Below are 115,343 nucleotides of genomic sequence, written 5' to 3'. Positions count from 1 at the left end.
ATGGTCCAAACGATAAAAATTATGGAAGTGAAACGAACCATCAAACGTTGAATAGTTACCGAAATATGCAATCGGAATTAAATTCGTTTCATCAACCGTATCATACAGAAACAACAGATTTACGAAAGCAAATTTCAGAATTGAAAGCTCAATTATCTCAGAAAGATGTTCCAAAACCAATCACAATGAACGATCAGATTGAATTGATGGAAAAATCCTATCAATTGGCGGCGAAATATCTTCCTGTAAATAGTCAACAAGAACAAAATTCAATTCCAAAAGTTTCGAAACAAGAATCAAAAGTTGAAGTTGTACTAAAACAAGAGAAAGATTACATTGTTCCAATTCGATCAACAAAGAAAAATCCTGTTTCGAGTTTATTTCGAGAAGTTGAAGATCATTCACTACCGAATGGAAATAGAGAATTTACAACTGTTGGTAGAACGTATGAAGCAACGCAATCTAAAAATACGATTAAGGCATGTGTACACGAAACACAAACTATAAGAGGTGATGCAATAGTTCGTTTACGATTATTGGAGTCTGCTCAAACTTCACAACATTATTTACCAAATGGAACACTTGTTTCAGCACAAGCTAAATTATCAAATGGACGATTGATGTTAAAAATTACTTCAATCGAGATCAATGAATCTGTTATTCCAGTCGAACTGAATGTTTTTGATTTAGATGGTCAACAAGGATTAAGCATTTCGGATTCGCAAGAAATAAATGCATTAACTGAAATGGCAGCTAATATGAGTCAAACGTCCGGAGCAAGTATAATGATGACACAATCGGCAGGACAGCAACTTGCAACCGATTTAGGAGGTGGTGTAGTCCAGGGCGTTTCGGGTTATTTTTCGAAGAAAATAAGAACACCGAAAGTCACACTCAAAGCAGGATTACAGGTCTTACTTGTTCCTAAAAAATAAAATGATTTGAAAATTTTAAACAAAAAAAATGAAAATTAATTACAAACATATCTTATTTCTGATCCTAATTCTTGGAGTCAATCAACTCCTTTTTGCACAAGATAGTGTACAGTCTGCATTGAAATTAGGTAAAATAGAACCTTATTTGATGAATGTTACCTATGATAAGACATCTCATTTAATCTTTCCATCCAACATTCGATACGTCGATTTAGGCAGTGATTTTATCATCGCTGAAAAAGCAAATGATGCTGAAAATGTATTGCGAATCAAAGCTGCTGTAAAAGATTTTGAATCCGAAACTAATTTTTCAGTCATTACAAATGATGGAAAATTTTACAATTTCAATGTGTATTATAGTCCGTATCCTGAAAATTTAAGTTACAATCTTTCTACGATGGAAAAGGAGCTGAATAAAGTGGAAGCTAATAAAATTATTTTCAATGAATTAGGTAGTCAACCTGCATCATTAACCGATTTGATCATGGAAACCATTTATCAAAACAATAAATCCATCATCAAAAATATTGGGGCTGCGAAATTTGGCATCCAATTTATTTTAAAAGGATTGTACAATCATGAAGGCAAGCATTACTTCCATTTAGAATTGAAAAATCGAAGCAATGTCCCATTTGATATAGATTTTATTCATTTCAAGATTGCAGAGAAAAAATTAGCCAAACGATCGGTTATTCAACATCAAATCTTGAAACCGCTTAGAAATTATCTATCATTGGATTCGATTAAAGGTAAATCAATTGGACGAAATGTGTTCTTATTGGATCAATTTACACTTGCTGAAGGTCATGTTTTATTCATCGAAATATTTGAGAAAAATGGAGGTAGACATCAAACCTTACAAGTTGAAAATTCCGACTTAATTCATGCGCAATTAATTGACGAAATGCAGTTGAAATTTTAAACAATTGATCATGATTAAAAAATATATTTTGAAAGTATTCTATCTTTTTATTGGATTATCAAGTGTAAATGCTCAGCGAATGATTCCGAAAAAGAAAGGAGTAGAAATTGGTTACAGTCAATTATCTAATGCTAAAATCGGGAATGATTATGCAATGAATTTAGGTTTGATAATAAACGGTAAAAATGGAAATTATCAACTTTGGAATTTTGAATATTCACATCAGTATTTCACTTATAACACTACTCTAATCCCACATGAAACCTACACCATTGAAGGTGGAAATAGTTTCTTTTTATTGGGAGATAATCGACGAATGATTAGTCTAAATCTTGCTTTAACCGCTGTTGTTGGCTATGAAACCATTAATCATGGAGAATCGAAGCTCAATGATGGCGCTATCATTCTGAATGAAAACAATTTTATTTATGGAGCAGGTTCACGGCTAACTTTTGAAACTTATTTTACGGATAAGTTTGTTTTTATTCTAAAAGGGCAGATGAAGTTGGTTTGGGGAACAGACGTTGAACAATTACGACCATCTGTAGGAATAGGAATGCGATTTAACTTTTAAAACATTTAATATGAAAAATAATACATTCACTTATACAATCCGAATCGTTATCGCTTTTTTGTGCAGTATTTACTTCGGATGTAAAAATGACAACGAATTGGATATTCAACAAAACTTTCCTTTTGAAATACACATAATGCCTGTTCCAAACGAAATAAAAGTAGGACAAAAAGTTGAGATTCGCTTTACAATTGTTCCAACAGGAAATTATAAAAATCGACACTATCAATTACATTATTTCCAGTTTGATGGAGAAGGAATTCTTCAATATGATAACGAAGAACCTTATCATCCAAATGATTTGTACGAGCTGCCCAAAGAACAATTTAGGTTATATTACACATCAAAATCATCCGTTTCACAATCTTTTGATGTATGGATTTCGGATAATTTCGGAAACGAAAAGCAAGTCAGTTTTCAGTTTAATAGCCGTGATAAAAGCTAAAATAATCAACTTTAACAAGTTGTTTTCGATTAAGAAAATAACTCGTTTAGATTGTAATAAAATTGAAAACCTAAACCAATAATTAAAGTATATTTGAACAATTAACAAAATGAATGATGACGATAAATTATGATGTTGTAAGAATTGGTAAACCTCGTAAAGACAGCAATGCAGAGCGGATTCTCCATCAAAATGTAAAATTTTTAAAGTTTGATATTGAATGTTTTTTAGAGAATTTGGAATTAAATGATTCTCATATTATTCCAATCACAATCGTGATTCCAGCTCGTGGATATAATGTACTTTTTGATGTACGAGATATTCACCATAAAGAAGTTCGATCTGCTTTGAGTAAACAATTTAAATCCCGATTATTTGACCGAAATCGAAGTATTTTAATAGATCATCTCGATAATCAAATTGTATAAGAAACAATCTTTCGGATAATGAATATCCGACGCAAAAAATCCGCAATCGCTTAGATAAAACATCGTTTTTCTAAGTGATTGTTTCTATTTTAAGGCAAAAATGTGTTTCAGAATGAAGTCAAGAATTGCATTTTTGATTCCCTATTTTTAACCATTCGGATAGCGAATATCCGACGTAAAACCCTGCAATGGCTTTGATAAAACAACCTTTATCAATGTGATTGTATCCTTTTTTAGCAAAAATACGTTTCTAAATGCAATGAGGAATTGTATTTTTGCCGCCCGATTTTTAATCAGAATAATCAAAAAAAAATTATGATTTTTAAAGCCACCGCCTAGATAGGCGGTGACAAAAATTTGATTAATTAAAATGCAGTATTTCTGCACCATGTTGTACAAAATCAGTACACAATTCGAATGCCTTTTGTGATTTTATTTGAGCTGTTCCACCCAAAACAATACTTTGTAATTTGGCTTCATCATTTTTATAATTGCGTACATTTTGAAAGTAACCCGTTACCGCATTGTAAGCCCCGTACAAAGTTCCTTTTGTCGTGTCCATTTGCTGGGTATCGCTTAACATAGCGTAACTAAACGAATCCTCAACCGTGTTTTTAAAAAGTGTTGAAACTTCATCTTCTGCACCTTTTTTAAGTAAATCCAATGTTTCTTTGTTAGGACAAAGAGCCAATTGTATTAATTTTTTCACTTCTTGGTCTGTTACTCTAACTTTTGTCCAATTGTTGAAAATATTTTCTAATTGAGTACTTAATGTATTGGCTAATCCCATAATCTTGTGGGCATTTTCAATACGTTGTTTTGCTCCCGAAGTGTGTTTAATTCTGACAACGTTTGTCATATTTCGAAGTGAAGCATTTAGGGTATTTTGGCAAACGATATGAATTGGAGTAAATGCGGCTGTAATACTTCCACTACCATCGTGTGAAGTAGTCAGAAAAATATATTTTTCTGTTACGTCATCGCCATTTCCCACACGAATATAATCGGGTAATTTAGCCGTAATAAAAATACGTTCTCCCTTTCCTAATGCTCCCGCAGTTTCATATAATATTCCTTCGTCACCGCCTACAATAGCATCAAAGAAATTAAACGCTTCTCTATTTTGTACAATGTGGTAATCTTTTCCAACCACACCCAAAACGGTGTTATTATCTGTGCGTATATTAGCAAAATAATTGGGTACTTCTAACGTGTTTTGGTTCATTTCTAAATGATTAAAATCTGTTATGATTTCTGAACCATTTGTAAAAAGTGGAGATTTTACAACTTCGTAGTCTAAACCAGCGTGTTTTATTGCTTCTTCGCTTGTTGGATATTGCTCCACGATTTGCCCTAATCCGTGCCACGCTTTTTCCTTAACGCTGAAAAATGAATAACGTCCTGTTTGTTCATTATAATTGATATTATGTGCCATAATTTTAAATTTTTGTGATTAATATTTATTTGATTTTTAAATCGTTAAAACGGGAGGTCATCCTCTTCATTTTTTGTTGTAATAGTTGAGTTTACTGATTGTTCAGTAGCTTGTACGATTTCATTTTTTCGTCCTCCTCCATGAAGTTTAATTTGAGAAGTATGAAAATTTAAACTTGCTTTTGGTTCTCCTTCTGTACTTGTCCACGCTCTTGCGCTAATTCTACCAATCAATTCAACCAAAGTACCTTTGGTTAATAAATTGGCTATTTTAGTAGAAATCCAATACGAACAATCAAAATAAATGGTTTGTTCTATTCGTTCGCCTTGCTTGTTTCTGTAACTATCGTTGATAGCAACAGAAAAATTTACGACTTGTTTGTCCTGTGACGTTGTGCGTACTTCCGCATCTCTTGTCAATCTTCCAATAATGTTCATCATTTCCTAATTTTTAAATGGTTCATTTTTTTAACATTATTCTTAATTCCTTGTACAAGCTTGTAAGGTTTTCCACCTCGCTTCGCGCATATTTTTCCAAAAGAAAAACCGGAAAAAAGAAAGCAGACAAACAAGGTGGTCAATAGAAAAAGCCAAAAGGAAACGGAATAATTGGAGGGAACCTTTAGTTAGGTAACCGTTTATGCCGTAGTCTTTTGGCTAGGATGAAGCGTGAGATGACCGCCATACATTGGCTGCCTTTTTACCGGTTGATGATGGAAAATTGTTGATTAAATTATTTTTTATAAATGGAGCTAATAAAGAAAATAGAGATTTGAAAAATGATTCAAGTAGTCGAATGGGTATAAAAATTTTTTCAATTTTCTATAAAGAAGTTGTAATTGTACTTTCAATCGAATGATTATAATAAATGAGATGGAAGCTCTATTACAATAAAAATTATTGAAATAAAAAAAGCAGGAAATTATATCCTGCTTATGAAAATTTTACTTAATTGTATTTTCTATTCCTATTTGCAAATTCTCTCGCTTCTTTTTTTAATTGTGAACTATCTTTAGATGAATTAGAAAGTAACCATTCATCTATTTTTTCTCGGTCAAAGAATAAATGTTTTCCATTAGGTTTAGAGTAAGGAATAACATTACTCTGAACCATTTTATAAATAGTAGCTTTTGAAAAACCAATGTATTTGGATAATTCGGTAGGATTTAAAATCTTTTTTTTATCTAATAATAGCTCTTCTATTATTGATAGTTTTTCTAAAATTAAGTTGTTGTTCATATTGTTGTATTTATTAATTAATTAATTAATTGTATAAATATGTATATTATTTAAAAATGCATATGTTGGATATGTTGGAAACCAATTAAAAATGGTTAAATAATTTTTTAATTTGAATACTAAGTTTTGAATTTGGCTTAGATGTACTTATAAATTGATTGTATTTATAGTTTTGATTAGTTTTAGAATTAATAAAGAATTGTAGAAAATCATTGTCAATGTTTTTTATATAAATTCCTTTTTGAATTTTTAAGAAATTAAAAAATTCGCGAAGAGAAGGAACGTCCATATTTATATAAATTGGTGTTTTTAAAAAAGCTTCTTTAAATTGCTGAAAATTCAGATCATTAGTTAATAATTCATTTAGTTTAAAAAAAGCATATATTTTATTCATCTTTATGTCATCTAGTTGATTATTCATCACTGAATTGGTGTTTGACAATGAATTAATATTTTTATGTTCTAAATTTTTATTACTTATTTTAAAAGCATATAAAATGGAAATTGAAAATAAGAAAATACAAATCCAGATTTGTAAAATCATATAATCTTGAGTAGAGTAGGCTTGATAACCAAATATTATACTTAAAATAATTGTTGTTATGGGCAATATATTAACCTTAAATAATATATCAGATTTATTGTAATTGAATTGAAAAATTCCAAATGACAATCCTATTATCATTATTGCTTTTATTATAAGAAGTGCTATGCTCATAATTCTAAATTTAAAGATGGTAATAGATTAGCAGTTTCTTTCATTTTATTATCCATAATATGTGCATATATTTGAGTTGTACGAATATCTTTATGTCCTAGAAATTTCATTACAGTATATATATCTGCTCCATATTCTAATTGTAATGTAGCAGCTGTATGTCTGGCACAATGGAATGTAATATGCTTAGTAATTCCTGCTTTCATACACCATCTCAATAATTCTGTGTTTGTTCCAGAACCATAATTTAAATTAACAAATACTCTTGGGTTAGAATAGTCTCTGTCGCCTAATAAATCTCTGGCTTGTTTACTGATGTACATATATTCTAGATCATCAGTTTTTTGTTGTTTGAAAAATATTCTATAATTATCATTTTCATCTCTAACTTCATTCCAAGAAAGTTTGTAAATATCACTCCAACGTAAACCAGTTAAACAACTAAAAAGAAAGGCTCGTTTTAATACATTATATTTACAATCAGTATTAGCTAAAGCTTGAACTTCATCAAAAGTTAAAAACTCTCGTTGTGAATCTTTTTCTTCAAAAGATTTAATTTTAAGCAATTTATGATTTGAAATATATCCCTCTTCATAAGCTTGTTTAATAGTAGCTTTAAATCTATTGAAATAGGAATATTTTGTTCCATGTTTTAAAGGAGTTCCATTTTTTGTTAATGCTTCTTTATCTAAAAAACGTTTAAAACCTTTAATTGATTCAATTGTAATTTCTGATAATGTAGTAGAAGGGTGAAAGTATTGATCGATATACCGTTTTACTGATGCCCATGTACCATAATTAGATAAATAAGATGATCGATGTTCTTTTAATAGATCAAAGTACTCATAAAAGGTAATATTTGCTTTATCTCTATCAATAATTCCATACTTACCTTGAATATACTCTGATTTTCTAATAGCGAGAATATTTTCGGCTAACTCTAAATTCTCTTTATTTTTTTTTCTTTCTTCGAAATTTTTGGGATTAATGAATAAGTGTAATTTTAAATATTCAAATTCACGTAAATGTATTTCTTTACCAGATTTATCAATCTTTGAGCCTTTATAAAATTCTAAATAAAGAGTATATTTTTCAGACTTTAATTTCTTTTGTTTTAAGCTTATTTTCATATTTGAATAATTCGAGGTGTAGTAACTACACCTTTTATTAGTATAAAAAAATAGAGGTGTAGTTTTGGTGTAAAAAACGTTAAAACATCATCTATTTATGTCATTTCAAAGATAAAACAAAAAACCTAACGTTTTAAGCGTTAGGTAGTTGAAATGTAGTAATTGTCTTGTATTTGCTTTTCTACTTCCCGATACAAAACTTTCCGAAAATAGTTCCCAATATATCTTGGTCAACATCAATTTCTCCGGTAATATGTCCCAAATAAGTGAGAGCTTCGCGAATATCCATGGCTAATAAATCGCCCGGAAGTCCCATATCCATTCCTTGTTTGATTTTTCCAATTTGTGATAGCGTATTTTGTAACGCCTCTAAATGACGGGAATTTGTCACAATCGTATCGTCTTGGTTGGTACCTTTCAGTTTAATTTGATGAATTAATTGTTCTTTCAATGCATCGATGTTAAACTGATCTTTAGCTGAAATTTCTAAATGCACAACATCTTTAAACTCCTGTTTTAACGCATCAGATATGGCTGATTCATTATTTGTTACATCAATTTTGTTTGCTACATTAAATAAAATTTTTCCACGTCGTTGCAAATCATCCAACTGATTGGCAATTTGGTTATCCGCTGTGATATTTGCGTCATATAAATAAACGATGATGGAAGCATTGTCTATTTTTTCAAAGGTTTTTTCAATACCAATACGTTCTATTGTATCTCCTGCTTCACGTATACCGGCCGTGTCAATAAAACGGAAGCCAACACCATCAATATAGATCGTTTCTTCAATGGTATCACGGGTTGTTCCTTCAATATCGGAAACAATTGCACGTTCTTCATTTAAGAGCGCATTCAATAAAGTAGATTTTCCTGCATTCGGAGCACCAACAATAGCAACCGGAACACCGTTTTTAATAACATTTCCAAAAGCGAATGAATCGGCTAAACGCTTCAGAATTGTTTGCAGTTTATTCAGTAAATCATAAAACTGGGTGCGATCTGCAAATTCAACATCTTCTTCAGAAAAATCCAATTCCAATTCCATCAAAGCTGCAAAATTGATCATTTGATCACGTAAGTCTTTGATTTGATTTGAGAAACCGCCACGCATTTGTTTAATGGCTATTTCATGCGAGGCTTTAGAATCAGAAGCAATCAAATCCGCAACTGCTTCCGCTTGGGTTAAATCCATTTTGCCATTCCAAAATGCACGAAATGTATATTCACCCGGATTGGCATTGCGAATGCCAATCTTATTCAATAATTCTAAAACTTTTTGTTGAATATATATCGATCCATGTGTCGAAATTTCAACCACATCTTCTCCTGTGTAAGAATGCGGATTTTTGAAAATGGAAAAAAGTGCTTCATCTACAATCGTGTCTCCATCCATTACATACCCTAGGTGTATGGTATGTGAAGCTGCATCAATCAAAGATTTTGTTCGATTAAATTTTGATTGATAAATCTGAGCAACTTTAGAAATTGCTTCTGGTCCGGAAATACGAATAACCGCAATAGCGCCCATTCCATTGGCTGTAGCCAATGCACAAATTGTATCATTGTTTAGCATAAGACAAATTTACAATTTTATCGATGAGTGAAGAAATTATTATTTTGATTTGTTAAAAACTGTTAAACTTATTGTGTTATCTATTTTAGATAAAAGAGGTATGGTTTTGTTATATAGCGTCTTACGGATTTTTGATTAATTACTCTTATGTAATATGGTCATTTTAACATTATTATATAAAGCTCAATAGGCCTAAATTTGCACCCTTTATAATTAGTAATAGCCAATTTACTATAGTTTAATCTTTCACTTAAATAAATGAAAACAATTTTAGTTGCACTCACATCACTATTTACTTCAACTTTCTTATTTGCACAAGTTGGAATAAATACTGAAAATCCAAGAGGAGCATTGGATGTAAACGGAGACATGATTTCTGGTCAGTTAATTTTTCCAAAAAATCTAGATCCGGTAGACGAGAGTATCAAAAAAACGTACAACTTACTTGTTCAGAATACGGTAACCAATAATATTGAGTTATTGGATGTTCGCACTACAGATAATACAGGTATTGCAGCGTTAGTAACCTTTGAGCTTGTCGCACCAAACGGAGACTGGGTCGAGAATTTTAATACACGTATTGATGCAAGCAAATATGCCTTAGTGGTTCTTAGTGGTTATTTTTCAGATAATGTTTCCGGTACAGAAACTGCTAAAAGTGCTTTGCCGGGAGTAGGAGCGAAAGTGGTAAACAACCAGTGGATTTTGAATGCAGATTATCCGGGAATTTCTTCTAGTATTACTAATGGTACGCAGAAATGGATTATTACATGTTCACTTTTTCCAAAAACCTATGTTAAAATTTTTCCTGAACAAACCATCGATATGAGAAATTCTAATACGAATGCAAATACAGGAGGTACACCAATTTTAAATTAAGAAAATGAAGAGAATTTTTATCATAAAAAGTTTGTTGTTAATAGTTGGAATTGCACATGGACAAGTAGGGATTGGTGTTTCTGGCAACGATCTAACCAAAGAAGAGTTGCAAATCAACGGAAATTTAATTATTACCAATAAAATTGGTCAAACTAATAAATTAGAAGAATTAGCTGAAAAAAAGATTGTCAATAATGTTTCGGTAGATACAGATTATCGTGTCATTGCACAGGATCCGAATACGAATGGAAATGTAAAAGGTCAAATAAAAGAAATGTTTGGACAGCAAAATGTCTTGCCAATTATCATTCAGCCTTATGAAATATTAAATGTAAATGGGGATGATTTAGATGATTTGAATCTTAATATTCCAACAAACGACTATTTTATAGCGATTACAAATTTTGAAGCTGTGGATAGGTTAAAACAAGGTTTTCCTTCTGCTACGAATAAAGGACGTTTCGAATACAATGCCTTCAAAGGTTCCGATAATATGTGGCATATAAAAATCAGAAATCCATATGCAAGCCCGGCTAATTCTGCAAATGCATTTAATTACAATTTTGATATTCTGATTTATCCGAACAGATTTTTTAAAGATTTAGGGACAAAGTCATATAATTTGGGAGGGAGTCAAAATGGAGATGCAAAAACACCATTAATAGATTAATTAAGATGAAAAATAAAGTATACATTCTACTGACAATAATTGTTTGTGTAACATCTTTTGCACAAACATATACGCCAGGGGTAGGGATTAATAAAGAAAACCCGAGCAGAACATTGGACGTAAACGGAACAACAATATCCAAAGGGAATACAGATAAATGGTTTTTCGAGAATCCGGGGATTTACAATGGGAAATCAAATGACAGTTACCTAACTGTAATTGATAAAGGGGATAATAAAATGAAAGTTTTTAACCCGTCGACAATGAGTTATGCATCAATTAATTATGCGACATTTAGATTCAATAGATTACCAAATACCGGCTTACTTTCTTATGACACGAAAATAGATGCTGCTAAATACCATGTGATGGTTGGAGGATTTATTATTTATGGAGGAGGAACGGATACAACCTCACCAACAGTTTCACTAACTTCTACAAAAATCAACGGGAATGTTTTATACACATCAAGAGCAGATGTTGGACCAAATAATACATGGATCTTAAAATTTCAGCCCAATAATGGTGTGACATTTGACCAAACAAGAATAGACTTAATTCTTAATGTAGCCATCTACAGAAAAAACCTTTTATCGGATACCAATAAAAAGATAACGTTTGATATGAAAAATACAAAAACAGGAAGTGTTCCTCGTCCTGATAAAATATAAGGGTGTTTTGTGTATAAAGGTTGAAGTTATTAGATGGGTAAATTGTAAACAACTTGTTTTTAAGTGTTTATAATTTGTAACGATTAAAAAACAGATGAGTTGTTTTTATATTTAGAAAAATGGCACAGTTTTAGATTTGCATTATAAAATTGGAAATTATAATGTCTTCAAAAAAGAATTACGCTACAAAGAGAGGCATTGGTATAGGTAATTTTAAATTAAAATTAGTAGATGTACTGATTCTGGTAACATTTTTAATATTGTTAGTTGTAGCATTCACTTAAAAATAAAAAGCTTCTTTATGACAAAAGAAGCTTTTTTTATTATTTGGATGTATAACTTGTTCTAACTGTAATTTGTGCTGTTTTCTGACGGGAAGTAGTGTTAAAAGCTCCTCCGGAAGAATATTCTTCGTTATCATTTTTACCTGTAATTTGAAAAATACCTAAATCTGCTTGTTTCAACTTTCCAAGGCTCGAGCCCGATTTTATTGCAATGTTCTCCGCTCGCTGTTTTGCATTTTCAGATGCTTGTGCAATCAATTCAAGTTTTAAATCTTCCAATTTCGAATAATAATAATTCGGATTAGATGAACTTAATTCAATTCCCTGGCTGATTAAATTTGAGATTTCTCGGGAAGCTTTCTCTATTTTATCTAATTCTTTCGATTCTATTGTAGCATCCTGTGAAAGGTTATAACCTGTGAATTGACTGGTCGAATTTCCATTTGCATCTGTACCATATTGAAAATCTTTTGAAATACTTACTGCTTCAAAAATAATTTCATTTGGTTTAATGCCTTGCGAAATCAAGAAATTTTTTACAATTTTTTGATCCTCTTTTAACTGATCGGAAGCAACTCTTAAATCATAATCTTTACGGCTGAATGTTGCACGCCACTTGACTAAATCGGCATTAAAATCTTTTAAAGCATTTCCCGTTACATTGATCGATTCGTTACTTTTAAATTTGTATTTATAAGCATTTCCCAAAATGCATGTTGCTACAATTAACCCCACGGCTAAAATGGATGCAACAATTACTGAAAATTTATTCATAGTTGTATGGTTTTCAGTAAAGATACAAAAAAAGCAAAAGGAACGTTTCACTAGTATCAGTGAAATTAGGTCAAAAGAATTGGGAAATCCTGATCGATAATAAAAATAACTAAACTCCCTTCGGAATATTCTATTGTAACAATATCATCATTTGCTTTATTCCGCGTCCCGACACGAGAAAGTAAATTCAAATCCTCCTTATTTAAAGGGTATTCCAAACCTTTAGTCACGATGTTTTTGCATTCAGGGAAAGGCAATAAAGAGATTGTTCTTCCAAAGTATCCTTCTAATTCGGTTTGTTTTTCCGCAAAAAAATAATGACTGTAATTGTCGTAAAACAATATATTAATCTTGTCTTTGAAACGGAATGCAGCATTAAGATTTCCAATAAAATGATCTTGTTGACGACCACTTGCTCCAAAAACATCAACATGCTCAAAACCTTTGTCTAAAATGATTTGTAAGGCTTTGGCAAAATCAGTATCATTTTGTTCCGGAGTAGAAATAATTTCGATTCCCGACGGAAAATCACTGATTTCCGTCGAATCAAAATCACCTGAAATCACATCAGGTTGTATATTGAGTTGTTGCAAATAGCGGAAAGCGCCATCTGTACAAAAAATAAGCTCGTAATTTGTTGTATCAGGTAGGGTTGAAGGTACTTCACCATTCAGAAATAAAAGGACTTTTTTATTCACCTGGAATCCATTTTACTTCTTCATGATTGTTGTCTGAAGCAATTTTTCGACCTAAAACAAACAAATAATCCGAAAGACGATTCAAGTATTTTTGCAATTCAGGACGAATGTCTTCAACTTCAGCTAAACCAACTGTCAAGCGTTCTGCACGACGACAAATACAACGTGCTACATGTGCATGAGATGCTGCTTGGTTTCCTCCGGGAAGAATAAAATGTGTCAATTGTTCTAATTGTCCTTCAAGATCATCAATCCAATCTTCCAATTGAATGATGTCATCTTCAGATATCGTTTTTGGAATACGAGGTTTACCATTGGCCAAATATAACTTATCAACAGGAGTAGCCAATTCAGCACCCAGGTTAAACAAATCTTTTTGAATAATGATAATTTCCTCTTCTAAGGCAGGATCTATTTCATACGAACGAATTAATCCCAAATATGAATTGAGTTCATCAACGGTTCCATATGAATCAATTTTTAAACTGTTTTTAGAGACACGTGTTCCTCCATATAATCCGGTAGTTCCCTTGTCTCCTGTTTTTGTATATACTTTCATCTTACTTTCAAATTATAATTACCGAAGATATGAAAATCTTAAATATTTTTCGGTAAAAGAGGTTTGGTAAAAAAATGATAACCGATAGCCACAATGATTAAAACGATCGTCGTAATAATCCAAAGTGTACTAAATCCGTAGTCTGTTGCAACATGTGTTCCTAAAAAAGGAGAAATAATAAATGCAATGGCGACAGACATTCCGTTTAGTCCCATATAAGCACCTCTGTTGTTTTTTTGAGAACGAAAAGCGGTTACAGTTGACATTAACGGTAGTACAAGCATTTCTCCAATAGACATTAAGCCAATTGCTAAATAAAGCATGCCCAATGTATGACTAAATGTAAAGATGAAGTAACTAATGGCTGTAATAAAAGAACCGAATACTAAAAGTTGGGTAACGGAGAATCTTTTTTCAGTATAATGAATCAATAGCATTTCGAACACAACAATCAAAAAACCGCTGAATCCCATTAACAATCCAATTTCTGTTTGCGTTAAATGGACCACATCTTTATAAAATAAAGGTAAAGTATTTAAAATTTGAAAGAATGCAACGGAGAATAATACACAAAATAAATTGAACATTAAAAATGGTGTATCTGTATAGGCGTTACGTTCTTTTTCAATGATTACTTTTTCTGAGGTAGTTTCTGTTGCGGCGTTCCTTTCCTTACGTCCTTTAAAGAATACATAGAAGACAACTCCGGCAATTAATGCTGCTCCTGCATTGCAATAAAATAACAGGTCGTATGAATAATTAGATAAAAATCCTCCCATTGACGGTCCGATAGAGAAACCTAAATTAACAGCCATTCTATTCAAAGAAAATGCACGAGTTATATTTTCTTTTTTTGCATAACGTGTGATTGCAACAGAGTTTGCAGGACGAAACATTTCGCTTATTGTACTTAAAACAAGCATAATGACTGCAAAAGATTCCACCGTTTTAAAATAAGGCAAAATCAAAAATAAAGGAGCACTTAAAAACAAACTAATTGCCTGTACTTTAAAGTTTCCTATTTTATCTGTAATCCAACCTCCTAGCCAAGATCCTATAACAGAACCAACGCCAAAACAACTCAGTACAATTCCGGAACTTTCTAAAGAAAAGCCTAATTCGGAAATCATATAAATTCCTAAAAACGGTAAAACCATCGAACCCATACGGTTCAATAACATCACGATTGCTAACATCCAAGATTCTTGAGAAAGTCCGCTGTAGGCGTCAATGTAAATTTTTAGAATTTTTTTCATCTCCTAATTTTCTTTAAACTTTTGCAAAGTTAAGTTCTTTTTTTGCAAAAAAACGCTTATTTACCAAGGTTTCTGATATTCTTTGATTACTTTTGGAATCTCTATAAAACAAAACTTAAAACTATGCTGTTTTACAACTTCATTCTTAAGGTTTTAATCGTTATAAATGGGCTGGGAGCTGCATCCGGATTGGTAGTAGACAAGCATCATGTGTATACCATTTCCGACGATGACGCACATTTGTATATTTATAACAAAAAGAAAAAAGAAGTCGAAAAAGTAAACCTTAATCCGGAAGTAAAATCCGGAGAAGGTAATAAAAAGGATAAACCGGATTTTGAGGCAATCACGAAATATGAAGATCACTTATATATTTTTGGTTCAGGATCGAAGGAAAATAGGTTCGATCTGATTTCTTACAATGTGAAAACCCAAAAAGTGGAGAATGATAGTTATCGTTTTCTTTTTGAGGAGTTTTTGAAGGTGTCAGAATTAACAAAAAAAGATTTTAATATTGAAGGAATTCTTATTGATGGACAGTGTACTTACTTTTTTAACAGAGGAAACGGACCTGCCGGAGTAAACGGAATTTTCAGAGTAGGAGGAAAAATAAATGATTTACGAAATAAACAAATTGACTTTTTCCCGATTACTTTGCCAAAACTGAACAATGAAACGACAACATTTTCGGATGCTATTCTAGTGAACGGAAAAGTTTTATTTACTGCAACAGTAGAATCTAAAAGTACAACTCAGTTTAATGGAGAAATAAAAGGCTCAATTATCGGTGAATTAGATTTGCATAAAATGGAAGTTATTCGTTGGCAAAAAATAGCAGATGATAAAAAGATAGAAGGTTTAGCTTTGCACAAAGAATCCCGAAAAAAATATACCTTGTACTTGTGTGAGGACAACGATGACGATTCAAAAAAAGCGTCAATTTATATTTATAAATACCAAAAAAAAATCTAACATATTAGAATAACGGATGACGAAATACGGACATCGAATTTCGATTTATTCTTAAAAAATTGTGAAAGTATTTTCAAGACTATTATATTTGTCCGTCAAAATTTATTTATCAATTAAACATTATGCGAGGAAGATGGCTCATTGCAGCATTTGCAATTATTTTAAGTCTCTTGTGTATCAGACAACTAAGTTATACTTGGTACACAACTAAAGTGGAGCATGAGGCGGCGCGTTTGGCGAGTAAGCCGGAAGATGAACCAAGAATTTTAGATAGCTTGGCTCAACATCCACTTGATTTGGGAATTATAAAGTACGATTATACGTATGCCAAAAACAATGAAATCAATTTAGGATTAGATTTGAAAGGTGGTATCAACGTAATCTTACAGGTTTCTGAGAGAGATTTAATCGAGAATTTATCAGCTAAAAGTCAAAACCCTATGTTGGCAGCGGCTTTGGATGCAACAGATAAAGCTCAAAAAACGAATGGTAACGTACCTTATGTTGAATTATTTTTTCAAGAATTTGATAAAATAAAAGGAGGAACAAAATATGCGGCTCCGGATTTGTTTGGAAACAAAAACAATGCGGATAAAATTGCGTACAACGCTTCTGATGATCAGGTAAAAGAAGTTATTCGTAAAGATATCGAAGCGAAAGTTGCAACAGCTTATGATGTAATCAGCTCTCGTATTAACCAATTTGGAGTTGTTGAACCGGTTATTCAACGTTTAGGTGATAAAGGGGACGGTCGAATCTTGGTCGAATTACCAGGTGTTTCGGATACGGATCGTGTAAAAAAATTATTACAATCTACAGCTAAGTTAGAGTTTTGGCAAGTTGTTCGTCAGGACCCTACAGTTTTACAATATTTTTCTAGTGTTAACACAGAAAAATACAATGTAAAGAACGACAAAGGGCAGTCAATCAAATCATTGGCAGAGGTTATGCAACCTGCAGGTTCTAATGCAAGTTTTGTTGTAGATGTTAAAGATACAGCTGTTGTCAATCGTGTGATGCAAGACAAAGGTTTTGTACCGGGATTACCAGCAAATATTAGAGGATACAAATACTCTTGGGCAAACAAGCCAATGGATTTAGGCAAACAAGCAAATGATAAGACTGCGCCTAAGTTATTAGAGTTTTATGTGTTAAAAGGAAAAAATGGTTCACAAGAACCGTTGATTACAGGAGATAAAGTTGTTTCTGCTTCTGCAGAACGTAATGCAGGTTCTATCACAAATGAACCGGTGGTTTCGATGCAGATGAATCAAGTAGGAGCACAGGAATGGGCTCGTATTACAGACGAATTGAAACCTTCTGCTGTTGACCGTAACGGACAGGGTGTTGCGATTGTATTGGATAACATGGTTTATTCTGCCCCAAACATTAAGAATCAGATTACAGGAGGAAACTCTCAGATTTCTGGAAACTTTACATTGGAAGAGGCAAAAGATTTAGCAAATATTTTACAAGCAGGTTCTTTACCGGCTTCATCTAAAATTGTTTCGGCTGAGGTTGTAGGACCGTCTTTAGGACAGGAGGCAATCAACAGTTCGTTAATCGCTTTCGGATGCGCATTTGCATTGGTATTAATCTGGATGTTGTTTTACTACAGCCGTGCAGGGATTTATGCGAATATTGCATTAATCATCAACTTATTGTTCTTATTAGGATTTTTAGTTTCATTAAAAGCAACCTTATCATTACCAGGTATCGCCGGGATTATCTTGACGTTGGTAACCGGTATGGATGCGAATATCTTGATTTATGAACGGGTAAAAGAGGAATTAAGAAAAGGAAAATCATTGCGTCAGGCGGTAGATTTTGCGTACTCTTGGAAAGGAGCTTTCTCAGCAATTATAGATGCCAATTCAACATCATTTATCACGGCATTAATTTTATTCTTCTTTGGTAAAGGTCCTGTTGTAGGTTTCGCTACTACATTTATGATTGGTATTTTCACATCAACATTTACAGCGATTTTTATTACACGTTACTTTGTTGAAGGACGTTTGGCAAAAGGAAAATCAGTTCCTTTCTATACATCATTTACAGCGCATTGGTTACAAAATATCAAGGTTGATTTATTGAAAACCAGAAAAGTATCGTATATCATTTCGATTATTTTAACTGTTGTAGCGTTAATCTCTATTTTCACAAAAGGATTTGATATGGGTATCGAATTCCAAGGTGGACGTACCTATACAGTTCGTTTTGATAAACATGTAGATCCTCAACAAATTTCTGAAAGTTTAGGTGATGTGTTTGTGTTGGAGGGAGAAAAAATGATGCCTCAGGTAAAAACATATGGAGGTCAAAACCAGGTGAAAATAACAACTGCTTACAAAGCAGATGAAGACGGGACGAATGTTGATGATGAAATTAAAGACAAACTGTATACAGGTCTAAAATCATATTTACCTGCAAGTATGTCTGAAAAAGATTTCTCAGAAGACAATGCTTCTATTGGGTTAATGTCTTCTGCAAAAGTAGGGCCTACAATTGCTGATGATACAACAAGAGCTTCTTATATAGCAGTTTCTTTAGCATTAGTTGCAATTTTCTTCTACTTAATCGTGATGTTCAAACGTTGGCAATTCTCATTATCAACCATCATTGCATTAGCACACGATGTAATCATTGTATTAGGAGTCTTCTCTTTATTAAAAGGAATTATGCCTTTTAACATGGAGATTGATCAAGCGTTTATCGCCGCGATTTTGACAGTAATTGGTTACTCGATGAATGACTCGATTATTATCCTTGACCGTATCCGTGAAAACTTAACAGTTGAGAAAAAACATAACTTGTATGATATCATCAATATTTCTACATCAGAAACATTGTCTCGTACAATTAATACGTCTTTATCGACATTCTTAATCGTGTTAATCATTTTTGCATTTGGTGGAGAATCAATCAAAGGATTCATGTTTGCGAAATTAATCGGTATCGTTATTGGTACATTCTCATCGATTTTCGTGGCCTCTCCTTTATTGTATGACTTTACGAAAAAAGGTCAAATGAATAAATAAGATTCAAATTTTAAATAAATTTTAAGAAAGCCATCAAAGAAATTTGATGGCTTTTTTTATTTTTCTCAATTTAGATTTTATACATTTGTTTCGTGAATAGTTTAGTAATATACCCAGCATTTTTAGACTTCCAGGAAGTCGTAATTATTATGGTGGTTGCTGTAGTAATTTTTGGACCAGATAAAATTCCGGAAATTGCTCGTGGTTTAGGAACTGCTGTACGTAAGTTGAAGGAAGCTTCTGAAGATATCAAACAAGAAATTATGAATCCGGTTCAGGAGGTAGACCCAACGAAAGATATTCAGAATACGATCAAGGAATTGAACCCGATGAATGAAATAAAAGATTCTTTCCAAAAGATAAGTCCAATGGACGATTTTCAAAAATCGTTTGATGAAGTTCGTAATCCGGTAGATGAAATTCACAATGCCATTCATCAGGATAATCCAGTCGATTCAGCACTTAAAGATACGGATGATGCATCGGTAATGAAACCAGTTGATCCTATTCAAGATGCAGATAGTCAACAAATACCTTCAGAACCAATTGTAGAAAAACCAGTTGAGCCTGTAGTGAAAGAACCAACAATTGAGGAGGAACCAAAATCTGTAGACGAGGCATTGGGATTAGGTGGATCAGTAAGTAGATAATGATACAAGATTTTTTTGACTGGGACGTACAACTATTTTTGTACTTCAATAATTTAGGAACGGAAAGTTGGGATTGGTTTTGGCTTTTAGTCACCAATAAAAAAACATGGATTCCGCTCTATATAATTTTTCTGATTTTGTTGTACATCAAACTGGGTTGGAAAAAAACACTATTGGCGGGAATTTGTATTGCATTGATGATTACTTGTGCGGATCAGTTTACAAATATTTTGAAAAATTATTTTCACCGTTTTCGTCCGTGTTATACAGAGTCTATTCAAGGTTTATTTCGCCCGATAGATTGTGAAGGGAGAGGGAAATACGGTTTTACATCGGCCCATGCTTCAAATCATATCGCAATAGCCATTTTTATGGGAATTCTCTTGAGACGCTATTACAAATGGTTACTCTATGTGCTGATTGTTTGGGCGTTGATGGTTGCTTACAGTAGAGTGTATGTCGGTGTACATTTTACGGGTGATATATTTTTTGGAACATTAATCGGGATTTTTTTCTCTATTGTTTTTATAAAATTGTATTATTTTTTAGAAAAAAAATATTTAAAGAAGAATTAAAATCAACTTATATTCATTAAAAAAGTCGAGAACAAGTTGTTCTCGACTTTTTTAATGAATATATCTATTACTATTTCGAAGAATAATTTGATTATTTTTCTTCTTGTGTTTTGGGATAACTTTCAACAGTACATTGAATAGTTCTGCTTCGTTTAAGAAATTCTAATCAAATCTAAATTATGGTAAAAAATACTTATTTCAGAACTCATTCTATCAATTGTGATATTATTTTCTATGGTTGGTTCTTGAACTTCAATTGATGAAAAATTATAAAATGAAATCGTCTAAAATTTCCCCTTGTTGGTGAAATGAAGGACTAAATTCAACTTGTAAAAGGTTGTACTTTACTTCAGTTGTATCAGATTACTTGCATGATGTATTTAGTATCAATAGATTAAAGATTGTAAATGAAATATATTTTATAATCAATGCACATTATGTAAAACAGAACTTGAATTATTCAATATTTTCATCTAGTTCCACCGGTTTTTTTCTCCGTTTTATGGCTTTTTTATTGGCTAAAAATGAATTCAAATCTTCATCAATTTCTGTTGAGTCTTCGTCACCTAATAAATATCCCCAAGGTTTTAATTCGTTGACATTATCAAAAACAATCTTCATTAAAGCAAGTATGGGAATAGAGAGCAACATTCCCATAATTCCCCATGTCATTTCACCGATAACTAAACCAATGATAACAATTAACGAATTGATTTTGACTTTAGATCCTACAATCTTTGGCATAACAACATTTCCGTCTATTGCATGTATAGCAATAAAAGCAATCAAGACTAAAAATAATTTTGAAGCAGACATCGTTGCAAACGTGATAATAAGGGTCACGATTAATGAAATAATGATGCCGACATAGGGAACAACATTCAAGACACCCGTTAAAATAGCAAGTACAAAACGATATTTAAGACCAAGAATAGAAAAGGCAATAAATGCTAAAATAGAAACAATAATCATTTGTAAAAATAATCCGATCAGATATTGTTTTACCATTTTTTGGATAGACGTAATGACATTATAGACTTGATCATGCGTATTTGAGTTGAAAGCATAGTATAAGAATTTTACCAAATGGCGACGATAAATTAAAAGGAAAACAATGTATAAGAATGTAAACAAAATTGTAACTGCCATAGACGAAACAATTGAAATCACTTTTTCAATTACAATTGTACTTGTTTCGATCGTTGTTTTTACATTCTTCGTCAAATATTCTATTTGCGCATGGGAATTAACGCCAAAGGTTTCATGAATCCATTTTTGTAAATCCATAAAAGCTGCAATAATCTGCTTTTGGAAAATAGGCCATTCGTTTGCTATCTCGGCCATTTGAATTGCGATAAGGTAAAGTATTCCAAGAATGAAAGCTGCAAAAAGCAAAGTCGTTATAATGCTGGAAATAGCACGAGGAATTCGTAAATATCTTTCAAAAAACGTACACAATGGGGTTAATAATATCGAAATTAAAAAACCTAAAATTAAAGGAACTAAAATTCCTTTTCCTATTATTGAAATAAATGTTAAACAGATGATTGACAATAATGTGCAAGTTAATTTTAGGTAAAATGGCCATTTTCTAATGACATCCATAATGCAGTGTATTTTGTGTTGACGAATTTATAAATAGGTTCTATAAATATAGTTTTATTTATTAAAACTATATTTAAATTTTGTCGTTTATTTCAATAAAAAAACCACGTTGTAAAAACGTGGTTTTCAAAAAATATAATGAAAGATTATTTTTTATTTTCGTCGATAATGGTCATCTCATCAATTAGACGTTGTGCATTTGCATATTTATCAACTACCCATAAAATGTAACGAGCATCTACCATAATGTTACGGCAAATTTCCGGATCATAGTTCAAATCTGACATTGTTCCTTCCCAAACACGGTCAAAGTTTAAACCAATTAATTCTCCCTTTGCATTCAAAGCAGGCGAACCGGAATTTCCTCCTGTTGTATGGTTTGTAGCGATAAAGTTGACAGGTAATTTTCCTGATTTATCTGCATATTTGCCATAATCTTTGTTATCATATAAGTGTAACATATGTTTTGGTAAATCATATTCATAATCTCCTGGGATATATTTCTCCATTATACCTTCCATATGAGTTACAGGCTCATAATAAACAGCATCACGAGGTTGATAACCATCAACTTTTCCGTATGTTACACGTAAAGTAGAGTTGGCATCCGGAAAGATTTTCTTGTCAGTAAACACTTCCATTTGACCTTTCATATACGTGCGCATCAATTTATTAACCTTGTCTTGATTTGTTAAATATGTTGGGGTAACTTTTGTTTGATTAGCGTTTAAAATTAAACGAATTTGTGCAATTAAAGCATCTTCTTTCAATGCTTTGATAAATTCAGCATCATTTTCAGCTAATGTTTTGATATTCCCTAAAACTGATTGCCCATTAATTGTTTTTGTTCCATTAATGACCGAATTTCCTAATGCCGTTTTAATATTTGCAGCAGTTGTATTTGGCAATAAGTTTTGTGGAACAACCTTGAAATAGTTCTCAGCTAAATCAGAAGAAATTGTTTTGTCTAATTCAGGATTGTAGTCCTTGTGCATAGAAGCTACAGTATTTAATGCTTTTGCTTTCGTTTCAGCATAATTTTTTTGCCCTACTGCATTCAAAATATTATTTAATGTTAAAGCCATTCTGAATGTTTCAGAATTAGAGAAAAAAGTCTCTGAATACATGGTGTAAGCCAAAGAATAATCCTGGTTTGCTTTATTGATTTGATTTAAATCTGAAATGATAGTGGAATACTGTGCTTTTAATTTCGGATTTTTAGCAATACGATTCAGAAATTCCTGTTCATATTGTTGACGCTTTTCAACCGCTTTCGAACGATTAAGCCCTAAAACTTCTCCAATCCATTTTTTGTGAGCATTCGAAATACGCGCTTGTTTAGAAGCATAAGCGATACGAGTCGCGTTGTCTTCACGCATTTTTTTATCGATGTGCGATAATGCAATTGTACGTACATGAATACGGGCAGGATTAATCACATCTTTGATTTGCTCAATAGAAGATGCTGGTAAATATTCGTCTGTTGTTCCCGGGAAACCATAAACAAATGTGAAGTCATCTTCATTGATTCCTGTAATATTGACGGGTAAAAAATGTTTTGGTTTGTAAGGAACATTTTCAGGAGAATAGTCTGCAGGCTTATTGTTTTTGTCGGCATAAATTCTAAACATAGAGAAGTCTCCTGTGTGACGTGGCCAAACCCAGTTGTCAGTATCATTTCCGTACTTTCCGATAGCTGAAGGTGGTGCGCCGACTAAGCGAACATCTTTATAAGTTTCTATTGTAAATTGGTAATATTTATTTCCTTTGTAAAAAGGCTTGATGAAAACAGATTGATAAGATTCTGTTTTACTTTTTGCATTAAAATCTTCAGTATTTTTTTTGATGATTTTATTACGCTCTTCTTCAGACATGTTATCGTTAACACCTTTCAGAATAGAAGTGGTTACATCCTTTATATCAACAATAAAAGAAGCTGTCAAACCTTTGTTAGGCAATTCGTCTTTCAATTCTTTTGCCCAAAAACCATCTGTTAAATAATCATTTTCTAAAGATGAATGAGATTGGATTTCTCCATAACCACAGTGATGATTTGTAAGCAATAGCCCGTTTGGAGAAATAACTTCGGAAGTACATCCACCACCAAAGTGGGCAACCGCATTATTGATACTTTTATCACCTGTACTGAAAATGTCTTTTGATGAGATTTTTAACCCCATTTCTTTCATTTCCTTTTCATTCAATTCTGTCGGAATCCACATTCCTCCGCCTTGTTGAGCAAACACATTGAAGCTTGCAAAAAAAGCCATTAAAATAGACCCTTTAACGAATAGTTTCTTCATTTTTTTTGATTATTTTATTCTATCGATTTCTTAGAATTCCAAAGATAAAGAATTTTACCTAAATCAAATTGGTTTATGGGAACCATTAATAAATGCGCGTTATTTTCCGTATTTCATCTAAATCCATTAATTTTAACAAAAATTAACAAACAACTCAGTTATGTATAAAAGACTATTTACTTTTTTATTGATCATCGTATCACTTACCTCTTGTACAATGACAGAAGAAGTGACTGTAAATGAAAAAGGAGAAGTAGAATATCTTCAGAAAATTGATATGCCACAATTTGCTGCAATGATGAATTCTAGTGATTTGGATGAAAAAATAGAAAAAAATCTGATTTCGAATACAGAATATACGTACTTAGATTTTATAAAGATGATAGAAGAAGTAGGAGGCCAAAAAACAAAGGATAAATTTTCAAAATTCTCAATTTATAAAGATGAATTAGCTGCAATAGATTTTTTAAAACTAAGGTTAGATTTAAGAGATAAGTTTGCAATAGAAGTAATCAATCGTTCTGCATCTGTTGATGAATTTAATGAGAAATCTGCAATTATTGAAAAAGTTTTCGGAGAGATTAAATTGAAAGAAGAACAACGGATTTTGACAGAATCATTCCAAAAGAAAAGAAAGAAAAGGAAAGCTAAATTAGAAAATGAGACGCCACTATTTTCTGATAACCCTATGGGAACAATGACGAGCGCTAGATTCTTTTATGATGGGAAAACATTTTCTAAATCTATTGACAGTGAAAAGTTTTCGAATGATTTTCATACAAATGATTTATCAACAGAAGAAGAAAAACAAATGTTTTTCGGAATGTTGAAACAAATAAAATTTAAGTACAAATATACGTTTCCGAAGAAAATAAAATCTTTAAACCTTGCTGATGCAATGTTTACAGCTGACGGAAAATCATTTGTAAAAGAATATACATTGGAAGAAATTTTAAATGCTCCACATTTAGGCGATTTTAAAGTTGAATTGGAAGATTAATTCTATCCATCTCCCATGAAGAGCTTTTAAAAAAACAGGTGAAGTTTACTTCATCTGTTTTTTTATGAATTAAAGTTATTTTGAATAAACCAGTAATAATAGTGAGGTTTTTAGTGATTATTTTGACTTATTTTTGAAAATAGTAGAAAAATAAAAATGAAAAAAATACTATTTATAGTACCTGTAATAGCAGGTTTAAACTCTTGTACAGTAAAAGAAGAATATACGATAGGAAAAAGTGGTCGTATACAGTATAATTATTCATTGAATGGAAGTGATTTGAAAGATTTTATGGCAGAAGAAGAAAGTTTTGAAAAAACTTTAAATGAGAAAAAAGACTTTGTAGAAGCATTAGGAAGGGGGATTACGATAGAAGAGTTTTATAAAAGATTAACAGACGATCATGATTTATTGAAGCATCATAATGCAGCTGCAGTAAAATATTTTAAAGAAAATAAAACGACCTACAACCAGTTGAAACACCATAAATTATATGTCAACTTTGATCAACTAACTTATAACACGGAACTGAAAACAACTTCAGAAAATATAGATCAGGAAAGTAAGTTGCTGAATAATTTCTTATTTAATTTTTTTATCGCGATTGACAATCCTTTCAATACAAATTATTTGACCAATACGAAAACTGCCACAAACAATAGTTTTGAAATAATCTTCAATAAAGCAGATTATAAACAATTAATCAATAGTTTGACAAAAGAATTTGATTCTCGTATGCAGGATAATATGATGTTTAATAAAATGTTCAATTACCAATTAATTATTCACACGCCCGATAAAATTTTAAGCAGTTCGAAGGATGGAAGTTATTATACATTAGACCAGAAAACAATAAAATTAGACTATACATTCGCGGAAATTATTTCGGAAGAGAATAAATCTGTCAAGATTACTTTTTAAGCACATAGTTTCGTAAATTTGTAATCCGAAACACCTTGTAAAATGAAACAAATTGTCGAATTCCGGGATTTAGGAATTAACAGAGATTACCAAGAAATCTGGGATTATCAAGAAAGTCTTCTAGCAGAAAATATAGCTGTAAAACAATACAACAGAGCACAAGAAAAGGAAGGGAATACAGATTTTAAAACGACTAAGAATCATTTGCTATTTGTAGAACATCCTCATGTGTATACATTAGGAAAAAGCGGGCACTTGGAGAATATGTTAGCTTCCGGTGATAAACTAAATGAGATTCAAGCTACATTTGTCAAAACAAACCGCGGAGGAGATATTACGTACCATGGACCACAACAATTGGTGGGATATCCAATTATGGATTTAGACCTTTTCAAACCGGATATTCATTTGTATATGCGCAATTTGGAAGAAGTAATCATCAAAACAATTGCTGAATATGGGTTAAAAGGGGAGCGTTCGCAAGGAGAAACCGGTGTTTGGCTGGACGTTGGACGTCCATTTGCCCGTAAAATTTGTGCAATGGGGGTTAAGGCCTCTCGCTGGGTGACCATGCATGGTTTTGCATTGAATGTCAATACAGATTTACGGTATTTTGAGTATATCGTTCCTTGTGGAATTCAAGATAAAGCTGTTGCATCATTGGAAAGAGAACTTGGACAACGAGTGGATATGGCTGAAGTAAAAGAATTTACGAAGAAACATTTTGCTGAAGTATTCGATGTAGAAATTAAATAAGAGAATTTCAAAAATATAATTTATTTTTAAAGACTGTTTTCAAACAGTCTTTTTTTATTGAATAATGAGAAGCTTATATATTCTGTTTTTACTTGTTTCTGCTCTTACCAAGTCCCAATCGTTTGCACCTATTATCACAAATTACCCTAAAAGTGAATATTTGGGTGAATCTCCTATTTGGGACATTACAGAGAACCAAAAACAAGGAAAAGTATATTTTGCAAATAATCGGAATATATTGGAGTATGACGGAAATTTTTGGGAAAAATATTCACCGGATAATTTAACCATTATACGTTCTATCGCCTCGATTAATCATGTGGTGTATTCCGGAGCCCTGAATAATTTTGGGTATTGGAAAACCATAGAAGGAAAGAAAACTTATAGCTCAATTTCAGATAAATTTAAAAGCTTTCAAGGTTTGGAACAGGAAGAAATCTGGAAAATCTTTTATTATAACCGTTCTATTTATTTTCAATCGTTTAATTATTTATTTCAGTTTGATGGTAAATCTGTTAAACGCTACAAACTGCCGGCACTTGCATCTTACATTTATCTCGTAAATGATAAGTTATTGGTGGCAACGATCTCAAAAGGAATTTTTGAGTTTAAAAATGGGCAGTTTGAAAAATATTTTGACATCAAAAAGGATAAAGCAATTGTAGTTCATGGAATAGAAAAATATGGAGACGAGTATTTAATCGGAACATTGACCGAAGGAATTTATAAATACGATAAAAAGTCAGGAGTAAAAGAATTCAATTCAGCATTCAATAAAATGTTGAAAAATTATCTGGTTTTAAAAATGATTCGATTAGGAAATGAATTGATTATAGGAACGTCAAATAATGGAATATATGTGTACAACCTAGTAAATAACACCTATAAAAATTATAATCAAAACTCCGGATTGATCAGTAACACTATTCAAAATATAAAAATTGATTCGAAAGGGAATGCTTGGTTAGGAACTGATAAAGGAATTTCTAAAATAGAATTAAAAAACCAAACACAGCTTTTATATGATTACAATGGGCATTTGGGAAATGTTTTTACGTTTGATTTTGATAAGGATCATATTTTATTGGGAACTAACCACGGATTTTATAAGTATTCGAATGCAATCAACCAAACAAATTCTGTTATTGAAAAAGGGTTGATTTGGAACGTAACCAATATTGATCAGAAAATTTATGTATCCGATAGCTGGGGCACCTACATTTATTCGGGACAATTAAATAAAATATCCTCAATTAACGGCGGTTATAAATTAGTTAAACATAAGAACAAACTATTTCAGTCTTCTTTTACCGGGATAAATGAATATATACAAAATTCAGATAAACAAACAAGTAAAATTTCTAACTTAACCATTCCTATTATTGATTTTGCTCTTGTTGGCAACAAAATTTTAGGAACGGGTAAAAATGGCGGACTGTATTTGTTTGATGCAACTAAAAATACCGGAAAAGAAATCTATTATAAACACAAAAAGCTAATTAATCCGCAGATTGTTATAGGAGATAAAAAAGTTTTTGTTTTAGTTGATGATCAGAAATTGGTCAGATACGATGTGAGTAAAAATTTATTTTCAGAAGAATATTTGGCTTCTAAGTTGAAAAATATCAATCGAATCCGTCAGCTGGCAGAAAATCGTTATTTGGTAGAAGCAGATAATATTCTTTATTATTCGAAGGTAGAACAAAGCAAATTGATTCATTATTTGATTCCAAAGAAATTATATGACGGCAAATTGGTAGATGATAATTTATCAGCCAAAATTAAAGATCAATTTCTCTATATCAACTTGGAAAATGGTTTGTTGAAGTACGATTTGAAATCTATTCGACGCGACTTACCGAATGTGAAAATCAAAGCAAAAATCAACCAAACAATCCTGGAAGATGAACCAAATATTGAATATTCGAATAATTACATCGATTTTTATGTATCTATCCTTAACGACGATTTTGCGAATTATCAATTGTATTATCAATTAAATGATTCTAAAATACATCCCCTTAGTCAGCCAGTTGTTAATTATAAACAATTAGAAAGCGGGAGTTATCAGTTGTCTATTTATGCGTTGAAAGATGGAAATTTTGTTAAACTAAATCATTTCGATTTCCGCATCAAAAAGATATGGTATTTATCAAATTTGATGATATTATTTTATACTTTCTTAATTACTGCTTTAATATTTTCGATCTACAAATACAACCGGATGAAGATGAAACAAAGTTTCAGAATCAAGCAGAAACAATTTGAATATGAGTTGAATTTAATGGAAATGAAGTACCAGCAGGAATTGAAAGAGTTGAGATACAATAAAGAAAAACAGCTTTTGGAAACTTCATTGCAGGCCAAATCGACCGAATTGGCCGGTCAGGCTTTAAGATTAGCTAATCAACGGTCATTGATTTCAGATGTTAACGGTTTATTTGCTCATTTAGAAGCCAATGAAGAGAATAAAAAGCTAAAGAAGAAATTTGAGAAAACGTTTTCGGAATATAGTTACAACAAAAGCGAATGGCAGAATTTTGAACTGAATATCCAGGAAATTCATCAGGATTTTATAAAAAGAATGTCGGAGCAATTTCCTCAGTTAACGGCTAAAGATTTGAAGCTTTGTGTTTTTCTTCGGATGAATTTATCGACAAAGGAAATAGCACCTTTAATGCATCTTAATTATCGCTCTGTGGAACTACAACGTTATAGATTACGCAAAAAAATGGATATTTCATCCGAAATGAATCTAAATAAATTCATGATTAGTTTCTAAATATCAGAAATTTTATCACATCATAACTACATCATATTAAAAAGTTAATATTTTTAATTTATTGACAGTAAGTGTAATATGTTTTGTTAATTCAGAATTAAATTTTACCATATTTTTAACATGTTAATCAAGTGTTAAAACATTCTATTTTTGAAATAACCATTATTAAAATAGAATGAAAAAATACTTTTTTCCATTATTTATTCTCGGGTCTTTCTATGTGAATGCCCAAGTTACAAACGATTCTATACAGGTAGGAGATCCTTTTGAAAGCGACTCGATTATATTAGATCAAGCTGTTGTGATTGGGTATGGATCTGTTAAGAAATCAGATTTGACATCTGCAGTTTCATCTGCGAATGCAAAAGACATCACTCAAATTGCGAGTACAACAGCTATGCAATCTTTACAAGGAAAACTAGCCGGAGTAAATATCATTAATACAGATACTCCAGGAGGTACACCAACAGTGTTAGTTCGTGGAATGGGAACTGCTTTAGGAGGTAAAGCACCATTATATGTTGTAGACGGTTTAATTGTTCCGAATATAGCAAATATCAATCCAAGTGATATTGAGAAAATAGATGTACTGAAAGATGCAGCATCTTCAGCAATCTACGGGGTACGTGGAGCAAACGGAGTAGTTGTTGTAACAACAAAACGTGGAAAGACTGGAAAATTAAAAGTTAATTATGATTCTTACATTGGAGTAAGAAATACTATGAATATGGTTGAAATGGCGGATGCCAATCAATACATTACCTATTTCAATGAACAAAGGAAAGCTTTGGGTGGATCTTTAATTTCTACAAATCAGCGCTACAATACGGATTGGTTCGATGAAATTTTAACTACAGGTCAAATTATTAGTAATAATGTTTCGCTATCAGGTGCAGGAGAGAGTGTTAACTATATGTTTAGTGTCAATAATTTTGAGGAAAAAGGAATTTTAGAGGGGAATAATTTTAAGCGAACAACTGTTCGTAGTAACAATGATTATAAATTATTTGACGGAAAACTTAAAATCAAACAAAATGTTAGTGCTACTTTTTCCAGAGAAATTCCAAAACCTTATGGTGCATTTGATGTGGCTTATCGTCAATCCCCATTGGTTCCGGTAAAATATGATAATGGAAAGTGGGGGCAACCGATTTTTAACGCAACAACAGGAGAAGCTACTTATATAACACAGCCAGGACAGGTTACAGATACTTTTAATTCTCACGGTAATCCTGTGTCAACAGTATATTATGATAACCAAAAAATTAATACAACGACAATTCAAGGAAATATAGAAGCAGAATTGAAATTAGCAAAAGGTTTGACTGTATCTTCTCGTGCCGGTGCAACAAAATATTGGTACAAATACAGAGAATTTACACCAATTAAAGATAAATGGATTGCTGGAAATCCTTCAAGAACTGCAGCTGAATTTGAAGTAGAAAAAAATAAACCGGCAAATTTAAAATCAGTAAACTGGGCGAATAATTCGTTAAACTTTAATAACATTGAAACATTTAGATGGTCATGGGAAAATTTTATAACCTTTGATCGTAAGTTTGGAAAACATGCTTTAAATGTTGTAGCAGGTATTTCTGCTGAAAAAACAGGAATAGGAGAGTATTCTGACATTACAGCTTATGATGTCCCTAATAAAGAACAATACTGGGCAATTAGTCATGCGGATTTGGGTAGATATACACCAATAACAAAACAAAATAATTATACACCGGTAGCTTATGCTTCTTATTTTGCACGTGTTCAATACAATTATGATAACAAGTATTATGTATCCGGAATTATAAGAAGAGACGGTTCTAGTCAATTCAAAAAAGATAATGAATATTGGGGAACTTTCCCTTCAGTTTCTGCAGCTTGGAATATTTCCAATGAAGAGTTTTTAAAAGATAATAATGTCATATCCTTCTTAAAACTTCGCGGAGGTTGGGGACGTTTAGGGAATGCTGAAATACCATTTAATTACACAACAATTGATACTTCACCGGGAAGTAGTACTGCGAATTATGTATTTGGACCAGGACAAGATTTAATCTTTGGAGCATACGTAGGTGCACCTGCAGTTAATGTTTCATGGGAAATTGTGGATGAATGGACGACTGGTTTAGATTTTGAATTATTCAAAGGTAGATTATCAGGTAATTTTGATTACTACAATAAAACAACTAAAAATGCAATTTTAAATATTCAGCAAGTTTTATCCTCTCCATATGAAAAAGACTTTTACGATCATGCAGCAGAAATTGTGAATAAAGGTTTTGAAATTGGATTAAACTATAAAAACGAAACGTCTGGAGGATTACGTTATTCGATAGGAGGAAACTTCAATTACAACACAAATGAAGTGACCTATGTAAAACCAGGTTATTCAGGAATGACAGGAGGATCTTTAGGAAATGGGCAAATTGCAAAACGATTAGAAGCTGGTCAGCCATTGGGATCTTTCTGGTTATATGAAGTAGAGGGGGTTTGGCAAACGCAGGAAGAAATTAATTCTAATGCTCATTTATCAAGTGCTCGTCCAGGACATTTACGTTACAAAGACACTAATGGAGATGGTGTGATTGACGATCGAGATAAAAAGTTTATGGGTTCTTATATTCCAAAATTTAACTATGGAGTTAATATCAATTTAGATTATAAGAATTTTGATCTTAACATTAGCGGATATGGAGCAGGAGGTAACAAAATTTACAATGGTATCAAAAATACACGTTTAGGAGGTGAAAATATTTCAGTTGATATGTTTAATGATCGTTGGACTGGAGCAGGTTCGACAAATTATCATCCGGGAGCCGAACGTGATCAAGTAGCATCATCCTATTATTTAGAAAAAGGCGATTATTTCCGATTAAGTAACGTAACCTTAGGTTATAATTTTAGAGATAAGGTTGATTTTGTTCGAAACTTAAGAGTCTATGTAAGTGCACAAAATTTATTTATCATCACGAAATATTCAGGTTTTACTCCAGAGTTAACACTTGATAACGTAAAAGGTAAACGCTACGATGGTAGCCCTTATGGAACTACGGGGATGGACTTTTCTGCTTATCCAAATGTAACAACTTTCTTAGTGGGCTTAAATGTCGAATTCTAATCTTTAAACTTAAACAAAATGAAAAAAAATATATTCAAAATATCAGCGGTAGGTGTTTTATTATCTTTTGGTTTAATATCTTCTTGTTCGGATGATTTTTTAGATGTGAAATCTCAGGAAAATGTTGCGATTGATGATCAGGAATCTCAATCTCCGGAAAAATATGTAAACGGAATTTATGGAATGTTTACAGATTGGGATTATGCATTTTCTTGGTTAGGAGTAACAGAAATGATTTCTGACAATGCGGATAAAGGGAGTGCTGTAACTGATAACGGAGGTGATAAACGAGATCTCGACCTGTTGTTGCATAATTCAACAACAGGATCTATTGAAGCAATGTGGAAACGATTTTATAAAACGATTGGTCGTGCTTCTTATTCTATAAAGTATACCTCAGAATCAACAATTTCTGAGGCTGAAAAAGCCCGTTTAATAGGAGAAGCCAAGTTTTTAAGAGCATTATCTTATTTTTATTTGGTTCGTATGTTTGGTGATACAGTCATTCAGGAGCTTGAGGATCCTTCTACCTATTCTGTACGCAGTTCAAAAGCTGATGTTTATGCATATATTGAAGCAGATTTATTGGATGCAATTCAAAAATTACCTCTTAAAAATGAATATGCTTCTAAAGATTTAGGTCGTGCGACCAAAGGTGCTGCTCAAGCTTTATTAGCTAAGGCATATTTGTATCAAGCAAAATATCAACAAGCATATGATATGGCAACAGCAGTAATTAATTCCGGACAATATGATTTGGAAACTGATTATGCCACAACATGGAGAGTGGAAACTGAAAACGGAAAAGAATCGTTGTTTGAAATTCAAGGACGAGGTGATGCAATAGCGCATGGAGTACATCAATATTCAGAAACCCAGGGTGTTCGAGGTACCGGTGGATGGGGATGGGGCTTCAATGTTCCTTCTCAAAACTTGTTAGATGCATTTAATGCTGAAGGGGATAACATTCGTCGTGATGCAACGATTATTTTTCGTGGAGAAACGCTATATGACGGTCGTGTAATTTCAGAATCTGTAGCAAACCCAATGTACAATGAAAAAGCCTATTCAAGTGCTAATTTAGGAGCTGCTGATGGAGATAAAAATGTTCGTGTCATTCGTTTTTCAGAAGTATTATTGATTCAGGCAGAAGCAGCAAACGAAATTGGACAAGATGCTTTAACGCCATTAAACCGTGTTAGAGTTCGTGTCAAATTAACGCCGGTTACAAGTATGTCTAAAGATCAGTTACGTTTAAAAATCTGGAATGAAAGACGTTTAGAGTTAGCTTTTGAACATGATCGTTGGTTTGATCTGGTTCGCACAGGACAAGCAAAGGAAATGATGGCCAAAGATGGCAAAACGTTTGTATCAGGTAAACATGAGTTATTTCCAATTCCAAATAAACAAATTCTTCAAACCCCATCTATGACTCAAAACCCAGGTTGGTAATGATGAAACTTAATAAAACATTAGTTACTTGCGCTCTTTTAGGTGGTGCAAGTACTTTTGCCCAAACGAAACAAGAGAATAAACTGCTTGATAAAGTTCAGAAACAGACGATTCAATATTTCTGGAAGTATGCTGAACCTCATTCAAAATTGGCTCGTGAACGTTTTCATCCAGATGGGTTTTATCCGGAAAATGATTCGAATATCATTACAACAGGAGGAACTGGTTTTGGATTAATGAGTTTAATCGTGGGTATTGACCGCAAGTTCATTCCAAGAAAAGAAGCAACTGAAAGAATTTTAACCGGATTGAAGTTCTTACAAAAAGCAGATCGATTTCATGGAGCTTGGCCGCATTGGTTAAATGGAGAAACAGGAAAAGTAAAAGCATTTAGTACATATGACAACGGAGGAGATTTAGTTGAAACTGCATTTCTTGCTCAGGGTTTAATCTGTTTGAAAGAATATTTCAAAAATTCTGAAAATGAGAAAGAAATAGAGATTTCACAATTAGCTGATCAACTTTGGAAAGAAATTGACTTCAATTTCTATACACGAGGAGAAAATGTGTTGTATTGGCATTGGTCACCAAATTACGAGTGGAAAATCAATTTTCCATTAAAAGGATTCGATGAAACATTAATTACGTATGTCATTGCTGCAGCTTCTCCAAAGTATTCGATAACCTCTGAAGTGTATTACAATGGCTGGACAAGAAATGGGACAATTAAATCGACAGATTCTGTTTATGGAATTCCTTTGGAGGTCAAACATAACGGAGTAGAAAAAAATGTTGGTCCATTGTTTTGGGCGCAATATTCTTTTATCGGTCTTAATCCAAACAATTTAGTTGATGCTATTGGAGTCGATTACGGAAAAGTGGTGAAAAATCAAGCGAAGATTCATTATAACTATAATCAGCAGAAAACAGAAAGTTTCAATAAATATGAAAAAAATATGTGGGGATTAACAGCGAGTTATACATTCAATCCAAACGGAACAGAAGGTTATACGGCGCATTCTCCGGTAAATGATCATAATGTAATTACACCTACAGCAGCTTTATCATCTTTCCCGTATACACCCACAGAATCAATGGATTTTTTAAAGTTTATTTACGAAAAACAAAACAAAAAACTGATTGGAGTTGCTGGTCCATATGATGCGGTAGATGTAAAGAATGATCGGGTAATTACAAAATATTTAGCGATCGATCAAGGGACAATTACACCAATGATAGAGAATTATCGCTCCGGATTATTATGGAAATTATTCATGCAAAATGAAGATGTACAAAGAGGTTTACAAAAACTGAAATTCAAAACTTCAGCCTCGAATTAAAATCAAAAAAATGAAAAAATTAATTTATTCAATTGCTTTCTTAGGACTAGCATTTAATGTTGATGCACAAAAAATAAAATTTGACCAATCAAAATCGAAAGCAGAGTTTATCGATTATGTGATGAATCAAATGACAATTGATGACAAAGTAGGGCAGATGGTACAATATACGTATGACGGTGGTGATGTTACCGGATCTGCAATTGATAAAAATTATATAAAATATACAAAGCAAGGTATGATGGGGTCGGTGTTTAACGCAACGACAACAGATATTACCAGAAAATTACAAAAAATAGCGGTTGAAGAAACACGTCTTGGTATTCCTTTAATTTTTGGATATGATGTGATTCATGGTTATGAAACCATTTTCCCAATTCCACTTGGAGAAGCATCATCATGGGATTTAAAAGCAATTGAAAAATCTGCCCGGATTGCTGCGGAAGAGACAGCAGCAGGAGGTGTACACTGGACATTCGCTCCTATGGTTGATATTGGCTTCGATCCTCGTTGGGGACGCGTTTCAGAAGGAGCCGGAGAAGATACTTTTTTGGGGAGTAAAATTGCGATTGCACGTGTAAATGGTTTTCAAGGAAAAAGTTTATATGATTTGAATACGGTATTAGCGTGTACAAAACATTTTGCAGGTTATGCTTTAGCACAGGCAGGGCGTGATTATGGAACAGTAGAAATCTCGGATCGTTTTTTAAGAGATTATATTTTACCTCCTTTTAAAGCAACGGTTGATGCAGGAGCAGGTTCTTTTATGACTTCGTTCAATGAAATTGGTGGCGTTCCTTCTACAGCAAGCAAATATTTGTACGATCAGATTTTACGTAAAGAATGGAATTATAAAGGATTTGTTGTAACAGATTATACTGCTATTCAAGAATTAGTTCCGCATGGAATTGCAAAAGATTTGGAAGAAGCGACTTTAAAATCGGTTGAAGCCGGCATAGAAATGGATATGATGAGTGGAGCTTTTTTAAATCATTTACCGAAATTGGTAAAAGAAGGAAAAGTAAAACAAGATGTGATTGACACTGCAGTTCGCCGAATTTTAGAAGCAAAATATGACTTAGGTCTTTTTGAAGATCCTTATCGTTATTCAAATACAAAGCGTGAAAAAGAAACGGTAATGAAACAAGAGTTCTTAAATGAAGCCCGTGATGTTGCACGTAAATCAATGGTTCTGTTAAAGAATGACAAACAAGTGCTGCCATTAAAGGAATCGCAGAAAGTAGCCGTAATTGGTCCTTTGGTTAAAGATGAGAAGAATATTATAGGAAACTGGGCTGCACGCGGTGATCGTTACGGAAAAGCGTGGTCTGTTTGGGAAGGGTTGAATGATGTTTTAGGTAAAAATGCGAAAATAACGTACGCACAAGGAACAGAAATTAATTCATCTAAAACGGATGGTTTTCAAGAAGCAATTAATATAGCGAAAAATTCGGATGTGATTGTTGCAGTAATGGGAGAGAATGAGAACCAAACCGGAGAGGCAGCTTCTCAAACGAATATCGATTTACCAGGAAATCAAAAGGAACTATTAAAAGAATTGAAAAAATTAGGTAAACCGATTGTTTTAGTTTTAATGTCTGGTCGTCCAATGACAATCTCTTGGGAGAATGATAACATGGATGCAATTTTGTATGCATGGTATCCTGGAACAATGGGAGGTCTAGCGATTACAGATGTGTTGTACGGAAAATACAATCCTTCGGCTAAAACACCAATGACATTCCCTCGTTCTGTGGGTCAAATTCCAATTCATTACAATCAAAAAAATACAGGACGCCCATATTTAGGAGAAAGTGATGCGGAACAGAAATATAAATCTCGTTATACAGATTCTCCAAACTCACCATTATATCCATTCGGCTACGGTTTAAGTTATACAACATTTAACTATAGTAACTTAAAATTAAACAAATCAACAATGAAAAATGGAAAAGATGAAATAAAAGTGACTGTGAACGTAAAGAATACAGGAAACTACGATGGCGAAGAAGTGGTACAATTATATGTTCGTGATTTGGTAGGTAGTGTAACACGTCCTGTTCGTGAACTAAAAGGTTTTGATAAAGTGATGATCAAAAAAGGAGAAATAAAAACAATTACGTTTACATTAACTCCGGAAGAGTTGAAATTCCATGATATCAATATGAACTATGTTGCTGAAGCAGGTGACTTCGACATTTTTGTTGGAGGAGATTCTAACGCTTCGCTTAAAACAAGTTTTACTTTAGTCGATTAAATTCCTCATATTATAGTTAGAGATTTAATTTATTTCTCAGCCAAGTAAGTGGTTTTACACTTACTTGGATTTTTAAAAACTCACACATGAAAAAATACATTGCTTTAAGCTTGATTTTGATAATGTCAATCGTAAGTTTTGCCCAGCAAAACATTGCAATTATGTCATACAATATTCGATTAGCTTCTGTAGACGATGGTGCAAATCATTGGAACATCCGCAAACAAAAATTAGTTAATCTAATCCAATATTACGAGGCTGATTTTATAGGGGTGCAAGAAGCACAAGTTCCACAATTAGAATTTATTAAACAAAATAATGCGCAGCTAGATTTTATAGGAGAACCCCGTTCAAATGATAAAAATGCAGAATATTCTGCTATTTTCTATAAAAAAGATCAATACAAGGTAGTAGAGCAGAAAACCATGTGGTTATCTGAAACACCTGAAAAAGAATCGAAAGGCTGGGATGCAGCATATAATAGAATTATTACGTACGGATTATTTCAGGATAAAAAAACAAAGAAAAAATTTTGGATAATCAACACGCATTTTGATCATGTCGGAAAAATAGCCCGTCAAAAATCGTTAGAATTAATTGATCAATTGATTCATGATTTGACAAGTAAAAAAGATTATCCCGCTTTTTTTATGGGAGATTTCAATATGAACCATGAGGATGCATCTGTAAAATATATTCAAAACAAATATTTAGATACTCGCCTGAACGCCGAATTGGTTTATGGACCTGATTTTACATGGGAAGACTTTAAGTTTAACGAAAAAGGAACAGAGGTTTTAGATTACATTTTCTATAAGAAGAATCCAAAGATCATATGCAAAAGCTTTAATACCATTGATGACTTCTATGATTTCAAATACCCATCAGATCATTTGCCAATTTTAGCCAAATTTTTAATTCAATAATTATGACAAACTCACATTTAAAATATCCGGTTATTACAGCTTTATTATTCAATTATTTTGCTGTAAATGCACAAGGTTTTAAACTTTCGGACAAAAAAATTGAAATTTATACCACTGCCAAAAACACCAATCAACGTATTTCGAAATCGACAGATAAAGTAACAGTTAAAAAGTTTCCGCAACCCAAAGAAACGGATATTGCAATTTTCATTGACCCAAAACGTAAATTTCAGAAGTTTGAAGGAATTGGGGGAGCTATTACAGATGCTTCTGCAGAGGTTTTAGCAAAATTACCAAAGAAAGCACAGCAGGAAATTATCAAAGCTTATTACAACGAGAAAGAAGGGATTGGTTATTCGTTGATTAGAACAACTATCAATTCTTGTGATTTTTCAAGTGATAGTTATACTTATGTAAAAGAAAATGATAAGGAGTTAAAGAGTTTTGACATTGCACATGATTTGAATTATAAGATTCCGATGATTAAAATGGCGAAAGCTGAGATGAAAGATGCCTATCGTTTATATGCGAGTCCTTGGAGTCCGCCAGCTTGGATGAAAACCAATAATAGCATGCTAAAAGGAGGTTCTTTGAAACCGGAATATTACCAAACTTGGGCAAACTATTTTGTGAAATTCATCGAGAATTATGAAAAAATTGGATTACCTGTTTGGGGTGTTTCAATTCAGAATGAACCAATGGCAACGCAAACATGGGAATCATGTATTTATACAGCAGAAGAAGAACGTGATTTTTTAAAAAATAATTTAGGTCCGACACTTCATCAAAAAGGAATGAAAGACAAGAAAATTATTGTTTGGGACCATAACCGTGATTTGATTTATCAGCGAGCTTCTACTATTTTGAATGATGCAGAAGCTGCAAAATATGTTTGGGGAGTTGGTTTTCATTGGTACGAAACATGGAATGGAAGTGTCAATTTATTTAACAATGTAGCATTAACACATGAAGCTTTTCCTAATGTAAATTTAATTTTCACGGAAGGTTGTAAAGAGCAATTTGATTACAATCAAATGGGAAACTGGAGTTTAGGAGAGAAATATGGGTATAATATGATCAATGATTTCAATTCCGGAACTGTAGCCTGGACTGATTGGAATGTTTTATTGGATGAAAGAGGTGGACCAAATCATGTCGGAAACTTTTGTTTTGCACCAATCCACGGTGATACAAGAAATGGACAAATTACCTATACCAATTCATTTTATTACATCGGGCAATTCTCAAAATTTATTCGTCCGGGAGCACAAAGAATCGCAGCGTCTTCTAATCGTTCAGATTTAATGACAACTTCTTTTGTTAATAAGGACGGAAAAGTAGTGGTGGTTGTCATGAATCAAACAGATAAACCATATTCATATAATTTATGGATAGAAGGAGAAGCTCTTGAAGTAAACTCGCAGGAACATTCAATCAGCACGATAGTTATTTCATAAAAAAACGATAGATAAAAGGGAAAAATTATTTAGAGTAGATTGCTTGACCAATTGACAATCAAAAAAGGTCAAAGTCAAGCAATTTTTTAAACCAGGACAACAATGAAATATTTAGTTGCATTATGTTTAATGATAAGTTATACCTATGCTCAGAAAACGGTGGTATATGATAAAAAAAATAATTTAGCGTTTGATATTTATTATCCGAAGGATTTTAAAGAAAACCAATCTTATCATGTATTCGCTTGGGTGCATGGAGGAGGTTTTTCAGGAGGAACAAGAGCGGATAAAGAAGAAGTTGAACGAATGAAAGATGCTCAAGAAAGAGGTTTCGTGGCTATTTCTATTTCATATAGATTATTGGCGAATTCTTCAGCGGGTTTTGGTTGTGATTTGCCAAAACAGGAAAAGCTGATGATTTTTAAAGAAGCCTCTTTTGATGTTTTAACGGCATTGAGTTTCATTCAAAATAATTCAAAAGAGTTAAAATTATCAATCAATAAACTTATTTTGGGCGGAAGCAGTGCCGGAGCAGAAGCAATTTTAAATGCTTATTACCTGAACGATTTATGGTTTGGAAAACGATTCGATCAAGTTAAAATTGACGGATTAGTTAGTTATGCAGGAGCTCTTGTTGATGATCGTTATGTCACAAAATCAAATATCTTACCCACTGTTTATGTGCACGGTTTGAGTGATGATGTCGTTCCGGCCTATAATGCTCCGCATAGAAGCTGTTCAGATAAACAACCCGGATTTTTTCCATTGAATGGTTCTCACTCTTTAGAATTTTTGAACAGGAAATATCAACAAGCATCTTTGGCAATTTTTTCAGGGTCTGGTAAACATGAATGGTCCGGACTGAGAAAAGAATACTTGAACCAGGTGTTTGATTTTATAGCTAAATCGATCCTTGGTTCAGATAAAGAAAATAAACAAATTAATATCAATTAATTATAATATTCTTTGCTTTGAAGGGGGAAAACAATTTGTATTTTAAATTTTAAAACACCTATATTTATAAGCTATTTGATGATTCAACTAGCGCAAATCATAAAAAAATAGTAAAAACACATGAGTCAATCACAAAAAACAAATTGGGGTCAATTCATACCTTTAGTTACAGTATTCTTCTTTTGGGGATTCGTGGCTGCGAGTAATGACATCTTGATTCCGGTATTTAAAAAAGCATTTGATTTAACACAAGGACAAAGCCAATTTGTCTCTTTGGCTTTTTATATTGCTTATACAGTAGGATCTGTTATCTATATGATTATTTCAATGGTAATGGGGAAAGATTTAATCAATAAAATCGGCTATAAGAATAGTTTGTCATTAGGATTATTGATCTCTGCTTTAGGTACACTTTTATTTATTCCAGCTGCTAATTTACATTCTTATCCGTTGATGCTGTCAGGGTTATTTACGGTAGCGTTAGGGTTTTCGCTGCAACAGACGGTTGCAAACCCTTTGGCGATAGCTTTGGGAAATCCGGCGACTGGTTCTCAACGTTTAACATTGGCTGGTGGAATTAATAATTTTGGAACAACAATAGGGCCTTTAATTGTTGCGTATGCCATTTTTGGACATGCTTCCAATGGAGAAACAGAATTAAGTATAGATGCTGTAAAAATTCCATATTTATGTTTAGGATTAGCCTTTTTAATTGTGGCTGTTTTTCTTAAATTCTCTTCGTTGCCGAGTCATCCGGAACAAGAAGAGGAAAATGCGGCTTCAACAACAGTTTCAAAAGACAGATCATCTGCATTAAAATACCCTCAATTGGTTTTGGGTATGATTGCGATTTTTTTATATGTAGGAGTTGAGGTTTCTACGGCAAGTAATCTACCTGATTATATGGAAAAAGAATTAGGTTTTTCCATTGCACAAGTTGCACCTTATGTTTCTTTGTATTGGGCAAGTATGATGATTGGCCGCTGGGGTGGAGCAGCAGAAGCTTTTGGCTTGGATAAATCAAAAACAATGCTTTTAAAATTTATAGCACCATATTTAGCTTTTGGAGTTTTCTTATTGGTAAATAAAATTGCTGGCCACGATTTACAGCCATTTTATTTCTATGCCGTAATTATCTTGGTTCTAATTTTAGCAGATATTTCAACAAAAGGAAATCCGGCCCGAATGTTATTAACATTTTCAAGTCTCGGAATCATTGCTTTATTAATCGGGATGAATACAAAAGGAATTGTTAGTGTTTATGCTATTACAAGTGTTGGACTTTTCTGTAGTACATTATGGCCGTGTATTTTTGCTTTAGCGATTAAAGGATTAGGGAAAAATACTTCTCAAGGAAGTAGTTTCTTAATTATGATGATCATGGGAGGAGGAGTAGTCAGTTATTTACAAGGATTATTAGCAGATGCGACTTCTATCCATTTTAGTTATATTGCAGGAATAATCTGTTTTGCATACCTAACATTTTATGCGATTAGCTCTACAATGATTCTAAAGAAACAAGGAATAGATTTAGATGATGTCAAATCAGAAGGAGGACATTAATTTATAATAAAAAAAGCTTAATCATTATGATTAAGCTTTTTTTATTATAACTCATTTCATAAAACGATTAAAATAAAAAATACTAAGAATCTCTTTTCTAATTGGGTAAACCCAAAAGAAATTCCTAGTATTCCAAAGACATAATAAATGAAAAAATCTTTTTTAATCCTTTTTAATGATTTTATTGTTATTCCCTGCAATTGTTTGGGGTAATTTTCCGTTTTTGGAAACCGCTTTACGGTAATACAAGGTATTCCCTTCTCCGGCTAATTCAGCAGATGTCAAACCATTCACGGTTATGGTATTATTTGTTCCCATAATTTCTACTTTTGAGCAGTCTCCTTTCAAATGAATCACGTGGCCAGTGCCTCCAACTTCTACTTTTTGACCTTTGCAATCAAGCGTTTGTTTTTGATTATTTCCATCAATTTCAATTTGGGCATAAGACAGATGACCTAGAAAAAGAAAAACTGTCAGGTATAGTAATTTATTTATTTTCATGAATATATATTTTAAGGTTGTGTTTTAAACAACAACAATCGTGCTGATTCACTGAATAAAATCTAACTTTACAAAAATTTAACAAGATGACTTTAGCTGAGTTAAAGCAGCATTTTATTACCGAATTAGGTTCAATGTATGCCAAAGATGAAGTGGTAAGTATTTTCCTGATTTATTTAGAAGATAAATTGAATCTGCAATTTATTTCTTCTGATAATATTGAACTTACTTCGGAGATTTTATCTGATATAAAACGTCTAAAAAAGGGTGAACCGGTGCAACATATAACCGGGAAAGCTTTTTTTTATGATTCATTCTTTTCTGTTAATGAAAATACACTAATTCCTCGGCCGGAAACAGAGGAATTAATTGAACTTATCCGAAATGATTGTTCCCAAAATGTGGAGATGTCAATTATAGATTTGGGAACAGGCAGTGGATGTATTCCCATCTCTTTAGCAAAGTTGTTCCCTAAAGCCAATGTTTCAGCTTTAGATATTTCTGATAAAGCATTGGAGATAGCAAAATTAAATGCAGAAACGTTAAACGTTAAGATTGAGTTTCATCAAGAGAATTTACTTGATGACCTTCAGCTCAATCAAAAATACGATATAATAGTTTCTAATCCTCCCTATATACGAAATCTAGAAAAAGTGGAAATGCATCAAAATGTCTTGGATTTTGAACCTCATTTAGCACTTTTTGTAGAAAATGGAAATGCACTTATTTTCTATGAACGAGTAATCGCATTTGCTGAAAATCATTTAAAACCAACTGGCGTGATTTATTGTGAAATCAATCAATATTTGGGAAGAGAAACGAAAGAACTTTTCGAAAAAGCGTACCAAGACGTTATGATTTACAAAGATCTATCTGGAAATGATCGAATGATTAAAGCAACAAACGCATACTAAACAATATTTTTTATCGTTTACTTTAGTAAGAAAAAACAATTAAAACAATTCTTTTTAACCAAATTTGGTATTAAAATTGTTAGAACTGATTCTATTATTAAAACAATTAAAAAAACGACTATGAAAAAATTATTTGTATTGGTAGCAGTAGCTTCATTATCATTTGCGACTTCTTGTAAACAAGAATCATCAAAAACAATTGAAACAACAGTAACTACAGATTCATTGGCAAACGACTCAACTGCAATTATCAAAGAAACGACAACTACAACAACGATTTCTGAAACTGATGCAAAAGCTAAATTAGATGAGGCTAAAAAAGCTTTAGATGAAGCAAAAGCGAAAGGAGATAAAGCAGCAGAAGCAGCAGCTCAAAAAGCGTATGATGATGCGAATAAAGCATGGGAAGATGCTAAAACGGCTGTAAAAGATGCGGCACAAGATGTAAAAGAAGGTGTGAATAATACGGTAAATAAAGTTGACGAAAAAGCAACTCAAGCAAAAGAAGATATCAATAATGCTGCAAAAGATGCAAAACAAGATATCAATAAAGCTGCGAAAGATGCTAAAGCCGAAGTAAAAGAAGCCGGAGAAAAAGCAAAAGAAGGATACAACAATACGTTAGATAAATTAAAAGCGAAATAATTTATCAAAATTATTATTGCTAACTTAGCCTTGAGAAATCTCAAGGCTATTTTTTATGTTAAATTTTAGAGAAGCAAGAAAAGAAGACGCAGCATTAATTGCAGAGCTGATGATGCTAGCGATGGATAAAATTGTTTATGATTTTATTGGAGAAAATAATTATAATGAAGGAGTGTCTTTCTTAAAAAAGTTAATAGAACAAGAAGGAAATCAGTACAGTTATCAGAATACTGTTGTTGTAGAATGCGACAACCAATTAGCAGGAACGACAACGTTTTATGATGGCGGAAAACTACATGAACTTCGAAAACCTGTTTTAGATGTATTGAGAACTGACTATAAGCAGGATATTCATCCGCAGGATGAAACACAGGAAGGAGAAATATATATTGATACAATTGCTGTGTCTGAAAATTTTAGAGGAAAGGGAATTGGAACGGAGATTTTAGATTATCTGATTGAAGAACTTGCGAATAAACAGAATAAAACATTGGGATTATTGGTTGATTTTACCAATCCAAATGCAAAAAAATTATACGAAAGAAAGGGGTTTAAAGTTGTAGGCGAGAAGATGTTGATGAATGAAAATCATGAACATATGCAATACAAAACACTATAATCAAGACCAATGAAATAAAAAAGAGCCTTTATAAAGGCTCTTTTTTATTTCATGACTCCCAATTGTTTTAGGATTTTTTCTTCATAAGGATCAATAGTAAACTGATCAAATTTTATAAAATCTGTCCCGTTTTTCAGATAACCCAATTGGTAATTTTGACGAACAACAGGTTGGTTATCGAAACTTTCTAAAATTGGTAATTCAGAAACAGGTTCTAAAATCTTTTCATTTGCCGTAGAAATCAAACCAAAATTCATCAAATGATGATTTTTTGATAAAAAATAAGGAAAATAAGCCAGGATATCAGGACGATGAACTTTCAAAGAAGTAGCTTTACCAAAAGAGGCAAAACGTTGATCAACAGGAGTAAGGTACTCATATTGATAATCTATAATCAACTGGTTTTCTTTGTTAATCATTCCCCATTTCCCATCTTTTTCTACTCCTGCCAAACCTGCCCTAAAATCAGTACAACCATCATAATCAAATGGAATCACTACTTGATTTAACAAGTCAATGAATCCCCATTTCCCATCTTTTTTTACAGCGCAAACATTTTCAATATAATCACTCGTTACCTCATAGTCGAAAGGAATCAAAATCTGATTAGATTTTGTGATAAACCCCCATTTATTATCTTTTTGAGCACTATAAGCATTCACAGTTGTCAATACAAGTTTTTGATAATCGAACGGAATAATAACATGCCCTTCTTTGTCTATTAAACCAAATCGATTGTTAATTGATAGTGGTGCTAAATGATTGCGATCAAATGCTGTTAACTCTTCGAAAGTAGTCGTATCTTTATGAACGAAATCATCAAATTGATCAGTATCTTTTGGGACTATTTTTGTCATAATTTATTAATTCATCGCAAAATTAAATAATCAAAAACGAATAGTTTACATATAATTTTTAAAATATCTAATTTTAAACAGCTTTTGTTATTTTAATTCTTATTTTTGTATAAGCTTAAAGTATAAACCTATGAATATTTTTACTAAATTATTTTTTACTGCAACCATAATGACAAGCGGTTTTGTTGCAGCTCAACAAGATGGTATAAACATCATAAACTTACCGGCAACGATTAATAAAGATTATTCGTTTGATGGAATTTGGAAAATTTCGAATGATGGTAATGCTTCAAATTATAAAATTTCCGGAGGGAAATTAACAAATTATTCAAATAAAACAAGTCAAAGATTATACCTTGATTTATATTTTGCTCCTTCTAAATCTTCCGTAGATTTGAATCAACTCCCTAATAAAATTGCGACAAATGCACAATTGGGTCAATTGGAAGGAAGCGGAACAAGTTTTAATAATGTTACTGTAACGTTTAAAGCGTCAGATATTCAGACTTTAGCACAAGGAGATTATACACCAATTTTATTACTTAAAGAAAACGAAACGAATAAAGTTTTGAATTATAAAGTGTTGAGTAATAAAATATCCTTGGAATCTGATCGTATATTTATTGATAAAGCAGTTAAAAATACCCAGTTACCAGAAATCGTGGAAGGGAATACATCAGAATTGAATCAAAATATAGATGCAACTTTATCTGATATTTATACACCGGTTGGAAGCACGTTAGATATAGAAAATGCAAATAAAAAAGTAAAATTAGCAGGTATCTGGAAATTGGAAATAGATTTTACAACATTAATGGTAACTGTAGATGGAATTAACAATTCTATTCAGAATTTGACTCCAAAACCTACAGATAAACTCAAATTGTTGGTTTATTTCTCTAAACAAGAGATTGCAAATGAGAATGAAATTGATGGTTTTGAATTACTTAATTTTGATATTTCTCCGATTTATGGGAATATGAAAAAAGATAAACTAAGCCTTACATCTAATATTACCAAATTAGTTCCTGCGGGTGAATACTATCCGATTTTGGTGTTGACTGAAAAAAATGATGACGGAAATTATGTCATTAAATCTACCTTAAGTTTGGGAGAAAAGTACATTTGGAAATAAACTTTCGAATGTTTAGAAATATAAAAAGCGAAATCTATTGATTTCGCTTTTTTGTTTCATACAGCAAATAAATCAATTCAATATATTGACTATAACTGATTGTACCTTCTTGATTGTTTGCTTTTAGAAATTGATTATTCAATTCAGAAAAAGCATCACTTGTCTTTCCCTCATATTTCAAATAATAATTTCGTTCGGACTTTCGGTCAAGTTTTATTTTAGGATGCATATTATCCAATTCCATTTTAACAAAATAAGGATCTGATTTATAAATTGCACCTAAAAGTGTATAGATACTTTTGTAATAAACCGAATAATTAATTTCAGGATTGGTTGATTGCGAACCTAAATAATAAGCTAAAAAATTAGCCTCACTTTCCGAAGCAAATCCCATCTGATGCCCATATTCATGAAAAAGAGTTGCGGGCTGTTTAAGATTTGTATTGTAGCGATTTAAGTTAGCTTCAGCAGTGAAAGGATTGTAATATCCCAAAATTCCTATATAATTTTGCATCTTCGAAATCCACGATAATTTGAAATGAGCATGCTCTAAAAACCGATAATTTTTTAACCAGTTTAAATTCTTTAGCTTTGGTTGAAGTTGATAAAACTCTTCATTATAATCTTTTAAATTGGAGCGAAATTTTATGGTTGTCGTAGAATCATTATGTTCAATAGAATTTCTTGCTAATACAGCTTTTTCTAATTCATTGCAGTAAATCTCTTTTAAAATAGCAGGTTTTATAACAATCTCTTTTTGATCAATAGTTAGTGTTTCCTTTTTATACATGACTCCCCAAGCAAACATATAAACGAAATAGAGACAATTTACAAAAATCAATAAAGAATAAAAAGAATGTAAAACATCACGTTTTGTTTTGAAAAAACTTCTAATCACTTTTATCGTTAAAATGAAACCCGTTAATCCAAGAATAATATAAAAAATTTCTCCGGCAGGAAAATTTACAGAATTTGTAAGTTTTGAAATGAATCCCGAAATAGGGAATGTAATAGTATGAATGATAAAATCATTGAAACTCTCGATGGAAAATAATGTGGAAAAGAGAATGATTTGAAAAATAAAGATTAGAAATACAACAATGATCTTATTCAACTTCTTTTGCATATTGATTGGCAATGTAACTAACATAAATTAACTGAAAAGTGTGGTACAGCATAATAGGGATTAAATAAATTCCGATATCGCCTGTAAAAATTACAGCAGCAATTACCGAGCCATGAACCAATGATTTTTTTGTTGCGCAAAATTGTATTGTAATGTCATCTTCTCTGTTAAAATTCATTTTTTGAGCAATCCATTTGGACAGGTTAAAAAAGATGAAAAATAATCCAATGACAATAAGAGAGACAACTAGAAGCGGAAGTAAACCTAATTTAGTAAACAACCCGTCTAAAAATGTATGACTAAAGCTGTTGTAAACGATTAATACAATGGTCAGCTTGTCTAAATTAGAAAATTGTTTTTTGTATTTGTTATAAAAGAAACCTAAATAAGGCTGTAGCAAAGCACCTACAAATACCGGTAGAATGATTTTAAGGATTAAGTCTAAAAAGGTAGCAAATAAATCGAATTCACCATTGCCTTTTGATAAAAATAAGCTCATCCAAAGAGGAGTTAGTGCAATTCCTATTAGGCCTGAAATACTAGCATTAAAAATAGCACTGGGAATATTTCCTTTTGCAATAGATACCATTACGACTGAAGATGACACTGTACTTGGTAAAGTGGCAAGATAGAAAATAGCGACATAAAGTGAAAAGTAGACAGGGTAATTCTTTATGAACGGATAAAAGATTAAAACCAGTAAAGGAAAAAAAATAAATGTAATCGATTGAATCAATAGGTGCATTTTCCAATTGGATAAATCTTTAAAAACATCTCTCCAATTCAATTTCAATCCATAAAAAAAGAAAACTAAGATTACTCCAATATCAATTAGTGTATTTAGTGTAAAATTTTTATAAGACCACAAACTAATATCTGGATAAATATATGCGATTAAAATGGCAATAAATAAAAAAAGAATAAAAGGATCTGGCAGTTTACTTAAAAATCTCAAAATCAATAAAATTTAAGCAAAAATAGTAAATAAGATTTAAAAACATTTTAAAAAGTATTTAAGACTTTGATTTTTAGCGTTTATATTGAATCCAAATAAATTACTTATTGATATTACAAATAAATATTATTTACATTATATTTGTCTTAACAAACCTTAAATCTATCTTATGAATACATGCCTACAATGTAACCAAACGCTATTTGGGCGTAAGGATAAAAAGTTCTGTAATGATTTTTGTAGAAATTCTTACAATAATAATCTTAATCGGGATAAAATTGAGATTGTACGAAATATCAATAACAGATTAAGAAAGAATAACCGAATTTTAAAAACTTTATTGGAAGAAGGAACGCGTTCTGTGAGTAAAAATGAACTTACTTTAAAAAATTTTGATTTTAGATACATTACCAACATTGATGAATCTAAAAATGGCACAATTTTTTATGTATATGATGCGGGATATCAAAAATTAGACAACGAAAATTATTTATTATTTCAGGAATAAATTTTTATTTTTTTATTGAAAAAAGCGTGTTAACTTGTTAATACGCTTTTATATTTTTGAATAGTGAATAGCTTTTTTGTTTCATCATTTCAATATGGTAATCTTCTTTTTTTATCTAGCTTTTTTCGTTCTAACTAAGATTAACTTTCTAAAATAACTTAACTTTGCGCCACGATGAAAAAAGATATCAATCAACTCGATCCAAAGGAATTTATCCTGATAAAGGGAGCAAAATTGCATAACCTTAAGAATATTGATTTAGCGATACCGAAAAACAAATTGGTGGTCATTACGGGAATGTCAGGTTCCGGGAAGTCTACTTTAGCATTTGATACGTTGTATGCAGAAGGTCAGCGACGTTATGTTGAAAGTTTATCGTCGTATGCGCGTCAGTTTTTAGGAAAATTAGATAAACCTCAGGTTGATTATATCAAAGGAATAGCACCTGCAATTGCAATTCAGCAAAAAGTAAATTCAACGAATCCTCGTTCTACAGTAGGTACAACGACAGAAATTTATGATTATTTAAAGTTGTTGTATGCACGGATCGGAAAAACATATTCACCCATTACAGGTGAATTGGTTCAAAAAGATTCGGTAACAGATGCGATTGATTATTTAAAGACATTTCCTTCGGATACTAAATTTATTCTTCAGATTAAGTTGGTTGTTCCGGAAGAACGCTCATTTTCAGAACATTTGAATATTCTTCAACAACAAGGGTTTACTCGTTTAAGTGTGGACGGAAATCAAGTGAAAATAGAAGATTTAATTTCATTTAATTTTGAGCCTCAACCTGAAAACGATGTTCACTTAGTGATTGATCGTATTGCATTGCCTGCACAAGAAGAGGAAGAAGCATTTTATCATCGTTTAGCCGATTCTATTGAGACAGCCTTTTTTGAAGGAAAAGGTGAAATTGCCGTTGTAAATGTTGAAAATAATGCCGTAAAATATTTTTCAAATAAATTCGAAGCAGATGGACTTATTTTCAATGAACCGAATATTCATTTCTTTAGTTTTAATAATCCTTATGGAGCATGTCCTGTATGCGAAGGTTATGGAAAAGTAATTGGTGTTGAAGAGAATCTTGTCATTCCGAATAAATCGTTATCGATTTATGAAGATGCTGTTGTTGCATGGAAAGGGGAGAAGATGAGTGAATGGAAAGAGCATTTTATCAAACTTTCTCAAAAAGTAAATTTCCCTATTCATAAACCTTATTTTGAATTATCAGAAGAACAAAAAGAGTATCTATGGCATGGCGATTCTGATTGGGAAGGTTTGGATGGTTTCTTTAAAATGGTGGAGGAGAATACATATAAAATCCAATACCGCGTTATGTTATCTCGTTACAGAGGAAAAACAACTTGTCCTTCTTGCAAAGGGAAGCGTTTGCGTAAAGAAACTAATTTTGTGAAAATTTCAGAAAAATCAATCAACGATTTGGTCGATTTACCTTTGAATGAATTGAATGCTTTCTTTACAAGTATTACGTTCAATGAATATGATGAACAAATTGCCGGACGAATTATTTATGAAATAAAATCACGTTTAACTTTTTTGTTGGATGTCGGATTAGAATATTTAACGCTGAATCGCGCTTCTAATACGCTGTCTGGTGGAGAATCGCAACGGATTAATTTAGCCACTTCGTTGGGAAGTAGTTTGGTTGGTTCGATGTATGTGTTAGATGAGCCATCGATTGGTTTACATTCACGTGATACAGCAAAATTTATTACAATTTTACATCGTTTGCGTGATTTAGGAAATACAGTAATTGTGGTTGAACATGACGAAGACATCATGAAAGCTGCTGATTACATCATTGATATTGGTCCGGAAGCAGGAACGAATGGAGGAGAAGTGGTGTTTGAAGGAACGTACACCGAATTATTGAAAGCAGATACATTAACTTCAAAATATTTGAACGGAAAATTAGAAATTGAAGTTCCTGGTAAAAGGCTAAAGTCTCCTAATTATTTGAAAGTAATAGGAGCAAGAGAAAATAATCTGAAAAACATTGATGTCAAATTTCCGTTGAATGAGCTCACTGTGATTACAGGAGTTTCGGGCTCGGGGAAATCTACTTTGATGAAAGATATTTTAGCACCCGCTGTTCAGCGTCATTTTGAAATTTTTGGAAATAAAATTGGCGATTTTGATGAACTTATAGGAGATTTAAAGCAATTGGAAGGAATCGAATTAATTGATCAAAATCCAATTGGTAAATCGTCTCGTTCTAATCCTGTAACCTATGTCAAAGCCTACGATGATATTCGAAATTTATTTGCTTCGCAAAAAGCAAGTAAGGTAATGGGATTTCAGCCAAAACATTTTTCATTTAATGTGGATGGGGGACGCTGTGATTCATGCAAAGGAGAAGGAACGATTACAATCGAAATGCAATTTATGGCGGATGTCGAACTGGTTTGTGAAGATTGTCATGGAGAACGTTTTAAGAAAGAAATCTTAGAAGTGAAATTCGAAGGAAAATCGATTTCAGATGTTTTAAATCTAACCATTGATGAAGCAATTACTTTTTTTGCTGAACATCAGCAAAATAAAATTGTCGAAAAACTAAAACCGTTGCAAGATGTAGGATTAGGTTATGTGAAATTAGGACAATCGTCGAATACACTTTCCGGTGGAGAGGCACAGCGCGTTAAATTGGCTTTTTTCTTAACCAAAGGAGAAACGACAAACAAAACCTTGTTTATTTTTGATGAACCTTCTACCGGTTTACATTTTCACGATATTCAGAAGTTAATCAAAGCGCTTCGTGCTTTGATTGATTTGGGACATTCAGTTTTTGTGATCGAGCACAATATGGATATTATCAAAGTAGCCGATTGGGTAATCGATTTAGGTCCGGAAGGAGGTAAAAAGGGTGGTTATTTAGTTGCAGAAGGTACGCCGGAAGATATTTTGAAAGTAAAAGAATCCTACACAGCACAATTTTTGAAAGAGAAGTTATAATTTAAACACACTAATAGAACCGGGTTTTTGAATTCGGTTTTATTGTTTTTATTACACATTTTGCGTGATGATAAACAGGAAAATTACACGAATTGGCAATAAAGCATAATTCGTTTGCTTTTCTATGAAGTGAAAGTGCCAACTCAATTTGTGTTGAATCGGAAATGACCACTTCAGGAGATAAATTTACTTTTGTAATTTTCCCACTTCCATCAGGATTGACTACTAGCGTCGCCTCTGCATGATCTGTGTAAGAAAGAACTTCGATCTGATTTTGAGCACAGCAATATAAATAGGACATCATATGACAAGAAGTCAAACTACTCAACAATAAATCTTCCGGATTATATAAATTCGGATCTCCTTTAAATACTTTCGCTGCTGAAACATCCAAATTAGGTTTTCCTTCAATTGAAATATGATGACTTCTATGATAAGATTTGATTGATCGATCAGCCCCGGTTTCCTTTTTAATCCAGCTTAATGCAACTTTGAATAAATGTTTCAAATTCTAATTTTTCTCAAAAATAAGCTATATTTATGTTGATGAGATATGGTTTATTATTTTTTATTGTAGTGTTGATTTTTTAACTCAGATTTTATAAAGAATAGAAAAATCAATCATGATAATGTGATTGGTTTTTCTATTCTTGCAAGTTTATATTTACTGCCGATTAATTTAGAGGCGATGACTTCTTGTATTGTTTATCAATTTCAGTTTGGATAATTTGCCAATCATAAAGTTGAAAAACTTTACCATTACTCATTGCCACAAAAAAACCTTTTGGGAATGTTGGACCAAAATTAAAATTAACAGCATCAGCTCCGTCACATTCTATTGTAGAAACAGGAATCTTCGCAATTAATTGATGCTCATTAGGATTCGATATACTTCCTTCTCTCTTATAAACATTGAAAAAATTAGCTTGCTGATCTGACACTAAAATATAACCATTTTTTTCTGAGGTTTTATAAATGGCGATTCCTTCATGATCTCTTTTAAAATCATTTTGACCAAAAAAAGCTAATTCATCATTTCCTTTTGCGGGATCTGCATAATATTTTCTAATTCCCGCAGTTTCATCGCTATAATAAACAAAACCCGATTCTTGATCAACGGCAATGGCTTCGATTTCTTTTTTACCGGAATATTTTCCAAATTTCCGAATCAATTTAGCTTCAATTTTTCCATTATTATTTTCTAATAAATATTGATGCAAATATCCTTCTGAAGGCCCGTCTTTCCTCCCTACAATGACATAAATTTTATGGTCTTTTTTATAAGTAGCAACTCCCATCGGATCACGTATTTCTTCGTTTTCAAAAACATCAATTCCTCCATTGTCAATCAATTTGAAATCAGGTAAAGAAACAATCCGTATTTTTTGATTTGCTCGCTCTGTTGTAATGGCAAGATCTATTTTTTGTCCGTTAAACTCAAATCCATAAGCAACATCAACATTATTAGGACGATTTAATGGAACAATTTTATTGATAATTTCACCTTTCAGATTATAGGCATACAAACCGCCGGTTTCTTCTTGCTTGTCTGTTCCGATTAGAAGAGATTCTGCGGGATTTTGATAATTAATCCAAATTGCCGGATCATCTGTGTCATTAGGAGTCGCTTGTGTAACAACCGTAGGTTTTAATGCATTTTCTGGTAGAGCTGCTAATTTAGAGTGAGAACATGAGGTGAAAATAAGTGCTGTTGTTGCTGTAATTAATATTTTTTTCATTTTTTCATTTTTTCATTGTCGTTTGATAAATAATTTTGTAACCGTTAGATTCCGCTTGAATAACATAAGTATTTAGCGAATTTCTATTTAAAGAGAATGCCATAAAACCAGGTACAGAAGCAGCAAACATTGTTCCTCTTGTTTCTCCTGTAGGTCTTAATTCACTTCCGGCTCCGGATAAAAATTGTGTAAAAGAATGGCCTGGAGTTTTAATAATTTGCAAATCGTGTTCGTGCCCGGTGAAGTAAGCATCTACGTTATATTTCTTGAAAATAGGTTCAAAAATGGTTTTAATTTCTAAGGTTTCTTTTTCATGAATACGTTTTCCTCCGGAATATAAAGGATGGTGTCCAACGACTAAACGCCACTTAATTTTTGGGTTTTTATCACTCAATTTGTCTTCTAACCATTTGATTTGATCTTGCGTGTTTAGAGTATTAATACCCAAATATTTTTCTGGATTAGCTTTATATTTTGAAACAAATGGATTGGTATCTATCACCAATAATTGAACATAATTTTCGGAATCAATTTTTATTAATTTTTCGAAATACCTTGCTGGCATTTCCCAACGTCTGGAAATTGTTGAATAATCGATTTGAGCTTGGGAATTTCCTTCATAATCATGGTTTCCTAAGGCAACATACCAAGGTTCGTGTAAAGAATGATGAGTGTAAATAGTTTCGTAAGAAGAAACCCATTGATAATCTTGTGTGCTTTGTACACCGCTTGGGTAGAAATTATCTCCAACAGATACAGTGAAGTTAGCAGCTAATTTCTCCGCTACATTTCCCATTGCTTGAGCAACCTCTTTTTGTGTGTATGCACCATGTCGACCAAAATCTCCAATAACCAAAAAAGAAATTCCGTTGTCTAAAGGTTTCAAATCAGTTTTTAAGGATTCGGTTTTGTCCGGTGAACGATCCGTTTTTTGTTGACCGAACACCGAAATTGAAACCGTTAAGCTAAATATGATAATCGTTAAAAAATTTTTCATCTTAAAAATCAAATTTTAATCCCATTGTAAATCTTGGTTGATAAAATTCTAATTGTTTCATACGGCTGGAAATACCTTGATAGTAACGCAATGGTTGGTTCGTTAAATTATTAGCTTCAGCAAAAAGTCTAAGATTCTTTGTAAATTTATAAGAAGCATTTGCATCTAAGAATAGCTGTTGATCGTAATAAGTGTCTTCCTCTGCACTACCTCCAATTTCATCAAGATAGGCTGCTGTATAATTCATAGAAACACGAACTGAGAACTTTTTATTCTCCCAAGCCAAAGAAGCATTAAACATATGAGGTGCTGTTTTTGGTAAATCTAAATCATTGCGAACGTCACCATCTTCATTTGTAATTCCTTTTGCCTTAGAATCGGTGTATGTATAATTAAGATAAATGCCTAAATTTTTGAAAAACTGACCAGGAATGAAATCTAATTGACGCTGGATGGCAACCTCAAATCCCCAAACATTTACATGATCTCCATTTCTTGCTTGCGTTAATTGCCAGGTTTCGCTGGTTGGAATTGGATTTGCTACATTTGGAAATAAAGCATCAAAATCGGAAGAAGAAAATCGTGTATTGCGATAAGTGTAAATAAAATCGTTTAATTTTTTATAGAAGAATCCTCCGGAAATTATTCCGATGTTATCGAAATAATTTTCAGCCATTACATCAAAATTTAGTGCATAGGTAGATTTTAAATCAGGATTACCGGCAAAAATCTCAGAATCTTCTCTGATTGCGTTAACAAAAGGAGCCAACGAATAATAATTTGGACGGGCTAAACTTGTTGTAAAAGCAGTTCTTAGAATAAAATCATCTGTAAATTTATGTTTCAATGTAACACTAGGCAAAACATTTAGGTAATTATTTTTATGTGAAATTTCTCCTACCAAGTCTTCTTCGTTTTCTATATAATTTCCAGTGTACTCTATATTCGTGTTTTCAAAACGAATTCCGGCAATTAAGGAAGTTTGATTTGATAAATCTTGGTCCCAACGAATATATCCTGCGGAAATTCTTTCTTTTGCTTTATAATTTAAAGATAGATATTCTGAAGGTTCTAATGTGGCTTCGAATAAATTAGGATTATTCAAATCTAATCCTCCTAAGAATCCATTTGAAGGAAAATAACCCGGAACATATTTAATACCTGGATTGTATCCGTCTCCATTGAAAAAAATATTTGGTATTTGTCCTAAATTTCCAATTCCATTAATCGCTTTATAAGAATAAAAAATATTGTTACGTTCTTTGTCTTTTATTCTCAAACGCCCTCCGAATCTCAAACGCCCTTTTTGATTGGCAATGACAGAAAAAGGAACTCTGAAATTCAATTTTGCACCAAATTCCGTCTCTTCTGTATAATTGAAATTTTGAGAAATTTGTCTGACTGAATAATTGTTTGGATAATCAGGTTCAACGGTTGATACGAAGGGATAATTGCCATCTGATAAATCTTCGTTTAATTGGACATTTTTTTGACGAAAATCGATATAACGTTCATTTGGTCGATCTTCACTCGCTTTCGAATAAGAAACACCCCAATCCATATCCAATTTAGGAGACAATAAATGTTCTCCGCGCAATGAAATATTATAGACGCGTTGATCTTCTAAACGTCTATTTTTATTTCGACTATTGTCAATTCCACCTTTGGTTTCACGACGAATTTCTCCTGTATACACATAGTTTCCGTTCGCATCAAGTTCTTGTTTTATGTCACGGTATCTTGTACGGAATCTATTTTCACGATCGTCTCGCCAATTGTAAATAGCCGTTAAATCGATGCGATGATTCTCATTAAATTTAAAATCAGAAGAGAGGGAGAGACTTCGTCTAACACGTTGAACATCATATTTTCGAATGTCCATTTCAGAAACATAGAATTCATCATTCACTCCTTTTTCCCAAACAGCTTCTATGTTATCAGAACCAAAATTTTGAACTTGGTAACTCCCAGAAGCTACGATTCCTAATTTATGATCAAAAAAGCGATTACCATAAATAAATGCGGTATTGTATAACCCTTTTTCACGAATTGGAGCATAACCACCGGATGCTGTAAAAGAAATACGTTCTTTATTAGGAACAGCTCGTGTAATAAGATTTACAGCTCCACCAATTGCATCAGCATCCATATCAGGAGTTAAAGTTTTATTAACTTCTATTGTCGAAATCATATCAGATGGAATTAAATCCATTTGTACATTGCGGTTGTCACCTTCTGCAGATGGAATACGATCTCCATTTAACATAACTGAATTGAGTTCCGGTGATAAACCGCGAATGATAATATTACGGGCTTCTCCCTGATCATTTTGCATTGTAATACCGGGAACACGCTTCAGAGCATCACCAACATTCGCATCAGGAAAACGACCAACTTGATCAGAAGAAATGATGTTGGTGATATTTCCACTATTTTTTTGCTGATTAAGCGCTTTTGCCTGTCCTTTCAGATAATCACCAATAATGACAACCTCACTCAATTCATTAAGACCGGAACTCAGAGAAAAATCAATTACTGCCGTTTGATTGTCTTTCACTTCTATCTCTTGCGTAGATGTCTCATAACCTAAATAATCAATGGAAACGCTGTAAATACCTGTCGGAAGATTTAGAAATTGGTAATTACCATTTTGATCTGATACAGTATATTTATTTGTATTTTCTATTCGAAGTGTTGCTCCAGGCAAAGAAAACTGATCATTTTGATCAACTACTTTTCCCGAAATAACACCGCTTTGGGCAAAGGTAATTGGACCTAAAAGAAATAAAGATAATTTGAGTAGATTTTTTATCATAAAAAGAATTTCGCTAAAATTAATCTTTTACTATAGCCTTACTGTTAAGAGGGGATTATGAAATCTTTAACAAATTATAAATGTTTGATATAAGATTGTTCAATCTATTTTTTACTTTTGCAGAACTAGTTCGTATATAGAAATGCAGGTTTCAACATTCTTAAAATTCAATCAAAAAATAAACATCAAAAATGAAATTTTAGCCGGATTAACCGTTGCAATGACCATGATTCCGGAGTCGCTTTCATTTGCTATTTTAGCCGGATTTTCACCTTTAATTGGGTTATATGGTGCCTTTATGATGGGAATTGTAACAGCCGTTTTTGGAGGTCGACCAGGAATGGTTTCAGGAGGAGCCGGAGCAACCGTAATTACTCTTATTGCGTTAAATGTGATGTATGGAACACAGTATATTTTTGCAGCAGTAGCTTTAGCAGGAATTTTCCAGATTGTGGTAGGAGTTTTTAAATTAGGGAGATTCGTTCGTTTAATTCCTCAACCTGTGATGTATGGTTTTTTAAATGGATTAGCTGTTGTGATTTTCATGTCGCAATTGGAACAATTTAAAACAACTACTGATGGGATTTCTCATTGGTTAACAGGTACATCAATGCTTACGATGTGTAGTTTAACACTTTTAACGATTTTAGTCGTTTATTTCTTTCCAAAACTAACAAAATTGGTTCCAGCTTCTTTAGTTGCTATTCTCGTAACATTCTTATTGGTTTTAGGATTTCATATTGAGACAAAAACAGTGGGAGACATTGCTAGTATAAAAGGTGAATTACCGAGTTTCCATATTCCTAATGTTCCATTAAATTTGGATACATTGAAAATTATTTTACCTTATTCAATTATCATGGGTTCGGTTGGCTTAATTGAGACGTTATTGACGCTGACTTTGGTGGATGAAGTGACCGAAACAAAAGGCTCTTCGAATAAAGAGTGTATAGCGCAAGGAGCAGCCAATATAACGAACGGATTTTTCGGAGGAATGGGAGGTTGTGCGATGATAGCGCAAACTTTTGTGAATCTGGATGCTGGTTCTCGTTCTCGAATAGGCCCGGCAATAGGTGCCATAACAATTTTAATCATCATTTTAATTGGAGCACCGGTAATCGAGAAGATTCCAATGGCAGCTTTGGTTGGAGTAATGATGATGGTAGCTATTTCTACATTTAAATGGGGATTTTTCAAGTTGATTACAAAAATGCCTAAGTCAGATATTTTGGTCAGTGTCTTGGTTGCAATAATTACAATCGTTTTACATAACCTGGCTTTAGCAGTTTTTGTAGGTGTTATTATTTCTGCATTGGTTTTTGCCTGGGATAATGCAAAACGAATCAGAGCAAGAAAATCCATTGATGAGAAAGGAAGAAAAGTATACGAAATCTATGGACCGCTTTTCTTTGGATCAACCACTACATTTTTAGAGAAATTTGATGTAAATAATGATTCAGATGAAATTGTTATAGATTTAAAGGAGAGTAGGGTGATGGATATGAGCGCGATAGAAGCTTTGGATGGGATTACATTAAAATATACACAACAAAATAAAAAAGTAATTTTACGACATCTTAGTAAAGATTCTATTCGATTATTAAATCAGGCTAAGGGTGTAATTGAGGTGAACATAGAAGAGGATCCGACATATAACGTCATGCCAAAAGAATAAAAAAAAACAGCTTTTTAAAAGCTGTTTTTTTATAAATATCTTTCATTAATTACATTCATATGATGGATGGAATGTCCTGCTATAACATAACCGATTTTTTCTACAGAAAATTCACGATCTCCAACTTTTCCGATTTTATGTAATATTTCATTGTTGAAAGACTCGAACTGAAAATAAGTAGCTTTCATTAAATTTGTCCATTCTTTTATCAACTCTTCCGGTTTACGATCTTTTGCATTTGAAGTAACTACATAGGCATTTTCATCAAAGAAATTCAGTATTTGTTGATCTTCTCTTGCGATGTGTTGTGCACGGTAAGAAAAAATACGTTCACAATCAATACAATGTTGTATCATTTCTTTTATTGTCCATTTTTCCTCTGCATAGGCATAATCCCATTTCTCTAATTCTGTTACAATTATCAATGTTTTTTTGATATCAGCAATTCGTGTTTGTAAGGCATCTACGACTTCAATTCCGTCATAAATAGAAATATAGTTGTCATGGTTTATAATATTCATTTTTTTGTAATTTTTTACAATTTAAGAATAATTCAAACGACTTATTTTAAGTATTTGTTAAAATTGATGGAACTTTTTTTCGGAATTAATGCTAAGATGAATAAAAAAATAGGATTCTTTTATAATCTTAAAATCTTACTTTTGATAAATTCATTTTCCAGAAAATCGTTGTTAAGTTTGAATAAGAAAGAAACTAAAAAAGAAACAGGCAAATGATTTCAAACTTATCATATTCTAGCGGAGCATCACAATACCCACTTTTGGGAGAAACAATTGGTGAAAATTTACGAAATACAGTAGCAAAATATCCACAACAAGAAGCATTGGTTTGTGTCGATCAAAATTATCGTGCAACTTATACCGAATTTTATTCTCAAACGGAGCAAATTGCGAAATCATTGATTGCAATAGGTTTGCAAAAAGGTGATCGTGTTGGAATATGGGCACCTAATCGTGCTGAATGGACACTGTTGCAATATGCCACTGCCCGTGTCGGAATGATTTTAGTAAATTTGAACCCTGCATATAGAGAAAATGAACTTGAGTTTGTTTTGAATCAAGCTGAAATTTCGGCTGTTTTTGCTTCGCTAAAATTTAAGACAAGTGATTATAAAACGATGTTGACGAATGTGAAGCATAACACACCAATGTTAGAACATATTGTGATTTTTGAAGATGATTGGGATACTTTTTTGACACAAGGAGAAGAGACTTCAACGTCAGAAATTCACCAAATTGAACAGTCTGTTCAATTTGATGACGCAGTAAATATTCAATATACTTCAGGAACAACAGGTTTTCCTAAAGGAGTCACCTTAACGCACCATAATTTACTGAACAATGGTTTTTTTATTGGTGTTCGTTTAAATTATACCCATCGTGATCGTGTATGTATACCTGTTCCTTTTTATCATTGTTTTGGAATGGTAATAGGAAATATGGCTTGTACTTCCCATGGAGCTTGTATGGTTATCCCATCTGATAGTTTTGATCCTGAAAAAGCTTTAAATGCAGTTGAACTAGAGAAATGTACTTCACTTTACGGTGTTCCAACTATGTTTATTGCGGAATTAGAACTGCCTAATTTTGATCGTTTCGATTTATCCTCATTACGAACTGGTGTCATGGCAGGATCACCATGCCCAATTGAAATAATGAAAAAAGTTCAATCCAAAATGAATATGAAAGAAATTTCTATTTGTTACGGAATGACAGAAACTTCTCCCGTATCCACACAAACAATTATCGGAACTCCTTTAGAAAAACAGGTGTCTACAGTAGGAACCGTTCAGGATCATTTAGAAATTAAAATTATAGATCCACAGACGGGTGAAATTTTACCACGTGGAATTGCCGGAGAATTTTGTACAAGAGGTTATTCCGTTATGCAGAAATATTGGAATAATCCAGAAGCAACAGCACAGGTAATTGATGAAAATAACTGGTTGCACACGGGTGATTTAGCGACAATGGATGTGGAGGGTTACATTAATATTACAGGACGTATTAAGGACATTATCATTCGTGGAGGTGAAAATATTTCTCCGAAAGAAATAGAAGACTTTTTATATGAGCATGAAGCAATTTCTGATGTTCAAATCATTGGCGTTCCAAGTATAAAATATGGAGAAGAAGTAATGGCTTGGGTAAAAGTGAAAGATGGTGTAACCCTAACTGAGGATGAGTTGAAAGAGTATTGTTTTTCTATTGCTCATTTTAAACGACCTAAATATTGGAAATTTGTCACAGCGTTTCCGATGACAATTTCGGGTAAAATCAGAAAAATTGAAATGCGAGAGATCTCGATTAAAGAATTAGGGTTAGAAAATGCCAAAAAAGTCAAAACCTCTTAAAAAACATTAAAATCATATAAAAATAGACTCAAGAAACAATAAATTCATTTATCTTTGAGTCTATTTTAATTTTAAAAAGTAAACGATCTTAACGATGTCAAATATCTTATTAATCGAAGATGAACAGGCAATCCGCAACGTTTTGAAAAGCATTTTAATGGATGAAAATCCAAAGTGGAATGTGGACGAAGCAGAAAATGGTGCGGTAGGACTTGAAAAAATAAAAGAAAAAGAGTACGACTTAATTATAAGCGATATAAAAATGCCATTGAAAGATGGTATGGAAGTCTTGTCGGAAGCAATGGAATATAATCCGGATTTGACAATGGTGATGATTACTGGTCATGGAGATGTAGACTTGGCCGTTGATGCTATAAAAAAAGGAGCTTATGATTTTATATCAAAGCCACCGGATTTAAATAAACTGTTAACTACTGTTCGTAATGCGTTAGATCGTAAATCGTTGCTTTCTTCGAATAAAGAGTTGAAGAAAGAAAACAGAGCTTTAAAGAAAAAAGTTGCAAAAAAATATGAAATGGTTGGTGATGCACCGGCAATTGCTGAAGTGAAACAGATCATTGATAAAGTAGCAGCTACAGATGCCCGTGTACTTATTCTTGGACCAAATGGGACAGGGAAAGAATTGGTTGCGCACCACTTACATGAAAAAAGTGATCGTAACGTAAAACCTTTGGTTGAGGTAAACTGTGCAGCTATTCCGGCAGAATTGATTGAAAGTGAGTTGTTTGGTCACGTTAAAGGTTCTTTTACAGGAGCTGTTAAAGATAAACAAGGTAAGTTTGAATTAGCGAATGACGGGACAATTTTCTTAGATGAAATAGGAGATATGAGCCTTTCTGCTCAAGCAAAAGTTTTACGTGCTTTACAAGAAGGAAAAGTCTCACCTGTTGGATCTGAAAAAGAGATCAATGTTAATGTAAGAGTTATTGCAGCAACAAACAAAGATTTACGTAAAGAGATTGAAGAAGGTCGTTTTCGTGAAGATTTGTACCATCGTTTAGCGGTTATTATCATTAATGTTCCGGCTCTTAATGATCGCAAAGATGATATTCCTGCTTTGGTGGAACATTTTGTAACGGATACATCTAGTCAAAAATCATTTGATCAATCAGCTTATGATGCATTGAAAGAATTAGATTGGACAGGGAATATCCGCGAATTGAGAAATGTTGTTGAACGCTTATTGATTTTGGGAGATAATCCTGTTTCAAGAAAAGATGTTGAGCAATTTGTAAAAAAATAATCGATTCTCATGAAAAGGATTGGCTTTTTGCTATTGATGTGTCATCTTCTGATATTTTCTTGTAACAAAGATAAAGTAGAAAGAGACAAAAGCTCTGATGGTTTGTCACATGAAGATGTGTTATCGTTAGAAAAAAATTCTGTTTTTACGAATGAAACACTTATTTACAAAGGCATTTTTGAAGGAGATTTTTATGGTGAAAAAGTGATACTGAAATTAGATGAAGACAAATTTTCGGTAGAATATAAAGGTCAATCATATAATGGTGATTTATACAAAAAAGATGATGGGTCTTTAATGGAAGTTGTTTCAAAAAAGAAAAAATTACCTTTTCAGTTTTTACGATGGTCGGATAATTCTGAGATTATGATTTTGAACGAAGATGGAATGGCTGATGATAAAGGTGAAAATTATTTAACAAGAATTTCAGACAAATGAGAATAAAATTTACTTGGATTTTAAGTATTTTATCAATTTCTTTTTTAGGAAGTTGTCACCCAAATTCAACAAGAGAAGACGAAGAATTGGGAAAACGTTTTTTTGAGAATTATTCATCTAGGGCTGATTACAAAAAAATGTTATCTTTTTATAACGATAGTTTAGTTTACGAAAATGTTGCACAATATTCGGGGCCTTCAACTGTTGATCCTCGTTATTTGCTCAACGATATTATACGTTGGAATGATCAAAGCATGCAATATGAAAACAATAAATTGTTACAGGTAAAAGAACTATTTACGAATGACTCCATGATTGTTGCAAACGGAGAATTTTCGCCTTATACCTACAATGGAGTAAAATTTCCTGCAATGAAATTTACAACTTATTTGTACTTGGATAAAAATTCGAAAATCAAAAAACAAGTTGATTGGTTCAATTATCCTATAGAAGATATAATAGAGTTGTATCAATTGCAGCAGAACCAACAAAAAATAAGGTTAGATAAATAACCATAATTGAATTTAAAATAAATAAAGCTCCTGAATGGGAGCTTTTATTTTATTGTTCAGAATTAAAATAAACTTTGTAATAATACATTTTCTTTTCTTCATCAAAGCCTCGCTCCAAGTATTCTTCGGCAGCATCAGGATTTGTTAAATCCAATTTAATGTTTATTTTAGTATCCAGTTTAATTTCACTTTTAATTTTTTTACTCTCTTTCATTAAGGTAGGGACAGAAACCTCAAAAGATTCTACAAATTCAACCCGATTATTTTCACTATAATCTTTTTTATACTCTTTGAATTCATCAATAATTTCGAAAGGTTTCAAAACCTGATCTTCAAAAATTTCATTTGTAACGAATTCGTTCGAATTTAGAACATTAATCGAATTGGAAATGAATTCAGCCTGTTGTTTTTTATCTGTTTTATCCAGTAAAAAGTCATTCGAAAAATCTGTAATCAATTCCATATATTTTTTCGTATGGTAATTGTTATCTTTGATTAAATCAATTTCTAAGAAATTCTTTTTCCAATATTCAGACTCAACATTTTTATCATCAATGGAATACACACGGAAACCTTCGTCACGATGAGTATCCAGAATAAGACACGCTTTATCAATTCCTTCTAATTTGTATCCTTTCCAGATGTTGTAATCCAATCCTTTGGATTCATCAAATCGCAAGAATTTCTTTTTATTTTCTAATTTATAAATACCAATTCCGCGGCAAGGAATTCCATCAAACATCATATTTTCGAAAAGAGCAATAAAGACTTCGCCACTTTTTATTTGAGGATGTAAGGATTTCTCATACAAATGACTTAATACTTCTTGCGAAAAATCTATAAAATCTGTCTCTTCATCAAACATTTGTTTGCATTGGTTATACAAGACATTAAATTCTAGCTTCTCCGTATAATGTGTAAATCGATTAATCTCAAGTGTTTTTTTGAAAGGACTAAGTAGAAAAGGAACCAATTGTTCTTCTTTACTTTCATCATATTCTAGTGTTTTTTCGGCAAAAATATTTGCTTCTTCGCGAACTTTATGTCCTACTTTCTGTAAACTAATAAAGGCGATGTAAGCATTTTTAACGTCAATCATTATTTTAATTTCTTAAAAACAAAAGTAATGATTTCAAAAATCAATACAAACCATGCATGAAATAAATAATTAACAAATATGTTAAACTAAATTGTTGATTTAGTTGTTTGAATATTAAACTGTTATAAAATATTTTGATTATTGTAACAGTTTTGATGAAGTAAATTGATCATTATGGCATGGAAATAGTAATAAGAGAAATGTCTTAGTTTATTTTTAAAATGTTAGATGATGAAAAAAATTAGATTTACACTTTTGGGAGTAGCTTTTGCAGCGATGTTAGCTGTTGGTGTTAACGCCCAAGACAGAGGCCAAAGAGGAGAGAGAGCTTCACGTGAAGCAAGAAGTCAAGGAAATGGACGCTCTGAGATGACTAGAAACGAAAATAGAACTAGTCGTATTGAAGGCAATAGAACAGAAAGAATAGATCGTGGAAATAATAAAAATGATTCGTGGAAAAATTCTAACAGTAGAACAGAACGTGGAACAAGTACACGAGTTAACAGAGAGAATACTGCGGTTGTAGGAAGTCGTCCAAGTTCTAATAACAATTGGAAAAACGAGAATAGAGGAAGAGATAACAGAGGAAATAGCAACAGCAATAGATCTGAGAGTTTAAAAAATAGAGATTTTCATAACAATCCGGTTCGCATAAGTTCTAGTTCATATAGAGGAAATCGTCCAGTTTCGAATGTTAATGTAAGAAGTTATCATAAGTATACTTACAACAATTATAACTTCTATGGCAACAATGGTATTTATTATCGTCCTTATAATAATGGCTATGTAAGGTATATGCCATATGTAGGATTTAGAATTAATGTATTGCCAATAGGTTATCTTACAATTAATATTGGTAACCGTAATCCATATTACTTTTATGAAGGGATTTATTACAGACCAAATAGAAGTTATTATGAAGTTGTTCAAGCTCCGATAGGTGCTATTGTATATGCCTTACCGGCCGGTTACGAAAGAGTAGATTATGGAGGAGAATATTTGTATGAATTCGGAGGTGTTTTGTATCAAAAAATTTATGACAGAGGAACAAGAGCTTATCAGGTAGTAGGTTATTTAGATTAGTATAGTTTTTATTAATAGTGGATAAAAAGCCCAAAAGGATTTCCTTTTGGGCTTTTTTGTAGCGAAGAGCAGAATCGAACTGCCGACCTCAGGGTTATGAATCCTGCGCTCTAACCATCTGAGCTACCTCGCCTAATTTTTTAATTTTTGCAAAGGTAATTTTTTTTAAATTTTATAACAAAACTTATTTTGATTTTCTTTGGTAGATACAATTCATTTTATATCTTGCGACTTCAATTAAATAGAATTATGCCAAAAAAGAAATATCAAGTAGAATTTTCAATAAAGTCTTCACCATCTTTGTTATATAACTATATATCAAATCCTTCTGGTTTGTCAGAATGGTTTGCAGATAACGTAAATTCTCGTGGAGAAAAATATACTTTTATTTGGGATGGACACGAAGAATCAGCATTTTTGATGAAATCGAAACAAGATAGTTATGTACGTTTTCAATGGGAATATGATGAAGACACAAAATATTTCTTCGAATTAACAATCGTAGAAGATGATTTGACAAATGATGTCTCATTGGTAATTACAGATTTTGCTGATGAAGACGAGGTGGAAGAATCAAAACAATTGTGGGAAAGTCAAATTGAAGATCTTAAAAAAATATTAGGATCTGTTTAAAATCTATTATTTTGAAAATTAACTTAGGTGGCGTTATTGTCGATCAAGCAAATGCAGAAATTGGAATTCAGAATAGAGCTTTTCGAAATGGTGACGCTGTAAAAGAAATTTTACGATTTGTAAAGGGTGAAATTATCGACTGGGAAGATCATTATTTTAATTTAATGGCTTCGATGCGTATCTATCGCATGAATATTCCCTTAGATTTTACACCGGAATTTTTTCAAGAACAAATCAATTTATTAGCTGAAGCAAATCAAACGAAATCAGGAAAAGTAGAATTTTTTGTTTTTAGAAATGCGGAAGAAGATTACCTTAAAGCATCCATCAATTATATCATTTCGATAGAAAACAGTGAACAAGACTGGGAATTTTTACAACGAGAGAATGAAATTGATGTGTACAAAGATTATGTTGTTAATACAGCATTTTATTCGCTTGTCAATACGTATCGTCCGGAAGAAAATATTGCGGAAATTTATCGTTTAGAAAATGACTATGCGGACATTATTTTGTTGAATGCCAACAAAAAAATGGCACGTTCTTTACGTGGAAATATTTTCGTTATAAATGAAGAAACGATTCGTACACCTAAAAAAGAAGAAGGGGTGATAACAAGTGTTTTGAGAAATAATTTTATTTCGAAAATTAATCAATCGGAAAAATTTAAAGTAGAGGAGACCGAAATATTTCCTTTCGAAATTCAAAAAGCAGAAGAAGTTTTTGTATTGATAGACGGAATTGGAATTTTACCAATTACTAAAAATCGCAAAAAAGAATATACTTCAGATAAAACAAAATCGATATTTAACTATTTATAATCGATTAATTCATAGAAGGATCAGCCGGGGTGTTTAACCAAATTAGGTTTTCACCTCCAAGCTGTTTCATCAGTTTCTTCCATAAATCAGCGTCCCAACGCTCAAAAATATCAAAATCTAAATTAGTTACAGCCCAAGAGTTATCACTTAATTCATTTTTAATTTGTTTTGGGGCCCAGCCGCAATATCCAATAAAAAATTTGATTTCATTTTCTTTTATCAAATTCTGGTTGATAGCCTCTCGTACATCTTCATAAACACCGGACCAATATAGATCTTCTGATATTTTTTCACTATTTCTGATTAAGTCAGGACGTTTGTGGAGATAATAAATATTTTCTTTGTCTACAGGACCACCTTCAAAAACAAGAGTACCGGATTCTATTTCAGAAACAAAAATACTAATTGGGATGTGTGAAGAGCGGTTAAGAATAAAACCAATACTTCCAGATTCCAAGTGTTCAGTTATCAAAATAACACTTCGTTGAAAAATATCGTTACTTAATGTAGGTTTGGCAACTAGAATAGCACCTTTTTTTATATTTTTGATAGACATTTCTGTTTTGGTTTTCTCGTGTGAAATCTTAACGAAATATAAGATTATCCGTTTAAAAATAAAAAATATTCATTAATGAAACAAGATTTAAGTTATAAAAGAAAAGTTTATGAAAAACAGTCCATGAATTTTGATTCGTTAAGAGAAAATCCTATCGAACAATTTCGTGATTGGTTTTTACAAGCAGAGAATTCTGATGGTGTAGATGAAGCAAATGCCATGTCTGTAGCCACTATTGGAGAAGACGGTTTTCCTAGAACGCGTGTTGTTTTATTGAAAAAATACACAGAAGAAGGTTTTATTTTTTATACGAATTATAACAGCCAAAAGGGAAAAGCTTTGCTAGAGAATCCAAAAGTTTGTTTGTCATTTTTTTGGCCTTTTTTAGAACGTCAAATTATTATAAAAGGTGTAGCAGAGAAAACATCTGCCAATAATTCGGATGGTTATTTTGAAACACGACCTCGAAGTAGTCAATTGGGGGCTTGGATTTCAGCTCAAAGTTCGGTGATTGATGAACACCAGGATTTAGCAGCGGAAGAGTTGGTGTTTGAAAAAAAATACGAAGGTAAAGAAATTCCTCGACCAGATCATTGGGGAGGATTTTTGGTACGTCCAACAGAAATTGAATTTTGGCAGGGACGTCCAAGCCGTTTACATGACAGATTCCGATATGTTTTACAAGAGGATTTCGATTGGAAAAAAGAACGATTAGCTCCTTAAAAGATAAATAAAAAAGCCACTTTTTAAGTGGCTTATATTTTAAATTAAAGAATTTCTTATGCTTCTACTTCTTTATCACGATTTTTTGGAAAACGTCTATATCCTTTTAAATTAAAACGAAAGTCCTTTTTAGTGGGACGAACGATAATACGCAATGATGAATCGTTGGTAAAATAGTTCTGTGCCCAATTAAAGAAAATAGCCAGTTTGTTACGAACAGTCAAAATAAGCATCAAATGCAAAAGCATCCAAATGAACCATGCCATTCGTCCGGAAAATGAAAATTTAGGCAAATCGACTACAGCTTTATGTTTTCCTATGGTTGCCATAGATCCTGGATCATCGTATTCGAACAATGTTAATTTATCTTCCGAAGTACCTTCTCCGATTTTGGCAAAATTTTTTGCCAAAAGAACAGCTTGATCACCGGCAACTCTTGCCAATTGAGGATGTCCATGCGGATATTTTGGTGTTTCCATTGAAGCAATATCCCCAATTGCATAAATATTCTCGGTATCGATAATTTTACTTGTACGGTCGACCTTAAAACGATTTCCTCGCTGCAATTCCTCCTGTGGTACAGCTCCTTCCGGGATATTTCCGGTAACACCGGCAGACCAGATTAAATTTCGTGTTTTGATTGTACGTCCATCAGCCAATGAAATTGTTTTTCCATCGTAATCAGTCACTCGTCCTTCTGTCCAAACATGTACGCCCATATTTGTCAAATACTCGTACGATTTTTTATGGGCTAAATCAGACATTGGTCCCAATAAATTTGGGCCACCTTCAATTAGATAAATGTTTAATTTTGAAAAATCCAAATCAGGATAATCTTTAGGTAGAACGTGTCTTTTCATATGTGCAATAGCACCTGAAAGTTCAACTCCTGTTGGTCCTCCACCAACAACAACAATGTTTAGGATTTCTTCCAATTCTTCTTCAGATTCTGCTGAATAGGCACTTTCAAAATTGGTCAATAATCTGTTCTTAAGCGTTAAAGCTTCGTTTGTAGATTTCATCGGGAACGATAATTCCTCAATTTGTTTGTTACCGAAGAAATTTGTGGTACATCCCATGGCAACAACCAAATAATCATAAGAAAAATCACCGATAGTGGTTTCAACAATATTCTCATTCTTTTTAATTGCCGTTACTTCAGCTAATCGTACGCTTATATTTTTACTGTTTTGAAAAACTTTACGTATGGGGAATGAAATATCACTTGCATTAATCCCAGCTGTAGCAACCTGGTAAAAAAGAGGTTGAAATTGATGATAGTTATAGCGGTCAATAAGTGTAACAGAAAAGTGTGGGTTATTATTTAATTTACGGGCTAATTTAAGTCCGGCAAATCCAGCACCTAAAATGACAATCTTTTTCTTTTCCAAAATTCACTTTTTTGTAAAATTACGAACAAACTCAGAAACAATGAAAGATTTATTAAAAATTATTCTGAACCTTAAATATTTACTATGATATCGGATTGATTATTAGATTTTTTTAAATCTATGTTTTTTGTCAGTTTTAAATAAATTGTTGTAATAAGTTAAGTTTTTAAATTTTTCTTGCTGTGTTTTTAGATGAATACTATTTAAAAAGATTTTGATGAAATCATTTTAAGAAATGAATCAAAATCACGAATTTTATTCACTATTAGTTGAATAAAAAATATAAGTAATGAGTAAATTATTTGAGTCAATCAAAATAAACGAATCTATTTCATTAAAAAATAGAATTATCATGTCACCAATGTGCCAATATTCTTCGGAAGATGGTTTTCCAAACAATTGGCATTTTCAGCATTATATCTCCCGTGCGGTTGGGAATGTTTCTGCAATTATTCAGGAAGCAACTGCAATTACACCGGAAGGGAGAATTTCATATGGTGATTTAGGAATTTGGAAAGATGAACAGATAGAAGCTTATTTAAAGATAACGTCTGAAATTAAAAAATATAATTGCGTGCCTGGCATTCAATTAGCACATGCAGGTCGTAAAGCAAGTACCGAAAAACCTTGGTTGGGACATCAACAATTGAAACCAAATGAAGAAAAGGGTTGGAAAACAGTTTCCAGCGCTCAACTTCCTTTTAATGATACAGATGGAATTCCTCATCAATTAACAGTGAAGGAAATACAAGAATTAGTTAAAGAGTGGGGAAAAGCAACTGAACGTGCGATAAAAGCCGGTTTCGAAATTTTAGAAATTCATGGCGCTCATGGATACTTGGTGCATCAGTTTTTTTCACCTTTAATTAATAACCGAACAGATGAATATGGAGGAAGCTTCGAAAATAGAATTCGTTTTGTCTTAGAAGTTGTGGACGAAATGAAAAAATACATGACTACACAATCTTTATGGGTGCGTTTATCTGCTTCGGACTGGGCTGAAAATGGTTGGGATATTACAGAAACAGTAAAATTGTGTAAAATTCTAAAAGAAAATGGAGTAGACGTAATTGATGTTTCATCCGGTGGAGGTGTAAGTTATCAAAAAATTGAGGTAAAGAAAAATTATCAGGTTCCGTTTGCCAATGCGGTAAAAAATCAAGCAGATATTATTACAGGAGCTGTTGGATTAATTTTTGAAGCAAAACAAGCTGAAGAAATTTTACAAAAGAATGAAGCTGATTTAATTTTTTTAGGAAGAGAATTGTTGCGTGACCCTTATTTTGTATTACACGCTGCAAAGGAATTAGGTGATGACATCAAATGGTTACCACAATATGAAAGAGCAAAAAATAATCATTACGCCTAATTTATGTTAGCATTAAAAAAAATACACCATATTGCAATTATTTGTTCCGATTATCAAAAATCGAAACAATTTTATACCGAAATTTTAGGATTTGAAATTCTGCAAGAAGTTTATCGAAAAGAACGTGATTCTTATAAATTAGATTTAGCTTTGCAAAATCATTACAGCATCGAATTATTTTCATTTCCAAATCCCCCAAAACGTGTTTCTCGCCCGGAATCTTCCGGATTGAGGCATATCGCTTTTTTAGTGGAAAATATTGAAAATGAAACAAATAAATTAAAGCAGCTGAATGTAGCGGTAGAACCCATCAGAACGGATGAATATACGCAGAAGAAGTTTACTTTTTTTGAAGATCCCGATGGGTTGCCGATAGAATTATACGAAGAATAGAAGAATAGAAGAATAGAAGAATAAATGATACAAAAGAGTTTACTTGCCTTAGCAATGGGAGGTTTAGCCATCGGAATGACGGAATTTTCGATGATGGGAGTTTTAGAAGATTTCGCAAAAGATTTGCATATATCAATTCCAAAAGCAGGAAATTTTATATCGATGTATGCAATGGGCGTAATGGTTGGTGCACCAACATTGATTATGGCTACAAGTAAATATTCTCCTAAAAAAGTTCTTATCTTTTTTATGTTATTGTTCACCATTTTTAATTCGCTTTTTGTTATAGCTCCAAGTTATACAACTCTTTTAATTGCTCGTTTCATGTCAGGTTTACCACATGGTGCTTTTTTTGGAGTTGGATCTGTCGTTGCTGCTCAATTAGCAACAAAAGGAAAAGAAGCACAAGCGATTTCAATTATGTTTGCAGGATTAACTTTTGCAAATTTAGTGGGCGTTCCCTTAGGAACGAAATTAGGACAATTGTTCTCATGGCGATTAACATTTGGAATTATCTCAAGTTTAGGATTAATTACAATGTTGGCTATTTCACTTTGGGTTCCAACGATTAAAAATACAAACAAAGGAAGTCTGGTTGAACAATTGAGTTTTTTCAAAAAATGGGAAGCTTGGGTATTAATCGTGATGATTTCTATTGGAACATCTGGCTTATTCGCCTGGATAAGTTATATTTCTCCGTTAATGACAAATGTGGCTGAACTATCAAAAACAAAAGTTCCTGTTATCATGACGTTAATCGGTTTAGGAATGTTTGTAGGAAACTTTATTGGAGGTAAATTGGCTGATTCGATGTCGCCAAATAAAGCTGCCATGATATCGTTTGCATCAATGGCGGTTTGTTTAGTTATCGTTTACTTCACCTCTCATCTCCAAACAATGGCATATGTAATGTCATTTATCACAGGTTTAATTGCATTTACAATTGGTTCCCCTATACAAATGATGTTGATTAACAATGGGAAAGGATCCGAAACTTTAGCAGCAGCAGCAGGACAGGCAAGTTTCAATATCGGAAATGCTTTAGGTGCATTTCTAGGTGGTATTCCTATTGCTATGGGGCTGGGATTCAATTCACAATTATGGGTTGGTTTTATAATGGCTTCTGTAGGAGCAATTATTGCAGCCATTTTTTTTCAATTGAAATCAAGAAAAGTTTAAATCAATAAACAATTGAAGAAAAGAGGATGTTCTACGGAGCATCCTTTTTTATTTTATATTTGTAATAAATACGCTGGAATGAACAATTACAAAGCACTTATTATTGACGATGAACACTTTGCTCAACAAGGATTAAAGAAAATTATTCAGCATGCTTTGCCTGACTTTTTTATATCGATAGATACTGCAAATTCTGTGAAAGAAGGAGTGAGGAAAATAAAAGGAAATCAGCCAGATATAGTATTTCTAGATATTCAGATGCCGGATGAATTTGGCTTCAAATTATTTGATTATTTTGATGACATTTCATTTGATGTAATTTTTACGACAGCTCATTCAGATTATATTCTACAAGCTGTTAATCAATGGGGATGTTTGGGGTATTTGATGAAACCTATTTCTATTTTGGATCTCAAAGTTTTATTGAATCGCTTTGTGGAGCGCCAAAGTCAAATGAATCAAATCCAGAAATTTACAAGTATTAAAGAGGAAGATGAACAAGAGTTAGAGACGGATAAGCTGAAAGATATTTTCAAAAATGAACATGGAATCATTTTTATACCTTCTATAACAGAAGTTTTAGTCCTAAAAATTGATGATATTATTTATTGTAAAGCAGACGATAGCTATTGCACGATTTATACAAAAGAGGATACTTATATGGTGACTAAAACGCTAAAAGAAGTTGAGAATTTGATTGATCAAACCAATTTTTTTCGTGTGAACAGATCTTATTTGGTTAATATTAATTTTGCGAAAAAATTTGATAAACGAAACAATGTGTTGATTTTGAATTGTGATCCGAAAGGAGGAGAATCAACACTTCCTGTTACATCATTAGGGTATAAAATTCTTTCGAATGTTGTTTCGTAAAAGTATTTTATTCATTGTTTTTATTTTTTGTTCAAATTGGCTTTATGGACAATTTGTTTTAACAAAACAGTATACCTATGAAAATGGTTTACCGGCAAACGAAATTTTAAGTATTTATAAAGATTCACGAAAATTTCTTTGGGTTGGAACACGCTATGGTATTTTTGTAAAAGACATGAATAATTTCAGAATGTTGAAAAGTTTCGAGAAAGAACAGTACAACAACATTTGGACAATAATAGAAGACAAAGAACACAACATTTGGTTTGGAAGTTATGGACAAGGTGTCTTAAAGTTTACAGGGCAAGATTTTGAACAGGTTAATACAACTAAAGGATTAGTTTCGGATAGAGTTCGTAATTTATTTTATTTGAATGATTTAATATATGTTGCAACTCAGGGAGGTGTTTCTATAATTGATACAAAATCAAAAAAAATAGATAACCCTGCATTTGAGAAAAATAATAACATTGTTTTTGAAGCAGTTTCATTTTTTGAACATAAAAATAAAGTTTATGTGACGACCATTGATCATGGTATTTATGAAGTTACTCCTTCAAAATTAAAATTAATCCAACCTTTTGATAAGATAAATTATAGTTTCCTGTACGAAAAGAATTTATATTTTTCTTCTTCAAAAGGTCTTAGAGAAATTCCTATCAATGATTTTTTCAATCATCAATCAAATTTTATTACCTATGATTTACCAATTTTCAGAAATCACGATTTCTCTTCAAAAAGAAATTCGTTATTAATTGTTGGTAATGATAGAGGGACCGGTAACGGAATGGTTGCTGAAATTAAGAACAACCAAATTACAGATCAAACAGAAAATTTCAAGATCTTGTCAGATTATCCTTATCGCGTTTTTAGCAGTAAGACAGACGATTTAATTTATGTAGGAAGTGCTGACAAAGGACTTTTTGAAGTGCATTTCAATCATTTTTTAGATTTTTCAACAATTGATCATAAAAGAGTTATAGAAATCCTGAAAATAGGAAATGTACAGTATTTTCTAACACCGGAAGGACTTTATTTCAAAGAGGAGAATGAATTCAGAAAAGTAATTAAGAAAGAGCTTTTTTATAATTATATGCTTCAGAAGAAAGCAAAATTCAAAGATTTTCTACATCAGGCAAACAAAGATTTTTATGAAATTGATTTTGATCTACAAGCAAAAAACCTTCGATTTTACAAAATTATAATTCATCATAATTCATTTATAATAGCGACCAATTTTGGGCTTTTTGAATTGGATTTTGAAGGAAATTTCAGAAATTATCTACCCAATAGAATAAACCAATTTACATATTTCAAAGATCAATTTATTCAAACAACTCCTTTTGGAGGGATTTTGATTTTTAATGATTTGAAAACATTAAAATACCGTTCTTATTCTGCTGCACAAGGAAATGTTCCAAAAGATGTTGTTTCGATTAGCCAAAATAAAAATGCTGTATTTTTTGGATCTTCTCTCGATGGTTTGTTTAAATACGAGAACGGAAAATTTATATCTTATTTACAGAATAATCAATTTAATGAATCGAAGTTAAAAATGATAAAATGTATAGGGAATAACCGATTAATGGTGGCAACTGAGTTTGCCAAAGTATATATTTTAGAGATTAATGGAGATGAATTAATTACAAAAAAAGTAATTGATATTCGAGCGATAGGAGCCGAAAATATAAGTTCAATAGATATTTTTGGAACAAGTATCTTGATTGGGACAAATAGAAATTTACTTGTCTTTAACCAAAACAAGATGTATATGCTGAGCAACGAACAAGGTTTTGTGAATAAGGATATTCATTCGTCTGTATTTGATGGGAAAATTGTGACTCTTGGTGTAGAAAATGGTTATTATAGACTGAATTTAGATAACTTATTGCATCAACCCAATTACTCTAAAAAAGTAATAATAACTGGTCTTAAAGTAAACGACAGTGTATTTGGAATAGAAAAATTTTCCTGGTTTGATTTGATTGATAAAAAACTGAAATTAAAGAACAATGAGAATAATATTGTGCTAAATTTTTCTGTCGTAGATGCTAATTTTTCAGAGAATTATAAATACCGATACAGAGTTAATCCTGATGAAAATTGGAGTGATTACTTCAATGAAGAAACCTTATTTTTAAGAAATTTACAATATGGTAAATATAAAATTCAGCTGGAAATAACCGACACGAATAATGGAGAAAAACAACTAGTGGATCTTCTGTCTTTAGAAATAGATGAACCTTTTTATTTAAACATTTATTTTATTTTATTGTCAATTCTTACTTGTGGATTAATTATTTATCGATATAATACAAATAAAATCAAAACCTTAAATAAGTTTAATCAATTAAAGATAAATCAATTAAACGAGAGAAATCAACAAGAAAATAAGCGATTACAATTGGAACGCCAATTAACTGAGACAAGACTTACAGCTTTGCAATCTCAAATGAATCCTCATTTTATATTCAATGTACTGAATTCAATTCAGTTCTATATTTTAGACAATGACATAGACAATGCGTTAAACTCGCTTGGAAGATTTTCTCATTTAATTCGTCAAATGCTGAATTTATCAACGAAAGACGAAATTAGTTTGAATGATGAGATCGATTTCTTGAAACTTTATGTGGAAGTTGAAAATTTTAGATGGCGAAATAAAGTTTTGTTTGAAATTGATGTAGATGCGCAGTTGGATATTTATAGAATTAAGATTCCTCCAATGTTGATTCAGCCAATTATTGAAAATGCATTTGTGCATGCATTTGATCAAAATCATCCGCATCCGAAAGTGAACCTAAGTTTCTGTCTAAAGAAAAATTGTTTAGAATTAACCATTGAAGATAATGGGAAAGGAAGCTCCAATAAACGAACAAGCAATAGATTATATGAATCGAAAGCATTAAAAATTATCAATGAAAGATTACAGCTTTTAAATCAAAATTCGGAAGATAATATATTTATTGATTTTCATGAGAGAGGAACTACTGTAAGAATGCTTTTGCAAATTCTCTGATATTTTCACCTGAATATAATCTCAGTTCACCATGCTAAAAATATAATTTACGAAGTTTAAACCCTATTTTTATGATAGGAATGCTAAACTATTTATATTTGTGTATCGATTTCAAACTAAGTATTAAACTTAGATACTTCGTTTTCTAAACCTATGAAGACACCATAAGTATCTTAAAAGTTACATTTTTCGACGTGTGAGTCAAAAAATTTTACAACAAGAAGCTACTGTAAAGTAGCTTTTTTTTTATCTTTACGTCTATGAAAAATGTACAATTAGGAGATACGGCTTTACAAATAAAACCAATTTTTTTCGGAGGAAATGTTTTTGGTTGGACATTGAATGAAGAAGAATCTTTTCGAATTTTAGATGCCTTTCTTGATCGTGGTTTCAATGCGATAGATACTGCAAATAATTACTCGTATTGGGTTCCGGGAAATGTAGGGACGGAATCAGAAAAAATAATTGGAAATTGGTTGAAATTGAGAGGGGTAAGAGATCAAATCGTCCTGGCGACTAAAGTTGGTGGACGAAATATGATTCAAGAAAAACCGAATACAACCAAGGCTCATATCTTAAAAGAAGTGGAAGAATCTCTTGTGCGCTTGCAAACAGATTATATCGATTTGTATCAAACGCATTATGATGATATGAATACACCGGTGGAAGAAACGTTATCAGCTTATCATCAATTAATAAAAGAAGGAAAGGTTCGTTTTATAGGAGCGTCTAATTTTTCTTCGGAACGATTGATAGAAGCCTTGGATAAATCAGAACTATACAATTTACCGCAATATAAAACCTTACAACCGGAATATAATTTAATTGATCGTAAACATTTTGAAGAATTTTTGCAACCTGTTGCCGAAAAATATAACCTGGCAGTTATTCCATATTATAGTTTAGCAAGTGGTTTTTTGACAGGAAAATACAGAAATGAAGAGGATTTACAAAAAAGCTTAAGAGGAGACGGAATAAAAAAATATTTGAATGAAAGAGGTTTTAAAATTCTAGATGCCTTGGAGACAATTTCTAAGCGATATAACATTTCTTATGCTGCAGTTTCGTTAGCTTGGTTGATGAATCAAAAAACAGTTGTAGCACCTATTGCCAGTGCAACGAAAGAACAACATCTTGACGCGTTTGTAGAAGCTGTTAATGTTGAATTATCTCACGATGATGTAAAACTTCTGACAGAAGCCAGCGAGTATTAAGAATGGAAAATAGAGTGAAGAAACCTAAACTTACCCCGATTGTCTTGTGGATTATGATAATTGGAAGCGGTTTGGTTGTGGCAAATAATTATTACAATCAGCCATTATTATCGTTGATTGCAAAAGATTTTAAAGTTTCTGAAAGTCAAATTTCTGCCATTGCCATGTTAACCCAAATAGGTTATGCATTTGGATTATTGTTTATCATTCCGTTAGGAGATTTATTGCGAAGAAAACGAATGATCTTGATTGACTTTGTTTTTATAACAGCCTCGCTCTTAGGAATGTATTTCGCTCCTTCAGTGACATGGCTTTTTCCTTTAAGTTTCTTAATCGGTTTTACCTCAGTTATTCCCCAAGTATTTGTGCCTATGGCTGCTGAATTGGCAGAACCGGAAAATAAAGCTCAGGCAGTTGGAATGGTGATGAGCGGTTTATTGGTAGGGATATTGCTTTCGAGGGTTTTCAGTGGTTTTATCGGAGAATATTTAGGCTGGAGAGATGTTTATTTAATTGGAGCGTTTTTAATGGTATTTCTTTGGATTGCCATTTATATATTTTTACCAGAAATTCCACCAAATTTCAAAGGAACTTATAGTGGTTTAATGAAATCGATTGTTGACTTAGTAAAATCTCAATCTCAATTGAGATTGGCTTCATTTCGTGGAGCAACTGGTTTCGCTGCATTTAGTGCCTTTTGGACAACGTTGGTTTTTCATTTAGAAGAAGCCCCCTTTTTTGCAGGAAGTGATGTTGCAGGTGCTTTTGGTCTGGTGGGAGCAGTAGGAGCATTGGCCGCTGCTTTAGTTGGAAAGGTTTCAAGATTATTATCAATATCGAGAATTATACTTTATTCTATCCTTACAATGTTGGTCGCATGGGGATTTTTCTATCAATTCGGGTTAACTTATTGGGGATTAATAGTAGGTGTTATTCTGATTGATTTAGGGTTACAGGCGATGCACGTTTCAAATCAAACGATTATATTTGGTTTAGACGCAAAAGCAGGAAACAGAGTAAATACTGTTTACATGACGAGCTATTTTATTGGAGGATCTTTAGGTACATTTATTGCTGCAAATGCTTGGGAAAAATTCCAATGGAACGGCGTTGTATCAGTTGGAATAATTTTTACGATGATTTGTTTGTTTTCACATATTTTGTTTGCTACAAAAAAGAATTAATATGAAAGACTTTTCGTCAGAAATAATCTATAAAACGGCTCGTAGCAGCGGTGCTGGAGGACAAAACGTAAATAAAGTCGAAACCATGGTTTTAGCCAAATGGAACGTTTCTGAGTCTCAGTTTTTTTCAGAAGGAGAAAAAGCTTTAATTATAGAGAAATTGAAGAATAAAATAAATTCAGAAGGATTTTTACTTATAAATTCTCAGGAGTCTCGCTCGCAATTGGAGAATAAAGAGATTGTGACTAAAAAGATAAGAGAATTGGTTGAGAAATCTTTGCTGATTCCTAAGTTTAGAAAGAAAACTAAACCCAGTAAAGCTTCTCAGCAAAAAAGATTGAATCAAAAAAAGCAACAGGCAGAGAAAAAAGATAATCGTAGGTTTAGGTTATAGTTGGACTAAATTCTATCTGCCAAGAATAATAATATACTACACTGAAGCGCTATTATGATTAATATCTTAGCAATGAACGATGTCTTTTTTGTTTTATGGTGATAAATCTGCATGGAGGCAATTGATCCTAAGGTTCCACCGATTAAAGTTACAAAACAAAGAGTGAGTTCAGAAATACGTCTTCTTCCAATGATAGAATTTCTTTTATCTATTTTAAATAAAATAAAAGACAGTACATTGATAAAGAGTAGAGTAAAAAATAAAGGTATGTCCATTCGCTAGTGAATATTTTATGCGATCAAAAATACTCAAAAGTGAGTATAAAAAAAATAATTTTTACCAGAAATCTTTGTTGTTTATCTTTGTAAAATAAACCCACAAAAAAAGACTTCCCTTTAAACTGTAAAATATTAATTATAAAATAATTATGCAAGAATTAAAAGATAAGAAAGCTTTGGTTACAGGAGGTAGCAGAGGTTTAGGAAAAGCAGTCGCTTTAGCTTTAGCGAAAGAAGGTGTGCATGTTGCTGTGACAGGCAGAAACAAAAAATTGTTAGAAGAAACTGTTAATGAGATTAAAAGTTTTGGTGTAAATGCTGATTATTCGATTTTTAATGTAGCAGAAAAAATAGAAGTTAAAATGCAGCTTCAACGTTTAATAGAAAGTTTTGGAGCTTTTGATATCTTAGTCAATAATGCAGGAATTGCAGCTTTCGGAAGTTTTTTAGAAATGCCGGAAAATGATTGGGAAGATATTGTTCGTACAAATCTATTTGGCCCTTATTATGTTTCTAAAGCTGTTATTCCGTCAATGGTAGAATTAGGAAGTGGTGATATTATCAATGTATCTTCAACTGCCGGATTGAAAGGAAATGCAGTAACTTCTGCCTATTCTGCTTCTAAAGCAGGTTTAATTGGTTTATCAGAATCTTTAATGTTCGAATTGAGAAAGAAAAATATTCGTGTGACAACATTAACACCAAGTACAATTGCGTCTGAAATGTCAAAAGATGTGTTGAAAATTACAGATGGAGATCCTGAAAAAGTTTTACAACCGGAAGATTTTGCCCAATTAATTGTCGACATTTTAAAGTTAGACAAAAGAGCCATGTTAGCTTCAGCTTCTTTGTGGTCGACAAATCCTTAAAATAGCGATATGCAGATGAAAAAATCCAACTTCTAAAGAAGTTGGATTTTTTTTAAATTTTATTTTGAGGATTCAAATTTTGTATTAACTTTGTATTTCAAAGTGCTTTTAATATGAATTCAAATAATCCTGTAGAAAGTTTAAACGAAATCAAGTCAATGATGCAGCGTTCTTCAAAATTCACGAGTATAAGTGGGTGGAGTGGAATTTGGGTTGGAGTAGTGGGAATGTTATCTGCGATTATAGCCTATTTTCTTATTTTGAAAGATGCACTTCAATTTAATTACAGAGGAGATTTAACATCCGTTGTAAGAAACAATTTGGAATTGAAATTATTGATATTAGGTGCAATTACATTAATTGTAGCTTGTGTTGGTGGATTCTTTTTTATGACAAGGAAATCTGCAAAAGATGGCGTTCGATTCATTAACCCGGTGACTAAACGTATCTTACGAAAATTCTTATTTGTTTTGATTGTCGGAGGAATAATGAGTTTAATTTTTATCAAAAATTTTAGTTTCGCTTATGTTGCCCCTGCCACATTATTATTCTATGGACTGGCATTATATACAGTAGAACGCGATACAATTGTAGAGATTAAATATTTAGCTCTTTGTGAAATAATTTTAGGTTTATTGGCTTTCTATTTTATTTACAATGGTTTATTGTTTTGGTGTATAGGATTTGGTGCACTGCATGTAATTTTTGGGATTTGGATGGTACGAAAATATGATTACAAAGCTTAAATTTGCGTCATGGATTTTAATCTAAATAAATTAAACAAAGTTTTTGATAACCGTATTCGCGTGGGAATTATGAGTGCTTTGGTGATGAATGAAGAGATTTCTTTTAAGGATTTGAAAGATTTTTTAGATTTAACGGATGGAAACTTGGCTTCCCATCTAAAAAATTTGGAAGAAAATGATTATATCACTGTACACAAAGGATTTATCGGGCGTAAAACCAATACAACTTACTCGATTACCGCACTTGGAAAACATGCCTTTCAGGAGCATTTAAATTACCTGGAAAAATTAATAAAGAATATAAAATAATTTTTTTTGTTTCTCAACTTTGAAAAACAAAGTACTTTTAAAATAATAATAAAATTTCAAACTTATGGAAAATAACAAATCAGAAAACGAATACCCAGCTGAAAATCAATCGGTTTATTCGCAAAACAAAACAATGATTAAAGGTTTTTTAGTATGCCTCTTGGTGTTGGGATTATTAATTCCCATTCCTTTTATTCTAAACCTTATAGAAGAACGACAAGGGAGTAAGGAAAATGTAATTGCAGAGATTTCGGATAAATGGAGTGGAAAGCAAACAATTTATGGCCCATTTGTAGAAATTACTTACGTGGAAAATGTAAATAATGGGCAAGGTAAGGTTGTTCAGCAACATGTAAAAAAGTACGTTTCGGCAAATGATTTGAATATGAACGGAACAATCGACACGCAGTTAAAAAGTAGAAGTATTTACGACGCAGTGGTATACAATTCAAAATTGAATGTAACTTCTAAATTTATGAATTATGCAGAAATATTAAAAGAAATTGGAGTAGCTGCAGAAAATGTCGTTTCCACTAAAATTATTTTCGGAATTTCAGATTCAAAAGGATATGAAAATAAAGTAATTGTGCGTTCAAATAATAAAAACTATCCGTTAACGGCAGACAATACGACATCTGCAATAGATATTTATCCGGAAGATAAAGTTCGAACAGGTGAGTATTCGGAAGAATCTAAAAAATCAACAAAAGTGATGCCGGTACAAATGATGTCGCAGAAAGTTGATCCTTCTACTTTTGACTTTAATCAAGTTTCGATCAATTTGGTCATGAAAGGCTCTCAAATGCTGAATTTTATTCCGTCTGCAATCAATACAAAAGTTGATTTGACAACAAATTGGAAAGATTTGAAATATGATGGCAATTTTTTGCCCAATTCTGATCCGGAAACCAAAAATGGAAAAACGCATGTAAAGTGGTCAATTTATCAGCAAAATCCTTTGCAAGGGCAAATTTGGCAAGATGCTTCTAACTTTTCTGATTATAGTTTTGGCGTTAATTTCTTGCAGATGAATGATCATTATGACAAAACCTATCGCTCGACAAAATATGCTATTCTCTTTATTGGACTAACATTTGTGGCATTTTTCTTTATCGAAAGTCGTAATCATTTCAATATTCATTTGGTACAATATGCGTTGGTTGGTTTTGCAATCTGTGTCAATTTCGTCTTATTGTTATCGTTATCAGAATATTTAGGTTTTGATTTTGCCTATTTTATTTCATCAGGAGCAACTATTTTATTGATTACTTTTTTTGTCAATTCATTTTTAAAGTCATTTGGTTTAACATTCAAAATTACATTGATGTTAATCCTATTATACGCATTTATTTACAGTATTTTACAACTCAAAGAACACGCTTTATTAGTGGGAAGTATAGGATTGTTTATCATCGTAGCAATCTTAATGTACTATTCTAAAAACATCGAATGGAGCAAAACAACATAACTGTTATACATTTCTTTTTAGGAATTTTTGTCATCGGCCTTGTGTTGATGGCAATTTCCTTTACTGATAGTGTGGTGAAAAATAATGATATAATTTTCTGTGTATCTATTTTTATGATAGAGTTTGTAATCTGTTTATTTGGATTATCATTGTACCTAAAAATAGATAAAATTTCGGAGTTATTTTTAGGTAAAATATTTATTAATCCCGGAAAAATATTTGTTTGGACCAACATGACTTGGCTTTTTATTCCAATTGCTTTTATTTTGGATGAAACAATTATTCATATCATTAATGATTTAGGTTTTTATACACCTTTTTTAACTTATCTATTATTTCTTTTAATTGTAGTTAATTTTATAGTAATGATATTCTACACTAATTTTGATGATGAAGAAACAATAGGTTTTAGTTTTCTTAATTATTTTTCAATACTATTAGCCGTTGTTTTACTCCTTCTTTTTAGTTTCTTAATAATACTTTTTGCAGTTTTTGAATACCCTACAATATCAATTTGTTTTATGATGTTAAATATTTATCTCATTAATACTATTTCAAAAATTTTAAAACTAAAAAGCATAAATGATCAAGCATTATGAATGTATATTTTGGAATTGTACTCTTAGTTTTATTTACTGTAATTATTATATTCTTGATATTAATAGGGTATTCTCTTTTTGGAATTGTAAAACAATATTTCAATCCAAAAACGGCCAAATATTCTATTATTTTATATATTTTTTGTATTATTTATATTTCTGTAAACATAATTTATGAAGATGAATTATTTTCTAAAAACGATGCGATTGAGTTGGTAGAGGATTTAAATTTTAAACTAAATGATGACTTTAAATTGATTAAGAATGAATCTTTTTCAGGAATTGGCGATTATCATCACACGTTTAGGTTAGAAATTTCAGACCAAGATAAAAATCGATTGATTAATGAAATAGAATCTTCACAAAATTTTATGCCTGATTCTGTATATTCTTCAATGAATAAAATTTATCCTGATCGTTATAATGGCAAAAAAGTAATCTGGAACTATGAAGATAAACATTCCTATACAAGAGAATATTTTCAACCAAATGGAGAAAATTATGCACCAACTAATCGTATCATTTCGGTTTTAAAAAATACAAATGAATTAATTTTTGAAGAGATAGATGATTAAATGATTCGTAATCTCGTTCAAAATAATTAAAGATAATGAATTAATATTTATTCAAATCTGTCTAATTTATAAATTGGCTGTGTGTTTATCGAATAATTCTACTAAGTTTAGAGCTTCAAAATGTAATTGTAGTAATTTGCAAACCATTTTTTTAAAATAGAGAGAAGTATTAGTGATATGAGAAATAAAAAGTTTACCAATGTGTTAACGCTTGGATTTGCGTTGTTTGCGATGTTTTTTGGAGCAGGAAATCTTCTTTTACCTCCGTTAATTGGGGTTGAAGTTGGCTCTAATTATTTTGTTGCAATGTTGGCATTTGGTTTAACTGGTATTTTATTACCTTTTACAGGGATTTTATCTGTGGTCTTTTCCGGAGATGATTTCAATGATTTAGGACATCGTATCAATAAACATTTGGCCGCAATTTTAGGAACAATTATTATGGTTTGTATCGGTCCGTTAATTGCCATTCCTCGTACAGCTGCTACAACTTTTGAAGTAGGTCTCAAACCATTTTTCCCTGAAATGGATCCACTTTGGGGATCATTGGTCTTTTTTTCTGTAACGCTTATTTTAGCTATTCGCCCATCTAAGGTTGTGGATGTTATTGGGAATTATCTTACACCTGTATTATTAGTTTTATTGTCTTTATTAATTGTGATAGGAATTGTTCATCCAACAGCTGATTTTATTCCTTCAAAACTAACGATGATGGAATCTTTTTCGAAAGGTTTTGTGGAAGGTTATCAGACATTAGATGTATTGGCATCTGTTATTTTTGCTGGAATTATTATTGCAGCTGCACGTGATAAAGGTTATACAGATACAAACAGTAAATCTCAGATTGTAATCGTATCTGGATTTTTATCCACGACTTGTCTGCTATTTGTATATGGAGGACTGATTTATTTAGGAGCGACTTCGGGTGTTACGAACCCAGCTATTTCTCGTGCAGAATTACTAATCGAAATTTCTCGAAATACACTAGGACATTATGGATTAATAGCAATCGCTTTATGTATGGGGTTTGCGTGTCTTACAACTGCCATCGCTTTAACATCAGCTGTCGGAACTTTTTTTGGACGTCTAACAAACGGAAAGTTAAGTTATACCGTTTTAGTCGTTTTGTGTACGTTAATTTCATTCGGATTATCAATAAAAGGAGTAGATGAAATTATCAATTTTGCGTATCCTCCATTGGCATTTGTTTACCCGATTACAATTACTTTAGTCATTTATATTGTCTTGTTTGGTAAAATTGTAAAAAGTAAAACACCCTATGTTTTTGCGCTGATAGCTTCGACGATTATTGCAGTTTTAGGATTGTTGAAATTATTAGGAATGTTTGATGATGCAACGGTTACGAGTTTGAATAAAATACCTTTCTTTGCTTATGATTTAGGATGGGTAGTACCTTCAATTATTGGTTTTGTAATTGGATTGTTGATGGATAAATTAAAGAAATAAATAAAAAATCCTCTGAAAAATTTTTCAGAGGATTTTTACCAATCAAAACTACTATAAAACACTAAACGAATAAGGAGAATGTCTTTCTCTTTATTCATTTACAAATTTCATAAGATTTTGATTATAAATAATTTATTTATGAAAGATTTCTTTGATGACTTAATAAAATTAATTGATATATATTTATTCATCATGCTTATAAAGAATGTTAATTTTAAGTTTTAATAAAAGTTTAAGAAAATTTGTAATTTAAGGAACCGGTAACTAATATCAATCCAATAAAATGACAGAAAATTGTTCTCGTTGTAACGAAATCATCGAATGTAAGGTAAATGAAATAGAAAATTGTAATTGTTCAAAGATCGAATTAAAACGAGAAACAATTGAATTTCTGAAGAAAACACATTACAGCTGTTTATGTAATAATTGTTTGAGCCAATTAGATTATTTTGAAACACTTAATCAACAATACAAACATCCGACCATGCCTTCGGAGTTTATACCACATATACATTACTACATTGAAAATGGGTATTGGGTTTTCACAGAGTTTTTTCATTATCAAAAAGGAAAATGTTGTGAAAACGGTTGCAGACACTGTGCTTATGGTTTTAAGAAATAAAAAATGGCTCAACTTTCATTGAACCATTAACCAACCTAAAAATACTATAAAAAAACTCTGTTTATTAAGGATATTCTTCTTCAAAAATCAAACGTCACTATCCTTAACAACTATGAATAAATTATTTATAGTACAAAGGTAAGGTAAATTCTTATTTTAATAAATGTTTAACTGTTTATTTTTTTATGCTAAAATAGATTAGATTTATTATATTGATAATAAAAAGTTAAATCTGTTTATTTATCATTATTTTATAAAATATCAATAATAGATTTGCGAATGTTGTAATTTTAAGAAAAATATTCCATTATTTTTTGAGAAACTTCTTTCGCTGTTGTCTGATCACCAGTATTTTCTAAAGTAGTAATATAGTCTTTTAAAAACAGTTTTATTTCTTGATAATTGGAATGTTCAAAATTAGATAAATAATCTTCAAAACTTATAGTACCCAATACGTGATCAAAATAAACTTTTGCTTCGTCGTATTTCTTCATTTTAACCAATAAAGGAGCAATACTATGACTGATATAAAATTTGTTTACAGCAGCTTGTTCAGCATTTTCATTTTCATTAAAATGAGCAGAATTTAAGTAATTCATATAGGCTTCAACAGCTTTTTCATTCTCTTCTAAAACTTCATAGCAACGTGCTTTGAAGAATTTGATTTCATAGAATTCATCCTCATTTAACTTATTGAAGAAAGTGATACTTTCTTTCGGATTGGTATAAAACTTTCTGTAACCGATAATAAAATCTTCTACGAAATCTACATCAGTTTGTTCGATCGCAAAATTCAATAAATTTTGGGATTGTTCTTCTGTTAATTGACCAATAAAAGCTTCCCAATAATTAACTAACGTATTGAAATCATAAGCTAAATCTTCTACAAAAATCTGAGCAGCAATTCGTGAAAACTTATCGCCCAATTTATCAATCATCTCATGGTCTTCGTCAGAAAAATCAGTAGAATTATACAGTAAATTTTCTATAACTTCAGATGCTTTATCTTCCGAATAATCAGCATTTAATTGTTTCAAAGCATGAGTAACATTGAATTCCATTTGAATATAAATTTTTAAAGTTAAAATTTTTGCAAAGATAGCCGATTTACTGAAAATATACTTTGTGATACGTTATATTTAATTCTCATTTCGAAAAGAAATTAAGTTTTTGGTCTTATATAAGATTTGAAAAAGAGTTATCTTGTGAAAGTTTTAAATCCACTCGTTTTGTTTAAAGTAAATGTCTTATGTTAAGAATTTGTACTCTTTTATTCGTCGTTTTTAGTTTATCTTTTGTGAAAGCTCAGAATTTGAATGTAGGCGACCAATTCCCGATCAATAAAATTGAGAATTTAGATCAGTCATCTCATCTGAAGATTATCATTTTTACACCAAGTCTTTACAAGACAAATGACTATGCAAGTATGCTGACAACGTCTTTGTATTATTATTTTGTTCAAGGATTAGCATTTACATCGAAAAATTCACCTAAAATAGATGTGATTTATGTTGTAAATGAAGAAGATAAATGGGGTAAAGAAGTCAAGCAATCTTTTACATTTAATGATTCTTCAAATCAAAATAAATTGAATGGGGCACAGGTCATTTATGATGATTATGGAAAAGTTTATCAGTCGTTGGGATTAAAACCATTTAAGCAAAATTCAATTTCGACTATTATACCTGTTTCTTTGTCTGCGAATAAGATTTTAGTGGAAAGCTCAATACTTTTTTTATTGGATAAAGACAATAAAATTATTTTGAGAGATAATGATTATCGTGCACAAGGAGAACATTTGAAACCGCTAGAAAAATGGGTTAAAAAAATATCGAAAACGGACGAGATAGACGTTGATTTAAAGACAAATAGAATTTTGAAAGTAGGAGATAAAGCACCGGATTTTATTTTGAATGGACCAAATTATGAAAACAATTCAAGCATAAAATTACTTGATGATACCTCAAATTTCAAAGTACTGACATTTTATCCGGCAGCATTTAGCGGTCAGATTTTACCTGATTTTACCTCAATTGATAAAAAAGCAATGATGACTTGTGCTGCCCAAATCCAATTGATTGATCATAATCCTTTGCTAGGTAAAGTGAAAAGCTACGCTATCTCAAGTTCGACAAATCCTCTATTGGAACGATGGAAATCTGCTTTAAGAACAACTAATATTACCTATCTTAACGATTATAATTATGAAATTTCATTAGCTTATAACTCTTACAATCGTTTAGGTTATAACAATAGAGCAACTTACGTTATTGATAAAGATGGAATTATAGTATATGCAAATCCGAATCTTACATTTGAAGAAGAGGCGAAATTTCCTGCTATTTTAGAAGAATTAGTGTTGAATAATAAGAATTAACAGAAAGAAATGTTCAATAGAATTGAGTGATATCTGCAAATTGAGCTCCAATTAAAGGTTTTAAATCTTCCGCATTTAATAGAATTTGTAAGCCTCGTTTTCCTGCGCTAATACATATTCGGTCTTGTAAGATAGCCAATTCTTCGATATAGGTAGGAAATTGTTTTTTCATTCCAATTGGCGAACATCCACCGCGAATATAACCTGTGACATTCAGTACATCTTTTAAAGGAAGCATTTCGCAATTTTTGTTCCCGGAAACTTTGGCAAACTTTTTCATATCAAGATGCGTATTTGCAGGGATTACAGCAACAATGTAAGGTTCTACATTTCCTTTTAAAATCAATGTTTTGTAAATTCCCTCAGGATTCACGCCCAAAGATTCTGCTACATGCATGGCATCAACATGCTCTTCGTCTACTTCATATTCACGTAATTCGTACGGAATTTGGTGCGTATCTAAAATACGGACTGCATTTGTCTTTGCAGTTTTCTGACTCATCAAATATAATTTTAAACAAAGTTAAGTTGAAAAATATTTTTATAGAAAATCTTTTTTTAAACTATTTTTATAAAAACTTACTTATGAAGAAATATTGTATTTTATTCTTATTTATTTTTTCTGTTGCATTATCTGCTCAGACAACCAATAAAAACTATGACGAAAATTTAGCGAAAGAATTAAGGGCTGACGATTATGGAATGAAATCTTATTTCTTAGTGATTTTAAAAACAGGACCAAATCAATCGACTGATAAAAATTTAATTGCTGAAAAATTCAGAGGGCATATGGAAAATATCAACCGTTTGGTAAAAGATAAAAAATTGGTTGTAGCAGGACCTATGGGAAAGAATGAAAAGAATTATCGTGGAATTTTTATTTTCCAGGATGTTGCCTCAATGGAAGAAATGCAGCATATTTTGCAGACAGATCCCGCTGTTGAAGCTAAACTTTTAGATGTTGAAATTTATAATTGGTATGGATCGGCGGCATTACCTGTATATTTAGAAACTTCGGATAAAATCTGGAAAGAAAATCCATAAACTGAAAAACTATGCTTAACTTTGCACTATAAATGAAGTTTTTGCAACACATATTACGTTTGCCATTTTTTAGCACTTATTATCGTACAGTATTTGCTCGGGTAGACTATGTGTATACTTCGTATTAATTTTGTACGTCAAAAATTTAATCATAATCTACAGCCCGGGCAATTTTGCCCGGGCTTTTTTATTTTGAAAAAACATGAAAAATCTTAAAAGTTTAAAAGAAAACGTCGCTATTTTTTTGCCGGAAAATGGTTTGGAAGAAAAATTGAAATTATCTGAAAAAGAAAATCGTCCGCTACGGATCAAACTTGGATTTGATCCTACTGCGCCAGATTTACATTTAGGACATGCAGTTGTGTTGAAAAAATTGAAAGAATTTCAAGATTTAGGTCATCAGATTGTTATTTTGGTTGGTAGTTTTACAGCTCAAATAGGGGATCCTACAGGAAAAAATAAGAGCAGACAACCTTTGAATGCGGAGCAAGTACAAAAAAATGCTGAGACATACATCAACCAATTATCCAAAATAATCGATGTAGATAAAGCTGAAATTGTTTTTAATTCTGACTGGTTAAATCAATTAGCATTCAATGAAGTGATTCAATTGTTATCAAAAGTTACAGTTGCACAATTGATGCATAGAAACGATTTTAATAAACGTTTTACGGAAAATACACCAATCGCCATGCACGAATTGGTATATCCTATTTTACAGGCATTTGATTCGGTCCAGATTCATGCGGATATTGAAATGGGAGGAACAGACCAATTGTTCAATTGTACAATGGGACGTCAGTTACAGGAAACAAATGGAGGTGCAGCTCAAATTGTGATGTGTATGCCGTTGTTACGAGGAACAGACGGAAAAGAAAAAATGAGCAAATCGCTAAATAATATTATTGGATTGACGGATGAACCAAATGAAATGTTTGGCAAAACAATGTCAATTCCTGATGATTTGTTAGAAGAATATATTGCATTGGCAACAGATTTTTCCATTGAAGAAAAAAAGCAGCTCAACGAGCAGTTGAAAACAAATAATCCGATGCTGATTAAAAAATTAGTTGCGAAGAATATTATTACGCAATATCATACAATAAAAGAAGCAGAAACAGCAGAAGAATTTTTCAATAATCAATACCAGAAAAGAAATAATGAAGATCGTATTTTTGACGTAATTGAAATTTCATCTCTAATGGTTGAAAATGAAAAGATTAATTTATTAGAGATTTGTCATCAATTAAAAAATGATTTATCAAAAACAGCAGTGAGACGCTTAATAGAGAGTGGGGCAGTCCAAATTAATGGAGAAAAAAAGATGGATCCTTTAAGTAATTTTAGTTTAGAAAATGGGGTAAAAATTAAAATTGGAAAGCGCGATTTTTTTGAATTAAAATAGGGTTAACTAAAAAAAGAGCTTCTCAAAATAGAAGCTCTTTTTTTAGTATTATAATTCTTTTTTCATTTCATATTGTTTGTCGTACAATTCTAATCCTAATGATTGTATAAAATCATTTGTTGAGATTTCTTTTTCATCAACATTAATCATTTTGATTTCTTTATTTTTAAGGTCACTGAATAGGATAGAAGCCAAATAACGGTTTCTATAATCATGATGGACACCAAATTGATAGATACGTGTATTATTCTTATTAATAATTTTATAGGCAACTAAGATTCCGTCTTCATAAATTCCGTTGATTTGACAGTCCTTGATAATATTTTTAACACTCTGAATATCATTTTTCCACGTAGGTTTTATATCCCAAAAATTTTCACTGGTAATCAAATCCAACTCTTCAAATTCTACAATTTCATGCAATGGATTGACAACTAAAATTGGAATTCCTCTGTAGCTGTTAAGTACTCTGGTTTTTTCAAAACCACATGCTTCATAAGCATTTATTGCAAAATCATTTTTTATGTTGACTTCTAAAAAAATATTTTTCACATGAAATTCTTTTAGTCTAGGAAAACTAAAGTCTAACATTTGTTGGGTGATTTTTTTTCCTCGATGTTCAGGACAAACCCCTGTTCCTCCGATATATGCTGTTTTTAGACCATCATACTCTCGTATTCCGTAAAGTAAAAATCCAACCAATTTTCCATCAATGCTTGCTCCAATAGAATAGTCAAGATGAATGTCTTCCATTTTCAACTTTCCTTGAAACTGTTCTACTGAAAGATGAATGGTTACGTAATAATTTTGATAAGAAAGGTTATATAAAGCAGTTAACTCTTCTAAATCAACATTAGTTAATGAATGTATTTCAATGTTTGTTTGCATAGTTATAATTTGCAAAGCAAAAATAGCTCCAACATTTATCTTTTTTCTAAAAAAAAACTTAAAAAATTAACTTAAATTATAGTTTATTAAATATTTCTGTTTTAGAATTTAATAAATAATTGACCTATATTATGATGTAGACTGAATATTTATACATAAATTTTATGTATAATTCAGTTTCATGTAAATATAATTAGAAAATTCCCTTTTTTTAGTGATTTAACATAAGCTTATTAATGATTATGCCGAATAAAATTCTGTATTCAATAAATTTGCATACATTTTTAAAACTAAAACTACGAGAGAAGATAAGTTTCTCCTCATTTGTGAAATCACTATTCTTCTCTCGATTTTTCTTCTTAGTTTCTAATAAAAAAAATATGTTGATAAGTGTATTTGGTACACTATTTTGAATGCGATATTCATAAAATTTCTTTCCGAAATCATTCACAAAATAGTTATTTCTTAAAAAATTCCTCAGAAAACAATTAATTTAATAAAGTTGGAATATTTTATTCATAAATGAATAACGAACATTTGTTAGTTTTTTTCTTTTGATTATTTTAGTCACTCAAAATTATCACAAAAAAATGAGTAATAAATTTACAAAAATGGCTTACCTGGCCATGTTTTGCAGCTATAGCTATGTCTATGCTCAGCAGAGCGCGATAGATAGTGTTGTTGTAGATAAACCGGAAATAGTACAAGTAAAGGAGAACAAAGACAAAGTAGAAGTACAGTTTTATGGATTTATTCGAAATGATATTTTCATGGATACACGCCAAATGATTGGAGCTGGAGAAGTATTGGTACCACTTTATCCAAAAGACCGATTATTGGATGTAAATGGTGCAGATATCAATGATGCTTCAAAATTCCATATGCTATCAATTGTTTCGAGAGCTGGGGTTAACTTAAAAGGACCGGAATTATTGGGAGCTAAAACTTCGGGTATTTTAGAAGGAGAATTTTTTGGAGCAACAGAAGGAGGGATTAACGAATTTCGACTGCGACATGCTTATGTCATGTTAGATTGGGAAAAAACGCAATTAGGGATTGGACAATATTGGCATCCGTTTGTTGTATTAGAAGCTTTACCAAATGTAGCAAATTATGGAACAGGTGCACCAGTTTATGCGTTGAATAGAAATCCGCAAGTTCGTTTAACGCATAAATTTACCGATAAATTTAAAGTGATTGCTGCATTGCACTCGCAGCGTGATTTTACTCCAAATACAGAACCTTTTCGAAATAGCGGAATGCCAGCGGCTCATCTTCAGTTTCAATATAAATCGCAACTTTTTACAGCTGGGATTGGAGCACAATATGAAAATCTAAAGCCTAAATTATCTTCCGGAAATCCACCTGTCAAGTCAACTGAACGAGTAGAGAATATTTCATTTATGGCGTACTCTAAGTTGAATACAAAACCATTACAGATAACTGTTGCGGGGTATTTGATGCAGGATGCCTCGTCGTTTGTACAGCTTGGAGGAATAGTTGGGTACCAAACAAGTCCAACCGCAGTAGAAACATATAAACCCATGAATACACATAGTATGTGGATTGATTTACAACAAAATTCTACAGGAAAATTTTCATTTGGATTATTTGCAGGATATGTTAAAAATAATGGAGTGAAAGACCCGGTTGAAGGAGCGACAGCAACTTCGTATGGTGTAACCACAAGCTGGGGAGCTATTTCTGCAACTCCCGGGACACGAACAGTAAATTATTTGTACAAAGTTGTTCCCCGTTTAGATTTTACTTTAAGCAAAGCTTTAAAGTTCAGATTAGAGTACGATCGTAGTACTGCACAATGGGCAGATGCAACAATAAAAGGAACCGGAACAGAGAATAAATACTTGGCCAATAACAATAGATTTCAACTTACAACATTATTTAACTTCTAAAATCATAAACAAATATGAGTACAAATACTTTAGATACTTCGCATACAGTTGCGAAGAAGGATAACATTTTCCAAATTATTTTGGCATCATCAGTAGGAACATTAATTGAATGGTATGATATGTTTTTGGCCATTATCTTGGCAAGCGTACTTTCGACACAATTATTCCCCAATGATGGTTCTTCACATTTCTTAGAAACTCTCGCAGTAGTTGTATCTTCATTTATGTTTCGTCCGATCGGTTCTTTAATTTTTGGAAGTATCGGAGATCGTATTGGTAGAAAATATTCATTCTTAGTTTCTTTAATTATGATGGGAGCAGCAACATTTTTAATTGGTTGTATTCCAACTTTTGATAATGTAGGTTGGTTTGCCCCTGTTTTGTTATTAATTTGCCGCATCATGCAAGGTCTTGCAATTAGTGGAGAGTATGCTGGTGCGGTCATCTATGTGGCAGAGCATGCTCCGGCTGAGAAAAGAGGTTTTTACACAGGATTTATTCAGGCAACAGTTCCAATAGGACTTTTGTTATGTTTATTGGTCGTTTTCTTAACACAATCATTTTTATCAGAAGAAAGCTTCAATAGTTTTGGATGGAGAATTCCATTTTTATTTAGTGGAGTATTGGTTATTTTAAGTTATTTCATTCGCCAGCGTTTACACGAAAGTCCAATCTTTGAACAGTTAAAGAAGGAAGGAAAAACATCTAAAACGCCAATTAAAGATGCTTTTACAACTCCAGGAAATGTAAAACTGATGCTGAAAGCTATTTTTGGGGGAAATGCAGCACAAAGTACAATTATGCAAACGACCTTGTTTGTCACTTTATTCTTTTTGCAAAGAGCAGTTAATTTGCCTTACGAAACAGTATTAATTGTTGTTTTATGTTCGACATTATTCAGTTCTTTCTTTTATCAATGGTTTGGAGCATTAAGCGACAAAATTGGTCGAAAACCTGTCATGTTGGGAGGAATGATCAGTAGTTTTATTCTTATTCCCTTATCATTTTTCTTGTACATGAAATTAGGAAACCCGGAAGGGTTGAAAGATGTCCACAGCATTTCTAACTTAGCTGTTTTCGGAATTATAGTAGTTAGTTTAATTACGTCTATTGCAGGAGCTGCTACTTATGGACCTCTTGGAGCATTTATGTTAGAGATTTTTCCAACTAAGATTCGGTATACAAGTATGGGGTTTGCTCAGAATATGGGAAATGGATTTATTGGCGGAGCAACAACATTTATAACGGAATTAATAAAAAGTACACTTATTGTTTCTGCTGCAATGTCTCCATATGTTGGGCTTGCTTATCCTTTGGTATTAATATTTATTGCAATTTTAGTCAATTATTTTACAATCCCGGAAACATATAAAACAGATTTAACAGAAGATTAAATTTTAAAAAGTAAAAAAGGACTCGAATAAACGAGTCCTTTTTTAAGTAGAATGTAAACAGAAAAATCTTCAATAAAAAAACCACTTCATTTGAAGTGGTTTTTTATATCAAGAAATTATTTTTTCTTTTTTGTATCAACTGCTCCTGATAATTCAGATCCAGCTTTGAATTTAGCTACCGTTTTAGCAGCAATTTTGATTTCTTTTTTAGTTTGAGGATTGATACCTGTTCTTGCAGCTCTCTCAGAAGTTGAGAAAGTCCCGAATCCTACTAAAGCAACTTTATCACCTTTTGCTAAAGCTTTAGTTACATTTTCTGTAAATGAGTTCAAGGCTTTTTTAGCAGCTTCTTTAGAAATTCCAGCGTCCGCTGCAATCGCATCAATAAGTTCTGATTTGTTCATAGTTGTAACTTTTTAAATTAATTTATACACAAATATACTCTTTCCCTTTATTTGTGCAAGTTTCAACGTAAAAAAAATCAAGAAATTTTACATTTTTTAAGAAATTTGTGTCGAAAATCAGTAAATAAGTACTTATTTTACGAATAAGGTGTCTTCGTTTTGATGCCCATTGATAAAGTCTTTCGCTGACATACGGCGTTTTCCTTCCGGCTGAAGTTCTAGTATTTCATAAACACCTTGAGGCAGTTTTAGATAAAGGTTATTCTTTTGTAAGACAAGTTGGAAATTTTCGGCTTCCAAAATCAAATCTGTTTTTAAACCGCCATATATTTTTAAAGATTTATAATTCTCTCCATTTCCAAAAGTTGTCCAGGCACAAGGATAAGGAGAAAGCCCTCTAATTTTATTGTGAATATTTTGAATGGTCTCGTTCCAATCGATTTTACAATCTTCTTTAAATATTTTTGGAGCGTGTCTCAATTCATTTGTTTCATCTTGCGGATGAGGTTTTAACACATCATTTTCTAAACCATCTAATGTCTTTACTACCAATTTAGCTCCAACCTGCATCAACTGATCATGAATCTTACCAACGTTATCATTTTCTCCAATTGCGACTTTATCCGCAATTAAAATATTTCCAGTGTCAATTTTTTCATCAATCAGGAAAGTTGTCACTCCGGTTTCAGTATCTCCGTTCATCACGGCCCAATTAATTGGTGCAGCTCCACGATACTGAGGAAGAAGTGAACCGTGTAAATTGAATGTTCCTTTCGATGGAATAGACCATACAACTTGTGGCAACATGCGAAAAGCAACCACAACAAATACATCTGCATTCCAGCTCTTCAATGTTTCTATAAAATTTTCGTCACGTAATTTCTCCGGCTGAGCCAATGGTAAATTGTGTTCTACAGCATATTTCTTCACATCTGAAATATTCATCTTTTGTCCTCTTCCGGATGGTTTGTCAGGAACAGTAACAACTCCAACTATTTCGTGATGACTATTTGTATTGATTTCATTCAAAGATGTCGCCGCAAATTCGGGCGTACCCATAAAGACTACTCGCATTTTTATTCTATTAGTTTATAAGAATCGAATCCAATTGGTTGAACCCGCATTTCGTCGATTAAATATTGTAATTCTTCGACGATTTTATCTTTTGGCGAATTTATGAATTTTGAAAGGATTTCGGCTTGCGTTTTTGAACCTTCTTTCAAATAATCAATTAAATCATTTGAATTGAAGTTTTTTGAATGTGTTTTTGCTTGACAAATGTCACATTTCCCACAATTTTCGTCTGATTTTTGATTAAAATAGCCAAACAACAAACGTTCTCTGCAGATGGTATTTTGTTCAGCATAATAAGCCATAGCTTGCAAACGTTTCCAATTGTTGACTTGAATGGATTCAAAATCTTTCCACAATTTATTTTTGAAAGCAGTTGAATCTCTTGGGACAAGAAATCTAAATCGTGCTAAAAATCGATCCGAATAATTAATTGTTCCATTTTTGTGATAGTCGTGCAACGAATTTCGAATATCACTTATACTCATATGTAAATCGAAAGCCATTTTACTTTCAGAAATCTCTTTATTGTAGGTATAAATTCCTGGATAATGGCGTTGTAAATAATCGAAAATTTTATTTTCGTTCAAATTAATCGTATGTGGTGAGACTAAAATTTGAAGTGTACTGTTTTGTGAATAATTCTTTTGTTGAATAATTTCTTTTGTATTCAGAAATTCTAAAAATTGAAGAACCATTTTTAAGTTTAATCCAAATTTTTCAACAAATTTTGGAATATCTAATTGATAATTCATTTCAGTCAGTTCGCCTTCGGCGAGTTGGAGTTGACTAAATAAACAATTGGATATTTTGACAAAGTCCTGTTGAGAGGGCAAGTTCGCTTTAAAAATATTTTCTGCCTGAATCCGATCATCAGGATTGTAAAGATAGATACCTGAAGCTTCCTGTTCATCGCGCCCTGCTCGGCCAACTTCCTGATAATATGCTTCGATTCCTTGCGGTAAATCGATATGAAAAACGGTACGCACATTTGGCTTATCGATTCCCATTCCAAATGCATTTGTCGAGACCATAATGCGTGTATTACTCAAGGTCCAATCTTGCTGTTTCTGCTCTTTTTCGTCTTTGGTTAGCTTGGCGTGAAAATAATCTGTATCAAAACCATTTTGACTTAGAAAGTTTGAAATTTCATAAGTTAATTTTCTATTTCGAACAAAAATAATACTCGGGCCTGGATATTTTTTTAAATAATAAATCAAATCCTTTTTCTTATCTGAAGAGAGAAAAACATTGTATGAAAGATTTTCTCTTTTTAAAGAAGAATTAAAAACTGCCGGATTTTCAAGTTCAAGTTTTTGAATTATTTCATGTTGAATTTTTTCTGTCGCTGTTGCTGTCAACGCTAAAATCGGAACTTTTGGTAGAATGGTTTTTAATCTGGAAATTCGATGATAAGCAGGACGGAAATCGTGTCCCCATTCAGAAACACAATGTGCCTCATCCACTGCAAGTAAACTAATTTTTATTTGTTTCAGGCGTTCGATAAAAAGTCTGCTTTGTAACCGTTCTGGTGAAACATACAGTAATTTTATTTTATTATTTTGACAATCATCTAAAATTTTTCCGATTGTATTCAAATCTAATTCGCTGGTAATATATGCTGTGGAGATTCCTTTGGATTGTAAATTCTGCACTTGATCTTTCATCAACGCAATTAGAGGTGAAATGACCAAAGTTAATCCTTCGAAGATGATGGAAGGAATCTGATAACAAAGAGATTTACCTCCACCGGTTGGCAAAATAGCCAAAGTATCTTTTCCATTTAAAACACTTGAGATGATTTCCTCTTGAGGTGTTTTGAATGAAGGATAATTCCAATAGCTGAAAAGAATTTCTTTAGGTGTCAAAATACAAAGCTTTGTTGTAAATTTAGTTAAAATCTCTTAGATAGTATGTATAGATTAATCCAACAAACCTTTTCGATATTTAATAAATAATGAAATTTCATTGATAAGTAAAACAAAATTGAATCCTAAAAAGAGAACAATTTCTGAACTCATGTTTAAATAACTTAATTTATCTTCTAAAATCATCAGAGGTATAACGATTGCAGCTGAAAGAAATATACTGATATAAGCCGAACGAATAAGAAAAACTATTCGTAACATATTTCGTTTTGCAACATGCTCGGGATTGATGAATAAAATAATAGAATTAAAAATAATAAAAACAAGAACGGCACTGTTGATCGAAAAAAATGTTGATTCATTAAATGAAGTCAATAGGTTTCTCAGCATATGATACATTCCATGATCGTAACAAAATTTAAGAAATAATACAAAGCTAATCGTTGTTATTCCGATTGTTATTGCTTTATTAATTTGGAATTCTTTTGGAGTCGACAGCGTTTTTTTAGTCGTAAATATTGTAGGAAGGTAGTATGTTTTCTTCTCTAAAAATTTATAAAGTAAAATAATGATTGAAAAACCGGAGAAAATAAACAAAGAAAGCAACTGAAGAGACAAATCGTTTTCGATTGTTTGGTAGTTATTTTCAGAATTATAAGTGTCTTTGGGAACAAAAATGAAAATTAAAATCATCACAACAACATAGAGCTGATAGATGATTCCCCAAAAAGGGTTTAAATAAACAGGTTGTTGATAATCTTTCACAATCTCCGAATAACTTTTACGGGTTCTGTAAGAATTTGAATCGTCATGATGAGGTGTTGAAGATCGAAATATGATGGCAATTACAGCCAAGAGGAATACTGAAGCCATAGAGCCAAAGAACACAAAAGCAGTCATTTGATCGTCTAATAATAAATCTGCAGAAACAATGACTAGAGGAGTTATCACAAATAATAACCATTTTGGGCGAATGCTCACTCGCCAAATTTCCTTAAGAATAAGAGTCTGGAATGCAGCAATTATAAATCCAAAGAATAAAAAAATGATGGTCATATAACAAGATTTGATAAATAGAATAAAGCCAACATTTGTGTTGGCTTTATTAAAAATTATTCTGTAATTCCTTCAAGCATAAACAAGAAAGCATCTTCTTTAGCATCTTCTTTTAATGATTCGAATCGTCCGGAAGCACCTCCGTGTCCGGTATCCATATTTGTATCTAAAAGTAAAATGTTGTTATCTGTTTTTAAATCTCTTAGTTTAGCAACCCATTTTGCCGGTTCCCAATACTGAACTTGAGAATCGTGTAAACCGGTTGAAATATATAGATTTGGATACGCTTTTGCTTCGACATTATCATATGGTGAATATGATTTCATGTATGCATAATATTCTTTTTCATTTGGATTTCCCCATTCGTCATATTCTCCGGTTGTCAATGGAATAGAATCATCTAACATGGTTGTGACAACATCTACAAAAGGAACTTGTGCAATCACTCCGTTAAATAACGCAGGTTCATAATTGATGACAGCTCCCATTAATAACCCTCCGGCAGATCCACCCATTGCATAAAGGTGTTTGGAAGAAGTGTAATTTTGTTGAACGAGATATTTAGCTGCATCAATGTAATCGAAGAACGTATTTTTCTTTTCCAGCATTTTTCCCTCTTCATACCATTCACGCCCAAGATATTGTCCACCTCTAATGTGTGCGATGGCATAAATAAAACCTCTGTCTAAAAGACTCAGGCGAACCGAACTAAAATAAGGTTCGATTGTGTATCCATAAGAACCGTAGGCATACAATAGAAGAGGAGTGTTTGCAGAAAGAGGAGTATCTTTTCTACGAACTAAAGAAATCGGAACCATTTTTCCGTCGCGTGCTTCAGCCCAAATTCGCTCGGATATATAATTTTCTTTATCAAAATCTCCTAAAACAACTTGCTCTTTTTTAACTTCAAATGTTTTGTCGTTCATATTGAAGTCAATTACAGAAGATGGTGTCGTCAAAGAAGTATAACCATAACGTAAAATATCCGTATCAAAATCCGGATTTGTACCTACATTTGCGGTATAGGTTTCTTCGTTAAATGGTAAATAGTAATCGGTAGATTGATCCCATGCTTTAATGTTCATTTGCAATAAACCATTTGTACGCTCTTCTACAACCAAATAATTTTTAAAAATTTCAAATCCTTCAATGAATGTTTCTTCACGGTGAGGAATAACATCAATCCAATTTTCTTGTGCTGTTTTTTCAACAGAAGTTTTCATTAATTTGAAATTAAACGCATCATCTTTATTGGTTTGTATATAAAATGAATCTCCGAAATGTTCAATAGAATATTCTAAATCTCGTTCTCTTTTTTGGAAGATTTTAAATTCTTGATCCGGTTGATCAGAAGAAATGTACCTGTATTCATCTGAAACAGTGCTTGAAGAACCGATAATGATATAGTCTCTTGACTTTGATTTATAAACATATGCATTGAAGGTGTCATCCGTTTCTTCAAATACCAAAACATCATCTTCTTGTTTTGTGCCTAATCTATGTTTCCAAATTTGATAAGCACGTAAAGTTTCATCCTTTCGGGTATAGAACAAAGTTTTATTATCAGCAGCCCAAACGGACCCACCTGTTGTATTTTCTATTTTATCAGCAAGAATTTCTCCGTTAACTAAATCTTTAATTTGAATGGTATAAATTCTTCGCGAAACATTGTCTACACCAAAGGAAACCAATTGATTGTTGGGAGCCATTGAAATGCCTCCTAATTGATAGTAAGAGTGACCTTCGGCCATCATATTTACATCAAACAGAATTTCGTCATTATTTTCTAACGTTTCTTTTCTACGTTTATGAATAGGATATTCTTTTCCTTTTTGAAACTCTGTTAAGTACCAATAACCATTCAATTTGTAAGGAACAGACGAATCATCTTCTTTAATTCGAGCTTTCATTTCCTCAAAAAGCTTGGCTTGTAAGTCTTCTGTTGGTTTTAAGATTGATTTTGTGTAGTTATTTTCTTCCTTCAGATAATCGATAACTTCTTGATTTTCGCGATCATTTAACCAATAATAATTGTCGATGCGAATGTCGCCATGTTTTTCTAGCTTGTGCTCTATTTTTTTAGCAATCGGTGCTTGCATGTTTTTTTATTTAATGTGCAAATTTAAGATAAAAACTTACTTTGAATAAGTGTTCGTTGACCAAGATTTATCACCTGTTTTGTATTCAATTACAATATTATTTCCATTTAAAAAACCAATGGTTTGGTAATTTCCATTTTCAGAAACTACAGTAACATGGTAAACATTTTGTTGAGAAGTTGGATAAAATTGTGCAATTACTTTTGAATGTTCTTGATCAATTAATACAAAATCAGTGTCAGTGGTAAAAGCTGCCACATAACTTTTTCCATTCCATTTGTAGGCAGTTGAATTTACTGAAGGTGTAGTTGATTTTGAAATTATGTCTTTAGGCATTTCTTCTTTATTAGAAGATGAAATTATTTGGTCTGATTTAGTTAAAGGTAAATCTTTTGCATTTTGATTATTAACCTGATTCATTGCATATGTTAAAGCTTCTTGATAACCTTTTGCAAAATCTTTAATCTTAGAAATTCCTTCGTAGGAATTGATCTCATGATTATTACAATCAGAAAATGTGATTTTTATTTTGTTTAGGAAACCGGTACTTGTATTTTCAATATTTGCTTTAGTTGCTAAGCAAGGATTGACTTGTAGCTCTAAAGGAATTGATTTTTCGTTTACAATTTCATAATTTTTTTTTCTTAATGCTATTTTCAGTTCCGAATTTAATTGATAATCTTCTTTAGAAAAATCAGAAAATTTTTGAGGCACAATAACATATTTGAAATCTGAAACATTCTGTGCCTGGATTGATGTAAGAGCAAATAAAAATAATCCTGTGACGATCTTTTTCATTAAAGATTTTTTTACTTCGTTGATAATTTTACTTCTTTCCAGACATTATTGTCTAAAACTTCATATGAAATGATATTTCCATTCTTATAACCGGTAGAAGAATAATTTGAGTTTCCGTTTGTTACATTTACTCTGTAAACATTTGGTTTTAAAGTTTTTTCGAATTTGGCAATAACTTGATTACCGTTTTCAGACATAATCATGAAACCACCATCTTGAAGTTCAATTTTTTGGTATGTCTGAGTTCCGTCAGTTAACAAGTTTGTAGTAGCTATTTCCGAACCTTTGGATTCAGAAAGCTCAACATTTGTTGTTTCAGTTTTTTCCAATCGAATCATTGGCAAATCCTTGGCATTTTGATTTTTTAATTGATTTGCAGCAAGTTTTAAAGCTTCTTGGTATCCCTTGTCAAATTCTTTTATTTTTGAAGTACCTTCAACCTTTGCTATTTCTTTTTGTGAACAATCTGTAAAAATGACTTCTAATTTATTATTCAAAAAACTTTTAACTTTTTTGGCATCTGCATTCAGTGCCAAACAAGGATTATCTACAACTTCCTGAGGCCACTCTGATTTTTCGGTCGATAAAATTTCATATTTTTTTTGTCTTAATAAAAACTTTAATCGATTATTCAATTGATATTGATTTTGATCAAAACCTGAAAATTTTTCCGGAACATTGATGTATTTATAATCACTTGTTTCTTGTGCATTTAAAGTAGATAAGCTACATAAAAATAAAGCTGCTAATACATTTTTCATCTAAAAGTTATTTGTCTCAAATATAGAAAATTTGTATCGTTAATTTATCAAATTAATTAATAGAACTAATTCTTAAAAAAGAAACAGATTTTGTGCAATAATGTTTAATGAGTTAAAATAATGTTAGTTTTTGAAATGAATTCATTTATCCGATTTTAAATAACTAACTTTAATCAAACTAAAAATCATATCATTATGTCAATATTAAAAGATAAGGTAGCTATTGTGACAGGAGCAAGTTCCGGAATAGGTAAAGCTGTTGCAGAATTGTATGCAAAAGAAGGTGCAAAAGTTGTTGTTTCTGATATCGATGAAGAAAGAGGAAAAGAAGTTGTAGAACAGATTAAAAAAAATGGAGGAGAAGCCATCTTTTTCAAAGCGGATACATCATCTCCCGAAGAGAATGAAGCGTTGGTAAAAAAAGCAGTTGAAGTGTATGGAAAATTGGATATTGCATGTAATAATGCCGGAATAGGAGGTCCGGCTGAATTGACAGAAGATTATCCTTTAGACGGTTGGAAAAAAGTGATTGATATCAACTTCAATGGTGTTTTTTATGGATGTAAATATCAATTGCAGGCAATGGAGAAAAATGGTGGAGGTTCTATTGTGAATATGGCCTCAATACACGGTACAGTAGCGGCTCCTATGAGTTCTGCTTATACTTCTGCGAAACATGGTGTTGTGGGACTTACAAAAAATATTGGAGCAGAGTACGGTTCAAAAAATATCCGATGCAATGCTGTGGGACCTGGTTATATCATGACACCATTGTTGTCGAATAATTTGAGCGCAGATTATCTAGAATTATTGGTAACGAAGCATCCAATAGGTCGTTTAGGACAGCCTGAGGAAGTTGCAGAATTAGTTTTATTTCTAAGTTCTGATAAAGCGTCTTTTATGACAGGAGGTTACTATCTTGTAGATGGAGGATATACAGCAGTTTAAAAATATTTTTGATGTTATCTTGAAGGATTAAATGGATTTTTAGCATTTAATCCTTAATTTTGCTCAAACGAAATACAAACGAACAATGAAATTTTTTATCGATACAGCGAACTTAGCTGATATTAAAGAAGCGCAAGATTTAGGAATTTTAGATGGAGTAACAACAAATCCATCTTTAATGGCAAAAGAAGGAATTACAGGAGAAGAAAACATTCTTAATCATTACAAAGCGATTTGTGAATTAGTGGATGGAGATGTTTCTGCAGAAGTAATTTCGACTGATTTTGAAGGAATGGTAAAAGAAGGTGAAGCTTTGGCTGCTTTAAATCCTCAAATTGTGGTTAAAATTCCGATGACAAAAGATGGTGTAAAAGCATGTAAATATTTTTCTACAAAAGGAATCAGAACAAATGTAACATTGGTTTTCTCTGTTGGGCAAGCATTATTAGCTGCAAAAGCAGGAGCAACTTATGTCTCTCCGTTCATTGGACGTTTAGACGATATTTCGACAGATGGATTAAACTTAATTGAAGAAATTCGTTTAGTGTATGATAACTATTTATACGAAACTCAAATTTTAGCGGCATCAGTGCGCAACACAATGCATATCGTAAATTGTGCTAAAATTGGAGCAGATGTTATGACAGGACCTTTGTCTTCAATTTTGGGATTATTAAAACATCCTTTAACAGATTCTGGATTAGCTCAATTCTTGGCAGACTATGCAAAAGGGAATAACTAGATAAAAATTATAACACTGGATAAACAACCGCTTTATTGCTTCGTAAGTAGCTTTATAGCGGTTTTTTTATGACTTTGAATTTATAATATATTTTATTGTAAAATATTACACTTAATTGTAATTATTATTGCAAATTTATTGCAAAATCTAATTTGATACTTTTATGATTACAGCAGAAATAATTCTTGATACTAGAGAAGAATAACAAAAAAAGGATATCCTGTTAAAATTCGTATTTATGATACTGTATTTCAAAAACACGATCATATTAGTATGAAATTATACTATGATAACGAAAAATATAAAATAGATAATTTAGTAAAGAAAAAGGAATATGAGCTTGTAAAAGAATATCAATAATAAAAGGAAAGGGATAGAGGATTTGATATATATAGAGTTATCAATAATGCCTCTGAATAAATAATAATTTTTACCCCAAACTATTAACATTAAACAAGATATAATAATGGTATAAATATTTTTTTTTATAAAAATTGATGATAAAAGAAAAATTACACATAAAATAATTTCAATTTGAATAATAGAGAAATTATTTGGATAGTTTTTTAAATCTAAATTAGAGATATTTAAATCTTGTAACATGAGAAAATATAAAGATATTGGCTCAGAACCGTTATATGAGACTTTAATAAATAAGTAAAAAAAACATATAAAAAAAACTAATAATGTAGATAAAAATCTTTTCATATTTTATTGTATTTAAGAGCCTGAAGTACCTTTCTCATTTTCTTTATCTTTAAGTATAGATTGGTTAAAATTACTCCAGTTTGCATTATTAAACCATTTGATTGGATCAACACCTTGAGATGTTCTTTTTATCAAAGGTTTTAAATATGGAGTCATGGCATTATCAATACTGCTATGAGAAGTACCTTTAATTGTTTTATTTAGAAAGCCTTGAGTATTATTTTTCTTAATTCCTCCACCTCCTGTGAACATATTTTTATCAGCATCTAATCCTTTTAATTCAGCTACTTTACCCATCTTTATTTATTTTTTTTAAAATATATAAGAACTTTTATAATAAGTAGAATAATACTAATAGGAAACAAAAAGAAAAATATTGAGAAAGAAATCCAATTATCTTCTATAATGTTTTTTTGTCCTAAAAAATAAATTAAAAATAAGTAAAACCATAATATTATAGATATTATAAGAAGACTGTTTATAATGTCTTTTTTATTAAAAAATTTAATGAAAAAGAATATTATTAGTAGAGGAATTAATAGTGTATAAATATAAAACATGGCTTATTTCAAATTTTCAGTAGTTACTTTTTTCTCTGATTCTCCACCTAAGTATTTATTGATTTTATCTACTACTTCATTCCAAGATTTCATTTATATTATTTTAATCTTGTTTATTAAGTAATAAATTTAAAAAATTTAAAGTTTTATAATCAAAAGGATATCTAATCTTGTTTTTATCACATAAAAGCATGAAAGGTAAATTAAATTGAAAGTACTTTTCTTTATTTTTGATTATTGATAAATAAACATATGAACCAATGCAAGAGTTATCATAATCGTTATTTGAATAGTTTTTACTTTTTTTTATGTTTTTAACTTTGAATAACTTAACAGTGTTTTCGTGAGATAATTCTTTCATTTCTAACACTTGTTTAGATTCTTCTCTATTCAAATAAATTACTTCTCTTTTACAAGAATCTATAACTATAATTTTATCTTTTACAGAGTATATTAGATAACTATTTTTACTACTTATTTCTACATTCGCATAAACAATAGAATCTATTTTAGTTATATTTTCCAAATCCATTTTTGATTGCCCAAAACAACAGTTGGAAATATATAGGACTAATAAAAAAAACAATGTTTTCATAACTAATACTTATTTAACGAAATTCAGGTATTTCTTTAGGGTCAATAACAGGAGTCAAAGGGCCATGCTGTGTTCCATTAATTTGACTATTTGGATTTCCCATAACTCTATGAATTAAATTTTCAGTTCTTACTGCATCAATATGTTGGGTAGATGTTCTGCCTAATCCTAACGTTCTGCCGTGCCCTAGTAATTCATGTCCTGTAGTAACTTCTCTTGATGTTGCTGTTCCTCCTGTTTGAATAATTGTATGTGTTCCTTTTTTAGTTTTAACAGTTCCACCACCTCCAATACTACCAACAACAGTAAATGAACGTATCCCTCCATAAAGTTCTTTCTCTTTGCCGATATTTATATATCCTGGCAAGTTGTCTAAAAAAGAATCCACACCTGTAGATGAAATTAAATCTTTATCACTTGAAGTATATTCGATACTATGGACATCCTCTGAATTAATTGTATTTGCAACAATTGTAGCTAAGGCTAAATCATCTCCACTTAAATTACCGAGAACTTTAGTAAGTACATCATTATCAATTTTATTGAACTTCTTGCCATCGCCTTTTTTTCCAGAACGAGTAATCAAAGTTCTAAAATCACTAAACTTTGAATCTGCAAAAATCAAATTAAAATCGTCATGTACTTTCTTCGCATCATCTTTTGTAACTCCTATAATTTCTCTGCCATCAGGGTCTATATAAATTATCGGATTGTTACCCATTCCTGTATATGGAGACATACTTACAAATTTCTCCGCCAGCGGGTCAACATTAAACCACCTTCCAATAGCTGCATCATAGTTTCTTGCGCCATTAAATTAAGTTCCTCCTGTAACTCTTTTCCATTATAACGATACTTATAATTCTCGGACCCTGAATTACTTCCTATTCCAATGCCAATTTCCACTTCACCAAAACCGCCACCTGCAATGTCTTGATTACTATTAGAAGGATAGCTATTTGATGTAGCATCCTCATCCTATCTTTTTATTATATTATAAAATTTCACAGAATTTAAATCAATTATAGTATTTGAGCATTTCTGTATATTTAAAATATCTACGCAATATAAATCTAGATCTTTATAGAGATTCTGATTATTATATAATTCTATTTTAACAATATTTATCTTAGGTAATATTTTTTTTTTCTCGAGTAAAGTTAAATTCTCTTTGGGAATTAAAACAGTGTCATTATAAATGTCATTATATTTTAATTTCAATTTTTCTTGATCTGTTCCTCTTTCATAATCTTTTATGAAATTTTTTACTTTTTTCAATGTCTTTTTTTCTAAATTTCTTTTTGGATAAAATGATATATTTAATTTATAAGTTTCTATAATGGAAAAGTCTTTTTTATTTAAAATTTTTATTTTATTCTGAATGACTTTATTTTTTGAAATGATAATTTCGATAGAATCATTATTTGATATATCATAAAATTGTGAATATATCTTTGAAGACATAGATACAAATATTATTAAAAATAGATACTTCATTATTGGTGAGTTTGAGAAGGGTCTGTATTAATTGGTTGATTATTTAATCGTCTATTGGCATTATCAAATCTAATAACTTTATTCTGTTCTTGAGCTCCTTGATATAGTACATGGCCTATTCCATGCATCACGTTATTTGCTCTTGGTACATTATACGTTTTAGTATTATGTGTATTTCCGCTAGCTAAATCTGCTATAGTAATATTATCTTTTAGGCTTGAAATTTTTAAAGTGTGAGTTCCAGCAGGATTTATATAAATGTTATTCTCTTTATTTGTAGGATTATCTCCAACGGTTGTAGTCACTTCCCCTCCAGTATCACTAGGCCTGATGCCAGTTTTACTTACATCTCCAAGAGTACCTGTAATTAGGTTACCACTACTATATTTTAATTCATCATTTGAATAAATAATATTGGTTACAACTTCAGAGCTAATTAATTGTGTAACGCCCGATAAAGACTCATTTTTATCATCGTGTAGCCCATTAACACCTCCTTTTATTATAGCTACTATACCATTTGCCGATAGGTTAACATTTCCATTATTATCTACATTAAAATAATTTGTATCCTTTCCATAAATTGTATTCATATCTTGTTTAAAAAGAATAGCATTACTTACTCTAATACTATCTCCCTGAACATCTACATATATTATAGGGTTATTAGCTGTATAACTATAAGTAGATAAACTAGCATATTTCTCCGCAAATCTATCAATCTTATTAAATCTTCCAATCGCAGGGTCATAATCACGCCATCCGTACGCATAAACATTGAGATTCAGTTCCTCTTGTAACTCTTTTCCATTATAACGATACTTATAATTCGCGGAACCAGAATTACTTCCTATTCCAATGCCAATTTCCACTTCACTAAAAAGGACGTTTTTATAACTTTGTTAGCAAAAGGTAGACCAGTATCTACCTTTTTGATTTATTGTGAATTGTAAGATTACAAAATATTTAGAGCATCACCCACGTTTACCTTTCCTTACAACCGCGCAAAACTTTTTTTACTACTTTTATTTCTCCATCTTTATCTTCTAGTATCCAATTGCTTAAGTCATTAATAGAATAGTTGTTATAATCCAAAAATTCAGTTAAGTCCACTTTATAATCTGTTTTTTTTATTTGTAATATTGAGTTACTATTAGAAAATATAAAAAAAGGATTGTTATCTATAAATGTCATGTAAACTTTTACATTATCTATTTTAAACGATTTAATATATTTTTTTATATTACTTTGACCTAAGATAATGTGTTTATCTTTTCTATAATCAAGATATAAATCTGCATTTTTATTAATACAATTATTCTCATTAATTATTGAGTTAATTGTTTCAATCAGATCTACATTTTCAATTATTACAATCTCTGCATAGAATGAATTTTCTTTATTTTGGGAATAAGTAAATAAACTAATGAAAAGTAATATGAATAAAGATATTTTTTTTAGAGTAAGCATAGGTTATTTATTTTTTCTTTGGTTTTATAATAACACCTTCCAATTCTGTTCCTCCAGAAATATTATCAAATATAGAATATTTTTGAGAAGGTTTATTAAAGACTCTAAAAATAGGACTTGTACTAGGTTGTGAATTCAATATTACACCAGCTATATTTCGATCATCCTCTGATGGACCTATATTATCTGGATGTGAATGATCCCAAGAAATTAAATTTCCATTATTATTATTTAAAGTACGAGTTAAACTTAACTCTGTAAATTCTCTAAAACTTGTGCCTATAAATGTTTTACCGTTTTCAAATTTTGCAATCGAATGTTCTGAGCTTGAATTGTTGACTAAAAATTCAAATAAACCTTGTGAATTTTCTGCTGTAGTTGCATCCATTATACGAGTTGGTATATTATTATCAGGGTCAGATATTCTATCTTCAAATTGGAAAGTTTCAGTATTATCTAAAACTCCTTTATTTACTGTAATTTTATTGTTAGAATTAATAGAGCCATCAGTATTGGAAGCATATAGAGTATCAGTAGGATCATTTTCAGTACCATCATTAGGATCTACTCTTTCTATCTTACCATTTTGTAATAGTTTATAGTCGGTCATAGGAGCCATCCCATCAGGATCGATAAAGTAAATTGGGTTATTAAACGCATAATTATAAGGAGAATGGCGTCTCATTTTCTCCGCCAGCGGATCAATGTTGAACCATCGTCCTAGAGCAGGTTCGTAATTTCTAGCTCCATAGTCATATATATTCAAGCCCAGTTCCTCCTGTAACTCTTTTCCATTATAACGATACCTATAATTAGCGGACCCTGAATTACTTCCTATACCAATGCCAATTTCCACTTCACCAAAATCACCACCTGCAATGTCTTTCGGTGGTTTATTGTAGCCTTTGTGTTGTAAACCAAACGGATAATAATGGTCTTCGTTCACGGTTTTTAACTTGCTGTTGACATCATCCCATGCATAACTTACGCGCACATTTCCCAAATGATCGGTCAGGTTGTAGACATAGTTATACGCCACTGATCCTGCTGTTATGGCATTTACATACCCTTCTGTTGTCGGAAAAAACTGCAACACCCCGTCTTTGTACTGAAACCCGTCCAAATACTCGGTTGTGGTAGTGGTTAATCCGGCATTTACACCTTGCTGCGCTTTTACAATTTTCCTTAGCTTAACGCCTGTTGCACTGTACGCATACTCTATTGTCTGCGCACCCTTTTTCACTAAGGTAGGTAAATTTAAGTGATTGTAGTCGATTTCGATGCCTTTATTTAAATCTGTTTTCAGGTTTCCGTTGACATCATACGTGTAATCATTCCCTGTTTTGTTTCCATCATTAAACCCTAAGGTATTCGACGAATCGGTTACTTTCTGTAATTTGTTACTTTTATCGGTATTTTCATAATCATAAACTAAATCATCTATCAAAACGAGGTGTGTTCGTATTTATTTTTTATATATTCTTCTGGATTAATCGTATCAAAATTATTTATGAAATCCTTTTTCCCAACATAGAATGATAAATATTTTACTTGACCACTATCTAAGAAAATATATCCCCTTCTTACATCAGTGATATTAATATTTTGATTACTTAGTTCTTCATTATTATAAAAATTTATGTGCCTTCCTTTAGAGTCTCTCCATTCTAAAGAAGTGATTTTAGACACATCAAAAGGAACAGAAATAATACCACTACTAGGGACATTATAAGTAATTTTGTTAAAACTTTGATCGAAATCTTTATAGTCTGTAGAAGTTTTGTAAAATACAATTACTTCACCTTGAAAGTTTTCAGGAATAATAAAAATTTCTTTATTTTCAATACAAGAATTTAACAATGAAAATAGAATAAGAAATAAAATTAATTTAATTACCAAAACTACTCTGAATTTTTTTATTCCATTCTTCGACTGAATAAGTTTTCTTTCCTTGTTGTACACCTGTGAAATTTCCATCATTATCAAATTTTATAGTCATATTAACGTTAAATATATTTTTATTAGCATCTCCAAATAATGTAAATACTGAGCCTTTTTCTTTATGTGCACCTAAAAATAACGATACCCCACTCTGATCAGAAATAAATGCTTCGGTAGATGGGAATCCATCTCCTTTAAAACTTCCATTAATTGTTAAAGTTCCTTTTTCCTTATTTTCATTAAAAGTTAAGAAAGATTCTAAATCTAATGCAGGAGTGAGACTTTGTGGTGTTATAGGATCCTTTGAAGTATATCCGAAAGAATAACTATCTCCATATTTTGAATTAAATAAATCAGATTTTGTCAATTCTGGAGTTGCTATTTTTACTGTATTTGTTGTTGATGTTGATGGAATATCTTGTGCTATAGAATTTACCTCACGACCATATCTAACAGATTGACTACCATAAAAAAAGTTTTGACTTATAGTTCTATTACCACCATCATACGTGAAACCATAATTTACTCTTGAAGTAGTACCATTATTTACACTTCCTTTAGCTGTAGATGGATTTCTTCCGTCACCATAATATTTATCTCCAAGAAAAGAAATTGATGTAGCAGAAATAAAGCTTCTAACAGTTACAGGCCAAGGCCACATCCCATCAGGATCAATAAAGAAAACAGGATTGTTAAATGCGTAGTTGTAAGGCGAGTGTCGTCTCATTTGTTCTGCCAGCGGATCAATGTTGAACCATCGTCCTAGAGCAGGTTCGTAATTTCTAGCTCCATAATCGTACAACCCAAGCCCTAACTCCTCCTGTAACTCTTTTCCATTATAACGATACTTATAATTAGCGGACCCTGAAGTACTTCTTATTCCAATCCCAATTTTTACATTTCCAAAATCTCCTGTAATGAATTAGCAGGGGGGTACATTACCGCTTGCCATCATATATTGATTTACTTACAATTTCTATTTTTCCATTAACTTCTTTTAAAATCCAATAGCTTGAAAGTTCTGTTGTCAAATCAAGAAATTTAAACCTATTTAAATCAACTTTTAAACCTGTTTTTTTTATAGGTATAATATGATTTCTCTTTGAAAGAATGAACAAAATATTATCATCAATTATGGTTAAGTAAACATCCGTATTGGACTGAAATAACTTTGATTTTCTAAAACTAGCTAACTTAATTTCATTAGCTTTTCTAAAATCGAGATACCAAGTTTGTCCATCTTTCAAATAATAATTTTTTAAGTCAATTGAATCAATAACTTTTTTTAGATTCTCATTTTCTAATATAACAATTTCGGCAGTAAAATTTTCTTCATGCCTTTGCCCAAACACACTTGTGCTGAACAAAAAATACATTGTTGTAATTATTAGTATCAAGTTCCTCATTGTTGTTTTTTTCTTTTTGGTATTATAATCGTAGCCCCTTGTAATTGTATTCCTGATTCATCATAGGTTTTATACTGTTTTGTAGGAACAGTAAAAATTCTAAAAATAGGGTCTGTATTTGGTTGTGCTTCTTTTATTGTGTTTGCAAAAACTGAGTCAGCACCTGATGGTTCTTCCCAAGATGGGTGTGAATGGTCATGTGAAACAATATTCCCATTTTTTGGCCACGAGATATTTAGACTACTTTCTGCATCATATTCAAAACTTGTTCCTATCAATATTTTACCGTTCTCAAAATTTGTGATTGAAAATTCTGATGTAGAATTATTAGCCATGAATTCAAATAATCCTTGAGAATTAGTGGAAGAGCTAGCATCCATTATTTGTATTGGAACATTTTTTCCATTTTCTCCCAAGGTTGGATCAAAAAAAGTTGTATTTTCAATGTTGTCCAAAGTGCCTTTATTAACTGTAATACTTTTATTTTCGTTTACAGAACCATCAGTATTAGAAGCATACAAAGTATCAGTGTTATCTTCAGTCTCTCTAATCAACTCTACTTTGCCATTCTTTAATAATTGGTAATCATCTGGCGGAGTAGCTACCATTCCATCAGGATC

At 31.8% G+C, this 115,343-nt stretch carries 108 protein-coding genes, 1 tRNA gene and 1 pseudogene (1 of these 110 running past the window's edge); 62 read left to right on the top strand and 48 right to left on the bottom strand.

Translation table 11 applies throughout. From position 1 onward, the window contains the following. The 5 genes from traM to H277_RS0112840 form a co-directional block, all read left to right on the top strand. Positions 1-935, top strand: the 3' portion of a protein-coding gene (traM, locus tag H277_RS0112860) for a conjugative transposon protein TraM (RefSeq protein WP_026357588.1). It extends 403 nt beyond the left edge of the window; 935 of the gene's 1,338 nt are visible here — the last part of the coding sequence; its start codon lies off the left edge, out of view; its stop codon occupies positions 933-935. 28 nt (positions 936-963) lie between these two features. After that, positions 964-1,857, top strand: coding sequence for a conjugative transposon protein TraN (traN, locus tag H277_RS0112855; protein ID WP_019976009.1), 894 nt, complete (start codon positions 964-966; stop codon positions 1,855-1,857). Positions 1,858-1,867: 10 nt separating this feature from the next. Further along, on the top strand, positions 1,868-2,431 hold the full coding sequence (locus tag H277_RS0112850) for a conjugal transfer protein TraO (RefSeq protein ID WP_019976008.1): 564 nt from the start codon (positions 1,868-1,870) through the stop codon (positions 2,429-2,431). 10 nt (positions 2,432-2,441) lie between these two features. Beyond that, complete coding sequence (locus H277_RS0112845; RefSeq protein ID WP_019976007.1) at positions 2,442-2,876, top strand: DUF3872 domain-containing protein; 435 nt, start codon at positions 2,442-2,444, stop codon at positions 2,874-2,876. A gap of 113 nt (positions 2,877-2,989) precedes the next feature. Further along, on the top strand, positions 2,990-3,304 hold the full coding sequence (locus tag H277_RS0112840) for a hypothetical protein (RefSeq protein WP_146810420.1): 315 nt from the start codon (positions 2,990-2,992) through the stop codon (positions 3,302-3,304). 361 nt (positions 3,305-3,665) lie between these two features. Here the strand turns inward: H277_RS0112840 and H277_RS0112830 are convergent, their stop codons facing one another. The 6 genes from H277_RS0112830 to mnmE form a co-directional block, all read right to left on the bottom strand. Continuing rightward, positions 3,666-4,739 carry a DUF932 domain-containing protein gene (locus H277_RS0112830; protein WP_019976004.1) on the bottom strand — a complete coding sequence of 358 codons (1,074 nt, stop codon included), beginning with the start codon at positions 4,737-4,739 and terminating at the stop codon, positions 3,666-3,668. Between the two features lie 44 nt (positions 4,740-4,783). Continuing rightward, positions 4,784-5,176 carry a single-stranded DNA-binding protein gene (locus H277_RS0112825; RefSeq protein ID WP_019976003.1) on the bottom strand — a complete coding sequence of 131 codons (393 nt, stop codon included), beginning with the start codon at positions 5,174-5,176 and terminating at the stop codon, positions 4,784-4,786. A 510-nt stretch (positions 5,177-5,686) separates the two neighbouring features. Next, complete coding sequence (locus H277_RS0112815; RefSeq protein ID WP_019976001.1) at positions 5,687-5,977, bottom strand: helix-turn-helix transcriptional regulator; 291 nt, start codon at positions 5,975-5,977, stop codon at positions 5,687-5,689. Between the two features lie 85 nt (positions 5,978-6,062). Next, complete coding sequence (locus H277_RS20310) at positions 6,063-6,695, bottom strand: hypothetical protein (RefSeq protein WP_019976000.1); 633 nt, start codon at positions 6,693-6,695, stop codon at positions 6,063-6,065. Beyond that, entirely contained in the window at positions 6,692-7,825 is a 1,134-nt protein-coding gene (locus H277_RS0112805; RefSeq protein WP_019975999.1) for a site-specific integrase, read from the bottom strand. The genes H277_RS20310 and H277_RS0112805 overlap by 4 nt, the downstream gene beginning before the upstream one ends. A gap of 181 nt (positions 7,826-8,006) precedes the next feature. Further along, positions 8,007-9,404, bottom strand: coding sequence for a tRNA uridine-5-carboxymethylaminomethyl(34) synthesis GTPase MnmE (gene mnmE, locus H277_RS0112800; RefSeq protein WP_019975998.1), 1,398 nt, complete (start codon positions 9,402-9,404; stop codon positions 8,007-8,009). 258 nt (positions 9,405-9,662) lie between these two features. Here mnmE and H277_RS0112795 point away from each other — a divergent pair, with 258 nt between their 5' ends. From H277_RS0112795 to H277_RS0112785, 3 genes are read left to right on the top strand one after another with little or no spacing between them, the layout of a single operon-like run. Beyond that, the gene (locus H277_RS0112795) at positions 9,663-10,283 is read left to right on the top strand and encodes a hypothetical protein (RefSeq protein WP_019975997.1); all 621 of its coding nucleotides are present in this window, start codon (positions 9,663-9,665) and stop codon (positions 10,281-10,283) included. A gap of 4 nt (positions 10,284-10,287) precedes the next feature. Then, a complete protein-coding gene (locus H277_RS0112790) occupies positions 10,288-10,953 on the top strand; it encodes a hypothetical protein (RefSeq protein ID WP_019975996.1) in 666 nt (221 codons plus the stop codon). A gap of 5 nt (positions 10,954-10,958) precedes the next feature. Next, complete coding sequence (locus tag H277_RS0112785; protein ID WP_019975995.1) at positions 10,959-11,624, top strand: hypothetical protein; 666 nt, start codon at positions 10,959-10,961, stop codon at positions 11,622-11,624. Positions 11,625-11,947: 323 nt separating this feature from the next. On the opposite strand, the gene H277_RS0112775 is transcribed toward H277_RS0112785, so the two are convergent. The 4 genes from H277_RS0112775 to H277_RS0112760 form a co-directional block, all read right to left on the bottom strand. Beyond that, entirely contained in the window at positions 11,948-12,682 is a 735-nt protein-coding gene (locus H277_RS0112775; protein WP_019975993.1) for an SIMPL domain-containing protein, read from the bottom strand. A gap of 65 nt (positions 12,683-12,747) precedes the next feature. Beyond that, positions 12,748-13,380, bottom strand: a complete 633-nt coding sequence (locus H277_RS0112770) for a thiamine diphosphokinase (protein ID WP_019975992.1) — start codon at positions 13,378-13,380, stop codon at positions 12,748-12,750. Further along, positions 13,373-13,939, bottom strand: coding sequence for a cob(I)yrinic acid a,c-diamide adenosyltransferase (locus H277_RS0112765; RefSeq protein ID WP_019975991.1), 567 nt, complete (start codon positions 13,937-13,939; stop codon positions 13,373-13,375). Before H277_RS0112765 ends, H277_RS0112770 begins: the two co-directional genes overlap by 8 nt. Before the next feature lie 38 nt (positions 13,940-13,977). Continuing rightward, the gene (locus H277_RS0112760; protein WP_019975990.1) at positions 13,978-15,195 is read right to left on the bottom strand and encodes an MDR family MFS transporter; all 1,218 of its coding nucleotides are present in this window, start codon (positions 15,193-15,195) and stop codon (positions 13,978-13,980) included. A gap of 123 nt (positions 15,196-15,318) precedes the next feature. Between H277_RS0112760 and H277_RS0112755 the strand changes: the two genes are divergently transcribed. The 4 genes from H277_RS0112755 to H277_RS0112740 all read left to right on the top strand — a co-directional run bounded on the left by H277_RS0112755 (position 15,319) and on the right by H277_RS0112740 (position 20,430). Next, the gene (locus tag H277_RS0112755) at positions 15,319-16,167 is read left to right on the top strand and encodes a DUF6929 family protein (RefSeq protein ID WP_019975989.1); all 849 of its coding nucleotides are present in this window, start codon (positions 15,319-15,321) and stop codon (positions 16,165-16,167) included. Between the two features lie 122 nt (positions 16,168-16,289). Next, positions 16,290-19,205: a protein translocase subunit SecDF gene (locus H277_RS0112750; RefSeq protein WP_019975988.1), complete on the top strand. Its 2,916-nt coding sequence runs from the start codon at positions 16,290-16,292 to the stop codon at positions 19,203-19,205. A gap of 92 nt (positions 19,206-19,297) precedes the next feature. Further along, on the top strand, positions 19,298-19,855 hold the full coding sequence (locus H277_RS20025) for a twin-arginine translocase TatA/TatE family subunit (protein ID WP_081623225.1): 558 nt from the start codon (positions 19,298-19,300) through the stop codon (positions 19,853-19,855). After that, positions 19,855-20,430: a phosphatase PAP2 family protein gene (locus H277_RS0112740; protein ID WP_019975986.1), complete on the top strand. Its 576-nt coding sequence runs from the start codon at positions 19,855-19,857 to the stop codon at positions 20,428-20,430. Before H277_RS20025 ends, H277_RS0112740 begins: the two co-directional genes overlap by 1 nt. A 456-nt stretch (positions 20,431-20,886) precedes the next feature. On the opposite strand, the gene H277_RS0112735 is transcribed toward H277_RS0112740, so the two are convergent. After that, positions 20,887-22,035 carry an AI-2E family transporter gene (locus tag H277_RS0112735; protein WP_026357586.1) on the bottom strand — a complete coding sequence of 383 codons (1,149 nt, stop codon included), beginning with the start codon at positions 22,033-22,035 and terminating at the stop codon, positions 20,887-20,889. A 146-nt stretch (positions 22,036-22,181) separates the two neighbouring features. Beyond that, positions 22,182-24,338 (bottom strand): S46 family peptidase, encoded by a 2,157-nt coding sequence (locus tag H277_RS0112730; protein WP_026357585.1) that lies wholly within the window; start codon positions 24,336-24,338, stop codon positions 22,182-22,184. Positions 24,339-24,498: 160 nt separating this feature from the next. On the opposite strand from H277_RS0112730, the gene H277_RS0112725 reads away from it, so the two are divergent. The 12 genes from H277_RS0112725 (at position 24,499) to H277_RS0112670 (ending at position 42,861) form a co-directional block, all read left to right on the top strand. After that, a complete protein-coding gene (locus H277_RS0112725; RefSeq protein WP_146810418.1) occupies positions 24,499-25,338 on the top strand; it encodes a hypothetical protein in 840 nt (279 codons plus the stop codon). 156 nt (positions 25,339-25,494) lie between these two features. After that, positions 25,495-26,259, top strand: a complete 765-nt coding sequence (locus tag H277_RS0112720; protein ID WP_019975981.1) for a hypothetical protein — start codon at positions 25,495-25,497, stop codon at positions 26,257-26,259. Between the two features lie 42 nt (positions 26,260-26,301). Next, on the top strand, positions 26,302-27,015 hold the full coding sequence (gene lipB / locus H277_RS0112715; RefSeq protein WP_019975980.1) for a lipoyl(octanoyl) transferase LipB: 714 nt from the start codon (positions 26,302-26,304) through the stop codon (positions 27,013-27,015). A 64-nt stretch (positions 27,016-27,079) separates the two neighbouring features. After that, positions 27,080-29,797: a helix-turn-helix and ligand-binding sensor domain-containing protein gene (locus tag H277_RS0112710; RefSeq protein WP_019975979.1), complete on the top strand. Its 2,718-nt coding sequence runs from the start codon at positions 27,080-27,082 to the stop codon at positions 29,795-29,797. A gap of 175 nt (positions 29,798-29,972) precedes the next feature. Then, entirely contained in the window at positions 29,973-32,912 is a 2,940-nt protein-coding gene (locus H277_RS0112705; RefSeq protein WP_019975978.1) for a SusC/RagA family TonB-linked outer membrane protein, read from the top strand. Positions 32,913-32,930: 18 nt separating this feature from the next. Further along, entirely contained in the window at positions 32,931-34,364 is a 1,434-nt protein-coding gene (locus H277_RS0112700; RefSeq protein WP_019975977.1) for a RagB/SusD family nutrient uptake outer membrane protein, read from the top strand. Continuing rightward, the gene (locus H277_RS0112695) at positions 34,364-35,704 is read left to right on the top strand and encodes a glucoamylase family protein (RefSeq protein ID WP_019975976.1); all 1,341 of its coding nucleotides are present in this window, start codon (positions 34,364-34,366) and stop codon (positions 35,702-35,704) included. Before H277_RS0112700 ends, H277_RS0112695 begins: the two co-directional genes overlap by 1 nt. A 10-nt stretch (positions 35,705-35,714) precedes the next feature. Next, positions 35,715-37,961: a glycoside hydrolase family 3 N-terminal domain-containing protein gene (locus H277_RS0112690; protein ID WP_019975975.1), complete on the top strand. Its 2,247-nt coding sequence runs from the start codon at positions 35,715-35,717 to the stop codon at positions 37,959-37,961. Between the two features lie 86 nt (positions 37,962-38,047). After that, complete coding sequence (locus H277_RS0112685; RefSeq protein ID WP_019975974.1) at positions 38,048-38,887, top strand: endonuclease/exonuclease/phosphatase family protein; 840 nt, start codon at positions 38,048-38,050, stop codon at positions 38,885-38,887. Between the two features lie 2 nt (positions 38,888-38,889). After that, complete coding sequence (locus tag H277_RS0112680) at positions 38,890-40,344, top strand: glycoside hydrolase family 30 protein (RefSeq protein ID WP_019975973.1); 1,455 nt, start codon at positions 38,890-38,892, stop codon at positions 40,342-40,344. 102 nt (positions 40,345-40,446) lie between these two features. Then, positions 40,447-41,298 carry an alpha/beta hydrolase gene (locus tag H277_RS19055; protein ID WP_019975972.1) on the top strand — a complete coding sequence of 284 codons (852 nt, stop codon included), beginning with the start codon at positions 40,447-40,449 and terminating at the stop codon, positions 41,296-41,298. A gap of 120 nt (positions 41,299-41,418) precedes the next feature. Then, on the top strand, positions 41,419-42,861 hold the full coding sequence (locus H277_RS0112670; RefSeq protein WP_019975971.1) for an MFS transporter: 1,443 nt from the start codon (positions 41,419-41,421) through the stop codon (positions 42,859-42,861). Positions 42,862-43,023: 162 nt separating this feature from the next. On the opposite strand, the gene H277_RS0112665 is transcribed toward H277_RS0112670, so the two are convergent. Beyond that, positions 43,024-43,362 carry a DUF3060 domain-containing protein gene (locus H277_RS0112665; protein WP_019975970.1) on the bottom strand — a complete coding sequence of 113 codons (339 nt, stop codon included), beginning with the start codon at positions 43,360-43,362 and terminating at the stop codon, positions 43,024-43,026. 86 nt (positions 43,363-43,448) lie between these two features. Between H277_RS0112665 and prmC the strand changes: the two genes are divergently transcribed. The 3 genes from prmC to H277_RS0112650 all read left to right on the top strand — a co-directional run bounded on the left by prmC (position 43,449) and on the right by H277_RS0112650 (position 45,540). After that, positions 43,449-44,276, top strand: coding sequence for a peptide chain release factor N(5)-glutamine methyltransferase (prmC, locus tag H277_RS0112660; RefSeq protein WP_019975969.1), 828 nt, complete (start codon positions 43,449-43,451; stop codon positions 44,274-44,276). A gap of 120 nt (positions 44,277-44,396) precedes the next feature. Further along, the gene (locus tag H277_RS0112655; RefSeq protein ID WP_019975968.1) at positions 44,397-44,921 is read left to right on the top strand and encodes a hypothetical protein; all 525 of its coding nucleotides are present in this window, start codon (positions 44,397-44,399) and stop codon (positions 44,919-44,921) included. A 55-nt stretch (positions 44,922-44,976) separates the two neighbouring features. Beyond that, entirely contained in the window at positions 44,977-45,540 is a 564-nt protein-coding gene (locus H277_RS0112650; RefSeq protein ID WP_019975967.1) for a GNAT family N-acetyltransferase, read from the top strand. Positions 45,541-45,584: 44 nt separating this feature from the next. On the opposite strand, the gene H277_RS0112645 is transcribed toward H277_RS0112650, so the two are convergent. Continuing rightward, entirely contained in the window at positions 45,585-46,397 is an 813-nt protein-coding gene (locus H277_RS0112645; RefSeq protein WP_019975966.1) for a WG repeat-containing protein, read from the bottom strand. A gap of 130 nt (positions 46,398-46,527) precedes the next feature. Between H277_RS0112645 and H277_RS0112640 the strand changes: the two genes are divergently transcribed. Beyond that, complete coding sequence (locus H277_RS0112640; protein ID WP_019975965.1) at positions 46,528-47,532, top strand: hypothetical protein; 1,005 nt, start codon at positions 46,528-46,530, stop codon at positions 47,530-47,532. Between the two features lie 34 nt (positions 47,533-47,566). Here H277_RS0112640 and H277_RS0112635 read toward each other — a convergent pair whose 3' ends face one another. Both H277_RS0112635 and H277_RS0112630 read right to left on the bottom strand, forming a co-directional pair. After that, a complete protein-coding gene (locus tag H277_RS0112635; protein WP_019975964.1) occupies positions 47,567-48,658 on the bottom strand; it encodes a DUF3810 family protein in 1,092 nt (363 codons plus the stop codon). Beyond that, positions 48,639-49,613 carry a bile acid:sodium symporter family protein gene (locus H277_RS0112630; protein ID WP_019975963.1) on the bottom strand — a complete coding sequence of 325 codons (975 nt, stop codon included), beginning with the start codon at positions 49,611-49,613 and terminating at the stop codon, positions 48,639-48,641. Before H277_RS0112630 ends, H277_RS0112635 begins: the two co-directional genes overlap by 20 nt. Before the next feature lie 169 nt (positions 49,614-49,782). On the opposite strand from H277_RS0112630, the gene H277_RS0112625 reads away from it, so the two are divergent. Both H277_RS0112625 and uvrA read left to right on the top strand, forming a co-directional pair. Continuing rightward, on the top strand, positions 49,783-50,121 hold the full coding sequence (locus H277_RS0112625) for a hypothetical protein (RefSeq protein ID WP_019975962.1): 339 nt from the start codon (positions 49,783-49,785) through the stop codon (positions 50,119-50,121). Between the two features lie 174 nt (positions 50,122-50,295). Then, positions 50,296-53,100, top strand: coding sequence for an excinuclease ABC subunit UvrA (gene uvrA, locus H277_RS0112620; protein WP_019975961.1), 2,805 nt, complete (start codon positions 50,296-50,298; stop codon positions 53,098-53,100). Between the two features lie 10 nt (positions 53,101-53,110). On the opposite strand, the gene H277_RS0112615 is transcribed toward uvrA, so the two are convergent. From H277_RS0112615 to H277_RS0112600, 4 genes are all read right to left on the bottom strand, one after another. Continuing rightward, a complete protein-coding gene (locus H277_RS0112615; RefSeq protein ID WP_019975960.1) occupies positions 53,111-53,608 on the bottom strand; it encodes an OsmC family protein in 498 nt (165 codons plus the stop codon). A 166-nt stretch (positions 53,609-53,774) separates the two neighbouring features. Next, positions 53,775-54,839, bottom strand: coding sequence for a phytase (locus tag H277_RS0112610; RefSeq protein WP_019975959.1), 1,065 nt, complete (start codon positions 54,837-54,839; stop codon positions 53,775-53,777). Between the two features lie 4 nt (positions 54,840-54,843). After that, the gene (locus tag H277_RS0112605) at positions 54,844-55,836 is read right to left on the bottom strand and encodes a metallophosphoesterase (protein WP_019975958.1); all 993 of its coding nucleotides are present in this window, start codon (positions 55,834-55,836) and stop codon (positions 54,844-54,846) included. A 1-nt stretch (position 55,837) separates the two neighbouring features. Continuing rightward, the gene (locus tag H277_RS0112600) at positions 55,838-58,651 is read right to left on the bottom strand and encodes a TonB-dependent receptor (RefSeq protein ID WP_019975957.1); all 2,814 of its coding nucleotides are present in this window, start codon (positions 58,649-58,651) and stop codon (positions 55,838-55,840) included. 142 nt (positions 58,652-58,793) lie between these two features. On the opposite strand from H277_RS0112600, the gene H277_RS0112595 reads away from it, so the two are divergent. Continuing rightward, the gene (locus H277_RS0112595; protein WP_019975956.1) at positions 58,794-60,326 is read left to right on the top strand and encodes a SulP family inorganic anion transporter; all 1,533 of its coding nucleotides are present in this window, start codon (positions 58,794-58,796) and stop codon (positions 60,324-60,326) included. A gap of 29 nt (positions 60,327-60,355) precedes the next feature. On the opposite strand, the gene H277_RS0112590 is transcribed toward H277_RS0112595, so the two are convergent. Further along, complete coding sequence (locus H277_RS0112590) at positions 60,356-60,847, bottom strand: DinB family protein (protein WP_019975955.1); 492 nt, start codon at positions 60,845-60,847, stop codon at positions 60,356-60,358. Between the two features lie 212 nt (positions 60,848-61,059). Between H277_RS0112590 and H277_RS0112580 the strand changes: the two genes are divergently transcribed. From H277_RS0112580 to H277_RS0112565, 4 genes are all read left to right on the top strand, one after another. Further along, on the top strand, positions 61,060-62,700 hold the full coding sequence (locus H277_RS0112580) for an AMP-binding protein (RefSeq protein ID WP_019975953.1): 1,641 nt from the start codon (positions 61,060-61,062) through the stop codon (positions 62,698-62,700). 94 nt (positions 62,701-62,794) lie between these two features. Beyond that, complete coding sequence (locus tag H277_RS0112575; protein ID WP_019975952.1) at positions 62,795-63,964, top strand: sigma-54-dependent transcriptional regulator; 1,170 nt, start codon at positions 62,795-62,797, stop codon at positions 63,962-63,964. Positions 63,965-63,973: 9 nt separating this feature from the next. Then, a complete protein-coding gene (locus H277_RS0112570) occupies positions 63,974-64,402 on the top strand; it encodes a hypothetical protein (RefSeq protein WP_019975951.1) in 429 nt (142 codons plus the stop codon). Beyond that, positions 64,399-64,914: a hypothetical protein gene (locus H277_RS0112565; protein WP_019975950.1), complete on the top strand. Its 516-nt coding sequence runs from the start codon at positions 64,399-64,401 to the stop codon at positions 64,912-64,914. Before H277_RS0112570 ends, H277_RS0112565 begins: the two co-directional genes overlap by 4 nt. Positions 64,915-64,963: 49 nt before the next feature. Here the strand turns inward: H277_RS0112565 and H277_RS0112560 are convergent, their stop codons facing one another. Then, positions 64,964-66,013, bottom strand: a complete 1,050-nt coding sequence (locus H277_RS0112560) for a nucleoid-associated protein (protein WP_019975949.1) — start codon at positions 66,011-66,013, stop codon at positions 64,964-64,966. 231 nt (positions 66,014-66,244) lie between these two features. On the opposite strand from H277_RS0112560, the gene H277_RS19780 reads away from it, so the two are divergent. Next, the gene (locus H277_RS19780; protein ID WP_019975948.1) at positions 66,245-67,096 is read left to right on the top strand and encodes a DUF6515 family protein; all 852 of its coding nucleotides are present in this window, start codon (positions 66,245-66,247) and stop codon (positions 67,094-67,096) included. A gap of 59 nt (positions 67,097-67,155) precedes the next feature. On the opposite strand, the gene H277_RS0112550 is transcribed toward H277_RS19780, so the two are convergent. Continuing rightward, positions 67,156-67,229, bottom strand: a tRNA-Met gene (locus tag H277_RS0112550). Between the two features lie 116 nt (positions 67,230-67,345). Here H277_RS0112550 and H277_RS0112545 point away from each other — a divergent pair. After that, positions 67,346-67,729: an START-like domain-containing protein gene (locus H277_RS0112545; protein ID WP_019975947.1), complete on the top strand. Its 384-nt coding sequence runs from the start codon at positions 67,346-67,348 to the stop codon at positions 67,727-67,729. A gap of 11 nt (positions 67,730-67,740) precedes the next feature. Beyond that, positions 67,741-68,550 (top strand): aminotransferase class IV, encoded by an 810-nt coding sequence (locus H277_RS0112540; RefSeq protein ID WP_019975946.1) that lies wholly within the window; start codon positions 67,741-67,743, stop codon positions 68,548-68,550. Positions 68,551-68,554: 4 nt separating this feature from the next. On the opposite strand, the gene H277_RS0112535 is transcribed toward H277_RS0112540, so the two are convergent. Then, the gene (locus tag H277_RS0112535) at positions 68,555-69,106 is read right to left on the bottom strand and encodes a YqgE/AlgH family protein (protein WP_019975945.1); all 552 of its coding nucleotides are present in this window, start codon (positions 69,104-69,106) and stop codon (positions 68,555-68,557) included. A gap of 75 nt (positions 69,107-69,181) precedes the next feature. Between H277_RS0112535 and pdxH the strand changes: the two genes are divergently transcribed. Further along, on the top strand, positions 69,182-69,829 hold the full coding sequence (gene pdxH, locus H277_RS0112530; protein WP_019975944.1) for a pyridoxamine 5'-phosphate oxidase: 648 nt from the start codon (positions 69,182-69,184) through the stop codon (positions 69,827-69,829). 56 nt (positions 69,830-69,885) lie between these two features. Here the strand turns inward: pdxH and H277_RS19045 are convergent, their stop codons facing one another. Next, positions 69,886-71,220 carry an NAD(P)/FAD-dependent oxidoreductase gene (locus H277_RS19045; RefSeq protein WP_019975943.1) on the bottom strand — a complete coding sequence of 445 codons (1,335 nt, stop codon included), beginning with the start codon at positions 71,218-71,220 and terminating at the stop codon, positions 69,886-69,888. A 289-nt stretch (positions 71,221-71,509) separates the two neighbouring features. On the opposite strand from H277_RS19045, the gene H277_RS0112520 reads away from it, so the two are divergent. The 8 genes from H277_RS0112520 to arfB all read left to right on the top strand — a co-directional run bounded on the left by H277_RS0112520 (position 71,510) and on the right by arfB (position 80,845). Beyond that, positions 71,510-72,589, top strand: coding sequence for an NADH:flavin oxidoreductase/NADH oxidase (locus tag H277_RS0112520; protein ID WP_019975942.1), 1,080 nt, complete (start codon positions 71,510-71,512; stop codon positions 72,587-72,589). A gap of 3 nt (positions 72,590-72,592) precedes the next feature. Further along, the gene (gene gloA2 / locus H277_RS0112515; RefSeq protein ID WP_019975941.1) at positions 72,593-72,982 is read left to right on the top strand and encodes an SMU1112c/YaeR family gloxylase I-like metalloprotein; all 390 of its coding nucleotides are present in this window, start codon (positions 72,593-72,595) and stop codon (positions 72,980-72,982) included. Between the two features lie 27 nt (positions 72,983-73,009). After that, complete coding sequence (locus H277_RS0112510; RefSeq protein WP_026357579.1) at positions 73,010-74,161, top strand: MFS transporter; 1,152 nt, start codon at positions 73,010-73,012, stop codon at positions 74,159-74,161. A 78-nt stretch (positions 74,162-74,239) separates the two neighbouring features. Then, the gene (locus tag H277_RS0112505) at positions 74,240-75,034 is read left to right on the top strand and encodes a LytR/AlgR family response regulator transcription factor (protein ID WP_019975939.1); all 795 of its coding nucleotides are present in this window, start codon (positions 74,240-74,242) and stop codon (positions 75,032-75,034) included. Next, positions 75,021-78,053, top strand: coding sequence for a sensor histidine kinase (locus H277_RS0112500; RefSeq protein WP_019975938.1), 3,033 nt, complete (start codon positions 75,021-75,023; stop codon positions 78,051-78,053). Before H277_RS0112505 ends, H277_RS0112500 begins: the two co-directional genes overlap by 14 nt. Before the next feature lie 260 nt (positions 78,054-78,313). After that, on the top strand, positions 78,314-79,267 hold the full coding sequence (locus H277_RS0112495; RefSeq protein WP_019975937.1) for an aldo/keto reductase: 954 nt from the start codon (positions 78,314-78,316) through the stop codon (positions 79,265-79,267). Between the two features lie 2 nt (positions 79,268-79,269). After that, a complete protein-coding gene (locus H277_RS0112490; protein WP_019975936.1) occupies positions 79,270-80,451 on the top strand; it encodes an MFS transporter in 1,182 nt (393 codons plus the stop codon). A 1-nt stretch (position 80,452) separates the two neighbouring features. Beyond that, positions 80,453-80,845, top strand: coding sequence for an alternative ribosome rescue aminoacyl-tRNA hydrolase ArfB (gene arfB, locus H277_RS0112485; protein ID WP_026357578.1), 393 nt, complete (start codon positions 80,453-80,455; stop codon positions 80,843-80,845). 5 nt (positions 80,846-80,850) lie between these two features. Here the strand turns inward: arfB and H277_RS20020 are convergent, their stop codons facing one another. Then, a complete protein-coding gene (locus tag H277_RS20020; RefSeq protein WP_236901551.1) occupies positions 80,851-81,120 on the bottom strand; it encodes a DUF1294 domain-containing protein in 270 nt (89 codons plus the stop codon). A 152-nt stretch (positions 81,121-81,272) separates the two neighbouring features. Between H277_RS20020 and H277_RS0112475 the strand changes: the two genes are divergently transcribed. From H277_RS0112475 to H277_RS0112440, 8 genes are all read left to right on the top strand, one after another. Next, on the top strand, positions 81,273-81,992 hold the full coding sequence (locus H277_RS0112475) for a 3-ketoacyl-ACP reductase (protein WP_019975933.1): 720 nt from the start codon (positions 81,273-81,275) through the stop codon (positions 81,990-81,992). 113 nt (positions 81,993-82,105) lie between these two features. Further along, positions 82,106-82,738 (top strand): hypothetical protein, encoded by a 633-nt coding sequence (locus H277_RS0112470; RefSeq protein ID WP_019975932.1) that lies wholly within the window; start codon positions 82,106-82,108, stop codon positions 82,736-82,738. 9 nt (positions 82,739-82,747) lie between these two features. Beyond that, positions 82,748-83,047, top strand: coding sequence for a winged helix-turn-helix domain-containing protein (locus H277_RS0112465; RefSeq protein WP_019975931.1), 300 nt, complete (start codon positions 82,748-82,750; stop codon positions 83,045-83,047). Between the two features lie 64 nt (positions 83,048-83,111). Next, positions 83,112-84,515, top strand: a complete 1,404-nt coding sequence (gene creD, locus H277_RS0112460; RefSeq protein WP_019975930.1) for a cell envelope integrity protein CreD — start codon at positions 83,112-83,114, stop codon at positions 84,513-84,515. Continuing rightward, the gene (locus H277_RS0112455; protein WP_019975929.1) at positions 84,497-85,114 is read left to right on the top strand and encodes a hypothetical protein; all 618 of its coding nucleotides are present in this window, start codon (positions 84,497-84,499) and stop codon (positions 85,112-85,114) included. Before creD ends, H277_RS0112455 begins: the two co-directional genes overlap by 19 nt. Next, positions 85,111-85,689 (top strand): glycosyltransferase family protein, encoded by a 579-nt coding sequence (locus H277_RS0112450; RefSeq protein ID WP_019975928.1) that lies wholly within the window; start codon positions 85,111-85,113, stop codon positions 85,687-85,689. Before H277_RS0112455 ends, H277_RS0112450 begins: the two co-directional genes overlap by 4 nt. A gap of 177 nt (positions 85,690-85,866) precedes the next feature. Further along, entirely contained in the window at positions 85,867-87,156 is a 1,290-nt protein-coding gene (gene brnQ / locus H277_RS0112445; RefSeq protein WP_019975927.1) for a branched-chain amino acid transport system II carrier protein, read from the top strand. A gap of 283 nt (positions 87,157-87,439) precedes the next feature. Beyond that, positions 87,440-87,778, top strand: coding sequence for a cysteine-rich CWC family protein (locus H277_RS0112440; protein ID WP_019975926.1), 339 nt, complete (start codon positions 87,440-87,442; stop codon positions 87,776-87,778). Positions 87,779-88,068: 290 nt separating this feature from the next. Here the strand turns inward: H277_RS0112440 and H277_RS0112435 are convergent, their stop codons facing one another. Continuing rightward, positions 88,069-88,839: a hypothetical protein gene (locus H277_RS0112435; RefSeq protein WP_019975925.1), complete on the bottom strand. Its 771-nt coding sequence runs from the start codon at positions 88,837-88,839 to the stop codon at positions 88,069-88,071. A gap of 188 nt (positions 88,840-89,027) precedes the next feature. Here H277_RS0112435 and H277_RS0112430 point away from each other — a divergent pair, with 188 nt between their 5' ends. Beyond that, a complete protein-coding gene (locus H277_RS0112430) occupies positions 89,028-90,155 on the top strand; it encodes a redoxin domain-containing protein (protein WP_026357576.1) in 1,128 nt (375 codons plus the stop codon). A gap of 13 nt (positions 90,156-90,168) precedes the next feature. On the opposite strand, the gene ybaK is transcribed toward H277_RS0112430, so the two are convergent. Next, entirely contained in the window at positions 90,169-90,657 is a 489-nt protein-coding gene (gene ybaK, locus H277_RS0112425) for a Cys-tRNA(Pro) deacylase (protein WP_019975923.1), read from the bottom strand. Positions 90,658-90,740: 83 nt separating this feature from the next. On the opposite strand from ybaK, the gene H277_RS0112420 reads away from it, so the two are divergent. Beyond that, a complete protein-coding gene (locus H277_RS0112420; RefSeq protein WP_019975922.1) occupies positions 90,741-91,199 on the top strand; it encodes a YciI family protein in 459 nt (152 codons plus the stop codon). A 202-nt stretch (positions 91,200-91,401) separates the two neighbouring features. Further along, positions 91,402-92,604 (top strand): tyrosine--tRNA ligase, encoded by a 1,203-nt coding sequence (gene tyrS / locus H277_RS0112415; RefSeq protein ID WP_019975921.1) that lies wholly within the window; start codon positions 91,402-91,404, stop codon positions 92,602-92,604. Positions 92,605-92,652: 48 nt separating this feature from the next. Here tyrS and H277_RS0112410 read toward each other — a convergent pair whose 3' ends face one another. Beyond that, a complete protein-coding gene (locus H277_RS0112410; RefSeq protein ID WP_019975920.1) occupies positions 92,653-93,492 on the bottom strand; it encodes a GNAT family N-acetyltransferase in 840 nt (279 codons plus the stop codon). Positions 93,493-94,082: 590 nt separating this feature from the next. Here H277_RS0112410 and H277_RS0112405 point away from each other — a divergent pair. Together H277_RS0112405 and H277_RS0112400 are read left to right on the top strand one after the other, a co-directional pair. Then, positions 94,083-95,405: a DcaP family trimeric outer membrane transporter gene (locus H277_RS0112405; protein ID WP_019975919.1), complete on the top strand. Its 1,323-nt coding sequence runs from the start codon at positions 94,083-94,085 to the stop codon at positions 95,403-95,405. Between the two features lie 14 nt (positions 95,406-95,419). Further along, positions 95,420-96,799, top strand: coding sequence for an MFS transporter (locus H277_RS0112400; RefSeq protein WP_019975918.1), 1,380 nt, complete (start codon positions 95,420-95,422; stop codon positions 96,797-96,799). A gap of 116 nt (positions 96,800-96,915) precedes the next feature. Here H277_RS0112400 and H277_RS0112395 read toward each other — a convergent pair whose 3' ends face one another. From H277_RS0112395 to H277_RS19770, 7 genes are all read right to left on the bottom strand, one after another. After that, on the bottom strand, positions 96,916-97,203 hold the full coding sequence (locus H277_RS0112395) for an HU family DNA-binding protein (protein ID WP_019975917.1): 288 nt from the start codon (positions 97,201-97,203) through the stop codon (positions 96,916-96,918). Between the two features lie 132 nt (positions 97,204-97,335). Continuing rightward, the gene (fmt, locus tag H277_RS0112390) at positions 97,336-98,277 is read right to left on the bottom strand and encodes a methionyl-tRNA formyltransferase (RefSeq protein WP_033422700.1); all 942 of its coding nucleotides are present in this window, start codon (positions 98,275-98,277) and stop codon (positions 97,336-97,338) included. Between the two features lie 2 nt (positions 98,278-98,279). Continuing rightward, on the bottom strand, positions 98,280-100,142 hold the full coding sequence (locus H277_RS0112385; protein WP_019975915.1) for a RecQ family ATP-dependent DNA helicase: 1,863 nt from the start codon (positions 100,140-100,142) through the stop codon (positions 98,280-98,282). 54 nt (positions 100,143-100,196) lie between these two features. Further along, the gene (locus tag H277_RS0112380) at positions 100,197-101,198 is read right to left on the bottom strand and encodes a hypothetical protein (protein ID WP_019975914.1); all 1,002 of its coding nucleotides are present in this window, start codon (positions 101,196-101,198) and stop codon (positions 100,197-100,199) included. Between the two features lie 56 nt (positions 101,199-101,254). Further along, positions 101,255-103,297 (bottom strand): S9 family peptidase, encoded by a 2,043-nt coding sequence (locus H277_RS0112375; RefSeq protein WP_019975913.1) that lies wholly within the window; start codon positions 103,295-103,297, stop codon positions 101,255-101,257. A 36-nt stretch (positions 103,298-103,333) separates the two neighbouring features. Beyond that, positions 103,334-104,095 carry a hypothetical protein gene (locus H277_RS19775; RefSeq protein ID WP_019975912.1) on the bottom strand — a complete coding sequence of 254 codons (762 nt, stop codon included), beginning with the start codon at positions 104,093-104,095 and terminating at the stop codon, positions 103,334-103,336. 11 nt (positions 104,096-104,106) lie between these two features. Further along, the gene (locus tag H277_RS19770; RefSeq protein ID WP_019975911.1) at positions 104,107-104,856 is read right to left on the bottom strand and encodes a hypothetical protein; all 750 of its coding nucleotides are present in this window, start codon (positions 104,854-104,856) and stop codon (positions 104,107-104,109) included. A gap of 195 nt (positions 104,857-105,051) precedes the next feature. Between H277_RS19770 and H277_RS0112360 the strand changes: the two genes are divergently transcribed. Further along, positions 105,052-105,804, top strand: coding sequence for an SDR family NAD(P)-dependent oxidoreductase (locus H277_RS0112360; protein ID WP_019975910.1), 753 nt, complete (start codon positions 105,052-105,054; stop codon positions 105,802-105,804). An 85-nt stretch (positions 105,805-105,889) separates the two neighbouring features. Next, a complete protein-coding gene (gene fsa / locus H277_RS0112355; protein WP_019975909.1) occupies positions 105,890-106,546 on the top strand; it encodes a fructose-6-phosphate aldolase in 657 nt (218 codons plus the stop codon). Positions 106,547-107,266: 720 nt separating this feature from the next. On the opposite strand, the gene H277_RS0112350 is transcribed toward fsa, so the two are convergent. From H277_RS0112350 to H277_RS19025, 12 genes and pseudogenes are all read right to left on the bottom strand, one after another. Further along, the gene (locus tag H277_RS0112350) at positions 107,267-107,551 is read right to left on the bottom strand and encodes a hypothetical protein (RefSeq protein WP_019975908.1); all 285 of its coding nucleotides are present in this window, start codon (positions 107,549-107,551) and stop codon (positions 107,267-107,269) included. A 366-nt stretch (positions 107,552-107,917) separates the two neighbouring features. Then, positions 107,918-108,346 (bottom strand): hypothetical protein, encoded by a 429-nt coding sequence (locus H277_RS0112340; RefSeq protein ID WP_019975906.1) that lies wholly within the window; start codon positions 108,344-108,346, stop codon positions 107,918-107,920. Between the two features lie 76 nt (positions 108,347-108,422). Continuing rightward, entirely contained in the window at positions 108,423-109,169 is a 747-nt protein-coding gene (locus tag H277_RS0112335) for a hypothetical protein (RefSeq protein WP_244874897.1), read from the bottom strand. Continuing rightward, on the bottom strand, positions 109,151-109,315 hold the full coding sequence (locus tag H277_RS20510) for a hypothetical protein (protein ID WP_019975904.1): 165 nt from the start codon (positions 109,313-109,315) through the stop codon (positions 109,151-109,153). Before H277_RS20510 ends, H277_RS0112335 begins: the two co-directional genes overlap by 19 nt. A gap of 72 nt (positions 109,316-109,387) precedes the next feature. Continuing rightward, the gene (locus tag H277_RS0112325) at positions 109,388-109,906 is read right to left on the bottom strand and encodes a hypothetical protein (RefSeq protein ID WP_146810412.1); all 519 of its coding nucleotides are present in this window, start codon (positions 109,904-109,906) and stop codon (positions 109,388-109,390) included. Beyond that, the gene (locus tag H277_RS0112320) at positions 109,906-110,778 is read right to left on the bottom strand and encodes an RHS repeat-associated core domain-containing protein (RefSeq protein WP_019975902.1); all 873 of its coding nucleotides are present in this window, start codon (positions 110,776-110,778) and stop codon (positions 109,906-109,908) included. The genes H277_RS0112325 and H277_RS0112320 overlap by 1 nt, the downstream gene beginning before the upstream one ends. A 112-nt stretch (positions 110,779-110,890) precedes the next feature. Further along, positions 110,891-111,376 (bottom strand): hypothetical protein, encoded by a 486-nt coding sequence (locus tag H277_RS0112315; protein ID WP_019975901.1) that lies wholly within the window; start codon positions 111,374-111,376, stop codon positions 110,891-110,893. A gap of 7 nt (positions 111,377-111,383) precedes the next feature. Continuing rightward, positions 111,384-112,823, bottom strand: a complete 1,440-nt coding sequence (locus H277_RS0112310; RefSeq protein WP_019975900.1) for an RHS repeat domain-containing protein — start codon at positions 112,821-112,823, stop codon at positions 111,384-111,386. After that, positions 112,820-113,275, bottom strand: coding sequence for a hypothetical protein (locus H277_RS0112305; RefSeq protein WP_146810838.1), 456 nt, complete (start codon positions 113,273-113,275; stop codon positions 112,820-112,822). Before H277_RS0112305 ends, H277_RS0112310 begins: the two co-directional genes overlap by 4 nt. A 700-nt stretch (positions 113,276-113,975) precedes the next feature. Beyond that, positions 113,976-114,170 (bottom strand): annotated as a pseudogene (locus tag H277_RS20505) (RHS repeat domain-containing protein); the annotation flags it as partial. An 85-nt stretch (positions 114,171-114,255) separates the two neighbouring features. After that, a complete protein-coding gene (locus tag H277_RS0112295) occupies positions 114,256-114,723 on the bottom strand; it encodes a hypothetical protein (RefSeq protein ID WP_244874894.1) in 468 nt (155 codons plus the stop codon). Further along, on the bottom strand, positions 114,720-115,343 hold a 624-nt coding region (locus H277_RS19025), incomplete at its 5' end, for a JAB-like toxin 1 domain-containing protein (protein ID WP_033422698.1). The genes H277_RS0112295 and H277_RS19025, both read right to left, overlap by 4 nt.

Origin of the sequence: Empedobacter brevis NBRC 14943 = ATCC 43319 (genome assembly GCF_000382425.1) — a bacterium.
GTDB classification, from domain to species: domain Bacteria; phylum Bacteroidota; class Bacteroidia; order Flavobacteriales; family Weeksellaceae; genus Empedobacter; species Empedobacter brevis.
The sequence above is the reverse complement of the archived record's forward strand: the minus strand, read 5'-3'. Positions and strand labels throughout refer to the sequence as shown.

Coding starts and splice junctions, on each gene's coding strand:
- traN (WP_019976009.1), top strand. CDS start 964: ATGAAAATTAATTACAAACATATCTTATTTCTGATCCTAATTCTTGGA.
- H277_RS0112850 (WP_019976008.1), top strand. CDS start 1,868: ATGATTAAAAAATATATTTTGAAAGTATTCTATCTTTTTATTGGATTA.
- H277_RS0112845 (WP_019976007.1), top strand. CDS start 2,442: ATGAAAAATAATACATTCACTTATACAATCCGAATCGTTATCGCTTTT.
- H277_RS0112840 (WP_146810420.1), top strand. CDS start 2,990: ATGATGACGATAAATTATGATGTTGTAAGAATTGGTAAACCTCGTAAA.
- H277_RS0112830 (WP_019976004.1), bottom strand. CDS start 4,739: ATGGCACATAATATCAATTATAATGAACAAACAGGACGTTATTCATTT.
- H277_RS0112825 (WP_019976003.1), bottom strand. CDS start 5,176: ATGAACATTATTGGAAGATTGACAAGAGATGCGGAAGTACGCACAACG.
- H277_RS0112815 (WP_019976001.1), bottom strand. CDS start 5,977: ATGAACAACAACTTAATTTTAGAAAAACTATCAATAATAGAAGAGCTA.
- H277_RS20310 (WP_019976000.1), bottom strand. CDS start 6,695: ATGAGCATAGCACTTCTTATAATAAAAGCAATAATGATAATAGGATTG.
- H277_RS0112805 (WP_019975999.1), bottom strand. CDS start 7,825: ATGAAAATAAGCTTAAAACAAAAGAAATTAAAGTCTGAAAAATATACT.
- mnmE (WP_019975998.1), bottom strand. CDS start 9,404: ATGCTAAACAATGATACAATTTGTGCATTGGCTACAGCCAATGGAATG.
- H277_RS0112795 (WP_019975997.1), top strand. CDS start 9,663: ATGAAAACAATTTTAGTTGCACTCACATCACTATTTACTTCAACTTTC.
- H277_RS0112790 (WP_019975996.1), top strand. CDS start 10,288: ATGAAGAGAATTTTTATCATAAAAAGTTTGTTGTTAATAGTTGGAATT.
- H277_RS0112785 (WP_019975995.1), top strand. CDS start 10,959: ATGAAAAATAAAGTATACATTCTACTGACAATAATTGTTTGTGTAACA.
- H277_RS0112775 (WP_019975993.1), bottom strand. CDS start 12,682: ATGAATAAATTTTCAGTAATTGTTGCATCCATTTTAGCCGTGGGGTTA.
- H277_RS0112765 (WP_019975991.1), bottom strand. CDS start 13,939: ATGAAAGTATATACAAAAACAGGAGACAAGGGAACTACCGGATTATAT.
- H277_RS0112760 (WP_019975990.1), bottom strand. CDS start 15,195: ATGAAAAAAATTCTAAAAATTTACATTGACGCCTACAGCGGACTTTCT.
- H277_RS0112755 (WP_019975989.1), top strand. CDS start 15,319: ATGCTGTTTTACAACTTCATTCTTAAGGTTTTAATCGTTATAAATGGG.
- H277_RS0112750 (WP_019975988.1), top strand. CDS start 16,290: ATGCGAGGAAGATGGCTCATTGCAGCATTTGCAATTATTTTAAGTCTC.
- H277_RS0112740 (WP_019975986.1), top strand. CDS start 19,855: ATGATACAAGATTTTTTTGACTGGGACGTACAACTATTTTTGTACTTC.
- H277_RS0112735 (WP_026357586.1), bottom strand. CDS start 22,035: ATGGATGTCATTAGAAAATGGCCATTTTACCTAAAATTAACTTGCACA.
- H277_RS0112730 (WP_026357585.1), bottom strand. CDS start 24,338: ATGAAGAAACTATTCGTTAAAGGGTCTATTTTAATGGCTTTTTTTGCA.
- H277_RS0112725 (WP_146810418.1), top strand. CDS start 24,499: ATGTATAAAAGACTATTTACTTTTTTATTGATCATCGTATCACTTACC.
- H277_RS0112720 (WP_019975981.1), top strand. CDS start 25,495: ATGAAAAAAATACTATTTATAGTACCTGTAATAGCAGGTTTAAACTCT.
- lipB (WP_019975980.1), top strand. CDS start 26,302: ATGAAACAAATTGTCGAATTCCGGGATTTAGGAATTAACAGAGATTAC.
- H277_RS0112710 (WP_019975979.1), top strand. CDS start 27,080: ATGAGAAGCTTATATATTCTGTTTTTACTTGTTTCTGCTCTTACCAAG.
- H277_RS0112705 (WP_019975978.1), top strand. CDS start 29,973: ATGAAAAAATACTTTTTTCCATTATTTATTCTCGGGTCTTTCTATGTG.
- H277_RS0112700 (WP_019975977.1), top strand. CDS start 32,931: ATGAAAAAAAATATATTCAAAATATCAGCGGTAGGTGTTTTATTATCT.
- H277_RS0112695 (WP_019975976.1), top strand. CDS start 34,364: ATGATGAAACTTAATAAAACATTAGTTACTTGCGCTCTTTTAGGTGGT.
- H277_RS0112690 (WP_019975975.1), top strand. CDS start 35,715: ATGAAAAAATTAATTTATTCAATTGCTTTCTTAGGACTAGCATTTAAT.
- H277_RS0112685 (WP_019975974.1), top strand. CDS start 38,048: ATGAAAAAATACATTGCTTTAAGCTTGATTTTGATAATGTCAATCGTA.
- H277_RS0112680 (WP_019975973.1), top strand. CDS start 38,890: ATGACAAACTCACATTTAAAATATCCGGTTATTACAGCTTTATTATTC.
- H277_RS19055 (WP_019975972.1), top strand. CDS start 40,447: ATGAAATATTTAGTTGCATTATGTTTAATGATAAGTTATACCTATGCT.
- H277_RS0112670 (WP_019975971.1), top strand. CDS start 41,419: ATGAGTCAATCACAAAAAACAAATTGGGGTCAATTCATACCTTTAGTT.
- H277_RS0112665 (WP_019975970.1), bottom strand. CDS start 43,362: ATGAAAATAAATAAATTACTATACCTGACAGTTTTTCTTTTTCTAGGT.
- prmC (WP_019975969.1), top strand. CDS start 43,449: ATGACTTTAGCTGAGTTAAAGCAGCATTTTATTACCGAATTAGGTTCA.
- H277_RS0112655 (WP_019975968.1), top strand. CDS start 44,397: ATGAAAAAATTATTTGTATTGGTAGCAGTAGCTTCATTATCATTTGCG.
- H277_RS0112650 (WP_019975967.1), top strand. CDS start 44,977: ATGTTAAATTTTAGAGAAGCAAGAAAAGAAGACGCAGCATTAATTGCA.
- H277_RS0112645 (WP_019975966.1), bottom strand. CDS start 46,397: ATGACAAAAATAGTCCCAAAAGATACTGATCAATTTGATGATTTCGTT.
- H277_RS0112640 (WP_019975965.1), top strand. CDS start 46,528: ATGAATATTTTTACTAAATTATTTTTTACTGCAACCATAATGACAAGC.
- H277_RS0112635 (WP_019975964.1), bottom strand. CDS start 48,658: ATGCAAAAGAAGTTGAATAAGATCATTGTTGTATTTCTAATCTTTATT.
- H277_RS0112625 (WP_019975962.1), top strand. CDS start 49,783: ATGAATACATGCCTACAATGTAACCAAACGCTATTTGGGCGTAAGGAT.
- uvrA (WP_019975961.1), top strand. CDS start 50,296: ATGAAAAAAGATATCAATCAACTCGATCCAAAGGAATTTATCCTGATA.
- H277_RS0112610 (WP_019975959.1), bottom strand. CDS start 54,839: ATGAAAAAAATATTAATTACAGCAACAACAGCACTTATTTTCACCTCA.
- H277_RS0112605 (WP_019975958.1), bottom strand. CDS start 55,836: ATGAAAAATTTTTTAACGATTATCATATTTAGCTTAACGGTTTCAATT.
- H277_RS0112600 (WP_019975957.1), bottom strand. CDS start 58,651: ATGATAAAAAATCTACTCAAATTATCTTTATTTCTTTTAGGTCCAATT.
- H277_RS0112595 (WP_019975956.1), top strand. CDS start 58,794: ATGCAGGTTTCAACATTCTTAAAATTCAATCAAAAAATAAACATCAAA.
- H277_RS0112590 (WP_019975955.1), bottom strand. CDS start 60,847: ATGAATATTATAAACCATGACAACTATATTTCTATTTATGACGGAATT.
- H277_RS0112580 (WP_019975953.1), top strand. CDS start 61,060: ATGATTTCAAACTTATCATATTCTAGCGGAGCATCACAATACCCACTT.
- H277_RS0112575 (WP_019975952.1), top strand. CDS start 62,795: ATGTCAAATATCTTATTAATCGAAGATGAACAGGCAATCCGCAACGTT.
- H277_RS0112570 (WP_019975951.1), top strand. CDS start 63,974: ATGAAAAGGATTGGCTTTTTGCTATTGATGTGTCATCTTCTGATATTT.
- H277_RS0112565 (WP_019975950.1), top strand. CDS start 64,399: ATGAGAATAAAATTTACTTGGATTTTAAGTATTTTATCAATTTCTTTT.
- H277_RS0112560 (WP_019975949.1), bottom strand. CDS start 66,013: ATGATTGACGTTAAAAATGCTTACATCGCCTTTATTAGTTTACAGAAA.
- H277_RS19780 (WP_019975948.1), top strand. CDS start 66,245: ATGAAAAAAATTAGATTTACACTTTTGGGAGTAGCTTTTGCAGCGATG.
- H277_RS0112545 (WP_019975947.1), top strand. CDS start 67,346: ATGCCAAAAAAGAAATATCAAGTAGAATTTTCAATAAAGTCTTCACCA.
- H277_RS0112535 (WP_019975945.1), bottom strand. CDS start 69,106: ATGTCTATCAAAAATATAAAAAAAGGTGCTATTCTAGTTGCCAAACCT.
- pdxH (WP_019975944.1), top strand. CDS start 69,182: ATGAAACAAGATTTAAGTTATAAAAGAAAAGTTTATGAAAAACAGTCC.
- H277_RS0112520 (WP_019975942.1), top strand. CDS start 71,510: ATGAGTAAATTATTTGAGTCAATCAAAATAAACGAATCTATTTCATTA.
- gloA2 (WP_019975941.1), top strand. CDS start 72,593: ATGTTAGCATTAAAAAAAATACACCATATTGCAATTATTTGTTCCGAT.
- H277_RS0112505 (WP_019975939.1), top strand. CDS start 74,240: ATGAACAATTACAAAGCACTTATTATTGACGATGAACACTTTGCTCAA.
- H277_RS0112500 (WP_019975938.1), top strand. CDS start 75,021: ATGTTGTTTCGTAAAAGTATTTTATTCATTGTTTTTATTTTTTGTTCA.
- H277_RS0112495 (WP_019975937.1), top strand. CDS start 78,314: ATGAAAAATGTACAATTAGGAGATACGGCTTTACAAATAAAACCAATT.
- H277_RS0112490 (WP_019975936.1), top strand. CDS start 79,270: ATGGAAAATAGAGTGAAGAAACCTAAACTTACCCCGATTGTCTTGTGG.
- arfB (WP_026357578.1), top strand. CDS start 80,453: ATGAAAGACTTTTCGTCAGAAATAATCTATAAAACGGCTCGTAGCAGC.
- H277_RS20020 (WP_236901551.1), bottom strand. CDS start 81,120: ATGGACATACCTTTATTTTTTACTCTACTCTTTATCAATGTACTGTCT.
- H277_RS0112475 (WP_019975933.1), top strand. CDS start 81,273: ATGCAAGAATTAAAAGATAAGAAAGCTTTGGTTACAGGAGGTAGCAGA.
- H277_RS0112470 (WP_019975932.1), top strand. CDS start 82,106: ATGAATTCAAATAATCCTGTAGAAAGTTTAAACGAAATCAAGTCAATG.
- H277_RS0112465 (WP_019975931.1), top strand. CDS start 82,748: ATGGATTTTAATCTAAATAAATTAAACAAAGTTTTTGATAACCGTATT.
- creD (WP_019975930.1), top strand. CDS start 83,112: ATGGAAAATAACAAATCAGAAAACGAATACCCAGCTGAAAATCAATCG.
- H277_RS0112455 (WP_019975929.1), top strand. CDS start 84,497: ATGGAGCAAAACAACATAACTGTTATACATTTCTTTTTAGGAATTTTT.
- H277_RS0112450 (WP_019975928.1), top strand. CDS start 85,111: ATGAATGTATATTTTGGAATTGTACTCTTAGTTTTATTTACTGTAATT.
- brnQ (WP_019975927.1), top strand. CDS start 85,867: ATGAGAAATAAAAAGTTTACCAATGTGTTAACGCTTGGATTTGCGTTG.
- H277_RS0112440 (WP_019975926.1), top strand. CDS start 87,440: ATGACAGAAAATTGTTCTCGTTGTAACGAAATCATCGAATGTAAGGTA.
- H277_RS0112435 (WP_019975925.1), bottom strand. CDS start 88,839: ATGGAATTCAATGTTACTCATGCTTTGAAACAATTAAATGCTGATTAT.
- H277_RS0112430 (WP_026357576.1), top strand. CDS start 89,028: ATGTTAAGAATTTGTACTCTTTTATTCGTCGTTTTTAGTTTATCTTTT.
- ybaK (WP_019975923.1), bottom strand. CDS start 90,657: ATGAGTCAGAAAACTGCAAAGACAAATGCAGTCCGTATTTTAGATACG.
- H277_RS0112420 (WP_019975922.1), top strand. CDS start 90,741: ATGAAGAAATATTGTATTTTATTCTTATTTATTTTTTCTGTTGCATTA.
- tyrS (WP_019975921.1), top strand. CDS start 91,402: ATGAAAAATCTTAAAAGTTTAAAAGAAAACGTCGCTATTTTTTTGCCG.
- H277_RS0112410 (WP_019975920.1), bottom strand. CDS start 93,492: ATGCAAACAAACATTGAAATACATTCATTAACTAATGTTGATTTAGAA.
- H277_RS0112405 (WP_019975919.1), top strand. CDS start 94,083: ATGAGTAATAAATTTACAAAAATGGCTTACCTGGCCATGTTTTGCAGC.
- H277_RS0112400 (WP_019975918.1), top strand. CDS start 95,420: ATGAGTACAAATACTTTAGATACTTCGCATACAGTTGCGAAGAAGGAT.
- H277_RS0112395 (WP_019975917.1), bottom strand. CDS start 97,203: ATGAACAAATCAGAACTTATTGATGCGATTGCAGCGGACGCTGGAATT.
- fmt (WP_033422700.1), bottom strand. CDS start 98,277: ATGCGAGTAGTCTTTATGGGTACGCCCGAATTTGCGGCGACATCTTTG.
- H277_RS0112380 (WP_019975914.1), bottom strand. CDS start 101,198: ATGACCATCATTTTTTTATTCTTTGGATTTATAATTGCTGCATTCCAG.
- H277_RS0112375 (WP_019975913.1), bottom strand. CDS start 103,297: ATGCAAGCACCGATTGCTAAAAAAATAGAGCACAAGCTAGAAAAACAT.
- H277_RS19775 (WP_019975912.1), bottom strand. CDS start 104,095: ATGAAAAAGATCGTCACAGGATTATTTTTATTTGCTCTTACATCAATC.
- H277_RS19770 (WP_019975911.1), bottom strand. CDS start 104,856: ATGAAAAATGTATTAGCAGCTTTATTTTTATGTAGCTTATCTACTTTA.
- H277_RS0112360 (WP_019975910.1), top strand. CDS start 105,052: ATGTCAATATTAAAAGATAAGGTAGCTATTGTGACAGGAGCAAGTTCC.
- fsa (WP_019975909.1), top strand. CDS start 105,890: ATGAAATTTTTTATCGATACAGCGAACTTAGCTGATATTAAAGAAGCG.
- H277_RS0112350 (WP_019975908.1), bottom strand. CDS start 107,551: ATGGGTAAAGTAGCTGAATTAAAAGGATTAGATGCTGATAAAAATATG.
- H277_RS0112340 (WP_019975906.1), bottom strand. CDS start 108,346: ATGGATTTGGAAAATATAACTAAAATAGATTCTATTGTTTATGCGAAT.
- H277_RS0112325 (WP_146810412.1), bottom strand. CDS start 109,906: ATGAAGTATCTATTTTTAATAATATTTGTATCTATGTCTTCAAAGATA.
- H277_RS0112315 (WP_019975901.1), bottom strand. CDS start 111,376: ATGCTTACTCTAAAAAAAATATCTTTATTCATATTACTTTTCATTAGT.
- H277_RS0112295 (WP_244874894.1), bottom strand. CDS start 114,723: ATGAGGAACTTGATACTAATAATTACAACAATGTATTTTTTGTTCAGC.